This is a genomic window from Haloechinothrix aidingensis (assembly GCF_013450155.1).
GTDB classification, from domain to species: domain Bacteria; phylum Actinomycetota; class Actinomycetes; order Mycobacteriales; family Pseudonocardiaceae; genus Haloechinothrix; species Haloechinothrix aidingensis.
Map to the genome: position 1 here is coordinate 338,173 of NZ_JACCKD010000001.1, position 114,548 is coordinate 452,720.

General features: G+C 66.9%; 109 protein-coding genes and 1 pseudogene (2 of these 110 only partly in view). 57 read left to right on the plus strand and 53 right to left on the minus strand.

From position 1 onward, the window contains the following. The 6 genes from H0B56_RS01635 to H0B56_RS01660 form a co-directional block, all read right to left on the minus strand. Positions 1 to 655, minus strand: partial view of a replication initiator gene (locus H0B56_RS01635; RefSeq protein ID WP_180891127.1) — the 5' end (the start) only. Its footprint begins 1,073 nt before the window's first position; the window shows 655 of its 1,728 coding nt (coding positions 1-655); its start codon is at positions 653 to 655; its stop codon lies off the left edge, out of view. 53 nt (positions 656 to 708) lie between these two features. After that, positions 709 to 2,271, minus strand: coding sequence for an FtsK/SpoIIIE domain-containing protein (locus tag H0B56_RS01640; RefSeq protein ID WP_180891128.1), 1,563 nt, complete (start codon positions 2,269 to 2,271; stop codon positions 709 to 711). 4 nt (positions 2,272 to 2,275) lie between these two features. Then, the gene (locus H0B56_RS01645) at positions 2,276 to 2,503 is read right to left on the minus strand and encodes a hypothetical protein (RefSeq protein WP_180891129.1); all 228 of its coding nucleotides are present in this window, start codon (positions 2,501 to 2,503) and stop codon (positions 2,276 to 2,278) included. Further along, on the minus strand, positions 2,500 to 2,916 hold the full coding sequence (locus tag H0B56_RS01650; protein ID WP_180891130.1) for a WhiB family transcriptional regulator: 417 nt from the start codon (positions 2,914 to 2,916) through the stop codon (positions 2,500 to 2,502). The genes H0B56_RS01645 and H0B56_RS01650 overlap by 4 nt, the downstream gene beginning before the upstream one ends. Further along, positions 2,913 to 3,266 (minus strand): hypothetical protein, encoded by a 354-nt coding sequence (locus tag H0B56_RS01655; RefSeq protein WP_180891131.1) that lies wholly within the window; start codon positions 3,264 to 3,266, stop codon positions 2,913 to 2,915. Before H0B56_RS01655 ends, H0B56_RS01650 begins: the two co-directional genes overlap by 4 nt. A gap of 186 nt (positions 3,267 to 3,452) precedes the next feature. Then, positions 3,453 to 3,983, minus strand: a complete 531-nt coding sequence (locus tag H0B56_RS01660) for a hypothetical protein (protein WP_246360771.1) — start codon at positions 3,981 to 3,983, stop codon at positions 3,453 to 3,455. Between the two features lie 162 nt (positions 3,984 to 4,145). Between H0B56_RS01660 and H0B56_RS01665 the strand changes: the two genes are divergently transcribed. Further along, positions 4,146 to 4,976, plus strand: a complete 831-nt coding sequence (locus H0B56_RS01665; protein WP_180891132.1) for a hypothetical protein — start codon at positions 4,146 to 4,148, stop codon at positions 4,974 to 4,976. 2 nt (positions 4,977 to 4,978) lie between these two features. Next, the gene (locus H0B56_RS01670) at positions 4,979 to 5,776 is read left to right on the plus strand and encodes a hypothetical protein (RefSeq protein ID WP_343063710.1); all 798 of its coding nucleotides are present in this window, start codon (positions 4,979 to 4,981) and stop codon (positions 5,774 to 5,776) included. 386 nt (positions 5,777 to 6,162) lie between these two features. Here the strand turns inward: H0B56_RS01670 and H0B56_RS01675 are convergent, their stop codons facing one another. Then, entirely contained in the window at positions 6,163 to 7,125 is a 963-nt protein-coding gene (locus tag H0B56_RS01675) for a hypothetical protein (RefSeq protein WP_180891133.1), read from the minus strand. Positions 7,126 to 7,760: 635 nt separating this feature from the next. Beyond that, a complete protein-coding gene (locus H0B56_RS01680) occupies positions 7,761 to 8,426 on the minus strand; it encodes a QsdR family transcriptional regulator (protein WP_180891134.1) in 666 nt (221 codons plus the stop codon). Positions 8,427 to 8,498: 72 nt separating this feature from the next. Here H0B56_RS01680 and H0B56_RS01685 point away from each other — a divergent pair, with 72 nt between their 5' ends. Then, entirely contained in the window at positions 8,499 to 9,611 is a 1,113-nt protein-coding gene (locus H0B56_RS01685; protein WP_246360772.1) for an esterase/lipase family protein, read from the plus strand. Between the two features lie 228 nt (positions 9,612 to 9,839). Here H0B56_RS01685 and H0B56_RS01690 read toward each other — a convergent pair whose 3' ends face one another. From H0B56_RS01690 to H0B56_RS01700, 3 genes are all read right to left on the minus strand, one after another. Then, entirely contained in the window at positions 9,840 to 11,345 is a 1,506-nt protein-coding gene (locus H0B56_RS01690) for a sodium:solute symporter family protein (RefSeq protein WP_180891135.1), read from the minus strand. A 42-nt stretch (positions 11,346 to 11,387) separates the two neighbouring features. Continuing rightward, positions 11,388 to 11,591, minus strand: coding sequence for a hypothetical protein (locus H0B56_RS01695; RefSeq protein ID WP_180891136.1), 204 nt, complete (start codon positions 11,589 to 11,591; stop codon positions 11,388 to 11,390). A gap of 119 nt (positions 11,592 to 11,710) precedes the next feature. After that, positions 11,711 to 12,508 (minus strand): PaaX family transcriptional regulator, encoded by a 798-nt coding sequence (locus H0B56_RS01700; protein ID WP_180891137.1) that lies wholly within the window; start codon positions 12,506 to 12,508, stop codon positions 11,711 to 11,713. 330 nt (positions 12,509 to 12,838) lie between these two features. Here H0B56_RS01700 and H0B56_RS01705 point away from each other — a divergent pair, with 330 nt between their 5' ends. From H0B56_RS01705 to H0B56_RS01735, 7 genes are all read left to right on the plus strand, one after another. After that, a complete protein-coding gene (locus tag H0B56_RS01705) occupies positions 12,839 to 15,154 on the plus strand; it encodes a hypothetical protein (protein ID WP_180891138.1) in 2,316 nt (771 codons plus the stop codon). A gap of 142 nt (positions 15,155 to 15,296) precedes the next feature. Further along, entirely contained in the window at positions 15,297 to 16,853 is a 1,557-nt protein-coding gene (locus H0B56_RS01710; protein ID WP_343063711.1) for an FAD-dependent monooxygenase, read from the plus strand. Continuing rightward, positions 16,850 to 18,907, plus strand: a complete 2,058-nt coding sequence (locus tag H0B56_RS01715) for an acetate--CoA ligase family protein (RefSeq protein WP_180891140.1) — start codon at positions 16,850 to 16,852, stop codon at positions 18,905 to 18,907. The genes H0B56_RS01710 and H0B56_RS01715 overlap by 4 nt, the downstream gene beginning before the upstream one ends. Then, entirely contained in the window at positions 18,904 to 20,592 is a 1,689-nt protein-coding gene (locus tag H0B56_RS01720; protein ID WP_180891141.1) for a (2,3-dihydroxybenzoyl)adenylate synthase, read from the plus strand. The genes H0B56_RS01715 and H0B56_RS01720 overlap by 4 nt, the downstream gene beginning before the upstream one ends. Further along, positions 20,589 to 21,662 carry a cupin domain-containing protein gene (locus H0B56_RS01725; protein WP_180891142.1) on the plus strand — a complete coding sequence of 358 codons (1,074 nt, stop codon included), beginning with the start codon at positions 20,589 to 20,591 and terminating at the stop codon, positions 21,660 to 21,662. Before H0B56_RS01720 ends, H0B56_RS01725 begins: the two co-directional genes overlap by 4 nt. A gap of 10 nt (positions 21,663 to 21,672) precedes the next feature. Next, a complete protein-coding gene (locus H0B56_RS01730) occupies positions 21,673 to 22,506 on the plus strand; it encodes a fumarylacetoacetate hydrolase family protein (protein ID WP_180891143.1) in 834 nt (277 codons plus the stop codon). Beyond that, a complete protein-coding gene (locus H0B56_RS01735; RefSeq protein WP_180891144.1) occupies positions 22,503 to 23,276 on the plus strand; it encodes a maleylpyruvate isomerase family mycothiol-dependent enzyme in 774 nt (257 codons plus the stop codon). Before H0B56_RS01730 ends, H0B56_RS01735 begins: the two co-directional genes overlap by 4 nt. Positions 23,277 to 23,439: 163 nt before the next feature. Here H0B56_RS01735 and H0B56_RS01740 read toward each other — a convergent pair whose 3' ends face one another. The 9 genes from H0B56_RS01740 to H0B56_RS01780 form a co-directional block, all read right to left on the minus strand. After that, positions 23,440 to 24,183 (minus strand): SDR family NAD(P)-dependent oxidoreductase, encoded by a 744-nt coding sequence (locus H0B56_RS01740; protein ID WP_180891145.1) that lies wholly within the window; start codon positions 24,181 to 24,183, stop codon positions 23,440 to 23,442. After that, positions 24,173 to 25,327, minus strand: coding sequence for a mandelate racemase/muconate lactonizing enzyme family protein (locus H0B56_RS01745; protein WP_180891146.1), 1,155 nt, complete (start codon positions 25,325 to 25,327; stop codon positions 24,173 to 24,175). Before H0B56_RS01745 ends, H0B56_RS01740 begins: the two co-directional genes overlap by 11 nt. Then, a complete protein-coding gene (locus tag H0B56_RS01750; RefSeq protein WP_180891147.1) occupies positions 25,324 to 27,297 on the minus strand; it encodes an alpha-ketoacid dehydrogenase subunit alpha/beta in 1,974 nt (657 codons plus the stop codon). Before H0B56_RS01750 ends, H0B56_RS01745 begins: the two co-directional genes overlap by 4 nt. A gap of 14 nt (positions 27,298 to 27,311) precedes the next feature. Continuing rightward, entirely contained in the window at positions 27,312 to 28,145 is an 834-nt protein-coding gene (locus tag H0B56_RS01755; RefSeq protein WP_180891148.1) for an ABC transporter permease, read from the minus strand. After that, positions 28,142 to 28,876 carry an ABC transporter permease gene (locus H0B56_RS01760; RefSeq protein WP_246360831.1) on the minus strand — a complete coding sequence of 245 codons (735 nt, stop codon included), beginning with the start codon at positions 28,874 to 28,876 and terminating at the stop codon, positions 28,142 to 28,144. The genes H0B56_RS01755 and H0B56_RS01760 overlap by 4 nt, the downstream gene beginning before the upstream one ends. A gap of 107 nt (positions 28,877 to 28,983) precedes the next feature. Then, positions 28,984 to 30,129, minus strand: a complete 1,146-nt coding sequence (locus H0B56_RS01765) for an extracellular solute-binding protein (protein ID WP_180891150.1) — start codon at positions 30,127 to 30,129, stop codon at positions 28,984 to 28,986. Positions 30,130 to 30,161: 32 nt separating this feature from the next. After that, positions 30,162 to 31,370 carry an ABC transporter ATP-binding protein gene (locus H0B56_RS01770; RefSeq protein WP_180891151.1) on the minus strand — a complete coding sequence of 403 codons (1,209 nt, stop codon included), beginning with the start codon at positions 31,368 to 31,370 and terminating at the stop codon, positions 30,162 to 30,164. Positions 31,371 to 31,515: 145 nt separating this feature from the next. Beyond that, the gene (locus tag H0B56_RS23145) at positions 31,516 to 32,286 is read right to left on the minus strand and encodes an IclR family transcriptional regulator (RefSeq protein ID WP_180891152.1); all 771 of its coding nucleotides are present in this window, start codon (positions 32,284 to 32,286) and stop codon (positions 31,516 to 31,518) included. 689 nt (positions 32,287 to 32,975) lie between these two features. Beyond that, positions 32,976 to 33,911, minus strand: a complete 936-nt coding sequence (locus H0B56_RS01780) for a LysR substrate-binding domain-containing protein (RefSeq protein ID WP_180891153.1) — start codon at positions 33,909 to 33,911, stop codon at positions 32,976 to 32,978. Positions 33,912 to 34,025: 114 nt separating this feature from the next. Between H0B56_RS01780 and H0B56_RS01785 the strand changes: the two genes are divergently transcribed. From H0B56_RS01785 to H0B56_RS23585, 13 genes and pseudogenes are all read left to right on the plus strand, one after another. Further along, positions 34,026 to 34,244 carry an MBL fold metallo-hydrolase gene (locus H0B56_RS01785; protein ID WP_180891154.1) on the plus strand — a complete coding sequence of 73 codons (219 nt, stop codon included), beginning with the start codon at positions 34,026 to 34,028 and terminating at the stop codon, positions 34,242 to 34,244. After that, on the plus strand, positions 34,222 to 34,347 hold the full coding sequence (locus tag H0B56_RS23150) for a hypothetical protein (protein WP_281373554.1): 126 nt from the start codon (positions 34,222 to 34,224) through the stop codon (positions 34,345 to 34,347). Before H0B56_RS01785 ends, H0B56_RS23150 begins: the two co-directional genes overlap by 23 nt. A gap of 52 nt (positions 34,348 to 34,399) precedes the next feature. Further along, positions 34,400 to 35,905: a 2-hydroxymuconic semialdehyde dehydrogenase gene (locus H0B56_RS01790; protein WP_180891155.1), complete on the plus strand. Its 1,506-nt coding sequence runs from the start codon at positions 34,400 to 34,402 to the stop codon at positions 35,903 to 35,905. A 16-nt stretch (positions 35,906 to 35,921) separates the two neighbouring features. Further along, positions 35,922 to 36,746: a 2-keto-4-pentenoate hydratase gene (locus tag H0B56_RS01795; RefSeq protein WP_180891156.1), complete on the plus strand. Its 825-nt coding sequence runs from the start codon at positions 35,922 to 35,924 to the stop codon at positions 36,744 to 36,746. Then, positions 36,743 to 37,561, plus strand: a complete 819-nt coding sequence (locus H0B56_RS01800; protein ID WP_180891157.1) for a 2-keto-4-pentenoate hydratase — start codon at positions 36,743 to 36,745, stop codon at positions 37,559 to 37,561. The genes H0B56_RS01795 and H0B56_RS01800 overlap by 4 nt, the downstream gene beginning before the upstream one ends. Next, positions 37,539 to 37,976, plus strand: coding sequence for a RidA family protein (locus H0B56_RS01805; RefSeq protein ID WP_180891158.1), 438 nt, complete (start codon positions 37,539 to 37,541; stop codon positions 37,974 to 37,976). Before H0B56_RS01800 ends, H0B56_RS01805 begins: the two co-directional genes overlap by 23 nt. Next, a complete protein-coding gene (locus H0B56_RS01810; protein WP_180891159.1) occupies positions 37,973 to 38,497 on the plus strand; it encodes a 3-hydroxyanthranilate 3,4-dioxygenase in 525 nt (174 codons plus the stop codon). The genes H0B56_RS01805 and H0B56_RS01810 overlap by 4 nt, the downstream gene beginning before the upstream one ends. A 4-nt stretch (positions 38,498 to 38,501) precedes the next feature. After that, complete coding sequence (locus H0B56_RS01815; protein WP_180891160.1) at positions 38,502 to 39,521, plus strand: amidohydrolase family protein; 1,020 nt, start codon at positions 38,502 to 38,504, stop codon at positions 39,519 to 39,521. A gap of 1,346 nt (positions 39,522 to 40,867) precedes the next feature. After that, positions 40,868 to 42,475 (plus strand): sodium:solute symporter family transporter, encoded by a 1,608-nt coding sequence (locus tag H0B56_RS01820; protein WP_180891161.1) that lies wholly within the window; start codon positions 40,868 to 40,870, stop codon positions 42,473 to 42,475. 31 nt (positions 42,476 to 42,506) lie between these two features. Then, complete coding sequence (locus H0B56_RS01825) at positions 42,507 to 43,325, plus strand: SDR family oxidoreductase (RefSeq protein ID WP_180891162.1); 819 nt, start codon at positions 42,507 to 42,509, stop codon at positions 43,323 to 43,325. A gap of 95 nt (positions 43,326 to 43,420) precedes the next feature. Beyond that, a pseudogene (locus H0B56_RS23580) lies at positions 43,421 to 43,873 on the plus strand (FAD-binding oxidoreductase); the annotation flags it as partial. A gap of 72 nt (positions 43,874 to 43,945) precedes the next feature. After that, on the plus strand, positions 43,946 to 44,854 hold the full coding sequence (locus H0B56_RS22665) for a hypothetical protein (protein WP_246360773.1): 909 nt from the start codon (positions 43,946 to 43,948) through the stop codon (positions 44,852 to 44,854). 454 nt (positions 44,855 to 45,308) lie between these two features. Then, positions 45,309 to 45,635, plus strand: coding sequence for an alpha/beta hydrolase (locus H0B56_RS23585; RefSeq protein WP_180891644.1), 327 nt, complete (start codon positions 45,309 to 45,311; stop codon positions 45,633 to 45,635). 63 nt (positions 45,636 to 45,698) lie between these two features. Here the strand turns inward: H0B56_RS23585 and H0B56_RS01840 are convergent, their stop codons facing one another. Then, the gene (locus tag H0B56_RS01840; protein WP_180891164.1) at positions 45,699 to 46,367 is read right to left on the minus strand and encodes a TetR/AcrR family transcriptional regulator; all 669 of its coding nucleotides are present in this window, start codon (positions 46,365 to 46,367) and stop codon (positions 45,699 to 45,701) included. 247 nt (positions 46,368 to 46,614) lie between these two features. On the opposite strand from H0B56_RS01840, the gene H0B56_RS01845 reads away from it, so the two are divergent. The 3 genes from H0B56_RS01845 (at position 46,615) to H0B56_RS01855 (ending at position 50,603) form a co-directional block, all read left to right on the plus strand. Further along, the gene (locus H0B56_RS01845) at positions 46,615 to 47,196 is read left to right on the plus strand and encodes a TetR/AcrR family transcriptional regulator (RefSeq protein WP_180891165.1); all 582 of its coding nucleotides are present in this window, start codon (positions 46,615 to 46,617) and stop codon (positions 47,194 to 47,196) included. Between the two features lie 369 nt (positions 47,197 to 47,565). After that, positions 47,566 to 50,031, plus strand: a complete 2,466-nt coding sequence (gene leuS, locus H0B56_RS01850) for a leucine--tRNA ligase (RefSeq protein WP_343063713.1) — start codon at positions 47,566 to 47,568, stop codon at positions 50,029 to 50,031. Between the two features lie 239 nt (positions 50,032 to 50,270). Further along, positions 50,271 to 50,603, plus strand: a complete 333-nt coding sequence (locus tag H0B56_RS01855; protein WP_180891166.1) for a YciI family protein — start codon at positions 50,271 to 50,273, stop codon at positions 50,601 to 50,603. Positions 50,604 to 50,739: 136 nt separating this feature from the next. Here H0B56_RS01855 and H0B56_RS01860 read toward each other — a convergent pair whose 3' ends face one another. Further along, positions 50,740 to 51,879, minus strand: a complete 1,140-nt coding sequence (locus tag H0B56_RS01860) for a phosphatase PAP2 family protein (RefSeq protein ID WP_180891167.1) — start codon at positions 51,877 to 51,879, stop codon at positions 50,740 to 50,742. Between the two features lie 683 nt (positions 51,880 to 52,562). Between H0B56_RS01860 and H0B56_RS01865 the strand changes: the two genes are divergently transcribed. Both H0B56_RS01865 and H0B56_RS01870 read left to right on the plus strand, forming a co-directional pair. Then, positions 52,563 to 53,624 carry a sulfotransferase gene (locus H0B56_RS01865; RefSeq protein WP_180891168.1) on the plus strand — a complete coding sequence of 354 codons (1,062 nt, stop codon included), beginning with the start codon at positions 52,563 to 52,565 and terminating at the stop codon, positions 53,622 to 53,624. A 144-nt stretch (positions 53,625 to 53,768) separates the two neighbouring features. Further along, positions 53,769 to 54,341: a hypothetical protein gene (locus tag H0B56_RS01870; protein ID WP_180891169.1), complete on the plus strand. Its 573-nt coding sequence runs from the start codon at positions 53,769 to 53,771 to the stop codon at positions 54,339 to 54,341. A 144-nt stretch (positions 54,342 to 54,485) separates the two neighbouring features. Here the strand turns inward: H0B56_RS01870 and H0B56_RS01875 are convergent, their stop codons facing one another. Together H0B56_RS01875 and H0B56_RS01880 are read right to left on the minus strand one after the other, a co-directional pair. Then, positions 54,486 to 56,069: a molybdopterin-dependent oxidoreductase gene (locus H0B56_RS01875; protein WP_180891170.1), complete on the minus strand. Its 1,584-nt coding sequence runs from the start codon at positions 56,067 to 56,069 to the stop codon at positions 54,486 to 54,488. Positions 56,070 to 56,074: 5 nt separating this feature from the next. Next, complete coding sequence (locus H0B56_RS01880; protein ID WP_180891171.1) at positions 56,075 to 56,305, minus strand: hypothetical protein; 231 nt, start codon at positions 56,303 to 56,305, stop codon at positions 56,075 to 56,077. A gap of 228 nt (positions 56,306 to 56,533) precedes the next feature. Between H0B56_RS01880 and H0B56_RS01885 the strand changes: the two genes are divergently transcribed. Continuing rightward, positions 56,534 to 57,247: a response regulator transcription factor gene (locus tag H0B56_RS01885; RefSeq protein ID WP_180891172.1), complete on the plus strand. Its 714-nt coding sequence runs from the start codon at positions 56,534 to 56,536 to the stop codon at positions 57,245 to 57,247. Beyond that, entirely contained in the window at positions 57,244 to 58,434 is a 1,191-nt protein-coding gene (locus H0B56_RS01890; RefSeq protein WP_180891173.1) for an ATP-binding protein, read from the plus strand. Before H0B56_RS01885 ends, H0B56_RS01890 begins: the two co-directional genes overlap by 4 nt. Before the next feature lie 72 nt (positions 58,435 to 58,506). Here the strand turns inward: H0B56_RS01890 and H0B56_RS01895 are convergent, their stop codons facing one another. The 5 genes from H0B56_RS01895 to H0B56_RS01915 form a co-directional block, all read right to left on the minus strand. Next, entirely contained in the window at positions 58,507 to 59,118 is a 612-nt protein-coding gene (locus tag H0B56_RS01895; RefSeq protein ID WP_180891174.1) for a LysE family translocator, read from the minus strand. A 217-nt stretch (positions 59,119 to 59,335) separates the two neighbouring features. Next, complete coding sequence (locus H0B56_RS01900) at positions 59,336 to 59,911, minus strand: DUF421 domain-containing protein (RefSeq protein ID WP_180891175.1); 576 nt, start codon at positions 59,909 to 59,911, stop codon at positions 59,336 to 59,338. A gap of 224 nt (positions 59,912 to 60,135) precedes the next feature. Further along, complete coding sequence (locus H0B56_RS01905; protein ID WP_180891176.1) at positions 60,136 to 62,517, minus strand: ATP-binding cassette domain-containing protein; 2,382 nt, start codon at positions 62,515 to 62,517, stop codon at positions 60,136 to 60,138. 105 nt (positions 62,518 to 62,622) lie between these two features. After that, positions 62,623 to 63,036, minus strand: a complete 414-nt coding sequence (locus tag H0B56_RS01910; RefSeq protein ID WP_180891177.1) for a VOC family protein — start codon at positions 63,034 to 63,036, stop codon at positions 62,623 to 62,625. 10 nt (positions 63,037 to 63,046) lie between these two features. After that, positions 63,047 to 63,487, minus strand: a complete 441-nt coding sequence (locus H0B56_RS01915) for a helix-turn-helix transcriptional regulator (RefSeq protein WP_180891178.1) — start codon at positions 63,485 to 63,487, stop codon at positions 63,047 to 63,049. Between the two features lie 181 nt (positions 63,488 to 63,668). On the opposite strand from H0B56_RS01915, the gene H0B56_RS01920 reads away from it, so the two are divergent. Next, on the plus strand, positions 63,669 to 64,475 hold the full coding sequence (locus tag H0B56_RS01920; RefSeq protein ID WP_180891179.1) for an enoyl-CoA hydratase/isomerase family protein: 807 nt from the start codon (positions 63,669 to 63,671) through the stop codon (positions 64,473 to 64,475). A 306-nt stretch (positions 64,476 to 64,781) separates the two neighbouring features. Here the strand turns inward: H0B56_RS01920 and H0B56_RS01925 are convergent, their stop codons facing one another. Further along, a complete protein-coding gene (locus H0B56_RS01925) occupies positions 64,782 to 64,931 on the minus strand; it encodes a hypothetical protein (RefSeq protein WP_180891180.1) in 150 nt (49 codons plus the stop codon). Positions 64,932 to 65,209: 278 nt separating this feature from the next. Here H0B56_RS01925 and H0B56_RS01930 point away from each other — a divergent pair, with 278 nt between their 5' ends. Then, on the plus strand, positions 65,210 to 66,457 hold the full coding sequence (locus tag H0B56_RS01930; protein ID WP_180891181.1) for an NsdA family TPR-like regulatory protein: 1,248 nt from the start codon (positions 65,210 to 65,212) through the stop codon (positions 66,455 to 66,457). A 13-nt stretch (positions 66,458 to 66,470) separates the two neighbouring features. Continuing rightward, the gene (locus tag H0B56_RS01935) at positions 66,471 to 67,358 is read left to right on the plus strand and encodes a phosphotransferase (protein WP_343063714.1); all 888 of its coding nucleotides are present in this window, start codon (positions 66,471 to 66,473) and stop codon (positions 67,356 to 67,358) included. Between the two features lie 291 nt (positions 67,359 to 67,649). On the opposite strand, the gene helR is transcribed toward H0B56_RS01935, so the two are convergent. Together helR and H0B56_RS01945 are read right to left on the minus strand one after the other, a co-directional pair. Further along, complete coding sequence (gene helR, locus H0B56_RS01940; protein WP_180891182.1) at positions 67,650 to 69,872, minus strand: RNA polymerase recycling motor ATPase HelR; 2,223 nt, start codon at positions 69,870 to 69,872, stop codon at positions 67,650 to 67,652. 440 nt (positions 69,873 to 70,312) lie between these two features. Continuing rightward, positions 70,313 to 71,077, minus strand: a complete 765-nt coding sequence (locus H0B56_RS01945) for a metal-dependent hydrolase (protein ID WP_180891183.1) — start codon at positions 71,075 to 71,077, stop codon at positions 70,313 to 70,315. 292 nt (positions 71,078 to 71,369) lie between these two features. Between H0B56_RS01945 and H0B56_RS01950 the strand changes: the two genes are divergently transcribed. Both H0B56_RS01950 and H0B56_RS01955 read left to right on the plus strand, forming a co-directional pair. Then, on the plus strand, positions 71,370 to 71,909 hold the full coding sequence (locus H0B56_RS01950; protein WP_180891184.1) for a hypothetical protein: 540 nt from the start codon (positions 71,370 to 71,372) through the stop codon (positions 71,907 to 71,909). A 161-nt stretch (positions 71,910 to 72,070) separates the two neighbouring features. Further along, on the plus strand, positions 72,071 to 74,005 hold the full coding sequence (locus H0B56_RS01955) for an IucA/IucC family protein (protein WP_180891185.1): 1,935 nt from the start codon (positions 72,071 to 72,073) through the stop codon (positions 74,003 to 74,005). A gap of 37 nt (positions 74,006 to 74,042) precedes the next feature. Here H0B56_RS01955 and H0B56_RS01960 read toward each other — a convergent pair whose 3' ends face one another. The 4 genes from H0B56_RS01960 to H0B56_RS01975 all read right to left on the minus strand — a co-directional run bounded on the left by H0B56_RS01960 (position 74,043) and on the right by H0B56_RS01975 (position 79,640). Further along, entirely contained in the window at positions 74,043 to 76,529 is a 2,487-nt protein-coding gene (locus H0B56_RS01960) for an ATP-grasp fold amidoligase family protein (protein ID WP_180891186.1), read from the minus strand. 99 nt (positions 76,530 to 76,628) lie between these two features. Further along, complete coding sequence (locus H0B56_RS01965) at positions 76,629 to 77,897, minus strand: MFS transporter (protein ID WP_180891187.1); 1,269 nt, start codon at positions 77,895 to 77,897, stop codon at positions 76,629 to 76,631. Next, positions 77,897 to 78,226 (minus strand): DUF4190 domain-containing protein, encoded by a 330-nt coding sequence (locus H0B56_RS22670; protein ID WP_180891188.1) that lies wholly within the window; start codon positions 78,224 to 78,226, stop codon positions 77,897 to 77,899. Before H0B56_RS22670 ends, H0B56_RS01965 begins: the two co-directional genes overlap by 1 nt. Before the next feature lie 52 nt (positions 78,227 to 78,278). After that, complete coding sequence (locus H0B56_RS01975; protein ID WP_180891189.1) at positions 78,279 to 79,640, minus strand: rhodanese-like domain-containing protein; 1,362 nt, start codon at positions 79,638 to 79,640, stop codon at positions 78,279 to 78,281. Positions 79,641 to 79,787: 147 nt separating this feature from the next. Here H0B56_RS01975 and H0B56_RS01980 point away from each other — a divergent pair, with 147 nt between their 5' ends. From H0B56_RS01980 to H0B56_RS01990, 3 genes are all read left to right on the plus strand, one after another. Further along, the gene (locus tag H0B56_RS01980) at positions 79,788 to 80,477 is read left to right on the plus strand and encodes an ArsR/SmtB family transcription factor (protein ID WP_180891190.1); all 690 of its coding nucleotides are present in this window, start codon (positions 79,788 to 79,790) and stop codon (positions 80,475 to 80,477) included. A 55-nt stretch (positions 80,478 to 80,532) separates the two neighbouring features. Beyond that, positions 80,533 to 80,841 carry a nucleotidyltransferase domain-containing protein gene (locus tag H0B56_RS01985; RefSeq protein WP_180891191.1) on the plus strand — a complete coding sequence of 103 codons (309 nt, stop codon included), beginning with the start codon at positions 80,533 to 80,535 and terminating at the stop codon, positions 80,839 to 80,841. Between the two features lie 229 nt (positions 80,842 to 81,070). Continuing rightward, a complete protein-coding gene (locus H0B56_RS01990) occupies positions 81,071 to 81,628 on the plus strand; it encodes a hypothetical protein (RefSeq protein ID WP_180891192.1) in 558 nt (185 codons plus the stop codon). Between the two features lie 86 nt (positions 81,629 to 81,714). On the opposite strand, the gene H0B56_RS22675 is transcribed toward H0B56_RS01990, so the two are convergent. Next, positions 81,715 to 82,341 (minus strand): hypothetical protein, encoded by a 627-nt coding sequence (locus H0B56_RS22675; RefSeq protein ID WP_246360775.1) that lies wholly within the window; start codon positions 82,339 to 82,341, stop codon positions 81,715 to 81,717. Between the two features lie 500 nt (positions 82,342 to 82,841). Here H0B56_RS22675 and H0B56_RS02000 point away from each other — a divergent pair, with 500 nt between their 5' ends. Continuing rightward, entirely contained in the window at positions 82,842 to 83,978 is a 1,137-nt protein-coding gene (locus H0B56_RS02000) for a cobalamin-independent methionine synthase II family protein (protein WP_180891193.1), read from the plus strand. A gap of 22 nt (positions 83,979 to 84,000) precedes the next feature. Here the strand turns inward: H0B56_RS02000 and H0B56_RS02005 are convergent, their stop codons facing one another. From H0B56_RS02005 to H0B56_RS02030, 6 genes are read right to left on the minus strand one after another with little or no spacing between them, the layout of a single operon-like run. Continuing rightward, positions 84,001 to 84,825, minus strand: coding sequence for a maleylpyruvate isomerase family mycothiol-dependent enzyme (locus H0B56_RS02005; RefSeq protein ID WP_180891194.1), 825 nt, complete (start codon positions 84,823 to 84,825; stop codon positions 84,001 to 84,003). Beyond that, positions 84,822 to 85,538 carry a DsbA family oxidoreductase gene (locus tag H0B56_RS02010; RefSeq protein ID WP_180891195.1) on the minus strand — a complete coding sequence of 239 codons (717 nt, stop codon included), beginning with the start codon at positions 85,536 to 85,538 and terminating at the stop codon, positions 84,822 to 84,824. Before H0B56_RS02010 ends, H0B56_RS02005 begins: the two co-directional genes overlap by 4 nt. 2 nt (positions 85,539 to 85,540) lie before the next feature. Further along, positions 85,541 to 86,140, minus strand: coding sequence for a TetR/AcrR family transcriptional regulator (locus H0B56_RS02015; protein WP_180891196.1), 600 nt, complete (start codon positions 86,138 to 86,140; stop codon positions 85,541 to 85,543). 54 nt (positions 86,141 to 86,194) lie between these two features. Beyond that, entirely contained in the window at positions 86,195 to 87,067 is an 873-nt protein-coding gene (locus tag H0B56_RS02020) for an ABC transporter permease (RefSeq protein WP_343063715.1), read from the minus strand. Further along, the gene (locus H0B56_RS02025) at positions 87,064 to 88,077 is read right to left on the minus strand and encodes an ABC transporter ATP-binding protein (protein ID WP_343063752.1); all 1,014 of its coding nucleotides are present in this window, start codon (positions 88,075 to 88,077) and stop codon (positions 87,064 to 87,066) included. Before H0B56_RS02025 ends, H0B56_RS02020 begins: the two co-directional genes overlap by 4 nt. A 47-nt stretch (positions 88,078 to 88,124) precedes the next feature. Continuing rightward, positions 88,125 to 89,240 carry a LolA family protein gene (locus H0B56_RS02030; RefSeq protein WP_180891197.1) on the minus strand — a complete coding sequence of 372 codons (1,116 nt, stop codon included), beginning with the start codon at positions 89,238 to 89,240 and terminating at the stop codon, positions 88,125 to 88,127. Positions 89,241 to 89,381: 141 nt separating this feature from the next. On the opposite strand from H0B56_RS02030, the gene H0B56_RS02035 reads away from it, so the two are divergent. After that, on the plus strand, positions 89,382 to 90,080 hold the full coding sequence (locus H0B56_RS02035) for a response regulator transcription factor (protein WP_180891198.1): 699 nt from the start codon (positions 89,382 to 89,384) through the stop codon (positions 90,078 to 90,080). 3 nt (positions 90,081 to 90,083) lie between these two features. Further along, positions 90,084 to 91,415: an ATP-binding protein gene (locus H0B56_RS02040; protein ID WP_180891199.1), complete on the plus strand. Its 1,332-nt coding sequence runs from the start codon at positions 90,084 to 90,086 to the stop codon at positions 91,413 to 91,415. A gap of 22 nt (positions 91,416 to 91,437) precedes the next feature. On the opposite strand, the gene H0B56_RS02045 is transcribed toward H0B56_RS02040, so the two are convergent. Together H0B56_RS02045 and H0B56_RS02050 are read right to left on the minus strand one after the other, a co-directional pair. Next, positions 91,438 to 92,058, minus strand: coding sequence for an L-threonylcarbamoyladenylate synthase (locus H0B56_RS02045; protein ID WP_180891200.1), 621 nt, complete (start codon positions 92,056 to 92,058; stop codon positions 91,438 to 91,440). A gap of 78 nt (positions 92,059 to 92,136) precedes the next feature. After that, positions 92,137 to 92,598, minus strand: a complete 462-nt coding sequence (locus H0B56_RS02050) for a VOC family protein (RefSeq protein WP_246360776.1) — start codon at positions 92,596 to 92,598, stop codon at positions 92,137 to 92,139. Positions 92,599 to 92,808: 210 nt separating this feature from the next. Between H0B56_RS02050 and H0B56_RS02055 the strand changes: the two genes are divergently transcribed. Continuing rightward, positions 92,809 to 92,982 (plus strand): VOC family protein, encoded by a 174-nt coding sequence (locus H0B56_RS02055; RefSeq protein ID WP_180891201.1) that lies wholly within the window; start codon positions 92,809 to 92,811, stop codon positions 92,980 to 92,982. A 121-nt stretch (positions 92,983 to 93,103) separates the two neighbouring features. Here H0B56_RS02055 and H0B56_RS02060 read toward each other — a convergent pair whose 3' ends face one another. Beyond that, positions 93,104 to 93,589 (minus strand): Lrp/AsnC family transcriptional regulator, encoded by a 486-nt coding sequence (locus tag H0B56_RS02060; RefSeq protein WP_180891202.1) that lies wholly within the window; start codon positions 93,587 to 93,589, stop codon positions 93,104 to 93,106. Between the two features lie 105 nt (positions 93,590 to 93,694). On the opposite strand from H0B56_RS02060, the gene H0B56_RS02065 reads away from it, so the two are divergent. Beyond that, entirely contained in the window at positions 93,695 to 94,972 is a 1,278-nt protein-coding gene (locus tag H0B56_RS02065; protein WP_180891203.1) for an APC family permease, read from the plus strand. Positions 94,973 to 95,142: 170 nt separating this feature from the next. Beyond that, complete coding sequence (locus H0B56_RS02070) at positions 95,143 to 95,517, plus strand: VOC family protein (protein ID WP_246360777.1); 375 nt, start codon at positions 95,143 to 95,145, stop codon at positions 95,515 to 95,517. A 41-nt stretch (positions 95,518 to 95,558) separates the two neighbouring features. On the opposite strand, the gene H0B56_RS02075 is transcribed toward H0B56_RS02070, so the two are convergent. Continuing rightward, entirely contained in the window at positions 95,559 to 96,458 is a 900-nt protein-coding gene (locus H0B56_RS02075; protein ID WP_246360778.1) for an aldo/keto reductase, read from the minus strand. A 603-nt stretch (positions 96,459 to 97,061) separates the two neighbouring features. On the opposite strand from H0B56_RS02075, the gene H0B56_RS02080 reads away from it, so the two are divergent. Further along, on the plus strand, positions 97,062 to 97,952 hold the full coding sequence (locus tag H0B56_RS02080) for a cobalamin-binding protein (protein ID WP_180891204.1): 891 nt from the start codon (positions 97,062 to 97,064) through the stop codon (positions 97,950 to 97,952). A gap of 49 nt (positions 97,953 to 98,001) precedes the next feature. Here H0B56_RS02080 and H0B56_RS02085 read toward each other — a convergent pair whose 3' ends face one another. Next, positions 98,002 to 98,385 (minus strand): VOC family protein, encoded by a 384-nt coding sequence (locus H0B56_RS02085; RefSeq protein ID WP_180891652.1) that lies wholly within the window; start codon positions 98,383 to 98,385, stop codon positions 98,002 to 98,004. A 423-nt stretch (positions 98,386 to 98,808) separates the two neighbouring features. Then, positions 98,809 to 99,117 carry a muconolactone Delta-isomerase gene (gene catC / locus H0B56_RS02090; protein WP_180891653.1) on the minus strand — a complete coding sequence of 103 codons (309 nt, stop codon included), beginning with the start codon at positions 99,115 to 99,117 and terminating at the stop codon, positions 98,809 to 98,811. A gap of 114 nt (positions 99,118 to 99,231) precedes the next feature. Between catC (H0B56_RS02090) and H0B56_RS02095 the strand changes: the two genes are divergently transcribed. The 6 genes from H0B56_RS02095 to H0B56_RS02120 all read left to right on the plus strand — a co-directional run bounded on the left by H0B56_RS02095 (position 99,232) and on the right by H0B56_RS02120 (position 105,202). Next, positions 99,232 to 99,768, plus strand: coding sequence for a flavin reductase family protein (locus H0B56_RS02095; protein ID WP_180891205.1), 537 nt, complete (start codon positions 99,232 to 99,234; stop codon positions 99,766 to 99,768). 96 nt (positions 99,769 to 99,864) lie between these two features. Beyond that, on the plus strand, positions 99,865 to 101,376 hold the full coding sequence (locus H0B56_RS02100) for a 4-hydroxyphenylacetate 3-hydroxylase N-terminal domain-containing protein (protein ID WP_180891654.1): 1,512 nt from the start codon (positions 99,865 to 99,867) through the stop codon (positions 101,374 to 101,376). Positions 101,377 to 101,413: 37 nt separating this feature from the next. Further along, on the plus strand, positions 101,414 to 102,199 hold the full coding sequence (locus H0B56_RS02105; protein WP_180891206.1) for a dioxygenase family protein: 786 nt from the start codon (positions 101,414 to 101,416) through the stop codon (positions 102,197 to 102,199). 85 nt (positions 102,200 to 102,284) lie between these two features. Beyond that, positions 102,285 to 103,406: a muconate cycloisomerase family protein gene (locus H0B56_RS02110; RefSeq protein ID WP_180891207.1), complete on the plus strand. Its 1,122-nt coding sequence runs from the start codon at positions 102,285 to 102,287 to the stop codon at positions 103,404 to 103,406. A 134-nt stretch (positions 103,407 to 103,540) separates the two neighbouring features. Further along, a complete protein-coding gene (locus H0B56_RS02115) occupies positions 103,541 to 104,317 on the plus strand; it encodes an IclR family transcriptional regulator domain-containing protein (protein WP_180891208.1) in 777 nt (258 codons plus the stop codon). A gap of 15 nt (positions 104,318 to 104,332) precedes the next feature. Then, the gene (locus H0B56_RS02120) at positions 104,333 to 105,202 is read left to right on the plus strand and encodes a dioxygenase family protein (RefSeq protein WP_180891209.1); all 870 of its coding nucleotides are present in this window, start codon (positions 104,333 to 104,335) and stop codon (positions 105,200 to 105,202) included. Between the two features lie 180 nt (positions 105,203 to 105,382). Here H0B56_RS02120 and H0B56_RS02125 read toward each other — a convergent pair whose 3' ends face one another. Beyond that, complete coding sequence (locus H0B56_RS02125; RefSeq protein ID WP_180891210.1) at positions 105,383 to 105,748, minus strand: hypothetical protein; 366 nt, start codon at positions 105,746 to 105,748, stop codon at positions 105,383 to 105,385. A 412-nt stretch (positions 105,749 to 106,160) separates the two neighbouring features. Beyond that, positions 106,161 to 106,907, minus strand: coding sequence for a GntR family transcriptional regulator (locus H0B56_RS02130; RefSeq protein ID WP_180891211.1), 747 nt, complete (start codon positions 106,905 to 106,907; stop codon positions 106,161 to 106,163). Between the two features lie 93 nt (positions 106,908 to 107,000). On the opposite strand from H0B56_RS02130, the gene H0B56_RS02135 reads away from it, so the two are divergent. Then, a complete protein-coding gene (locus H0B56_RS02135; protein ID WP_180891212.1) occupies positions 107,001 to 108,101 on the plus strand; it encodes a DUF1152 domain-containing protein in 1,101 nt (366 codons plus the stop codon). Positions 108,102 to 108,568: 467 nt separating this feature from the next. Next, the gene (locus tag H0B56_RS02140) at positions 108,569 to 109,783 is read left to right on the plus strand and encodes an HNH endonuclease signature motif containing protein (RefSeq protein ID WP_180891213.1); all 1,215 of its coding nucleotides are present in this window, start codon (positions 108,569 to 108,571) and stop codon (positions 109,781 to 109,783) included. A gap of 95 nt (positions 109,784 to 109,878) precedes the next feature. On the opposite strand, the gene H0B56_RS02145 is transcribed toward H0B56_RS02140, so the two are convergent. Further along, positions 109,879 to 110,349 carry a nuclear transport factor 2 family protein gene (locus H0B56_RS02145; RefSeq protein WP_180891214.1) on the minus strand — a complete coding sequence of 157 codons (471 nt, stop codon included), beginning with the start codon at positions 110,347 to 110,349 and terminating at the stop codon, positions 109,879 to 109,881. Between the two features lie 134 nt (positions 110,350 to 110,483). Continuing rightward, positions 110,484 to 110,768 carry a muconolactone Delta-isomerase gene (gene catC, locus H0B56_RS02150; protein WP_180891215.1) on the minus strand — a complete coding sequence of 95 codons (285 nt, stop codon included), beginning with the start codon at positions 110,766 to 110,768 and terminating at the stop codon, positions 110,484 to 110,486. A gap of 147 nt (positions 110,769 to 110,915) precedes the next feature. Between catC (H0B56_RS02150) and H0B56_RS02155 the strand changes: the two genes are divergently transcribed. The 4 genes from H0B56_RS02155 to H0B56_RS02170 all read left to right on the plus strand — a co-directional run. Next, the gene (locus H0B56_RS02155; protein WP_180891216.1) at positions 110,916 to 111,449 is read left to right on the plus strand and encodes a flavin reductase; all 534 of its coding nucleotides are present in this window, start codon (positions 110,916 to 110,918) and stop codon (positions 111,447 to 111,449) included. 91 nt (positions 111,450 to 111,540) lie between these two features. Beyond that, positions 111,541 to 113,037, plus strand: a complete 1,497-nt coding sequence (locus H0B56_RS02160) for a 4-hydroxyphenylacetate 3-hydroxylase family protein (RefSeq protein WP_180891217.1) — start codon at positions 111,541 to 111,543, stop codon at positions 113,035 to 113,037. A gap of 79 nt (positions 113,038 to 113,116) precedes the next feature. Continuing rightward, the gene (locus tag H0B56_RS02165; protein ID WP_180891218.1) at positions 113,117 to 113,899 is read left to right on the plus strand and encodes a dioxygenase family protein; all 783 of its coding nucleotides are present in this window, start codon (positions 113,117 to 113,119) and stop codon (positions 113,897 to 113,899) included. Positions 113,900 to 113,958: 59 nt separating this feature from the next. Beyond that, on the plus strand, positions 113,959 to 114,548 hold the 5' portion of the coding sequence (locus H0B56_RS02170; protein ID WP_180891219.1) for a dienelactone hydrolase family protein. The gene runs 160 nt beyond the window's last position; the window shows 590 of its 750 coding nt (coding positions 1-590); it begins with the start codon at positions 113,959 to 113,961; its stop codon lies beyond the right edge, outside the window.

A 114,548-nucleotide genomic window follows, 5' to 3' on the forward strand; every position in this document is an offset into this window, starting at 1 on the left:
CGGTGTGCACCGGCCCGTAGCTGTCCAACGTCAGGGTCAGGAACGTGGAGGGTCGGTATTGCTTGCCGTCGGGGGCGGTGAACACCCGACCCGTCGTGGTCGCCTGAACAGGCCGGCGGGGTAGGTCGGGCGTGTCTTGGCGCCGGCGGGTGGAGCGCACCCGCCGCTTGCTCGTGCTCTCACCCGGCTTGCTGGGGCTGCCCCGCAGCCCGTCAGTCTGCAGCAGTTGGTGGGCCGCGTCGATCTCCTGATCGATGTCGGCCACGGCCCGCTCGTCACCGATCGCTGCGGCGTGGGCGCGGGCTTCGGTCAAATCGGCGAGCTGGCCGAGCGCGGCCCGCTGCTGCGTGGTCGGCTCGCTCGTCTCGACCTGGGGTTCGGCGGCCAGATGCCAGCCCTGGCGGGCCTGGTGGATCCGCAACCGGCGCGCTTTGTCGGCGCAGGAGGGGCACACGCTGGATTGGGTGGCCCCGCAGGGCACCGGCACCGTGACGGCCTCGCCGGTGTGGGTATCGACCCGCTTGAGGGCGATCGGCCGCAGGCACACGCCCAGCTCTTCGGCGGTGCCTGCGGCGATGTCTTCCAGCACCGGCGCCACCTGCCGATGCGGCGCCGAACCGTCGGAATCCGACACAGAGGTGTCCACAGTGCTCATACAGACGTCTCCACAACAACGCGAAACACGGAAAAGAACGGCGGGGTGTGGGGTTATGCCGCGATGCCGCCGGCCTCCGCGGGGTGGCCGGGCTCGCCGTCGACGACCCGCAGGCTGCCGCCGACGTCGACGGGGCCGGGCCGGTAGGTCGCGGCGATCCGGCGAATGTCCTCGTCGGTCAAATAGGCGGCGCGCACGCGGGTGATCGCGGCCGCGCCGTCCTCGGTCACGTAGCCCACGCCGGGGGTGGTGGTGGCGATTGCCTCGCAGCGGGCGCCGCGGGCGTGGGCGCCGTCGCCGAGGACGAGGTCGACCTGGCCGGCCTCGACCAGCCGCAGCGCGATGCGGGTGGGGAACAGGTCGCGCCACTTGACCACGTCCTTGCGCGGATCCTGCAGCGCTCCGACCACACACATGCCCGGCGCCCGACCCTTCGTCAGCAGCCGCCCCAGGGCGGCATCGGCCCGTTGGCGACGTTTGGAATCGGAAATGAAGGCGGTCACCGACGCGAGCTCGTCGATGATGATCAGCACGAACGGCAACTCCACCGATGGGGTCAGGGTGCGGGCCCGGCCGGCCAACATGCCCGCGCGCCGGTCGGCCTCCTCGGCGAGGGTTTCGAGGAAGGCGACGGCCTCGTCCTCGGCGTCGGGCCCGTCCATGGTTACCAGGTGGCGGAACAGCTCCCGGCCGAATCCGAGTTCCATCCCACCCTTCGGGTCCAGCCCCACCACCTGGGCGGTGCCGGCCCGCACCGCTGGACCGATGCTGGCCAGCAGCGCCCACAGCACCGAGCCCTTGCCGGCGCCGGTCGCCCCGGCCAGCAGGATGTGCGTGCCCAGCAGGGAGACGAGCCACTCGGCCCCGTCGTCACGCCGCCCGACCCGCACCGCCGCGAGGTCCACGTCGCCGCCGCCGGCAAGTTGGTTGCCGGCGACGACGTGGGCCAGGGGGTCGCCGAAGGCGAGCCGCACGAACACCCGCCCCGGCGTGTGGGCACCGGGGGCGAACTCGGCCGCGGCCCGGCTCCTGAGCCAGCCGGGGGCCCACCGGGCCGGGGCGGGCACGATCCGCGCCTCCCGTGCCCGCATCGCTTGCGCCAGCGCGTCGAGGTGCTCGGCGAAGGCCTCGCGGGTGATCCCGTTCGGCAACTTCACCGTGAGCACGTCGGCGAACCGGCCCTGCCTGATGCGGGCCACCTTGGGCACGAGTTCGCGGCGCCGGCGGTCGGTGACCACCAGCCGGCCGGCCACCATCACATCCGCCCAGGCCGCGGCATAGCGGCGGCGACGCCACCACCGACGCCCCGGCGAGACCACCCACCGGTCGAAGGCCTCGGGGGCGAGCAGGAACCACGCCACCAGCCCCGCCGCCGCGAGCAGCCCGACGCCCAGCGCGGCCCACGGCAATCCGCACGTCAGAAGGGCACCGATCAGCGCGAGTAGGGCCGCTGGGATCGGGTTGTGGTAGGCGAACCCGGCGACGAGCACCGTTAGCCACCGCAGGCCGGCGACCAGCAGACGCACCACCCTCGCCGGGATGCTGCGCCGCTGGCTGGCCTTGGCCACCTGGATCTGTTGCCAACCGGCGTCGCGGTCGACGACGAGCCCGTTCATCCAGCTACCCACGCGACTCACCCCCATCCGCGTCCCGGCGGGCGGCGGCCAGCCACTGTTCGGTCACCACCGGCACCGCACCCCGATACCTGCCGTACCCGTCCCGCGCCAAGGTTTGGGCGCGGTCGCAGGCCTCCCGCTCCATCACGCACAGCGGCGCCACCGCCACCAGCCCCCGCGGCACGAGCAACAGGGACGCGAACACAACGAGCCCCACCTCATCGGTACTCACGCCACCACCCCCTCACCGGTGGTCGCGCCAGACCCGCCATGCCGGTCGCGGCGCTGTTCGTAGACCTGCTGCCGCTGTGAGGCCGACAACCCACCCCGAATCCCGGTGCGGGTGCTGGGCTGCTCCCAGGCCAGCGCATCCGCCACACACTCCGCTTGGACCGGACAACCCGCGCAGATCGCCAGCGCCCGCCGGCGATCACGGAATGCCTGCTGGCCCGAACCGGCGAAGAACAACCCGGGATCCTCACCAGCACAGGCAGCTCGCGTGTGCCACTCGGGCACACCCGCCCCGTCGAACAGCACCGCGCCGACGAGCGTGCGCACCCCAGCCGCATCGAGCGCATCCACCCGGCCGGTCGCCACGCCCCGCGCAGCGCGATCCAGGCGCGTGCGTGCGTGTCGCTGACTCATCCCGACACCCCCACCGCCCCCTCATGGAGGTTCCGGGCGCGGGCGGCCAACTTCTCGTAGTCCTGCGCGAACCTCTCGGCGCGGTTGCGGGCCTGGATCGCGGCATCAGCGAAGACCACACCGACCGCGCGGCCCTGCAGCGAGAACACCCACCGCTCCAACACCGCCCACCAGCGCGCCTCCCGCCGATACACCTCAGCAACCCGCGCCCAGTGGGCGGCGTTCTGCTCGTCACTGCCCTGCGGCATCCGCAAGGACCGCACATATTGGCGCCGAACCCGCTCCAGGCCCGCGCGCACCATCTCCGGCACCACCACCAACTCGGCACCGGCACCCATCCCGGTCGTCATCTATGCTCGACTCCTCTCCCCATCACAGGGCCCTGCCAACGGCTCACACCAAGTGGAGGGAGACCCCCGGGGGCCGGCCCGGTGCCAGCGGGCCGGCCCCCACCAGCGGGGTCACCCCTACCGATCAGGCTTGGGCGGTTTCGGAACATGGATCCGCACACCCACAGCACTCACCCCCTCCCCAACTCAGGCAGCCTCCGCCGCCGACGAAGCCTCCGACTCCGACTCGGCGCCACCAGCGCGCGAGCCACGAGCCGAGCCCTTGCCGCTGGCTGGCGAGCCCGAAGCGGCAGCCGACGCCGAACCCGTGCCACCGCCGGTCGAGCCGGCCGGCTCGGCGAACCCGGTCGCGAAGTAGGACCAGCCGAGCTTCTTGAACTCCCCCTGGCCCGTCACCTTCGGCGTGACCTGCAGCCCCTCCAACTCCACCGGCCGCATCCCACAGCCGGGCACGAACTCCTCCGCACTCGGCACCGGCTGAACCTCAGCCAGAAACGTCACCTTCACCGACGCCTCCGACTCCTTCACATGCGCCGGATCGGAGAAGACTCCCTTCCACTGCCGCAGCCCCGTGCGCTCATCCACCCGCTGCCGCGGCGCCGCGTTGCGGTTCTGCTGAAACTCGTTATCCGGCTCGATCTCGCCGACCAGCACCAACCCCTTCGGAAACGCCTCACCAAAAGCCACATCAAACCGATGAAACCGATCCATACCCATCGCCAGTGAACTCCTTGTCGCCGTCTTGGCCGGCTGTCCCGGCACCCATGTCGTTTATGCCCCTAAACACTTTGATGTTTCAAGCTCGACGAGTTGTTTAGGGCCATAAACCACAAGGTACGGTCGTCGCGACAGGCTGTCAAGGGGGTCTAAACTCGCGGCATGGTGAACGTGGATGACTTCGACAGCGTGCGGCGGGACCCGGACCCGATTCGCCGAGGCCGGCGCGCGACGGAGCTGCTGACCTTCTATCAGCAGCGCGCGACCGAGTTGGCGCGCTTGCGTAAGGCTGCCATCGAGCAGGCCCACCGTGAGCAGGATCTGAGCTATACCGAGATCGCTGAGGCCCTGGGCATCACCAAGGGGCGGATCACTCAGATTCGCAGTACCGCCCCGGGTCCGGAGCGCGCGTTCTTCGGTGTCGGTCCCGTCAGTGTCGGGGTGCCGTACCGGTACCAGAGCACCGACCGCGAGCGTCCCCTGATCGCTGCCGAGGACGCCCAAACTGCCGATGACCTCGAGCAGTTGCTTACGTCGCTGGCCCTGACTGTCGAGCGCTACCAGATCGCGCCGGACCGTACCGACCTACCGGACGCGGACGGGGTGGTGGTCTGCGGGCCGAAGTCCGCTCCGGTCGGCGCGGACCTCCTCAGCCGCGATCCCATGCTCGCCATCACCCAGGAGGCAGGGCGATGGTGGATCGAGCACCGAACGACGGGGGAGCGGCACGGCTCGCCGAGTGATGAGGCCAGCCCCGCCGACGCCGATGTTGCCTACATCGCTCGGCACCGCTGCGACGAACGCGTCATCGTCCACATCGCAGGCATCCACGCCATTGGTTCACTCGGAGCCACGCACTACCTCTCTCACGCCCTTGCCGAGCTACACCATGAGGTCGGCGACGTGTCGTACTCCCTGGCCGTACGCGCCGACTACCGCGACCTGACCATCACCAGCAGCGACCTTCTCGCCGGCCCTTACGTCTGGAGCTGACCGTGCGCATTGCCGCCGCTCAACTGCCCGCCATCGACGACAGCGACGACAAGATCGCCACGACCGACCATGCCGTGATCATGCTCGATGGCGCCTCGGCGTTTGTCCCCGTCCCGGTACCGGCGTCGGCCTATGCCGATCACCTCGCCGAGCGCCTGCGCCTCTCGCTGACCAGGGTCCCGGATGCCGACCTCACAGCCACGCTGGCCGAGGCCATCCGCGAAACGGCCGACCACTTCGACCTTGCCGCCGGCGAATCACCATCCAGCACCGTCACCATCGCGCGCGAGACCGGCGACCATCTCGACCTGCTCCTGCTCGGCGACAACCTCGCCATCCTTCCCGGCGAGATCATTACCGACGACCGCATGGACCAACTCGACCTCGCGCCCCGCACGAAGTACCGCCAACGACTCGCGGCAGGCAGCGGCTACGACGAGGAACACCGGCGACTTCTGCGTGAGCTGCAGGACCAGCAGGCCCAATGCCGGAACCGGGTCGACGGATACTGGATAGCCGAAGCCGACCCAGCCGCGGCCGCCCAAGCGATCACCGCACGACGGTCCCGGTCAGCTACACCATGGCTGGTGCTTGCCACCGACGGCGCCTACAACACCATGCACCATCTCGCCCTCGACGACTGGAGTGCGCTCGCCAACGCCGACAGCGGCCAGCTCCACGCTGTGCTGTCCCACTGCCACAGATGGGAAGCCGACGACGACCCACAGGCCCAGGCGCTCCCACGCGCGAAGCGTCACGACGACAAAAGCCTCGCCAGCATCATGCTCACCGACAGATAAGCGGACATCCACCGGTGATCGCGGTTGCGTTGCCGAATTAGCCTCTACTGGATCAAGGGGCGGCGCTGACGCGCCGCCGACGGCCGGCTCCCGCTCGGCGCCGGCTCCCGCCGAATGCTCACGCCGGCGCCGGCGTCGCCGGCCGCGCCACACGCACCAGCGCCCGTTCCCAGCCGAGGCACCCCGGCATGCGCCCGTCACCTTGGGCTGTCCCCTTCATCGCCCCCGCATGATCGAACGCCGCGCTGGCGGCATCAAGGGCGCCTTGCGGCGTCGCTACGCGATGCGCTCCGCGCACCCTTGACCCCACCAGCACGGCGCTACGCACAGGCAAGGGCGAAGGGGACAGGGAACGAATTACGCTAGCCAAACTGTGCCCAGTAGCATCAACGCGGTCGGCCTTCGTCGCCCTCAGGCGGATCCAGTTGTTGATTCGTTGTTCGGCGAACTTCATCCAAATTTCGTTCCTGAGTGACAAGGGCATCGCCATGCTCTTCGAAGAACCTCTGTTCTTTGGTCGCAGCGGCCGGACACAGCGGAGTTGCTTGCGTTTCCCAGCCGCAAGCTCCGCATATTACAAAATGCGGATAGTCCAAGCCGCTTTCTGGTCTATAGTCACTTTCGATCCTGACGCTTCCACATTTTGGACACGTGCTCCTGGTTCCTCTGTCGTGACCTATGACAATTAACGCAATAGATTGCATCGCATGGCGGACACCGTCCAATAATAGTTCAGTGGATACTTGATCGGCTGACGTATTGTGCTGCAAGGAAACAGCAAGATCCCAGGTCTTATCTGCCATGGCAGTCAAGTACGAGCGCAGCCGACCTTCTGTCAGCGAGCGACAAATGAGGCTAATCCACCCCTTAAAATCACCTGCCTTAGGGGGCGTCTCGTCTAGCATCCAAGGCTTATCAGACAAGTCTCGAACCATTGCAAGTAACGCTTCACGACTCCGAATCGCGACGGTTTGATAGTCTTCCGGCTCAACTGCAAGACTATGCGCTTCTACTGCCTGACCAAACCGGCGCCATGCGCTGGGCAGCAAATCTTCCTCATCATCACTGTCCGCCGTTCTCCTATTGTGCTCGGATAAGCGCATCATCATGCCAATGTGAAAGGATAATGTTTCATCCATACTTGGAAATCGATCCTGATTATACAAGTTTAATAAGTTGGTTATTGCCCACCAGCGACAATTGTCAGTACGCACATCCCAAACATCATACTGTTGTCCAAAAACTCCAACAGTATTTATCATCTCAGCACGTGTAACATTCTCTGAAGATTCCATCTCTACGTAGTTGACCACGTGTCGTTTCTTATGTTCAGGACTTTCGGGCATCACACACTCACCAACTCGGCATAGCAGAACACGTTACTTCTCATGTATAGCAACTGTCGGTTCGTATGTCGCAAACGCGCGACGCAACTATGCATGCCCCTTAGTGAGCCGATGCGCCGCCTCTGCACCTACCGGCACACCCGGGTGCCTCTAGAAAGAACGATCATTCAGGTGCCCAGTCGCAGCAACATCTCTTCAAGATTCCACGGCCAACGACGGCCAACCGCGGCACGCGTTGTGCACGCTCCGCCGCAGGTCAGCGATATTATCCAGTCTCCTCCGGCTGGTTCCCACCTGATGTGCATGCGTGCATGACATGACGACAGTCCTGACGACAACCGCGACGACAGCGAGGCACGTCCACTACACACAAAGCGCTCTGTGCCATGCAGGTCGCCGGACGATCAAGGTGTCGCCTAGTGCTACGGATCAGAAGGTTTGGGGTTCGAATCCCTACGGGCGCGCAGCCGGAGAACCGCCTGTGGCCAGGCGGTTCTCTTCTTCTCACGATCACGTAGCCGAGCTCAGTGTTGATCGTCATCCGCGCTCTCATCCACGACATGAACGATCGCAGCAGGATGCCTGAGCTGCGCAATGACCAGGATGCGTCCTACTGGTTCGGGCCTCGCCCAGGGATGTCAACGGAGCACTGCGTGTAGCACGCGCGCGTTGCCGTCGGCGTCCGGTGCGTCTCCGGTGATGCTTGGTGTGTGAATGAAAGACTCGACGATGCGAACGGTGACGTACGCGAGTTCTTCCGCGGAAAGCTCAACGGTGACCCGGCCGTGTTCGATGTCGTCGGCGAGCAGTTGGCGTATGCGTTCGAGGACGCGTCGTTGGAACTCGCTGGCATTGTGCGTAAGTAGGCGGAAGAACAGGTCGGTCTCTTCTTCCTGGAGGTACCGAACGCCTGGGTGATCGACGACGTCGCGGGCCCACCGGCTGAGGATCTCCGCGGTCCGGCTTCCGTGGCAGCCATGTACAGCGACCTCTCGCTCGGTCCGGTCGAGGGCGCGGTCGGTTGACACCCAAAGAACCTCGGTGAGCAGCTGCTCGCGTGTGCCGACCCAGCGATGCAGGGTCACCCTACTGACCCCGAGTTCCGCAGCGATTCCGCGCATATCGAGTCGCAGTCCCTGATGGAACCGTCGCCGGGCGATTGCCAGGGCGTCGAGTGGTGTCGCGCGCGCCTGCGGGACTGCCCCGTCGAGCTGTCGCCGAAGCGGCGTCTGCGGTTCGGCGTCGGCACTGTGGATGGGTTCCATTCCACTGGTCGCTGCTGCTCGAAGGTCGTTCCGCGCCATGATTTGCATATTACACACGTTCCATTATGATCCGCTATGTAACACAACTAGGCAGGTGTAACGGAGGTTGGCATGGCGTCACGAGTGTTGCGCCGCGGCGTGACGGCCGCGGTGATCGTCAGTGCGCTGGGAGTATTGCTGGCAGGCCAGGTCCAGGCCGCGCCGTCCGCGTCACCGCCTCCGGATAACACCCCGTATCCACCAATAGCCCCCTCTGACGAGCGCCTTCCGGAACGAACGATCCCGGACGAGCGGTTCGCCCCAGTGGACAAGCCAGGTCCCGAACTCGAAGTGCCGAAGGACAGGCTGGAGGCCGCGCTGCAATGCACCGGCAACACCGCCGATTCGTCGAGAGGGGTGGTGTTGTTTGTGCCGGGAACCACCGTCACACCCAGGGACAACTTCAGTTGGAACTGGTTTCCGGCGATGGACAAGCTCGGGCGCCCCTACTGCTCGGTGACTCTGCCCAACAACGCCATGAGCGATGCTCAGGTCTCGGCCGAGTACGTCGTGCACGCCATCCGCACCATTCACCGGATCAGCGGAAAGAAGGTCGATGTACTCGGGCACAGCCAAGGCGGCACCGAACCGCGCTTCGCCCTGCGATTCTGGCCCGACCTGCGGCCGATGGTGGACGACTACATCGCGTTCGGCGCCACCAACCACGGCAGCCTCGCCGTGAACGCCCTCTGCCCGCCAGTGGTCGGCTGCGCCCCAGCCCTCTGGCAGCAGACGCTCAACTCGCGGTACGTCCAGGCCATGAACTCGCGTCAGGAAACCTTCCCCGGCATTTCCTACACCAACATCTACACCCGCACCGACGAGTTCGTGCAGCCGAACCTCGACGATTCGGGAACGTCGTCGTTGCACGGTGGCGGTGGGGACATCACCAACGTCGCACTCCAAGACATCTGCCCGGCCGACGTCGCGAACGAACACATAGCCGTTGGCACCTACGCCCCCAGTGCTTACGCGCTCGCCATGGATGCCCTCGATCACGAGGGGCCTGCCCAGCCTGGGCGAATCGACAGAACCGTCTGCGGGCAGGTATTCATGCCGGGAGTGAATCCCCTCCAGTTCGCCAGCGACTACACCGCCACAGCCAGTACCATCGCGCAGCAGCTGGCGCTGGCGCCAAGGGTCACAACCGAACCGAAGCTCAAGCCATACACCCTGGCGGACTAACGGCGCGGCGGTCGACGACCTCAGATCGGCACCCTTGTGCCGCGCAGTCAGGCGCATGGCATCGAGCCAGGTGCGGCGTTGCCCCGGGGCCGCGGCCCCGGGGCAACGCCGCCAGCCACATCGCACCCGGCATGCTCACCCCGATCGAGCACGAACACCACCCGACCATCCAGCCCGTCGCCCAGAATCCAGAAATCCAGCTACACACAATCCAGGGAACATCATTCGCTACTTCCCCTGATCCGACGCTGGTTGCGGCTTACCGTGCCGTACCTCGTTCCACACCGAGTGGAAACGGTCGGCTGCGGCGTCTTGGCGTGGTGTAAGGAGGCTGACGACGACGAGGCTGAGCGCGCCGAGTGTGACACCCCAGAACACGGGTTGCAGCCCACCTACCACGGGATACCATTCGAGATACCCGCTGATCGCGATGGTTTGGCCGACGACCAGGCTGGCGATCGCCCCCCACTTGGTGGCGCGTCGCCAGAAGATTCCGGCGATCAGCAGCGGATAGAACACCGCGAAACCGGTGAAGGCGAACTGGGCGACATCGAAGATGCCCGGCATGTCCAGAAGTGACACGCCGTAGGTCAGCGCCAGCAGCACGAGGACGAACGCACGGGCGAATCGCACCTGCTCTGTAGGGGATGTTGTGCTCCGGTAGCGCCCGACGATGTCGCGGCTGAGCATGTTGCTGAGCGTCAGGATCTGGGCGTCCATTGACGACATAACAATCGCCAGTAGCGCCACCAGGCCGAAGGCCGCTACCCAGGTCGGGAGCAATTGGGCCGTCATCATGAAAATGATCGAGTCGGCTTCACCGCCTGCCAGTCCGGGGATAACGGCAGCTCCCCAGAGTCCGAGCAGGATCGCGGGCGCCCACGTCGCCACCAGGGCGATCGGGTAGGCGATGCCGGATATACGTAGGTCCTTGCTGCTACGGGCAGAGATCATCCGGACCCATACGAAGGGGAAGGCGAAGATGATGAACGAGAACAGGATCAGCTGGCTTACTGTCGCGCCAAGGCTGAACGGTCCTTCCCAGCTGCGCACCAACAGTTCTGGCTGTTCGCGTTGCAGCGTGCCGATGATCCGCTCGGTGCCGCCGGCTGCGGAAGGAACAAGCAGCACGATCAGCAGAAGGAACATCATGAAGAGTGCGGTCTGGGCGGTGTTCGTCCAGGCGGTCGCCTTCATCCCACCGGCCCACGTGTAGTAGGCGACGACGAGCGTGACGGCGAGCCCACCCACCCAGTACGGGACGGTCCCGTCGGTGAAGGTTTCCAGCGCGCGCCCGCCACCGATGACACCGGTCAGGATATAGGGAACCGTCCAACCGACGAAACCGAGAAACATCAGTATGGCGAGACCGTCACTCTGGAACCGTTCGCGGTAGAACTCCACCGGAGTGATGTAGCCGTACCTGCGGGCGACCAGCCAGCACCGGTATCCGAAGTAGAATGACAGCGGCATCACGAAAAGCAGCGGCGTGGCGAGCATGAGCCAGATGCTGATACCACCGTGGTACGCCACGCCTGGTAGGCCCAGCATCACGAAGGCGGTCATGTTGGTACCGAAGATCGCCGCGAAGAGCACGGTTCGACGCAGACCGCGATCGGCGAGAAAGTAACTCTCCGCGTCGTGTTTCGTTCTGGCGGCGGCCGCGCGCCCGAGCAGGGCCATGAGGACGATGAACGTGGCCGCGCCGAGCAGGATGAGGGCGGTTTCCGACATAGTTGCGTCTCTTTCAGATCCGGTGCAACGCGTGCTGTGAGTTCACTTGTGTCGGGCGGGCCACACCAGACGGAAGATCGCCCACACTGCGACGGCGGACAGTGCGGCGTAGGCGATGAAGTATGCGAACTGGATGGGCATACCGAGGATGACGGGCTCCGCGGTCGAGCCGATCCAGCCGATCCATTGCAACGCCAGCATGACGATCACGATGGCCCCCGCGATGACGAGGCGTGTGCGGTTCACGTCCGACCTCTCTTCGGTCGCATGGGTTGAGTGACTAATAGGAAACACTCATGCGACGTTCGTGTCAATATCGACACGTAAAATGGCGAGACGATCCCGCTGAGCGGGCCCGGCAGAACCTACTGGTTGATGATGGTGTCGACGTAGCCCTCGGCGGGCTCCTGAAGGAGGTCGTGTGCTTCGATAAATACGTCGTGGGCGCGCCGGCCGACCCAGCGTTGCGGGAGCAACTCGAGGGGGAGGTCCGGGTCGCGGAAGGGGAACTTGCGGTAGTCGTAGATCAACTGGGTACGTTCGACCAGTGCTTCCATCGGGGTGAGTGAGCCGCGCCGGTACTGCCCGAGGCGTGGCTCGTAGGTTGTGAGGAACTCCGTGTAGTCGGCGTTCAGCGACTCGAGGTCCCAGCAGCGTGCTGCCATCTCGCGATCTGTGTCGACTCCGCCGGATTGACAGGTCAACAGGTCCAGCCGTACCGAAGGCTCATTCGCGAAGTGTTCGGAAATCTGCCGCAGCCGGTCATGCGGGCTGATGTACGTCGAACTGGCCAGCGCTCCGAAGCCCAGCCAGGCCAGTTCCTTGCGCACCTGGTCGCGAATGCTGCGCTCGGCTTCCGGGACGGAGTAGATCACCATGTGCCACTGCCCGTCCCACGGTTCGCGAACGGGATTGAAGATGCGGTCTCGCCCTTCATTGAGCATGCGGAGGCTGTCGCTGTTGAGAGCGTAGACAGTCTCGCGCCCGCTCTTGTGCGCGTCGAACCATCCTTCCTTGCAAAGTCGCGCCATCACGACCCGTACTGTGCTGTCGCCTACGCCGAAGCAGTCGAGCAACGCGCTGATGGAGCGCAGGCGCGCGGCGCCGCCGCGGTAACGGATGTAGTCGCCGAACAGGTCGAACACGATCGACCGCGGCCGCATGCGCCCCTCCTTGCTCGGTGTCACCGTGGGGTTTCCGAGTCTCGCATGTACTCCGCGGTCACGCTGTGACGGCGGTTCCGCGCCTCCGTCACTGGTTCGGGCGACCTGTGACGTATCAAAGTTTCGTTGCCGTGACGGTCGGACCATAGTTGGCACATGATACGGCACGCTCGACAGTCCCGTGTCTCCGTACCTCTCTGTCCTGGCGCGTCCGTGTTCCGGAGTGCTTGACGCGAAGTTTATGATTCGTTTCTATACCGATCGTTCTGTATGTGACACTAATATCGGAGGTTGCTGACGATGAGGTCTACAAGGCGGCGGGGGCGGCCCGTGATCGTTCCCGTAGTGGCGGTCGCGCTACTGGCCGTGCCCCTGGCGGGTAGCGCGACAGCGGGGGATTCGGACGATTCCGAAGAAGGTGCGTGGCAGGAAGATGCCGGCCCGAGCATCCTGCACGACGAACCGCCACGCGCGCCGCAGCTGGAGAACACGGGAATCTGGCGTGCCGAGCCCACCCAGGTGTGCATGAGCAGCGCCTACCGTGCCGGGGAGTTCCTGTACCAAGGGTGTTTGTGGGACGACCATGGCGGCGGTACGTACATGGATTGGCCTGCTGAGACCGCATTGGATGCCTACACCTACCCCACCGATGATGCCTATCGCAGGAATGCGGCCGACCTCGTCGAACTCCGGGCGCAACCACACGGTGACGGGACGGCCTTCCGTATCACCTACAACACCATGACCGATCCGGACCTGGTCGCTACCACGATCGCGTTGGGCGATTCCGATGAACCCGTGGACGCGCCGCATGGGGCGAACACGGTGCTACCGGCGGAAAGCTTCGTCACCGTGCACGGCTCGCGAGCGCGGTTCGTCGATGCTGCAACCGGGGAGGAGGTCGGTGGTGGGGCGGCCACCGTCGACCTGGAACGACGACAGGTCGAGGTGCACGTACCGAACTCGGTGTTCGACCCTGGTGACGAGACCGTGCGTATCGCCGCCGCGAGCGGCCTCTGGGACACGGGCAACGATCAGTACCTGGTTCCGCGGCAGGTCGCCGACGAGGACCACCCCGGCGGGGCACAGCTGGGCGACCCGGCGCCATCAGCGTTCTTCGACGTCGCGTTCCGGTACGACGAACCGCTGGACGCGCCGTGGCGGGACCGGCAGCAGAAGGAGGCGATCGCTGACGGAGACATCAGCGACTTCTTCGCCGAGGTCGACTTCGCGAAGCTGCGGCGCCAGGTCGAAGACGACATGACAGGTCAGCGCGAGGGCGTGCCCGACACCGGCTATATCCACCGCATCTATCCGAGCCACTTCGAGAACGAGCAGGGGCGACGGATGCCCGGCGACGCTGGCGGCCCGCCCGCCGGGGCGTTCACCCAGCAAGATGGCCTGAACCTGAACAGTTCCGAGGGGTCGTCGGAGCGCCCGAGCGGCCAGTTCGGCTGGGTGTGTCGTGATGACTGCGTGCCCAGCCTGGCCGGCCAGCTTCAGCGCTACCTGATCCACATCCCGGAGGAGGGGGCGTCCGGGGGCGGGTACGCGTCGCTGACCTGGTTGCCGGGATTCGCCCAGACCCCCGGCGAGTGGGTGACCGGGGAGAACGATCTTTACCAGTCGTTGGCGCGGGATGCGGAGACGCCGACGGCCGTCGTCGCGGTCGATGGACGTGGCAGCGACAACTGGTTCTACGGGCGGTCCGGTGCCAGCGTGTTCGAGGCGATCGCCGATGCCCGACGGCATTACCCGCTCGACCCGGACCGCAGCATGCTGGGCGGGTTCTCCAGCGGCGCCTACGGTGCCAACAAACTCTCGCTGCAGTTCCCGGACGCGTTCAGCAAGGCCTTCATCTGCGACGGCCTCGACAGGGCACCGTCGTTCCCCGGGGTCAACGCGGTCGCCGACACGCTGCCCGTCGACACGGTGACCGAGCACGAAGCCGGGTCGAAGCTCACCCCGCTGCTGCCGTCGCGACACAACCAGCCGGTCATGGAGTGGGCCGGAGCCAATGATGACTTCATCCCGTACAACATCACGCGTGAGCGTGCCGAAGCGTACGCTGCCGGTGACTACGACTACGAGTTCATCACGTGGGCCGGAGTAGCCTCCGAGCACGCGTTCATGTGCGAGGCAGCGGTCCAGGGTATCTCGGTCGGCGGCACCTGGGATGTGCTGACCGACTGGGTCGGCGATGGGGCTCGCGTCGACGACCCCGCACGGGTGACCTATGTACGTAACCCGCTCATGGACGACCCGCAGTCCGGCCTCGTCGGCGACCGCGCGTACTGGCTGCCCGACATCGACACCCGGCAGGACGACGAGCTGGGCACGGTCGAGGCGTTCTCGCGCGGCTTCGGTGCCGGCGAGCGCGCGGTCGGAGGGAAACAGACCGAACTGCACAGCGTCTCCGGCAATACGGTCCCCGTCAATCCGTACCTCAGGGAGTTCCGGCACCTCCCGGATCCGCCCGAGGAACCGCGCGAGAACCGTATCGAGATCAACGTGACCAATATCGGTTCGCTGGCGGTCGACCCGGCACAGGCACAGGTCGGCTGCGACACCGAGCTGGACGTCACCACCGACGGCCCGGTCGAGGTCACGTTGCTGGGCTGTGACCGGATCGAGCAATTCGGCTGAGGTCTGGAAGCGCTGCGCGAGCGGGGCCGGAACGCGACTCGGTGCGCCGGCCCCGCTCGGTCGCACAAAAAGGTTTCGATATATCGACGACCGTGCTATTTTTGACACGTAACGTGCCGGTGGCAGCAGCGAGGTGGAGATGGTGAGACGGATCGCTTGCGTGGGCGGCGGCCCGGGCGGGCTGTTCTGTGCGACGTTGATCAAACAGGCGATGCCGGACGTCGCGGTGACGGTCTTCGAACGCAACCGTGCCGATGACACCTTCGGCTTCGGTGTCGTGTTCTCGGACGCCACATTGGACGCTATTCATCAAGCCGATCCGGTGCTGCTCGAGGGATTGCGCGACCACGGCGCGCACTGGGACGAGATCGAGGTCCGCATGAAGGGGCAGGTCCTGTGCTGCGCCGGCAACGGGATGGCGGCTATCGATCGCAAGAAGCTCCTGCAGCTCCTCCAAGACAGGGCCGCCGAGGTCGGTGTCGACCTACGATTCCAGCACGCGATCACGGAGCTCGCCGAGCTGGACGGCTACGACCTGGTCGTCGCTGCGGACGGTGCGAACTCGCGTCTCCGGGAGGAACTGGCCGATGCGGTGGCGCCGTCGGTCGAGGTCGCGGACGCGAAGTTCATCTGGTTCGGCACGCCGTACCAGTTCCGTGGGCTGACGTTCGTCCACGAGCGCAGCCAGCACGGCGTGTTCGCGGTGCACGGGTACCCGATCAGCGACACGGTCAGCACGTTCATCGTCGAAACGGACGAGCGCACGTGGCGCGCCGCCGGTCTCGACGAGTTCGACACCAGCCAGCCTCCGGGGATCAGCGACACCAAGACGAAGGAATACCTGGAGAAGCTGTTCGCGCACCAGATCGACGGCCGGCCGTTGCTCACGAACAACTCGCGGTGGGGCAACTTCCGCACGCGTCGCGCGCGCTCCTGGCACCACGGCAACGTGGTGCTGCTCGGCGACGCCGCACACACCGCGCACTTCTCCGTCGGGTCGGGAACGAAGATGGCGATGGAGGACGCGGTGGCACTGGCCGCGACACTCAGGACGACACCGGACGACGTCGCCGGGGCATTGCAGCGCTACGAGCGCGACCGCATGCCCGGGGTGGCCAAGATCCAGGACTCCGCGCGGCCCAGCCTGTCCTGGTGGGAGCGTTTCGGGCGGTATCACGAGTCGTTCGACCCCACGCGCTTCACCTTCCACTTCCTCACCCGCAGCATCGGCCGAAGCAAGCTGGCCGGTCGGGACCCGGAATTCGTCGCCGACGTCGAGCGGGCCTGGCGCGCCGACCACGACGGCCACGACGTGCTCGACACGCCACTCGAGCTAGGGGACACGCGGCTGCCTGGCCGTTTCCTCAACGACGATCCCGGCGTGCACCTGACAACCGAACCGCCACAGCCACGTGCGGCGACGGCCCCGTGGGGCCTGTGGCTGGCCGCCCCGGAGGACGAGTCCGGACTTCCTGCCGCCTACGACGAGCTCGCCGGCCGCGCGGAGCACGGTCCGGCACTCGTGGCCGTGCACGCGGGCTCAGCGTTGACGAGGACGCTGCTTTCCGAACAGGCCCGGCTTGTGCACGGCATTCCCACGCTGGTGATCGAACCGGGTGCCGACGCCGACCGCGCCGCCACGCTCGTGCTGTCCGGGCGCGCCGATGCCGTCGCAGCCGCGCAGGCGGTGGTCCGATGACCATGGCGGGTGATCTTCAGGCGATGTTCGCGCCCCGCACAGTCGCGGTGATCGGGGGCTCCCGCACCGGAGGAAAGCTCGGTGCCGTGATGGCACGCTCGCTGTCCACCTACGAACACGGATGCGCGCTGGTCAACGCGCGGCATCCGGATCCGGCGGAGGGGGTGTACGGTTCGCTGCGCGAGGCCGTCGCCGCGACCGGCCGGACCATCGACCTCGTTGTACTGTGCGTGCCCGCGAACGCGACCGCGACCGCTCTCGGCGAGGCCCACGACGCAGGAGCCCGGGCGGCGGTGATCTGCTCCGGGGGCTTCGCCGAGATCGGCCAGGAGGGTGACGAGCACCAGCGCGCCGTTCTCGAGGTCGTGGCGCGGACGGGCATCCGAGTGCTGGGACCCAACACCTCGGGTTTCGTCGCACCCCAGCGCGGCCCCGTTGCCAGCTTCGTGCCGGCTGCGGCCCAGCTGCCCGCAGGCCCTGTCGGGATAGTCGCCACCAGCGGTGGGGTGAACCATGCCCTGGCGTTCGCGCTGGCCGACGCGGGCGTTGGCATCAGTCTGGCGGCAGGGCTGGGTGCCGGTGTCGATGTGACCGCCCCGGACGTGCTGGAGTACCTCGCGACTGATCCGGCCACCGAGGTGGTCGCGCTGCACATCGAGTCGGTGGCCGACGGCAGACGGCTGCTGGAGGCCGTGCGGTCCACCGTGCGTGCCAAACCCGTCGTAGCGCTCGTCACGGGGCGCAGCGACGTGGCCGCTTTCGCGCGCTCGCACACCGGCGCGCTGGCGACCTCGTGGCGCACGACTCGCGCGGCATTGCGGCAGGCGGGTGCGGTCCTGGTCGACGACGATCGCGAGTTGGTCGACGCGCTCACCGCGCTTTCCCACTTGCGGCTCGAACCCGCAGCCGACCCCGGTATCGGCGTGATCACAGCGCAGGCCGGACCGGGCCTGCTCGTGGAGGACCGCCTGCGCACCGACGGTCTGCGGATACCGGAGCTGTCCACGACGACGCGGTCACGCATCGGCGAGGTACTACCCCCGCTGACCTACCAGCACAACCCGGTCGACACAGGCAGGCCGGGTGCCGGGTTCGGCACCGTGCTGCGCAGCGTGGCAGACGATCCCGCGATCGACCTCGTGGCCACCTACATGCTGACCGAACCGGACGCCATCGATCTCGTCAGTGCGGTGCAGGAGGCCGGGTTGCCGGAGCGCGCGCCGGCAGTCGTCACGCTCGGCGGGCCGGCCGATGACACCGTCGAGGTCCGGGACCAGCTGCACAAGATAGGCGTCCCGGCGCTGTCCAGCCCGACCGCAACGGCCAACGCGACGCGGGCGCTGGTCGCCGACGCCCGAGCTCGGTACCGCGGCGCGGGCGGGTCCGACACGACGCGTCAGGTACCCCCCGCACCCGCGGGCACGGTCGATGAAGCGGCAGCCAAGGAGTTCCTGAACACGCTGGACATTCCCGTCCCGGACAGCCACGTGTGCGACTCTCGTGAGCAGGCCTGCCAGGCGCTGGCCGAACTCGGTCCCGGAGTGGCGGTGAAGATTCTCGATGCCACCATCCTGCACAAGACCGACGTCGGCGGGGTGCACCTCGATATCCGCACCGAGTCACAGCTGGCCGACGCGCTCGACGCGCTCGAGGGCACAGGTGCCACGCGTTACCTGGTCGAGGAGATGGCGCCGTCCGGCGTGGATCTGGTTGTCGGAGCCCGGCGCGACCCGGTGTTCGGGTCGATCGTGCTGTGCGGACTCGGAGGAACCGCTACCGAGGCTCTCGCCGACGTCAGCGTCCGAGTCGCCCCGCTCGATGCTGCTGAGGCCATGACGATGCCTGACGAGCTGGCGGGTCGAGCGCTGTTGGACGGGTGGCGGGGAGGCCCTGTGCTGGACCGTGGGGAGTTCGCCCGGGTGATCACGTCGCTGGGTGGGGTTCTCCTCGCGCACCCGCACGTGAGCGAGATCGAGATCAATCCGCTCCGCGTGACCGGCTCGGGTCTGGTGGCGCTGGATGCTGTGCTCACGCCTAGGCAGGAGGAAGGATGAGCTCGGTGCGAACATCACCGACAGCCGAAGGCGTTGTGCCCTGGCCGGCCGACGCCGCCGCACGCTACCGGGCCGAAGGGTACTGGGAGGGCATCCCGCTGGCGCAGTACTTCATTGCCCGCGCCGAGGCCTCACCAGCAGCAGTGGCGGTCGTCGACGGGTCGACACGCCTGACCTACGCTGAGCTTCTCGCTCGTGCCGACGGTGCGGCTCTCCGGCTACGGGAGCTGGGGCTGCGCCCCGACGACCGGATCGTGGTGCAGCTGCCCAACTGCTGGGAGTTCATCGCGCTGGTCATCGGGTGCTTGCGGCTCGGTGTGGTGCCGGTGATGGCCCTGCCCGCACACCGCGACCACGAATTGAGCCATCTCGTCGAGCACGCCGAGGCACGGGCGATTGCCGTGCCGGACGAGCTGAAGGGCTTCGACCACGTGGCGATGGCCCACCGCATCGCCGAGCGGAGCAGCACCGTCGAGCACGTGCTGGTCACCTCCGCCGCGCCCGGTGCCGGCAGTGTCGACCTCCGGCAGGTGTGCGCGCCGGCAGGTGATCCCGCGCGGGCGCGCGAGGAGCTCGACAGCGCGCCGCCGGATCCGGGCAGCGTGGCAGTGTTCCTGCTCTCCGGCGGCACCACCGGGCTGCCCAAACTGATCCCGCGCACGCACGACGACTACGCCTACAACGCCAAGCGCTCCGCAGCAGTATGCGGCTTCGACAGCGACACCGTATACCTCGGTGTGCTACCCCTGTCACACAACTTCCCGCTGGCCTGCCCCGGCATCCTCGGCACGTTCATCGTCGGCGGGCGTGTCGTACTGACCGCGTCCCCGGACCCGGCGAAGGTGTTCGACCTGATCGAGCGGGAACGCGTGACGGCAACGGCCGTGGTGCCCGCAGCGGCGCAACGCTGGCTCGAGTTCCGCGACGCCGACACCGCCCACGATCTGAGCTCGCTCGGGTTGTTGCAGGTCGGCGGGGCACGGCTCGCGCCCGAGCTGGCACGCCGTGTCGGGCCGGTGCTCGGCTGCACCCTGCAACAGGTGTTCGGCATGGCCGAGGGGCTGCTGAACTACACCAGGCTCGACGACCCCGACGAGGTCATCGTGTACACGCAAGGCAGGCCGATGTGCGAGGCCGACGAGATCCGTGTCGTCGACGAGTCCGACACGCCTGTACCAGCCGGCGAGGCCGGCATCCTGCTCACCCGTGGTCCGTACACCCCGCGTGGCTACTACCGGGCAGCCGCGCACAACGCGAAGGCGTTCACGGGCGACGGCTGGTACCGCTCGGGCGACATCGTCCGGGTGCGACCGGACGGCAACCTTGTCGTGGAAGGCCGCGACAAGGACATGATCAATCGTGGTGGGGAGAACGTCTCCGCCGAGGAGGTCGAGAACATCGCCTACCGGCTGCCGGCAGTCAGCCAGGCCGCTGCGGTCGCCATGCCCGACCGCGACGTCGGGGAGCGTGTCTGTGTCTACGTGGTGGTCCGTCCAGGCGAACGCCTGACGCTCGAGGAGCTGCGCTCGGCCTACGAGCAAGCGCGCGTCGGGCGGTACAAGTGGCCCGAACGGCTCGTCGTGGTGGACGAGATCCCGCAGACCAAGGTCGGAAAGATCGACAAGAAGGCATTACGTGCCGACATCGCGCGCCGGCTCGAGGAGGAAGGAAGTCACCCAGGATGACCGGGACCGAAACTGAACCGGAACTCAAGCAGCTGTACAGGGAATTCGACCGAGCCGGCTTGGTTCCGCTGTGGACCGAAATCGGCAACATCATGCCGCAGACGCCGCAGTCGGCAGCACGGCCGCACGTATGGCAATGGAGCGATCTGTACCCGCTGGCCGAGCGGGCGGGCGAGCTCGTGCCCGTCGGGCGCGGCGGGGAGCGCCGCGCCATCGCGTTGGCCAACCCAGGACTCGACGGCAAGCCGTTCGCGACGCCGAACCTGTGGGCGGCCGTACAGTACCTCGGCGTCGGTGAGGTGGCGCCGGCTCACCGCCACGCTCAGGGTGCCTTCCGGTTCATCGTTGAAGGTGAGGGCGTGTGGACGGTCGTCAACGGCGATCCCGTCGCCATGCGTCCGGGCGACCTCCTGCTTACCCCGTCGATGAACTGGCACGGGCACCATCACGTCGGGGACGCCCCGATGGTCTGGCTCGACGGACTCGACATTCCGCTGGTGCACCAGCTCGACGCGGGCTTCTTCGAATTCGGCGAGGACGGCGTTTCCGAGAAGGCCACTCCGGAACGGTCCCGGTCCGAGAAGCTCTGGGGACACGCGGGCCTGCGTCCGATCTGGGCCGAGGAGACACCGAACTCTCCGCTGATGGCCTACCGCTGGTCGGACACCGACGATGCGCTGGAGCAGCAGCTGGAACTCGAGCGCGACGGTTTCGCCACCGTGATCGGCCCAGGGCACGCGGGAATCCGCTTCACCAACCCAACGAACGGGCGCGACGCCCTGACGACGCTACGCACCGAGATGCACCGGCTCGCGCCCGGAGCGACCAGCGCGACCGTCCGCACGGTGGGATCGTCCGTGTGGCAGGCATTCCGCGGATCCGGAACGGCCTATCTGGACGGACAGGCCACCGACCTCGATTCCGGAGATCTCGTTGCTGTCCCGTCCTGGTGCCCACTGCGCATAGAAGCGCACACCAGGATGGACCTCTTCACCTTCTCGGACGCCCCGGTATATGAAGCGCTCAACCTCGACCGACGCCACGTGACGCCGAACCCGAACGATCGCTAGGAGCCGCACGTTGAAACTCGCCACGATTCGCACCCCGGGCGGCTCCGTCGCTGTACGGATCGACGGGGAGCACGCCGTAGAACTCGGTGCCCCGGATGTCGGCGCGCTACTGGCGGAACCGGACTGGCTCACGACGGCCGGAGCAACAGGGGGGAGGCGATTCGCAACGGCCGACGTGGAGTACGCCCCCGTAGTTGTCAACCCGTCGAAGATCATCTGCGTGGGCCTGAACTACCGCACCCATATCCTCGAGATGGGGCGTGAACTGCCCACGTACCCCACGCTGTTCGCCAAGTTCGCCGATAGCCTGCTGGGCGCACACGACGACATCGCCCTGCCCGACGTCAGCGACGAGGTCGACTGGGAAGCCGAACTTGCCGTGATCGTCGGACGCTCCGCCCGCCACGTCACCCCTGCACAGGCAGCATCCGCGATCGCCGGCTACACCGTGCTCAACGACATCTCGATGCGCGACTGGCAGTGGCGGACCGTGGAATGGCTGCAGGGCAAGGCCTTCGAGGCCAGCACTCCCGTCGGACCGTGGCTGGTCACCCCCGACGAGGTCGACGATGCCGCTGATCTAGCCATCACGTGTGAGGTCAACGGGGAGGTCATGCAGTCGAGCCGTACGTCGGACCTGTTGTTCCGGCCGGCCGATCTGGTCTCCTATATCAGCCGGTTCACGACGTTGCGGGCCGGTGACGTGATCGCGACCGGCACACCGGGCGGTGTCGGCGCGGCGCGTGACCCGAAGACGTTCCTGGCAGACGGCGATGTGGTGCGCACGGTCATCGACGGGTTGGGCCCGTGCGTGAATCGTTGCGTGAAGGAGGGCACTTCGTGAGCGATAGCGGCGGGAGAGCGAGCGAATCCCCCCAGCACCATCAGGTTCGCGGCGACGCGTGGCCTCCCGAGGTGAGCTCAGCGCTGCGATGGGTCCAGGACGGGCAACGACTCGTCGAGCAGACCGTAGCCGCGCTGGACGACGATGTACGACTTCCCTCGGCGCTGCCGCGCTGGAGCCGGGGGCACGTGATCACGCACCTCGCGCGCAACGCTGATGCGCTGGTCAACCTGCTGGAGTGGGCGCGTACTGGAAACCCGACGCCGATGTATTCCTCCCGGCATCAGCGGGACGCCGAGATCGAGGCGGGGGCGGAGCGCCCGCTCGGAGAGCAAGCCGGTGACCTGGCCGAATCCGGACGCCGATTCGCCGAGGCAGCGGCACGGTTGACCGAACACGGGTGGTCGGCGCGGGTTACCAGCGCGCAGGGCCGTGACATACCCGCGTCCGAGGTGCCATGGATGCGCGCCCGTGAGTTGTGGCTCCACGTGTTGGACCTGGACGCAGGTGTTGCCATGGACGACCTTCCCGACGACATCGCCGAAGCGCTGGTGCGCGACGTGGCGTCGTGGATGTCCTCCCGGATCGATACCGCGATCGAACTGCGGCCGCACGGCCACCCGCCGGTGCGGTTCGGGCCGGCAGCGGAAACCCCGAGCGCAGTGCTGAGCGGTCCGGCCTGCCGCATCGCAGGCTGGCTCACCGGGCGTACGAGCGCCGACGAGCTGCACCGAGACGGCGTGGTGCCCACCCTGCCACGGTGGCTCTAGGGGCAGGTAGCGGCTCGGGTGCAGCAGCGCTGTGGCAAATACATGCTCGGCCCGAAGCTCAGGGTCGCGCCCCGGACGGTGCTCGGATTCCTGCGTCATCGCGGTGTGGCGTACCTGCGCGAGTGCGATCCGATGACCGGGAAGGTTGTCCGTGGTTGACAGGTCAGATCTTCTTGACCGTGAACCCGCCGTCCACCTTGAGGAGCTCGCCGGTGATGAACGAACTGTCCGAACCCAGCAGAAAATCGACGGCTGCGGCGATCTCGGAGGGTTCGCCGGGGCGTGCAAGCGCGTGCCACGATCGCACCACGGACTCGTCCATGACACCCTGCGCGATGAGCTCGTCGTACATGGACGTGCGCACATCGCCCGGCGCGATGGCGTTCGCTCGGATTCCGTACTCGGCCCATTCGCACGCGAGCGTCCTGGTCAGCGATCTGATTCCCGATTTGGCCGCAGCGTAGGCTGCCCGACCCGGTGCGCCGTAGTCCATCGCGACCGAGCAGAGAGTCACGATTGCGCCCCCGCCGGCACTCATCATGTACCGTCCAGCTGCTTGGCAAGCGAAAAGCGTGCCGTCCAAATGCACGCCGACGATGTGCCGCCAGAGCTCCGCTCCGATAGACACAGTCGCATCATTGCTGACGACCCCCGCCGCGGTTACCAGACCTGTCGGCGGTCCAGCCCACGCGACGGTCCGTTCTACAGCATGGCTTACAGCCATCTGATCGGAAACATCGCACGCAAACGTTCGGACACTGTGCTCGTCGTCAAACGGCTCCGGGTTGAGGTCGAGTACGCTGCAGCGCACGTTCGGGTCGCTCACAAGACGGCGGACAGTCTCTCGTCCGATGCCGTGCGATCCTCCGGTCACGATGACATGCGAGCCACGACTGTCAGCTGCCATGCTTGCTCTCCTCGACGGTATTGAACGAAGAACTCGCCCGAGCGATGGCCTCCCAGTCCAGACCCAGGCCCAACCCGGGATCGGTCGGCGGGGCGATCGTGCCGGCGGATATGTCGACGGTTCTCGTTCGGAACCGGTCGGCTGCGTCGAATCTGCCGTCGGCCGGAAAGATCTCGACGTACTCAGCGTCGACAGCGGAGTGTGCGAGATGTTGGTGGATCTCCGGGTAGATGTGACATCCGACCGGGTAGCCGCGGTCATGAGCCTTACGGATCACTGCTGCGGCACCGGTCAGACCCCCGATGGTGGTGGCATCCACCCGCACGACGTCTGTGCGGTCGAGAGCGGTCAAGTCGTACAGCAAATAGGGATCGGTGGTCTCGTCGCCGAACGCGATCTTCGTGTCGAAAGCTTCGTGGGCGATGTCACTGTTCCGTAGCATCTGACCCGGGTAAGGATCCTCGATCCACTCGACATTCAAACCACTGAGCGAACGTGCCACTGCACGCCCGTCCTCAACCGACCTAAGAGTCCAGATCATGTCCACGACGACGGACAGATCTGTGTCGCGTGCCTCCGGCGCGACGGTGTCGATCATCCTGCGCATCGTGTCGGGGTCGTCCAGGCAGGCAAACTTCACCGTACGTATCCCCGTCTCGAGCGTTGTCTCGACGCTGCGTCGGATACGAGCCGTCTCTCCCGTCGCGGGGAGGTAACCGTCCACCGACATCAACATCGGCGATGAGCCCTCGCCTGGCCCGATGAGCTCACTGACCGGGCTTTCCAAGTGCACTCCGCAGGCGTCCCACATGGCGATGTCCAGCAAGCTCAGGGCACGCCGCACGCAGCTGTCGCCGCTCAGGACTCCGAGCTGTTGGCCCACCCGGTGGTACGTATCTGCGGGGGCACCGATGTACTCGTCCAGGTACAAGGGCGCGACCATACGTTCGATTGCCGACGCGACCGGCAGTAGCCTGGTAATCCCGTAAGAGCAGCCGTGGGCCCCGGAGTCGGTGACGATCCGAACGAAGGTGTACTCCCGGTCAGTGACCGTGTGACTGCCCATGATGACCGGCTCGGTCAGCGTGAATCGAGCTTCGGCCACGTCGATCCGTTTGATCGAGGGGAAGTCCGCCGCCGTCATTCTTTCGCCACCACCCGCGCCTGCTCGACGATGCTCTGGACGTCCGGTATCAGCGCGCCCTGCAGGTTCGGTGCCGCCGGTATGCGCACATCGGGCGCGCCGAGGCGTGCCACCGTCGCCCGCTCCAGCTCGGGATGCCGCTCGGCTATCCGCGCCGCAACCTCAGCGCCGAAACCAGCCATCATGTTCGCTTCGTGGACGATCAGCACCCTACCCGCCGACGAGGTGACGGCTTCGTCGATCGCGTTGTCGTCGAGCGGCGAGAGCCACCGCAGATCGAGGATCGACGCCTCGATTCCATCGCCGGAAAGCGTCTCGGCCGCCTCGAAGCACTGACCGAGCATTGCACCCCAGGTGACGATCGCCAGGTCGGTGCCAGCGCGGCGCCAACGCGCTCCTCCGATGGTCTCGTCCGGCTGGTCCGGCCAGACAGGCCCTTCATCCTGGTACAGGACGCGCGACTCGATTAGGACGCAGGGATCGGCATCCTGCGCCGCAGCCCGCAACATGGCGTACGCGTCGTGCTGGGTAGCCGGAAGACCGACGTTGATCCCGGGAACGTGCGTGAGCAGCGCCTCCACACTTTGCGAATGCTGGGCACACGATCCGGGTGTGACACCTTGCTGGGTGCGCACGACCATCGGAGCGTGCAGCTCGCCCCGGCTCACATAGCGGACGTTGGCCGCTTGGTTGACTAGCTGATCCAGCGCAACGAGGAGGAAGTCGGCCCACATGATTTCCACGATGGGGCGGAGACCCGCCATGGAGGCGCCAACAGCGGAGCCCAGAATGGCACTCTCCGAGATCGGCGTATCGAAAACGCGCTCAGGCCCGAATTCCTTCTGCAGCTTGCGGCTCACGCCGAAGATCCCGCCGGCCTGACCGACGTCCTCACCATAGACCACGGTACCCGGACGTTCCCGCAACTCGGAGCGTAGCGCGAGGTTTACCGCACGCTGGTAGGTCAACCGCGTCGCTTCGCCGCTCGGGGTTCGGTAATGGGTCATGCCACCCGGCACCGCGGCAACATGCTCGCGGGCAGTGTCGGGATCTGGGAAGGGCATCGCTTCTACGGCCGCCAGCACACGGTCGATCTCGCGCTGTGCGTCAACGTCCAGCTGATCCAGCGCCGCGCTTGTTGCCTCGCCGGTCTCCACCAAGGAACGACGCAAACGTGCCAGCGGTTCGTCGTGTTCGGCCTGTTGGACGTCGGCTTTAGGCCGGTAATGTTGGATGTCGCGGTTGTAATGCCCGGAGAGCCGTACCGTGCGGCATTCGAGGAATACCGGACCGGCGCCGCGCACCGCGGCGGCGCGGGCCTGGCAGACTGCATCCTGTACCGCCGCCGCATCGCATCCGTCGACCACCCAAGCGTCGATCCCGTAACCCGCGACACGCTCCGTGAGCGGTGCACGGATCATGGAGTCGATCGGGGTCATCTCGGACCAGCCGTTGTTCCCGCAGATGACGACCAACGGGAGTGAGCGCGCTGCGGCGAACACCAGGCCTTCGTGCGTTGCGCCCTGGTTCATGGCGCCGTCACCAATCGATACCGCGACCACGCCATCACCTGCCCACGCCGCGTGCATCGCCAATCCACACGCGACGGGAATACCGGCGCCGACGATCGAATTCTCGCCGTAGAATCCGTACCCGGGCGCAGTCAAGTACGCGGAACCGCCACGACCACCGTTGATCCCATCCGCGCGATGACAGATCTCGCCGAGTAGTCCGTCGAGCGGAACACCGGACGATATTGCCCACCCGTGGCCGCGATACGTCGCTACAACCGGATCTGCGGAAGCGAGGGCCGCACGTGCCCCGACCGGGATGGCTTCCTGGCCGAGGCACACGTGCACCGACCCTGCGATCCTTTGCTGGACGGACAGGTCCAAGCACGTTCGTTCGAATGCTCGAACCACCGACATGCGGCTATACGCCTCGACTCCAGCGAGCCGTTCAGCACTCATGGATTTCACTCCACTCATCGATCTGCCGTCGCCTGCCGAGCGGAGCGACGGGCGGACAAAACTTTCGCCATGGCGCGTCCGAGCAGCAGACTCAGCAGTGCCAACAAGAGCAACGTCGAGACAGCCGCGATTACTGGGCTGATCTCGGTCTGTAGGAAAGAGAAGATGCGCACCGGGAGCGTCTCACCGTGCACGCCCGAGACGAAGACAGCGATCACGATCTCGTCGAACGACATGATGAACGCGAACAGTGCCGACGCCGCGAGCGCAGGACGTAACGAGGGAATGGTGATCTGCCAGAACGTTCGAAGCTTGGATGCCCCGAGCGTCCACGCTGCGCGTTCAAGTGTCTCGTCGAAGTTCTGCACGGCACCCGACATCACCAGTACCACGAACGGTAAGCCTAGCGTGGCGTGTGCCAGCACAAGCGCCCATACGGAGCCGACCATTCGCAGGTCGGAGTAGACCGCATACAGGCCGATCGACAGTACGATCAGGGGAACGGTCAATGGCAGCATGAGGGCACTTCGTATCAGCTGCTTGCCGCGGAAGCGCCCGCGCACGAGGCCGAGTGCGGCCAGCGTGCCAACCGGCGTCGCGATGGCGGCAGCAAGGAATCCGACGAGGAGGCTGCGCCACAACGAGGCCGTCCAGCCACCGCTGTCCAGGAACTCGATATACCAGCGCATCGACCATTCTGGTGGGGGGAACTCGAGGAAGCGGGTGGAGTTGAAGGAGACGGGTACGACGATCGTAACCGGTGCGATCAAGAACAGCACCACCCCGATCGCCACGATCCAGAGCAGGATCGAACTCCGCTTGCTCGATACACGCGCCGTTGCACTCATCGCCGCACCGCCCCGAACAGCTTGTCCAGCCCGACCAGTCGATCCATGCTGACGAACAGCACGATGGACACAGCGGAGAGCAGCACTGCCGACGATGTTGCCGATCCCCAATTCAGGAAGAATGTCTGCCGCTCCATGAACACCGAAAGCGTCATCTCTCCTGGCCCGCCGAGCAGCGACGGAACCACGAAGAAGCCAGTCGCGAGAATGAAGACCAGCATCGATCCGGCGAACACGGCCGGCAGGCTCTGCGGCAGGTAGACCCGGCGGAACGCCTGGAACGCGGAAGCTCCCAGCGTTTGCGCTGCTACCGTCAGCCCGCGATCTATGCCCACCATGCCGCCGTACAGCGCAAGGATCATATAAGGGAGCAGGTAATGAACCATCCCGATGATTACTGAGACTCGGTTGAATAGGAGGTCGAGTGGTTCGTCGACAAGGCCGATACTCACGAGCGCGTCGTTGACGATGCCGTTGCGGCCCAATATGACCATCCATGCGTACACGCGCACGATAAGGCTGATCCAGAACGTCGTGACCACGACCAGCAGGAAACGTCGTGTCACGCTCTCACGGAAGCTGGTGATCAGGTAAACGAACGGGTATCCGAGCAGCAAGCACATCACTGTGGACGCGACTGAGATCTCCATCGTGATGCGCAGTGTGGACCAGAATACACCACTCTGGAACAGCTCTTGGTAGTTCGCCAGCCCGTCGCCGAAGCTGATCATCACGATTCGGACGACCGGAACGACGGTGATAGACCCGACAAGGATGAGAGCTGGGAGCAGGAACCCGATCCCACGAGGTAGCCGGAATTGCCGCACCCGCGGCGCGATCACTGAGCGAGTCGCCATTTGCTGAACCGTTCCTCGGCAGACTCACCGTTCTCATACCACCATTGCTCGTCCTGGACCGTCACGACGTCCATGTTCGGTCCGTAGGTGGCAACGAAAGGACGAGCGTCCTCGTTGATCAGATCGTCCGTAGCAGTGTTCGTGTTGCCGTATCCCACCTGGTTCGCCGTCGACGCGCCGACCTCGGGCAGCTGGTAGGTCGCGAGCAGCGCGTATGCGGATTCCGGGTTGGGCGCGCCGCGCGGGATGACCCAGTAGCTACTGGCCATGATTCCCGAGTCCCAGGCCACGCCGAGATAGTCGATGTCGTCTTCGCTCTGGGCGCCGAACGGGCGACCGTTCCACACCGTGCTCATGACGCATTCACCATCGGCTACCAGTTGGATCGACTCTGCGCCCGCGTTCCAGAACGTCGCGATGTGCGGAGCGAGTTCGTCGAGCTTTCCGATTGCCCGCTCGACATCGAGTGGATACATCTCGTCGGCGCCGACGCCGTCAGCGGCCAATGCGATCTCCAGGTTGTACAGCGCTTGCTCGTGTATGCACCGTGGCCCTGGGAAGTCCTCCACGTTCCACAGGTCGGTCACAGAAGTCGGCTGTGGTTCACCCTCGGGGAACTCGCGCTCGTCGAACATCAGGATGGTGGCAAACGGCGCATGCCTGATTCCGTGCGTCGCCACCGCCTCGGGCATCATGTCGTCCCAGTCGCCGCCCAACTGCTCGAAATACTCCCGGAATCGCTCCTGGTCAAATTCAGTTAGCAACTCCTGTTCGACTGCCTCGAGGTACTGCCCTCCCGTCTCGATCTCGGTGACGTCCCACTCGACGTTGCCGGATTCCACCTGCGCACGAAGTCTGGAGAGGTCAGCCGGGGAGCTCGTTCGAACATCAACGCCGGTCTCGTCCGTGAATGGTGCCCACCAAGACTCCTGCCAGATCTCGTCCACCACGCCACCAGACGTGTTCAAGTTCACCGAACCGCTGAGGCTTTTGATGTCCACTGGGCCGCCGGACTGTTCGTCGGCTTGGTCATTGCCAGACGTGCCCGGTGATGTCGGTTCGCCGCATGCAGCAATCAGGCTCGCGATCGCCATGAACGCGAACAACGTTGTTGCTCTCTTGTTCATCAAGCTCTCCCATCCGGGTAAGTGGATCTGCGCTACTCTGACTTCTCAGCCTCAGGCTGGTCAGTAGGTCCACGCTCGAAAACTAATGTGTTCTCCACAAGGAAGTGGAACGATGCTGGTTCCCCGGTTCTGATGTCGTTGCTTTCTGGCGGCACGCACGCGACCACCCTCATCCCGTGGGTGTGGTCGACACCGTCAACGTATATGGAAGCACCGGCATATCTGATTTGTTCGACGGTGAGACCGAGCGAATTGACGGCTGTGCCATGCGGTGTGGACGCGGCCACCGACACCTTTTCGGGGCGCACTGCGACTGTTACGGGAGTATCGACCGCGAGTGAGCCCGACGACAGTCGTGCCAATTCGCGCGACACCCGAATCGGTCCGAGCCGAGTGTCGACGTACACGTTCTCGCCGTCCGATCCTGCTACTGCACCGGGGATGAAGTTCATCTTGCCGAAGAATCCGGCAACGAAGTCGTTGTGTGGAGCGCGATACAGGTCTCTCGGAGATCCCATTTGCTCGATCCGACCGTCTCGCATCACTGCGATCCGGTCGGAAAGAGCCATCGCCTCGTCCTGGTCATGCGTCACGTATACGCACGTAACGCCCAGTCGTTGCTGTAACTGACGCAGTTCCAACTGCATATGCTCGCGCAGGTTCTTGTCCAGAGCCCCCAGCGGCTCGTCCATGAGCAACACCTGGGGTTCGTACACGAGTGTGCGCGCGATCGCCACGCGCTGCTTCTGGCCACCGCTCAGCTGAGCCGGGTACCGATCGCCATGCTCGCTCAGCTGCACAGTGTTCAATACCGCGTCGACCGTCTGCCTGATCGTGCCGGCATGCACGCGCCGCACCTGCAGCGGGAAAGCACAGTTCTGGTACACGGTCATGTGCGGGAACAAGGCGTAATCCTGAAATACGACGCCCATTTCCCGACGTTGAGGAGGCACGCTGGTCACGTCCCGACCATTCAGTAGTACCTGTCCTCGGGCTGGAAACTCTAACCCAGCCAACAGGCGAAGTACGCTGGTCTTGCCGGCGCCGGAGGGGCCCAGGAAGGTTACGAATTCGCCGGGGGTTATCCGTGCTGAAACGTCGTCCAAGGCGTGAACCTTGCCGGCGTCGTAGATCTTGGTCAGGGAAATGAGATCGATCTCGGCCCCTCTGCGCTCTTTTGTCTCGCCGTCATTGTCCGGCGAGTGGCGCCTGTCGGAAACCGGTGGAGAGGGAGATGTCATTGTCGCAGGGCCTCGTTCCATGTTTTCCGTCACCTTTTCGTGCTCGGAGGTGTAGTAGCGTGGATGCGAGCGCGGAAGGGCGTGCTGATGTTACCTTGATGCGAGCGGCCAGTCGCAATTCGTTTCGGTCCCTTGTCTTGGGGATTTACTCCGTAGTGATTGCTCCTTCGACCGACACGGCAACCGACCTGGTGGCAGAGATCAGAGATTCACGTTTTTCGGCGAAACGAGAAGTTGGAGCCGATATGGAGAATGCCGCGACCGCGTATCCACCGGTCAGCACCGGTACCGAAACGCAACTGACGTCGGCATGGAATTCCTCTTCGTCTATTGCGTAACCACGCTCGCGTGTGCGTTTCAGTTCCTCGTCGAAACTGTCTTTGTCAGTGATCGTTGACTGTGTCACCGGGCGCATCGGGTTGAGTTTCAGGTACGCGTCTCGTGTTTCCGCTCGGGCAAAGGCCAGAAGAGCCTTTCCCGTTGCCCTAGCGTGAGCGTCGACGTAGGGTCCCGACGGCACCTCGACTCGAAGCGGCTGCTGACTCTCGATCGACGCGAGCATTCGAATATCGGTGCCGCGCCAGGCCGCTACATACGAAGTCTCACGCGTCTGATCGGCCAGCCTTCGCAAGGCGCCAACCATGTATTCCGGAGCGCTGTCGTCACGGTAGAACGCCTCTGCCAGGAGGAGCACCTGCGGGCCGAGTACATAACGTGACTGATCGCCACGCGCCAAGAGTCCTTCATCTACCAGAGTGCTCAATAGATGGTGGGTTGTGGGCACAGCTAGTCCAAGAGCCGTCGCAAGCCCCTTCGCAGTGCCATCGGTGCTCCCGTTGACTACCGCCATGAGGAGTCGGGAGGCGCGTTGGACGGCTTGAACTCGTGTCTCACTACCCGAATCAGCGTCGACCATAGCTACTCGATTTCATAATATGAAGTACGATTTCGATATTGTCGAGACTAAGCGGCGGCGACCGTGGGCGTCAAGCATCGCGTTGATGCGATCAGGGACCTGGACCTGTACTTCTCGCTGGCCGCAGCGGATGCTGGAGAGGTAGTTCACTTCGCGACGGCCAAGTACGTTCCTGGTGCGCAGTACGGGGTCACCAGGGTGTGGGTATCGCCCTGCAACGACGACGTTCGACGTTGTGCCCGCGGTGTGAGGCTGGTGAACAGCTCTCGGCAGGTCGGTGACTACCAGACCTCGTCGGCGAAGCTCCTCGGCCGCTCGATTGTCCAATGAGTACAGTCGCGCATGTGATGGGATTGCTCATGCTGCCCGGTGCATCGACGGTATGGGCCATTTGTCTCGGCCTGATGACGGTGCGGTAGGGATGCGCGAGCATGCACAGCGTGATGTGGCAATCCCACCCGGTCCATCGCCGTATCTGGTCGTGATCTAGGTCGTGTTCGTCTTTGGCGGTGCGCATGGCTTCTTACCCATCCATCGACGATCAGCCTCAAAGTTCCGTCAACAGCGAAGACAGACTGAGCAAGATCGAAAAAGGTGCGACTGTAGTAGCAGTGGTCCTGTGCTAAACGCCTAGACTACGAACGGATCACACGAGCGCACCCCATACATCGCGACGTCGGACGTGACCCTCACCGGAACGACTCGTGCAGCTGTGCGGCCTCGGTACGCAGCTGTTCGAGCAGCGCCGTCGCGGCCGGTGTCAGTGGCTGGTCGGCGGCCAGCGTGACTCCGACGTTGCGGCGGATCCCGCGCAGCGGGGTCGGAAGGATCTCGAGCTGGTCGTCCTCCTCGGCGATCAGTAGGGGAAGCGCGGCGATGACGTCCGTGGACACCAGCAGGTGTCGCAGCGTGAGCAATGAGGTGCACTCGACACGGTCCGCCGGCAGGTCCAGGCCCTCCTGCGTGAACGACTCCTCCAGCTCGGCACGCAACGCGGTCTGGTCGACCGGCAGGATCCACGGGTAGTCGAGCAGGTCGGCGAGTGCGGGGGAATCCAACTCGTGGGCGGCGTGCCCGCGGCGCGCGACGAGCCGTATCGGCTCCATGTACATGTGCTCGACGCTCACCCGGCTGCCATTGCTCGTGGAGGTCAGGCGCCCTACGGTCATGTCGATGTCGCCTGCGAGCAGCGCAGCGTGCAGTGCGTCCGGTGTGGCCTCCCGTACCACGACGGTGAGGTTGGGCCGCTCGGCCTTCAGCGCGGCGATCGCCCTCGGCAGCAGCAGGTTCGACCCCGCGAGGTGGGTGCCTACCGTGACCGTGCCCAGCTCCGCATTGGAGAGCTGGGTCAGCTGTCGCTCGGAGTGCCGCAGCCGTGCGAGCACGGCGCGGGCGTCGCTGATGAAGGAGTCCCCGTAAATGGTGGGGGAGACACCGCGGGAGGTGCGGTCGAAAAGGGGCACGTCGAGGATCTCCTCGACCTCGTGCAGGCCCCGGGTAACCACGGGCTGCGTGACGTGCAGGTTCTCTGCGGCGCGGATGATGCTGCCGTGCTCGGCGATGGTGGTGACGAGGACGAGATGGCGAATCTTGAGCCGCCCGTCGAGTATCCGCTCGGTCGTCATATCCGGGATTCTATGTCCGTATGGGTATGGCGGGCTACGGGAAGAGTATTAGTTGGATATGTATTTCCTATCTACCGTCGTAGTCAGCGGAGCAAACACGTCAGGAGAGGCTAGATGGAGCACGTCGTTCTCGGCAGCGGTGGCGATCCGCAGCTCAACACCGAACGAACCGCGCCGGCGACGGCGATCGTGCACGAGGGCGGGATCCACGTCGTCGACTGCGGCAACGGCGTCGCGCGCCAGCTGACGCGGGCCGGTGTTGACCTGCGTGACCTCGCCACGTTGGGGAGCACGCACCACCACAGCGAGCATGCGGCACTTCAGGCAGCCTGATACGTCCGCAGCCGAGGCCGGAGCTGTGGCAGCGGCCGCCGCGCGGGCCCGCTCGCGGTTCGACGGCGAGATCGTCGTCTCGCACGACCTGCTGCGCGTCTGAGGACCCGCACACACGCCGCCGGATCCGGCCACGACCGTACGAGGAGCAGACCATGTCAACGAGCGCCACGCCCGCCGTGCGGGACAGCGGGGAGCGGTATCGACGCACGGAGCTGTACAACGTCGTGGACGGGGACTCGATCGACGGCGTTGGCACGTTCGACAAGTACAGTCCGGTCGACGGTAGTGCGGTCGCGTCGGTGCACGAGGCGGGCGATGAGATCGTCGACGCCGCCGTCGGGTCGGCGCGCCGAGCCCTCGACGGTGAGTGGGCGCGCTGGACAGTGGCTGAGCGTGCGGGCTTGCTGCGTCGGGTCGCCGATGTCATCGAGGAGCGTGCCGAGGAGCTTGCGGCCGCGGAGGTTGCGGACACCGGTAAACCGCTGGCCACCGCCCGCGAGCTGGACGTGGCTCGGGCCGCGGCGAACTTCCGCACTTTCGCAGATGTGGTGTCGGCCTCGGGGCTGGATTCGTTCCTCACCGAGACGCCGGACGGGCGGCGCGCATTGAACTACGCCGTGCGCAGGTCGCTGGGGGTGGTGGCGGTGATCGTGCCGTGGAACCTGCCCCTGTTGCTGCTGACCTGGAAGGTGGCTCCGGCGCTGGCATGCGGCAACGCCGTCGTGGTCAAGCCGTCGGAGGAGACCCCGTCGACGGCGACGATGCTCGCCGAGGTGCTTCGCGAGGCGGGGGCACCGCGCGGTGTCTACAACGTCGTGCACGGCTTCGGGCCCGGGTCGGCAGGCGAGTGGTTGACGGCCCACCCGGACGTGGACGGGGTGACGTTCACCGGCGAGTCGTCGACAGGTGCGGCGATCATGCGCGCGGTCGCCCCGCACGTTCGGCCCGTGTCGTTCGAGCTGGGTGGGAAGAACGCCGCGGTCGTCTTCGCCGACGCCGATCCGCAGCGCGTCATCGACGGGCTGGCCCGGTCGGTGTTCACCAACACCGGCCAGGTGTGCTTGTGCACCGAACGGCTCTACATCGAGCGGCCGGTCTTCGACGAGATCGCGGCGGGCCTTGCCGAGCGCGCGCGCAAGCTGATGCTGGGCAGGCCCGAGGATCCGGTGACGACTACCGGGCCGCTGATCTCGACGGAACATCGCGAGAAGGTGCTCGGCCACTACCGGATCGCCGAGCAGGAGGGCGCCGACACGATGGTGGGCGGCGGTATACCCGAGCTCGGCGCCGAACTCGACGCGGGCGCGTGGATAGAACCGACACTGTGGACGGACCTGGACAACTCTGCGCGCACGCTGCGGGAGGAGATATTCGGTCCGGCTGCCGCCCTCGTGCCCTTCGACACCGAGGACGAGGCCGTGCGGCTGGCCAACGACACACGTTACGGGCTCGCCGCGTGTGTGTGGACACGCGACCTCGAGCGGGGCCACCGCGTCGCGCAGCGCATGCGGGTCGGGATGTCCTGGGTCAACACGTGGTACTTGCGGGACCTGCGCTCCCCGTTCGGCGGCATCGGCCTGTCCGGTATCGGCAGGGAGGGTGGCGCGCATTCGCTGGACTTCTACACCGAACCGACCAATGTGTGCGTGGCACTGTGAACGGAGGGCGTTGAGGATGACACGGACGAGCACCGATACCCGGGTGTCACACGTGGCGCGCCTGCTGGTCGAGGCGCGGCAGCTGCGCGAGCCATGTCCCCCGGTGCGCGACGAGCTCGCCGAAGGTGACCTGGACCAGGCCTACGCCGTGCAGGAAGCCGTCATCGAGAGCTTGCTGCGGCAGGGGCGGCACCGGGTGGGCCGCAAGATCGGGCTGACCTCACCGGCCGTGCAGCGGCAGTTCGGGGTCTACCAGCCCGATTTCGGGATGCTCCTGGACGACGCCGTCTACGCTGACCGGGAGGCGATCCCCTTGGCAGGGTTCCTGCAGCCCCGGGCGGAGGCGGAGGTCGCGTTCGTGCTCGGGACCGATCTGGACATCCCCTCGCCGACGGTGGCCGACGTGCTGCGGGCCACGGAGTACCTGTTGCCTGCCATCGAGATCGTCGACTCGCGCGTGGCGGGGTGGGACATCCAGATCGTCGACACGGTGGCCGACAACGCCTCCACCGGTGCGGCGGTGCTGGGCACCACCCCGGTACGGCCGGGCGCTGTGGACCTGGTGCGCGCCGGCATGGCGATGGAACGCACGGGGACGGTCGTCTCGACCGGCGCCGGGGCCGCGTGCCTCGGAAGTCCCGTCTCGGCGGTGACCTGGCTGGCCCGCACGCTCGCGCGGCGCGGTGACCCGCTGCGCGCGGGTGAGGTGGTGCTGTCCGGGGCGCTGGGTCCGATGGTTCCGGTGGTCCCGGCGCGCGCTGCTACCGGCTATCGCGCGCGGATCCACGGGCTCGGCGAGGTGCACGCCGTGTTCACACAGGAGGAAGGGGAGGTGGCATGACACGAGCGGATTCCGGCGCCGACACCGGGCCGCACGCGGCCGCCCTCGACGAGGCAGCGACGACGGCCAGCCCGGTCGATCAGATCACCGCGACGCGGGCGCTCACCCTGGACGAGGCCTACCGCGTGCAGGCCGAGCTCCTGGCGTGCCGCCACGCACGGGGTGAGCGCGAGGTGGGTCTCAAGCTCGGATTCACCAGCGAGGCCAAGATGGCTCAGATGGGGATCTCCGAAGTGATCGCCGGGCGGCTCACCGACGCCATGCGCGTCGCGGACGGCGGGACCACCGACCGGCGCCGGTTCATCCACCCCCGCGTGGAACCCGAGATCGCGTTCCGGCTGTCCGGCCGGGTCGAACAGGCCGGACCGAATGCCGATCCCGCCGAGGTGATCGACGCCGTCGCCCCCGCGCTGGAGATCATCGACTCCCGCTACCGCGACTTCCGCTTCACGCTGGAAGACGTGGTCGCAGACAACACCTCGGCCGCGGGCTACGTGACCGGCCCGTGGACCGCGTTCGACCGCGCGCACGACATCACCAACCTCGGCGTGATGCTCGAGACGGACGGTCAGCTCGCCGACACGGGGTCGACGGCGGCGATCCTCGGCGACCCGCTCCGCGCTGTGGCCGCCGCCGTCCGGCTGGCCACGCGGTACGGCATGCCACTACATGCGGGGTCGGTCGTGCTGGCCGGGGCAGCCACGGCGGCGCACTGGCTGTCCGCGGCCACCCACGTCGAGGTCACTGTCGCGGAGCTGGGCAGGGCGACCCTGCGTACGCACGGAGGTGAGCATGACGACATCGCGCGTCGTTGACGGAAAGGCGGCCCCGCGCGGGGCGTTTCCGCACGTGAAGGTTGCCGGCGAGTTCGTGTACGTATCCGGCACGAGCAGCCGCGGGCCGGACAACACCATCGCAGGGGCTGAGGCCGACGCGCTGGGCACGGTATCGCTGGACATCCGCACCCAGACCCGGGCGGTGATCGAGAACATCCGCGACCTGTTGCGAGCGGCGGGGGCCGAGCTGGACGACCTGGTACAGGTCACGACCTACCTGGTCAGCATGAACGATTTCGGCGGTTACAACGAGGTCTACGCGGAGTACTTCGACCACAGCGGACCCACGAGGACCACGGTGGCGGTACACCAGCTACCGCACCCGCACCTGCTCATCGAGATGCAGGCCGTCGCCCATCTCGATGACCGACACGGAAAGGAGCACAGGCGATGAGCGGCATTCCCCCGAGTATCAACTTCGAGCAGTGGGTCAAGGACAACGAGGACCAGCTCAAGCCGCCGGTGAACAACAAGCAGGTCTGGGAGCGTGTCGACGACTTCATCGTCCAGGTCATCGGCGGGCCCAACCAGCGTACCGACTTCCACGTCGACCCGTACGAGGAGTGGTTCTACCAGTTCAAGGGCGACATGCACGTGAACCTGATGACCGGGGACGGTCTGGAGACGGTGCACATCAACGAAGGCGACATGTGGCTGCTGCCGAGGGACATACCGCATTCGCCGCAGCGCCCTGACAGCGACTCGATCGGCCTGGTCATCGAGCGCCTCCGCGAGGAAGGCACGCTGGAGAAGTTCCAGTGGTACTGCCAGCGATGCGAGCACCTGGTCCACGAGGTGCAGCTGCAGGTGCGCGACATCGTCGCGGACCTGCCGCCGGTGTTCGAGGCGTTCTACGCGGACACCGAAGCACGGACCTGTGGTCGCTGTGGCGAGCTGCACCCGGGCAGGGGATGACCACGTGAGCGTCATCGATGTACACACCCACTACGTGCCGCGCGGGTGGCCCGACCTGAACGAGGTCGCCGGAGCGGCGCACGACTGGCCGTGGATGCGGGTCGAGACCGAGCGCGACGCGGTGATCATGGTCGGCTCCCGCGAGTTCCGCCGCGTGCGCGCCGACTGCTGGGACGCGGGGACCCGGGTGGCGGCGATGGACGCCGACGGGGTGGACATACAGGTGGTCTCCCCGACGCCGGTGTTCTTCTCGTACTCTAGGCCGGGCCCGCAGGCGGTCAAGGTCGCCAGGGTCTTCAACGACCTGGCGCTGGAGATCTGCGAGCCGGCGCCGGAGCGGCTGCTGCCGTTCTGCCAGGTTCCGCTGCAGGACACCGACGCCGCCTGCGCGGAACTCGACCGCTGCCTCGCGGCAGGGCACGTCGGCGTCGAGATCGGCAACCACGTCGGAGACAGGGACCTCGACGACGCAGGTATCGTCACCTTCCTGCAGCACTGCGCCGATGTTGGCGCCCCAGTCTTCGTGCACCCCTGGGACATGCCCAGCTCGCCCCGGCTGGATCGGTGGATGGCGCGCTGGCTCACCGGCATGCCCGCCGAGACGCACCTGTCCATCCTCGCCCTCATCCTGGGCGGGGTGTTCGACAAGGTGCCCGACACGCTACGCATCTGCTTCGCGCATGGGGGCGGATCCTTCGCGTTCTGGCTAGGACGCATGGAAAACGCCTGGTACCAGCGCGGCGACGTGATCGGCACATCGGAAAGGCCGCCATCGTACTACCTCGAACGGTTCAGTGTGGACACGGTCGTCTTCGACGAACAGGCACTGCGACTACTCGTCGACACCCTCGGCTCGGGCCAGGTGATGTTGGGAAGCGACTACCCGTACCCGCTCGGCGAGCGCCCCGTGGGGGAGGTGGTGCGACGGGCGGACCTGCAGGCGGACGGGGCCAAGGAAGCCATCCTGGGCGGCAACGCGCGCTCGTTTCTCAACGGTACGCAGGCTAGTCCAACATCATGTTGATACGGCACGCGCACCGGGAGTAGACCGTACTCCTCCGGAGCCGGCACTCGATATGGTTTTCGTCGCCGACCTTCGCACCTGTCGCCACCCGCCACCAGCTTCTTGACGAGCTAGCGGCGGGTGGCGACAGGTGCGAAGGTAGACGTGGCGATACCACGCTGTACCGGCGGCCGGTACAGGTTGCGCCGCTCCAACACGGTCGGCGAACTGCCGCCCGATGTGTAGGGGAAACCCACCGCGCTCGACATGATGTCGGTACCATCCGTCCCACTCCTGTAGGCGCCGGGCAATCAAGCGTTCGGTGAAACCGGCACCCCTAGTCGGCGTGGGTTTCACGAGGGGCCGTCCCAATATTCGGTCCGAATCGTCGTCTACGCCGACGCCCTGGGCTTTGGGTAGCAGCACCTACTCATATGCGGCAACAACTCTGACGATCAACTTGCATACCAACTCTGTCATGCATCGCAGTCGGGCGCGCCAAGCAGCCTTGTCGAGGTGGCTGGGTGCCGGTTGACGGTCGAGAAACCGTTCACACGATGCCGCGTCCCGGCTCAGACCGACTAGTAGCAACTCAGAAGCTCGGCGTCCCGCCGCCACTGGATCGTGTCGCCCATGCACTCGCGATCGTTCTCGCTGTCACCGAACGAGCCCCAGACAGGCTGCTCTCGATGACTCGAAGCAAATCAATCCCCGATCAACACTCGTGGCAGCCGAGCCGATTGCGAGAACGAGAACGAAATCCAATCGTCAACCTGGTGAAGACGGCGGGCACACGCTCACTACCAGTGAGCGCACCAGCGGCGAGGCGATAAAGATCGCCATCTACGGACGTCGTGCTGCGACGGCCAACACGCAGATGATCAGCCCATACGCACGGGATATGCCCAAACAGACATGTCCAACAACGCAATGCGCATTAGTCAGACATGGTTTGGACATCTACACTCTATTGCATAGATCACACTGGAAGTTGGCCAGTGTTAGAAACAGCAGTCCTATCCGGAGGAATCAATGCTGGACCAAGCCGACACCCGTACTTCGCCTGGGTAATCCTGATGATCAATACACATACATTATTGAGTAGCATCCGCGACCAGAGATCATCCGATACGCCAGGAATTTTGATGCGAGCGTACGGAAAATCACGTCCATGTAGGTGGTCGAAACTTCAACTGACCGTCAACCCACGATGACGCCGTGACTCGTGGTCGACCGGGAGACACAAATGCTGGAACCGCTACTATTTACACTGTTCTACGGAACTCCGCCGTTGGTCGCAGCGCTCGTCGCAATTCACGTTATGCAACGCTGCTATTCTACGACATTCGACGAGGGGGTGAATAGCAGTGTTTACAGCCATAGTACTGATTAGCTTCCTGGTATATGTCCTTATCGGGTACGTCGTAGGCCGACACGTAAAGACGAAGTCAGACTATTTTGTTGCCGGCCGAAAAGCTCCCACGCTCCTCATAACTGGATCGCTGGTCGCGTCCTATATGAGTGCCGTAGGTTTCACCGGAGACGTAGGACTTTCGTACGATGGTTACCCGATCCTACTTCTGATACTACTGGTCGTATCGTACACAGGCTATATACTCGGCCCGCTCATATTCGGTCGGTACCTTCGACGCTCTAATGTGCTCACTATTCCCGAGTTTCTCGGTAAGCGTTTCGATTCACGGCGCGTGCAGGTGTTGGCAGGAGTGACCGTAATCGCAGGAGTCGGAATCTACCTGTTGGCGATTACACAAGGGCTCGCTCTTTTGATGTCAAGCTTGCTGGATATAAACTTCGCCACAGCATTGCTAGTCCTCCTCGTCGCATACACCAGCCTTACGATAATTTCGGGATCACCCGGAGTTCTGGTAACCGACACGATAATGTTCGTTGTCTTCACCACAGCTGCGATTATGTGCATGGGATGGGTTATTTGGGATCTGGGCGGCCCTCAGGATGTCGTTGCTCGAATTGCGAACCTCGGGACCCATCCCGATAGCCTCATGCCCCACGGGCTAACTGGCTCGACCGCATACATGGGAACGCCCGGAGATGCAATCGTCTGGGCCGGAATCTACGGTGTCGTCTGGGCAATTATCATCACCGTGAGTCCCTGGCAGAGCAGTCGCTACATGATGGCAAAAAATGAACACGCAAGTGTACGTGGAGGTGCATGGGCGGCCGCAGCGATGTTGGTATTCTACATACCATTGGCCTTCGGTTCCCTGGCGCTGAATCTGTACGACTCTTCAATCCAACCGTCGGAAAACGCATTTATTCATGCAGCACAGGAGATTATGCCGATAGGGCTCGGCGCTGTTGCCTTGTGCGGAATATTTGCCGCCGGACTGTCGACTGCCTCGACGTTCCTCTCGTTGGTGGGATTCAGCGTATCGCACGACATCAACGTGAATAACCAGAAAAAGCCGTCAACATCTGATTCTGGAACGAAAGGTGCTCGACTCGCCATTCTCGGTGTCGGAGCCTCTGTTTTTGTCGTCGCCTATATCGCGCCACCCGCCATTCTTGAATTGGCTTACTTCGCAGGAGCACTCTTCGCTGCATCCTGGGGGCCGGTCTGCCTGATGGCAGTCCATAGTTCTCGCATAACAGCGCGCGGCGCCAGTGCGAGTATCGCGAGTGGTTTTACGACAGTGGTAGCCATGGAGATTGCAGAAGTAGCCACCTCTCTCGAGATTCCCATATATCTACATCCAGCCATCGTCGGATTTGCGATCAGTTTTTGTGCGGCTCTTGCCGCTAGCAGTAGTAAAGATGCCAGTCGACGTGGTACAGCCTTCAGGAAGGAATTGATGAACACGCCGAGTAGCGAAGTGGATACAGTTGAGTTGAAGAAGACAAAAGCTACGCTAGTGACGCTTTCCGTTGTATCTATCGCTTCCATCGGAGTCCTCTACTACGCATACTACCGTCCGGTACTGAGTGTTCTTGGATGATTCCGGATAAGCCGTGGTCAGGAGTAGCTATATGCAGGTCGCAATGATCACCGGAGCTGCAAACGGTATAGGTGCAGCAACTGCGCGAATTATGGTGCAGCGCGGCATGAAGGTTGTCTTGGTTGATGTGGATGACGAGACGGGACGAAACCTCGAAAGCGAACTTGGTCCATCTGCAGAGTTCCACCGACTCGATGTTTCGGATCCGGTCGGTTGGGTTCATCTCAAGGATCACGTGTTGGAGACACACGGGCGGATCGACATCTTGGTTTTGAACGCTGGAACGATGTCACGGCCTCGCGGCGCCAGGGTCGACGACGATACATTCGGTTGGTTGAATCAGGGTGCGTACGAGCGCGTACTCGCCGTAAATCAACACGGCGTAGTCAACGGAACAATGACGTTCCTACCAGTATTCCTACAGCAGGAATCGGGACGCGTCCTGGTCATTTCCTCCGTCGACGCACTCATACCGTATCCACAAGATCCGTTCTATGCGATGGCTAAGGCGTCGCAGTTGAGCTTCGTTCGAAGCATGGGTGAATTGCTGAAGGAGTTCGGTGTTTCGGTGAACGCCCTGTGCCCGTTCTCGGTATTGACGGATCTCACGCCCGAAAATTTTCGTGATCTCCCCGAGCGCAGTATAAGCCCCGAAGTGTTCGCAGAGGCTGTGACATATGTTTTGAAATCGGAAACGACTGGAGAGGTCTGGTTGAAGTATCACGATACGCCTGAGCCATGCGTTCACGAGTTCAGCGAAGTACAAGGGATTGAGAAGTTGTACTCACCTGCACCGGAACTGGTGAATGGAGAGGCAAGAGCGAGGCCGGGTTCGAAGGAAATGGAGTAGCATAAGTGTCGGAAGACGCAATTCGGAGATTCTTGCGCGAAGCAGCCGAGGAAATTGGGGAACAATGGGTTGAAACGGCCTCGGATACCGTGGAGATGTATGCCGCAAGTGAATTGCCGAGTGGGAATATATGTCCGGCAGGGATAGTGTTTCCGGGCGATGCCGATGAAGTCAGTAGCATAGTTCGACTGGCATCAAGGTGCCAGGTTCCGATTCATCCGATTAGCACGGGTAAAAATTTGGGTCTGGGAGCTGCTGTAGCACCGCGGCCGGGCGTGATTCTCCTGGATTTGGGCCGGCGGATGAATCGGATTCTCGAGTTCGATCCGGTTCTCAGGTACGTGGTCGTCGAGCCAGGGGTCACGTACGAAGCGTTACATGAATTTCTCGTAGATCAGGGCGACACGCTGATGTGTGACACGACCAGTGGTCCGCCGAGTGGGAGTCCGTTGGGAAATACCCTTGACAAGGGGGGCGGGTATACACCTGGTGCAGATCACTTCGGGAACTGCTGCGGAATCGAGGCCGTGCTGGGTGATGGGCGTATCCTGCGGACCGGGGACGGGGCGGTAAGTGGATCGAAGACATGGCACTTGTCGAGGTATGGCCTGGGACCGGTTATGGACGGACTGTTCCTGCAATCGAACTTCGGTGTCGTGACGCGGATGGGTATCTGGCTCATGCGACGCCCGGACATCATCGAATCATTCTTTTTTATGTATCCGAACGATGACGATATTGGGGATATAACTGATATTGGTCGAGAATTGCGACTGGATGGAGTGGTTCCAACCGCCATCAAGGCGACGAGTGACTTGTACGCACTCTCGTCGCAGATCCCGTATCCGGCCGGTGTCAGTACCGGGCCGATTCCCCAAGAGGTGAGGCGCGAACTTCACCGCGAACACGATCTTGGTGCTTGGGTGGTTAGTGGTGCGATTTACGGCTCTAATACGAATCATGTACGAAGTACGCTACAGCATGTAAAGAACAGATTGCAGATCAGAAGCGATGTCAAGTATGTGCCGCACGGGGAAGCGGCGGAACGACCTGAACTCAAAATACATATCGATACATATAGTGGTCGACCTACCGGTGAAGAAGTAGCGATGACGAATTGGCGGGGAGGAGGTATTGTATCGTTGACGCCCGCAACTCCTATGATTGGAGATGTCGCAAAGAGTCACGCGCGTATGTCGCGAGCGATATTGACGGAACACGGTATCGACACGTGCATCGACTACATATTCGCGGGTCGCGTCGCTCGTGGGCTGCATAGTATTCTCTTCGATCCGACAAATGGTGCGGAATGCGAACGCGTGGCGTCGGCGGCGCAGCAATTGCGGGCGGCCTACCGAGATGTTGGCTATCCGGTTGGACGAGTTCCCGTGGACGGCCAGGAGGATGAAATGTCGCATCGAGATCGCGTGTTCCGCGATGTGGCGAGCAATGTCAAGGCTGTGTTTGATCCGGGCGGCGTATTGTCACCCGGCAGATATGGAATTGACGTACCTACGTCAATGGATTGACCAGCACATTAGATTCGCGGAAGTCGGCGGGTGGATTGTACCGTATCGGTGTGAACGGTTTGAAGTGATGGGAAACCGTCCGGCTGATGGTGCGGACGCATCGTCTCGTGTGCGCGTGTGGTGGGGTGAGAGCCCGGACAGGGACAGTAGGTGGCTGCGGACCTCCACCCTTTGGGCGTCCCTCCCGGCGACGTGTGCCTGGCCTCGCGCGATCTCCAGGTCGAGGTGCGCGGCAGCCCGGGAATAGGTCCCCCTCGAGGTCTCGGTCTCGGTGAACGGACGTTCCACGACAGTTGAGGGAGGGGCGACGCCGAGCGATCCGAGCAGGAAGGCGGCGACTGCGAGCGCCGAGCCTGCGGTGAACCAGGCCGCACGCCACCTGCGGCGCGCGGTCGTGGAGGTATGTGCGGTAGCTGCGGAGTCGTTCATGCTTCGGCGTCTCTGATTCGGAGGAATCGCAGCACGGCGGGCACCCGGCAGTTGCAGTTGTCGGCCGGGGTCGTCGGATGACGCGTACCGGGGGTCATTCGTGAAGGACACGTCCGCTCCGGTGCTCCTGGTTGCTCACCGGCACGACCCCGTGACCCCGATGAGCGGGGCGCAGATGCTCAACACGTTGCTGGAAGACTCCCGCATGCTGACGCTGGACGGCTGGGGTCATGGCGCGCTGGGGGGAGAGCGCGTGCGTGGCCACGCACGTGGAGGGCTATCTGGTGTCCGGGGCCGTCCCACCGGCGGTCAGACGTGCACGCAGGACGAAGCTCCGTTCTCTCCATCGTGACGGGACGATCCGCAGCACCGACGCCCTCTCGTACCCTGCCGTCCGGTTATCGGTAGGCCGGCGTTACGACTCGGCGTTCGCAGTGTTGATGCGCTCGAGTGAGTTGGTGGCGTCTTCGGGGGCGTCGCCGAGCCCGACGAGGTGGTTGATTCCCATAGGAATGAGCACCTGATTGAGCCCATCGAGTTGGTCGAGGTGACCGGACAGCTCGAGGGCGACGTAGCCGTGCAGAACGCTCCAGAACTGCGCCGCGACACTGCCGGGGTCCTGGTCGCGCACCCGGCCGGCGCGTATGGCACGGGCCGCAGCGTCGACAAGGTGGGTATAAGCGCGTTGGGAACTACTCCTGTCGCTTTCTGCGGGCGGAGCGTGTGCTTCCGGCCGGTACCCGCCCGGTGTCGACAGGCCGAACATCAGGTCATAAAGATGCGGGTTCTCCCAGGCGACCTGCCGGTAGGCCAGCCCGAGGCGACCGATGTCGGTGACGGGGTCATCGGTGATCGCAACCTCGGAGAGACGGGCGTCGAGCCGCCGAAACCCCTCCTCACGCACGTCTGTCAGTAGCTGTGGCATGCCGCCGAAATAGTGGTAGACCGCCATGGTGGACGCGCCCACCTCGCGAGCCAGCCGACGGGCCTGGATCACACCCGGGCCCTCTCCGGCCAGTAGCGAGACCGTGGCCGCCACCAGCTGGGACCGCATGTCCGCGCCCACATCGCCAGTCGTACCCATGCCTGCCAACGTACCATAACAAGGTTATAGTACGTGCGGCAATAGTGCTATCCGTGCATGATGCGTTCCTGGCCTGGACGCCGAAGGGTTCGAGTGACCCAGTCTCGTAACGGCCCTCGCGTGTTTACGGGTCTGTTTCGGTGAGTGTGTCGATGCTGATGTAACTGACTGACGCCGGTATCGAACTTGACACGACTGTCCAGGACTTGGAAGCTTCGTTGATCCAGGCGAGTACGGGAGACCAGGCATGTCAACGGACAGGGCGAGTGCGCGCAAGCGAGGCCGGAGTAAGAACGACCCAGGCCGGCCCCGCCGGATCGTGCGCGCGGCCATCATGGTGATCGCCGAACACGGCGTCGAAGCGCTCACCCACCGCAAGGTGGCCGAAGCCGCTGACGTGCCGTTGGGCTCCACGACCTACTACTTCACAGGCCTCGACCAGCTCGTCGAGGCAGCCATGGACGAGGTCGCGCACCATAGTGTGGCCCAGTTACGGGAATGGGAGCGGAACCTTCCTCCGGATGCTGCCCTGCCCACCGCGCTAGCGGATTTCGTCGTGACCTCTGCGACCGAACAACGGGAATACACAATCGCGGAGCACAACCTCTACACCGTCTCGCTGCATCGCCCCAGTCTGCGCTCCGCCGCAGCCGAGTGGGACGACGCGTTCGCCGCACCGTTCATCGCCCGCACCGATTCGTTGACCGGTCGCATGCTCGGCACTCTGACCTGTGGGCTGCAAATGCAAGTGGTTCTCCGGGAGGAGGAACCCGACCGCGACAAACTCGAAGCCTTCGTTCGCCGCGCCCTAGTGGGATCTGTCGCGTGAACGATGTGAATGGTCGTGACACGCAAGCGTTCCTTTGTCGAACACCAGGGCGGCCTGTGCTCGTTCACGCTGTCGCCTCACTGCCGGATACCGGCCGTCACCGCATCGGCCCGCCGGTGGCTTACTCCGGGTGGCGCTGACCGAGGCTCCGGATTCCGTGCCCCGTTCCGCCGAGGAGCGCACGGGCGCCGGGGTTCGCACCGTGATCTGGAACGATCCCGAGATCCACGCCCCGGGGCCCGGGTAGATCTGGATCGCCTGTAGCGGGTGCACTTCGGGGAGTGGAACTTTCGGTCTAGACTCGGCGGCCTGTCGGGCAGGCTCGGCTTGAGTATCAGCCCGGTAGTCGGTGATGGGGGTGTGGATCCGGTGGGCGATGACAATGCCACGGTCGGAGCGGATGGTTTCGCTGCCATCGAGGCGAAATGGCGTGCGATCTGGGACGTGCTGAACCCGTACGCGGTCGCCGATGACGGTTCTCGCGAACGCAAGTACGTGCTCGATATGTTTCCGTACCCCTCTGGGGACCTGCACATGGGGCATGCCGAGGCGTTCGCCCTCGGTGACGCGGTGGCCCGCTACTGGATGCAGCGTGGCTATGACGTGCTGCACCCGGTGGGCTGGGATTCCTTCGGCCTGCCCGCCGAGAACGCAGCGATCACCCGCCAGGCGCACCCCGCCGACTGGACCTACGCCAACATCGAGACCCAGGCCGAGTCGTTTCGCCGGTACGCCGTGTCCTTCGACTGGTCGGCACGGCTGCACACGTCCGATCCCGAGTACTACCGCTGGACCCAGTGGCTGTTCCTGCGGATGCGGGAGCGGGGGCTGGTGTACCGCCAGGAGTCCGCGGTGAACTGGTGCCCGGTCGACCAGACGGTGCTTGCGAACGAGCAGGTCGTCGGCGGTGCCTGTGAGCGCTGCGGCGCCGCCGTCACCGAGCGGGAGCTGACACAGTGGTTCCTGCGGATCACCGAGTACGCCGACCGGTTGCTGGACGACATGGCGCAGCTCCGCGGCCGCTGGCCCGAGCGGGTGCTGACCATGCAGACCAACTGGATCGGACGCTCCGAGGGCGGGTATGTCGACTTCGCCCTGGAGGGTGGTAGCGAGACGATCCGAGTGTTCACCACCCGCCCCGACACGCTCTACGGCGCGACCTTCCTGGTGGTGGCGCCCGAGGCGGAGCTCGCGAACAAGCTGTGCGCGCCCGAGCGCCGGGCCGAGTTCGACGCGTACGTCGCGCGGGTGCGAGCGGGATCCGACGCCGAACGACACCCCGCGTCCACCTCGAGGACTGGTGTCGACCTCGGTGTGCGAGCGGTGCATCCGCTCACCGGGGAACTCGTTCCGGTCTGGACGAGCGACTACGTGCTCGCCGGGTACGGCAGTAGCGCGATCATGGCTGTGCCCGCGCACGACCAGCGTGACCTCGACTTCGCGCGGGAGTTCGGCCTACCGGTGCGTACCGTCGTGCAGCCGGACGACGGCGTCGATCCCGCCAGCTCCGGTATCGCCTACACCGGGGACGGTCCGCACGTCGAATCCGGCCCCGCCGACGGGATGGACATCGGTGACGCCTCGGCGAGTGTGCTGCGCGAACTGGCCGAGCTGGAGGCCGGTGAACCGGGCGTGCAGTACCGGCTCCGCGACTGGCTCGTGTCCCGGCAACGATTCTGGGGCTGCCCCATACCCGTGGTGCACTGTCCCTCGTGCGGCGAGGTCCCGGTACCCGACGAGGAGTTACCGGTTCGGCTGCCCGAGCTGCGTGGCGCCGAGCTGGCCCCTCGGGGGAAACCCCCGCTCGCCGCGGCGGAGGACTGGGTGAACGCCGCGTGCCCACGCTGCGGCGGGGATGCCCGGCGTGACACGGACACAATGGATACTTTCGTCGACTCGTCCTGGTACTTCCTTCGCTACTGCTCGCCCGGCTACGCGGAGGGGCCGTTCGACCCGGAGGCGGTACGGCGCTGGATGCCGGTGGCGCAGTATGTCGGCGGTGTGGAGCACGCGATTCTCCATCTGCTTTACGCGCGCTTCTTCACCAAGGTCCTGCGGGACATGGGGCTGGTCGACTTCGACGAGCCGTTCCAAGCATTGCTCAACCAGGGGCAGGTCATCCTGAACGGTGCCGCCATGTCGAAATCGCATGGCAATCTGGTCGATCTGGGCGAGCAGCTCGCCACCTACGGGGTGGACGCCGTGCGGCTGACCATGATCTTCGCGGGGCCGCCCGAGGACGATATCGACTGGGCCGACGTCTCGCCGGCCGGCGCGAGCCGTTTCCTGGCCAGAACCTTACGACTGGCCGATGACGTGGCATGCCCACCGGGGACGGATGCCGAGGGTGGCGATCGGCAGCTGCGGTCCCTCACGCACCGCACGGTGGCCCAGGCGGCGGAACTGGCTGAAGCACACCGTTTCAACGTGCTGGTTGCGCGGTTGATGGAACTGGTCAACGCGGCACGCAAGCGGATAGACGCGGGATCCGAGGCTGATCCGGCGGTACGGGAAGCAGTCGAAGCGGTCGCGGTGATGCTGTCGCTGTTCACCCCCTACACCGCCGAGGAGATGTGGGAGGGGCTCGGGCACGAGCCCAGTGTCGCCCGCGCCGGATGGCCCACAGTGGACGAGCAGTTGGTAGCCCGGGAAACCACCGTGTGCATCGTCCAGATCAATGGCAAGCTCCGCGGCAGGCTGGAGGTTCCGGTGGATACCGCCGAGGCGGAGCTGGTGAGCCGGGCGAGCGAGCAGGTCGCCGCCGCGCTCGGCGATCGCGAGGTGGTCCGCACCGTGGCCAAACCGCCGCGGCTGGTCAACTTCGTTGTCGGCTAACGTGAGCTTCTCACCGGGCCGCTCACCTGGGATGTCGCAGCTCCGGCCCACGATCCGTTCGGACGGACAGCAGGTGTACTCCGGCGGGGACTCGTGCGCGGGCTCCGTATGCAACGGCGCCGAGCTGTGCGCGATCGTCCAATGGGGCTACGCCCCGATGAGTTCGCAAGCTCAGCGAGGTCTACCTGAGCGAGACGGAGTACGAATGCGCCGACCCATACCTACGAGGAGGTGCCCGGATGGCGAAGTTCATCACGATCGGCTACGGCGATCGCGCAGGCTACGACCGGACCGATTCGGCCGTGCGCGAGGCAGCGCATGCACACGACGAGCGATTGCGAGCCGACGGTGCGTTGATGGGGGTCGCCGGCTCTCCGGTGCAGGTGCGCAACCACGACGGCGAAGGTGTGCGGGCGACACACGGTCCGTTCATGCAGTCGGACCTTCCGGTCGCGGGGTTCGCGGTGATCGAGGCGGCCGATATCGAGGAGGCCACACGGTTGGTCTCCGAAACACCGTGCGCGGTGGCGCACGGTGTGGTTGAGGTCTGGCCGCTCGACTCGACGCCGTGAGAACGTCGCGCCCGCCGGCCTGCCGCGGCCGTGGCGGTGTGCGACGGCCGTACCCGGGTCAGGGACCTGGGAGTTCGTTGTCGGCGGCACCGGCCACCGGGTGCGGCGGCAGGCTGCGGCGGGCGTGCGAGGTGGTTCACGACGTGCGCGAGGCCGTCGGACCTTCGCGGTCTCCGTGTGTGACCGGGGCTTGATGTGTTGCCCGGCCCGGTCGCGCGCCGGTGGACGCGTGGATCGGCCCGGGACGTCGGCGGGACGTGGTGTGCACGACGAAGCCGGTGAGCAGGCGGGCGACGGCAAGCGCGGCGAGGCCGATGGCCACGCCCGCGATGCCATCGACGACGTAGTGCCAGCCCAGGTAGATCGTGGAGGCGCTCGAGGCCACCAGGAGCGCCCACAGGGCGATCCGCACGTTCCGCGCCAGCCCGAGCAGGTGCGCGGCCACCGCGACCGTGAAGAGTATGGAGATATGCAGCGAGGGGAAGGCCGCGATCGCCTGAGCCGCGCCGTCGACCTGCGGGTTGTGCAGGAACGTGATGCGCTCGTCGAGGAGGGCGTTTTGCAGGTCCGACGCGTGGGAGCCGGGCAGGTGGGCGAAGGCGACCGGTGTCGCATAGACGGGGCCCAGCGCGGGAAGCAGGACATAGCCGGCAGCGCCCAGCGGCCAGTTGATCGACAGCGCCGTCGTGAAGAACAGCCCACCTCGCAGGTTTCGTGAGAACACCAGCGCACACGCCAGCGAGAGCGGTACGAAGACGAGGAAGAACAGGTACACGAGCGACAGGAAATGCGACTGGGGCCCGGTCCCCAGTAACGAGTGCAGCAGCGTGAAGGGATCGTGGCCTGCGAACAGGACGCGGTCGAGTTCCGCGAGCTCGTCGTCGAACAGGTCACCCGGCCGTAGCAGGGGGACCACGCTCTTGATGTTGCGATACCCCAGGTACGTCACGTAGAAGCTGACCAGGGCGACCCCCACAACCACGCTGCGGTTCCAGCTCCAGCGTTGGCGCAGCACCGCGCGCATCGCTGCGCGGGTCGGCCTTCTCGTCGCCGACCGGAGAGACGCGCGGACCACGACATCGAGCGCCACGAGCCCGAGCACCAGCCCCACGACGAACACCAGGCGCCGGCTGGCGACTCCGTCGGGATCGCGCAGCGGCACGTCCGCCACCTGCGTCGCCACCAGCGCCGCCGCCAGCGTGAGCAGCGCCACCAGCGGGCCTGCCGTCACGCTGCGCCGTCCGATGGCACCGTCCCTGGTATGCCTGCCGGGCATACGCCCACACCCCCGCAGTGTCTCGGCGGCCGGATCGACGCCGCACTCGCTGGACGCGGGACATGCCGACCGATAACATGCCATTCCCCGCCCGCGACCAGTTCGTGCGTTACCGTACATAGTTCCTCCTCCCGTGGCCCCGGAAGCCCACCCCTAGGGACATCATTCTGCGTTGCCGCCGGAGGCGCTCACACAGGGGCCGCCGCTGAGAGGGTTGGCCGGGCAACTGCCGGCGCTACCCTGACGGCGTTTCGAACCGGCCTGAGCGGAATGGGATTCGTTGTCGGGTGCGTGCTCGCCCGGCCTGCCAGGGGCCGCGAAGGCCGATGCTGTCCAAGATATCCGACATCGCAAGATCGCGGCGGCGAAGCGTGTCTATTGTGGATACGAGGGACGTTCCCGTGCTCTGCTGCGATCCCGCCTCCCGGTCTCGAACGCTCGTGTGCCACCCACCGGGTCTATCGGGATACCTCCGGGTGCCACCCGCCGGCCGTGGCGACCGTGTTCGCCGTGCCGAGGCCGGCCGGTTCACGGCGCTCGCGGCCGGTACCGGCATTCGGCATCCCGGCTGCCGGCGAGGCGCGTGGTGCCACGAAGCACACGGCTGAGCAACATGGAATTGTGCATGCTGATGCACCGGGAGTACCGTTCCCGGAATCGTGACGTGGTGAGAAGGGGTGGCTGTGTCCGCGACGACTGGAAGTCACGCCGGCGAACTGTCCTCGGGAGCGCTGTCGCCGTTCGCCGGAGCGCCCGATCGGCCGGTGTTCGTCGGAGGATGCCCGCGGTCGGGCACGACGCTGCTGCGTACGATGCTGAACAGCCACCCAGAGCTGGCGATGCCACGGGAGAGCCGGTTCCTGCTGGAGACGTGGCGGCGCCGGGAACGGTTCGGCGACCTCGGTGTCGAGCGCAACCGCGAGAAGCTCGCGCGCTGGATCTTCACCCGCAAGGCCGCCCGGCCGGGCAGGGTAGGCGTCGAATCGCAGCGCGCTATCGAGCGACTCGTCGCCGCGCCACCGACGGTGGGCTCGTTGCTCGGCACCTGCTTTTTGATGTATGCCGAACAGCAGGGCAAGGAGCGCTGGGGAGACAAGCGACCGATGTACGTCCAGTACCTCGACGCGATCTTCGCGATGTTCCCCGATGCCCAGTTCGTCAACGTCGTCCGGGACCCGCGCGCCGCGGTCGCGTCCATGCGCAGGCTGGACTGGTACGGGGGTGATGTCGTTCCCGTTGCCGAGCTGTGGGAGCGCTCGCAGCGGGCGGCGGACGCGTGGCGCAGGCGGCTGGCCCCCGACCAGTTGCTGGAGATCCGCTACGAGGACCTGGTGGCCCGGCCGGAGGAGACGCTCACGGACGTGTGTTCCTTCCTGCGGCTGTCCGGGGACGGCATCGCGGATGCGCTGTCGTACCACGAACACAACGACATACCCGAGACGAGCACGTATCACTGGAAGGTGCACCAGCCGGTCAGCGCGGATTCGAGCCGGCGCTGGGAGCACGAGCTCAGCGGGGAGGAGATCGCGCTTATCGAGTACGCCGCGGGCAAGAGGCTGCGGCGGTACGGTTACGAACCCGCTGCGGGCAGCTCGCGGCCCACCGCCGAGATGTACCGTGCGCTGCGCAGGCGACGCCTCGAACGGGCCAAGTTGGCAGGGCGGCGCCAGATGAAGGAACTCAAGCTACGCCTCACCCACCGCCAGCCCGTGGTCGCACGGCTGACCAGCGGACAACGCCGCTAACCGGCCACGGGTGGCGCACACTCCACCCGGACACGGGAACGGTCGGCTGCCGCGACTGTGACTCGCGCACACCGTTGGGTGCGTGGATGTCTTCCTTGTCGCATTCGATTGACAGCGCATCTCACTGCTACGAAGGTCAGCTTCATGCGGGTTCCAGCGCGAGTGGTGGTGGCAAGCGTGGCCTCGGCGGCGCTGCTGGCGGGCTGTGGTGCCGACGAGGTTCCGGGCAAGCCCGAGGCGGCTGAGGATGGTGCCGGCTCGCCGGGTGACGGGGTGGCCGTGCACGAGGGGGCCGTCGATGTGCTGGTGGAGATGCCGCCGGGGTGGCGGATCAGGCCCGAGGCGGCGCAGGGCGCTACCGTCATCGCCAACGCCGAAGCGTGCGGGCAGGACTTCTGCGACAACGTCAACGTGCTGCTGGACGCGGCGCACGGCGCCACGGCCGAGGAGTTCCACGACGTGTCGTTGACCGAGCTCGACGGCATCGGCGAGCTCGAGTCGGAACGCGAGGTCGACGTCGACGGGCGTACCGGCTACGAGGTAGAGTACGCGGGGGACCTCGGTATGGGGCAGGGGGATATGCGCTACCTGGTGCGCTACACGGTCGTCGATGACCAGGCGGTGATCGTCACGTACACGGCGCGCCCGGACACCTTCGACGAGTGGCGTGCGGACGCCGAGGCGATGCTGGAGTCCATCGAGATCCGGCAACCATAGGGCACGGCTCGCGCGGCCCTTCGCGGGTGATCGCCCGCGTGTCAGTACTCCACCATCACGTCTCCGTGGCGATCCGTGGCACCGAGCTGCTGCCGGGTCGCGCCATGACCGCGGTATCGACGTGCCGGCCTTGTATGACACTGCCTACCGCGTCACGGTGACCTCGATGGTGTGGTGCCCGGTGGCCCCGTCGGGGATGGTGCCGCTTCGCTCGCCGGTCTGTGTCCGGCCGGTGCCGTCGGTCGCGCGTACCTGGATGCGGTGCTGGCCGGGGGTGGCGTCCCACTCGTAGGCCCACTGGCGCCAGGTGGTGCGGGCGAGCTCGCCTGCAAGGCGCGCCTCGCGCCAGTCGCCGCCGTCGACGGCGACCTCGACGGCCTCCACACCCCGGACACCTGCCCACGCGACTCCGGCGACGGTCACAGTGCCCGCGTTCAGCTCGGCGCCTTCGCGCGGCACATCGATGCGCGACTGGGTCTTGATGGGTGCGCGCTCGGCCCATCCACGTGGGATCCAGTAGGCGTCGTAGGCCTCGAACGTGGTCAGCTCGATCTCGGCCAGCCACTTGGTGTCGGAGACATACCCGTAAAGGCCCGCGATGACGAGCCGCGCGGGGAACCCGTGCTCCTCGGGGAGAGGTTCACCGTTCATCCCGACCGCGACCAGCGCGGGCCGCCCGTCGTAGGCGGCCTCGACGGGGAATCCAGCGGTCCAGCCGTCCGTGGCGCGACCGACGATCTGGGTCGCCTCCGGGTGCACGCCGGCACGATCGAGCACGTCGGCCAGGGGAACGCCCTGCCAGCGGGCGTTGCCGACGAGACTCCCGCCGACCTCGTTGGACACGCACGCCAGCGTGACGTCCGCTTCGGTGTCGGCAGCGCGGACCAGCTCGCGGTAACCGATCTCGAGGGGCGTGTCGACCATCCCGGTGACCCGCACCGTGTGGCTGTCGGCGTCGAGGCGGGGCACGGTCACGGCCGTGTCGATGCGGTAGAAATCCTCGTTCGGGGTGACCAGGCTCGCCAGACCGTCGATGTCGAAGGAGGCGGTGCCGGGCGGCGGCGGGAGCGGCGTGGCAGGCCGGGCAAGCCTGACGTTCGTGCGGGCGCGCCGTGCCGCCGCGCGTAGTTGCAGGTACCGGCCACCGCCGGCGCTCGCCACGGCCAGTACCGCCCCCGCACCGGCCACGGCGAGGAACGAGCGGCGTGGCCGTTCCGGCTCGTCCGGGCCTGCATGATCCTCGTCGGGCTGGTCACCGGCGTGCTCGCCCGCTTCCGCGCCACCTGCCTCGCTCCGTGCGAGCAGCACGAGGAGGAGACCGGCACCGAGGCCCCAGCCGGCGGCGGGTGCGGCGACGGCGACGAGGGCAGGCACGGCAGGGGCGGCGAGTCCGGCGGCGATGCCGAGCGTGGCGATGCCCCCGAGCCCCGCTGGGCCGAGCCACCGGCGTGCTGCCGCACCGATACCGAGCAACGCCCCAGCGGCGAGCAGTCCCACCGCCATGCACAGCAGCAGCACCAGCCGGTTGGCGCCGCCGAACACGCTGATCGCCAGCTCGACGACCGGACCGGGCGTCAGTTCGATGATCCGCCCGGCGACGGCGACGAACGGTGAGGCACCTCCGGGCAGCAGACCCGCCGCGAGCTCGGTGACGCCGACGGCGAGGCCGGTCGCCACGGTCCCGGCGATCGCCGGGACCGTGCGCGCGTCGGCGTGGGAAGTCAGCACCGGGCTCACCCGCCGTCCTCCTCCATCTCGTCCTCGTCGTTCATTTCGTCGTTCATGTCGTCGCCGCTGGTGCCATCGTCCTCCATATCGTCGTCGTTCATGTCCTCGGTCATCTCGCTGTTGCCGGTGCCGTCCATCTCATCGCCGTTGCCTTCGGTGGTGTCGTCGCAGGCGGCGATGCCGGTGGCGAGCAGCCCCGCGAGCAACGACGTTACGAACTTGGCGCGAACCGTCACGGTGGACCTCCTTGATGAGTCGATCGGTGCGGGCCCGGCAGGTGCCCGCGATTGCCCACCAGCAGTCCACCCGACGAGAACAATCCGGCGCGCAAGCGATGATTAAGTCCGGCGAAAGTGGCGTGCGAACGCTGTCCCCGCCCGCGTGGCACCCATACGATGAGGTGCAGCGGCGCGCCACGCTTCGCGTTCCACCACGGATGAGCGCTCGACAGGAAGCCGATCGAGATGACCCTCGCGAGTCAGGCAGGCACGGACGTGGGAGCTGCCCACGTGCTCGTGGTCGACGACGAGCCGATGGTGCGTGAGGTGGTGAGCAGTTACCTCGAGCAGGACCGGCATACGGTGGTGGCGGTCGCGGATGGTGCCGCCGCGTTGCACGAGCTCGACCACCGGCCGTTCGATCTCGTCGTGCTCGATCTGATGCTTCCCACCGTGGACGGCCTGACCGTGCTGCGGGAGCTGCGGGCGCGCGGCGATGTCCCTGTCATCGTTCTGACGGCCCGCGGTGACGAGGCCGAGCGCGTCGACGGCCTACGGATGGGTGCCGATGACTACGTCGTCAAACCGTTCAGCCCGCGCGAGCTCGCCGCGCGGGTCAGCTCGGTGCTGCGCCGTGTCGCGACGGAGCCCCGGCCCGGGGCCGTACGGTTCGGTGAGCTCGTGGTCGACGAGGCGACACGCGAGGTGCGCGTGGCGGAGTCGCCCGTTGAGCTGACACGCAGGCAGTTCGACCTGCTCGCGTTCCTCGCGCGATCGCCGCGGCGTGTGTTCACCCGCAGGCAACTGCTCGAGCAGGTGTGGGACTCCGCCCCGGAGTGGCAGGATCCCGCGACCGTCACCGTGCACATCGGGCACCTCCGGCAGAAGATCGAACCCGACCCGAGCCGCCCGGCGCGGCTGGTCACCGTCCGAGGTGTGGGGTACCGATTCGAACCGTGAGGGCGCTGGCCGCGTTCATCGCCGTCGCCACCGGCCTCGTGCTCGGCGTCGGTGAGGTGGCGATGCGGCCCTCGACGAGCGAGCGGGTCACGCTCTACGGCGTGTTCGCCGCGGTGGCGCTGCTGGCCATACCGTTCGGCTGGTGGCTGACCAGGGTGCATCGCCGGTTGCCGTCGCTGCGCTGGACGGTCCTCGCCGTAGCGGTGGCCGCCGTGATCACGGCCGGTGTCGTGGTGGCGGCCTCGGCCAGGGCGATGCTCCTCGACCCCGCCGACATGCGTCTGGTGCTGGCCGCGCTCGCCCTGGGTACCGGGCTGGGAGTGTTGCTTGCCATCGCCGTCACGGGGTCGTTGACCAGGGATCTGCGCGAGCTGGCCGATACGGCCGGTCGCGTCGCGGGCGGGGACCTGACGGTACGTACCGGCATCGATCGCCGCGACGAGGTCGGTGAGGTCGCGGCGTCGGTCGACCGGATGGTCGACCAGCTGGCTAGCTACGAGCGGGACCGTGCCCGTGGCGAGGAGGCGCGGCGGCGGTTGCTGGCCTCGGTGGGGCATGACCTGCGCACCCCGCTGGCGAGCCTGCGGGCTGCTGTGGAGGCGATACAGGACGGTGTGGCAGGCGACCCCGACCGCTACCTCCGTGCCATGGCCGCCGACGTCGAGCTGCTGCGCAGCATGGTGGATGACCTGTTCATGCTGACGCGGCTGGAGGCGGGCGACATGCGCCTGGAGCGCATGACGCTCGATCTCCCGGAGATCGCGGAAGGGGCCGTGGAGGGGGTTGCCCCGCTCGCGGCGCGCTCCGACGTCACCGTCGAGCTGGCGGCCGTGGACCCGGTACGGACCACTGGTGACCCGCAGGCGCTCGACAGGGTGCTGCGCAACCTCCTGGACAACGCGGTACGACACAGCCCGGAGGCGGGGGTGGTCCGGGTGTCGGTGACGGCCGAGGACTCGCAGGGAGTGCTGACCGTCGCGGACAGCGGGCCCGGCTTCACTGCCGACCTCGCCGAACGGGCATTCGATATGTTCGAGCGTGGCGACTCCGCACGGGAACGAAGCTCCGGCGGCGCCGGGCTCGGCCTCGCGATCGCCCGCGAGCTGGTGGAGGCCCATGGCGGCTCGATCCGGATCGAGCCCGGCCAGGGCGCGGCCGTGGTCGTGCGGTTGCCGATGACACCGTGATGTGCCGGATCCCGGCATCTCCGGCACGGCTGCACGTACGCGTCGAACGGCGCCGGGCCACAGGCCGAGACGTCACCGGTCGGCGAACGCCAGGCGTGCGCACAGACCGACGAACACTCCCGCGAAGCTGCGGCGCATCCAGGTCATCACCCGGGGACGCGAGATGACCCACGAGCGCACTACGGCGGCCGCCAGCCCGTACGCGACGAAGACCACGAATGTGAGCAGCATGAACATGCTGCTCAGCTCCGCCATGCGCAGCAGTTCGTGCGGCTCGGTGGGGCTGATGAACTGCGGAAGGAACGCGAGGAAGAACAGCGCGAGTTTCGGGTTGAGGATGTTGATCAAGATGCCCGAGATGATCACCTTGACCGCCGAGCGGGGAGCGGTCTCCGTGTCCACCGCGAGCGTCCCTTTCGCGTTCCACATCGACCACGCCATGTACAGCAGGTAGGCCACGCCCAGGTACTTCACTACCTGGAACGCCACCGCGCTGGCATGCAGCAACGCCGCCAGGCCGGTGAGGGCAGCGGCCATGTGCGGCACGATACCCAGCGTGCAACCCACCGCCGCGATCACGCTCGTGCCACCTCCGCGCGAGAGGCCCGCAGCGAGCGTGTAGAGCACGCCTGCGCCCGGGACGGCCACCACGACAAGGGAGGTCACCAGGAACTCGACACTCATGACAAGCACCTCCCGGGTTCAGCGCCATCGGCGGCGCGTGACCGTCACGCGCCGGACCCACGGTACCGGGCGACGTCGCCGGTTGTGCCCGTACGCATGCGCGGGAACGACGTCATCGGTCCGCCGCGAGAGAGGACAGTGCGAACGTTCGTGGCACAGGCGCGCTGCTATCCGGTCATCGTGCTGGTCCGCACAGGCGTCGTGCGCAGGGGTGGCCTCAGCTGTGACCATCGCTGCGTGCCGGCCCACCGGTGGCAGTCAGCCATTCCTCGCCATCGATTCCGGCGAACAGCCCTGGCTCCAGGGTCCGGCCGTTCGGGACTTCGGTCAGAACCGAGACCTCCCCGGTGGCTTCCAGCACCACTGCGCGCACCTGTTCGACCCGTGTCACACCGGCGAGGCGCAGTTTCGAGTTCAGGTCTTCCCGGGTCATCTGGGCCTTCGCCAGGTTGTGTGCCAGCACGTCCGATCCGCACATCAGCAACAGGGGCCGGTTGTCCACCGCGTGTTCGATCGAGCGGTACCTGCGCACCCGCGCGATCAGTGCCTGCACGACGAACAGCACGCCGAGAGCGAGCAACCCCTGAACCAGGGACGTATTCGTGCTCACCGCCGTGGTCGCGGTGATCGAACCGAACGCTACCGTGGCGGCGAGGTCGAAGTTGGTCATCTGGGCGAAGGACCGCAACCCGGCCAGGCGTGAGTACATGATCAGCGCCAGGTAGATCGCGACCGAACTTACCGCGACGAGCGCGAGCGACTCGAACGAACTGCCCAGATCTTCGGGAAACATGGACTCTCCTCACCGGTTGACCCCTGAGTCCGGGACGTGCTGACCATCCCGCGACGCCTGTCGATGCCAGAGCTCGACCGTACGCACCGTTACGCGAGGAGGAACCCCGGTGCGGCGGACGCACACCCGTTCTCACCCGTGGGCGGGATGAGCCGGTCGATGGCGGTGACGAGGCGCCGAGGCGGCGTGCCGGCGCGACGTGCCGCACGGTGTCCGCGAGCCGGTCAGCTGCCGATGTAGGCCGCGAGGTGCTCGCCGGTGAGGGTGGAGCGGGAACTGACGAGTTCCTGAGGTGTTCCTTCGAAGACGACCCGGCCACCGTCGTGCCCGGCGCCGGGACCGAGGTCGATGATCCAGTCGGCGTGCGCCATGACCGCCTGGTGGTGCTCGATGACGATGACCGACTTGCCGGAGTCGACGAGCCGGTCGAGCAGGCCGAGCAGCTGCTCCACGTCGGCGAGGTGGAGGCCGGTGGTGGGCTCGTCGAGGACGTACACGCCGCCCTTGTCGCCCATGTGTGTGGCCAGCTTGATCCGCTGCCGCTCGCCGCCGGACAGCGTCGTGAGCGGCTGCCCGAGGGTGAGGTAACCGAGTCCGACATCGGCCATCCGGGTCAGGATCTTGTGGGCTGCCGGGATCTTGGCCTCGCCGGTGCCGAAGAACTCCTCGGCCTCGGTCACCGACATCGCGAGCACCTCGCTGATGTCCCTGCCGCCGAGGTGGTATTCCAGCACCGACGCCTGGAACCGCTTGCCCTCGCACTCCTCGCAGGTGGTCGCGACGCTTGCCATCATCGCGAGGTCGGTGTAGATGACACCCGCGCCGTTGCAGTTGGGGCAGGCGCCCTCGGAGTTGGCGCTGAACAGCGCCGGCTTCACGCCGTTGGCCTTCGCGAACGCCTTGCGGATCGGGTCGAGCAGTCCCGTGTACGTCGCCGGGTTGCTCCGCCGCGAGCCGCGGATCGCGCCCTGATCGATCGACACCACACCGTCCCGGCCGGACACCGAGCTTTCGATCAGCGAGCTCTTGCCGGATCCGGCGACACCGGTCATAACCACCAGGACCCCGAGCGGGATGTCGACGTCGACGCCGGTCAGGTTGTGTGCCGTCGCGCCGCGGACCTCCAGCGCGCCGGTGGGCGAGCGTACCCTCTCCTTGGGGGCGACCCGGTCGTCGAGATGACGGCCGGTGATGGTGCCGCTGCTCCGCAGCCCGCCGACGGTGCCCTCGTAGCAGACGGCGCCGCCCGCCGTGCCGGCTCCGGGGCCGAGGTCGACGACGTGGTCGGCGATGGCGATCGTCTCCGGCTCGTGCTCCACGACGAGCACCGTGTTGCCCTTGTCCCGCAGCCGCAGCAGCAGGTTGTTCATCCGCTGGATGTCGTGCGGGTGCATGCCGATGGTGGGTTCGTCGAAGACGTAGGTGACGTCGGTGAGCGAGGAACCGAGGTGGCGGATCATCTTGGTGCGCTGCGCCTCGCCGCCGGAGAGCGTGCCGGACGGCCGGTCGAGCGACAGGTAGCCGAGCCCGATCTCGACGAACGAGTCCAGGGTCTCGGTCAGCGTCGCCAGCAGCGGTGCATAAGACGGTTCGTCCAGGCCGCGTACCCAGTCGGCGAGGTCGCTGATCTGCATCGCGCAGGCGTCGGCGATGCTGACGCCGTCGATCTTCGACGACCGGGCCGCCTCGCTGAGCCGGGTACCGTCGCAGTCGGGGCAAGGGGTGAAGACGACAGCACGGTCCACGAAGGCCCGGATATGCGGCTGCATCGCGTCCCGGTCCTTGGCGAGCATCGACTTCCGGATCGTCGGGATCAGCCCGGCGTACGTCAGGTTCGTCCCGTCGACCTTGATCTTCGTCGGCTCCTTGTAGAGCAGGTCGTGCAATTCCTTCTTGGTGAACTTGCGGATCGGCTTGTCCGGGTCGAAGAAGCCGCAGCCGCGAAAGATCCGGCCGTACCAGCCGTCCATGCTGTAGCCGGGGATCGTGAGCGCGCCCTCGTTGAGTGACTTGCCGTCGTCGTACAGCTGTGACAGGTCGAAGTCGGTGACCGCGCCCCGGCCTTCGCAGCGCGGGCACATGCCGCCTGTCCGGGTGAACGTCGCCTTCTCGGCCTTGCCGTCGCCCCTCTTGATCATCCCGGACGCCTGGACCGACTCGGTGTTGAACGAGAACGCGCTGGGCGGGCCGATGTGCGGCTGCCCGAGCCTGCTGAACAGGATGCGCAGCATCGCGTTGGCGTCGGTCGCGGTGCCGACCGTGGAGCGAGCGTCGGCACCCATCCGCTCCTGGTCGACGATGATCGCCGTCGTCAGCCCGTCCAGCACGTCGACCTCGGGTCGCGCCAGCGCCAGCATGAAGCCCTGCAGGAAGGCGCTGTAGGTCTCGTTGATCAGCCGCTGCGATTCCGCTGCGATCGTGCCGAACACCAGTGAGCTCTTACCCGAGCCGGACACGCCCGTGAACACCGTCAGCCTGCGCTTCGGGATCTCGACATGGATGTCGGAGAGGTTGTTCTCGCGCGCGCCGTGCACCCGGATGAGGTCGTGGCTGTCGGCAACGTGCGGCGCAGTCGACTGGGCGCCGGCCTTCGTGGCCGTGTTCATCGTGCCTCCCTCGGTCGCGCGGGCCCCCTTCGCGGGCTCCGCTCGCGTCACCCTGGCTCGATCCCACCAGATCCTGGCAGGTCATGGCAGCGGTCGCCGGAGGGATCAGCGCAGCTCCTGGATGCGGATCATGTTGCCGGCGGGATCGCGGACGGCGCAGTCGCGAACGCCCCACGGCTGGTCGGTCGGCTCCTGCATGATCTCGGCGTCACTGGCCTGCAGCCGCGCGAAGGCGCCGTCGAGGTCGGAGGTGGCCAGGTTGACGCCGGCGTAGGTGCCCTTGGCCATCATCTCGGTGATGGTGCGGTGTTCGTCATCTGTGATGCCGCGGCCCGGCGCGACAGGCGGCTCCAGGACGATGGAGGTGTCTGGCTGGTCGGCGGGGCCGACCGTGATCCAGCGCATCTCGCCGTTGCCGACGTCGCCGCGCACCTCGAAGCCGAGGATGTCGCGGTAGAAGGCCAGGGAGGCGTCCGGGTCGTTGTGTGGAAGGAAGCTCGCGTGAATTCTGATATCCATGCCGGTCACGCTAGGTGAGGCTCGCGGCGGGCGCTTCTCGATTCCTGATCGGTCTGGTGACCTGTTTCGCCACGCACGGCGGTAGCCCCGCCGTCCCGCGCGACGCCTGGCTCCGGTACGTGCTGGGCGGCATACCGACCAGCTCGGCGAAGCGAGTGCTGAAGGTGCCCAGCGACGAGCAGCCGACCGCGAAGCAGACCTCGGTGACGCTGAGGTCGCCACGACGCAGCAGCGCCATGGCCCGTTCGATGCGCCGTGTCATCAGGTAGGAGTACGGCGACTCGCCGTAGGCGCGCCGGAACTCGCGGCTGAGGTGCCCGGACGACATGTTCACGCCCCTGGCGAGCGCCTCGACGTTCAGCGGCTGGGCGTACTCCCGGTCGATCCGGTCGCGCACGCGGCGCAGCCGCGCGAGGGCGCTCAGGCGCTGCGCCGAGGCTGATCTGGTCATATGCGGAATCGTGCCATATACGAACGACATGGAGCAGGATGAACGTGAGCGCGACCTTGTCGAACGCGCGCTGTGCTGGTCGCGGAGAGTTCCCTGCCTCGCCACGATGCGACGATCCCTCAGCGGGGTGGGACACACCGGTTACAGTGCCGGTTCCGATAACCCGAGGAGGTCGGCGATCGTGACGTTTTCCGAGTACGAGCAGCTGAGTTTCGAGCGCCGCGACAACGGGGTCCTGCTGATCACGTTGAACCGGCCGGAGAAGTACAACGCCGCCGATGAGCGGATGCACCGTGAGCTGGCCCGGGTCTGGACGGATGTCTCGTCCGATCCGGGCACCAGGGTGGCCGTGGTGACCGGTGCCGGTAAGGCATTCTCCGCCGGTGGTGATCTGGCCATGGTGGAGCGGATGACCGGTGACTACGACCGGGTCTCGCACATGCTCTCCGAGATGAGCGACCTCGTCTACAACATGGTCAGCTGCGAGAAACCGATCGTCTCGGCGATCAACGGGGCCGCCGTCGGCGCAGGCACGGTAGTGGCGTTGCTGGCCGATATCGCCATCTGTGCCACCGACGCCAGGATCGGGGACGGTCACGTCAAGCTCGGGGTCGCCGCGGGCGATCACGCCGCGATCATCTGGCCGCTGCTGGCCGGGATGGCGAAGGCTCGCTACTACCTGCTCACCGGCGAGATGCTCACCGGTGCCGAGGCGGAGCGGCTTGGCATGGTCGCCAAGGCGCTTCCGTCCGAGGAGGTACTCGACGAGGCACTGAATGTCGCGCAGACCCTCGCGACCGGCTCCCAGACCGCGATCCGCTGGACCAAGCGTGCGTTGAACAATTGGCTCAAGACCGCCGGGCCGATCTTCGACCAGTCCGCGGCCTACGAGATGCTGACGTTCATGGGCCCCGACGTCGCCGAGGGCACCGCCGCACTGCGGGAGAAACGCGAACCCCGGTTCCCCTCCGCGACCGAAGAGACCTGAGCAGCGTTGCGGATCTTCGTCGACGAACGACACGACGTCTCGCTACGCACTCGACGGGCTTCATCCGCCGGACCCTCCGCACTGGCGCATCGACTCAGGTCGTGCCGGCGGAGTGCTGGTGAGGGGTATCGGCGCTCGCGCACGATATGCACACGGTCGCGTCACGCATGCGGACGTCGTAGGCAGTCCGTCGCATGAGCCACCCGCAGGCGGTGACGGCGACGATCGTGCCCTTGTCCCAGAACGTCCGCCTCACGAAGTGGCGCTGCTGGCACACGGTCTGCCAGGTTCCGGAGGATGCCATGACTACGTGTCCGCCTCGGCGTCGAACCAAGTCGCCGGAGCATGGCGGTGCAGTGCGTCGTACGCTTCGTCGCGCTGCGTGTCGTCGCCCCCGAGGGCATCGAGGATCGCTTGCCACTCTTCGCGACCGAGTACGACGTGCCCGTCGTTCACGCTTACCTCGCTGGCATCATTTCGGTCGCTGGCCCGTTGCGACCGGGAGTGGCGACCGATGGCGTTCGGTGACATGCCTGTCACTATCGGAGATATCGACGTGGTCCGGCAGGGCAAGTTGCGGGACACCGTGGGGCAATCTGCCGCGACTGTCTGCCTGCAGCGATAGGCTGAATGCCCGTGCCGGTGATACAAGGGGGTATCCGTTGGCTACACCGAACGAGCGCCTGCGGAGCTACCGCGAAGCCACGCCTTCGCGCGCGGCACCGGGCGAGGTGATGGGCCGGGCAGAGCTGGCTGAGGCCGTCAACCGCTACATCTGGCAGACGACGGGCAAGCGTCACCAGTTGGACGCGCACACGATCGCCCGGTACGAGCGCGGCGCGGTGCGCTGGCCCAGTGCGGCATACCGGTGGGGACTCCGCGCAGTTCTCGACGCTGACAGCGATGCTGACCTGGGCTTTTACCCGACCCGGCGCGGCAACTCCCAATCGCCGACCCGCTCGGATGCCGCAGCGGGGAAGGCCTTCGACGTTCGGGCCCGTGTCGGGTTCGACGGCAGCCCGGCGGAGTTCCTGGCCAACACCACCGTCGAGTCACCTGTGCCCACACGGCTGGGATGGACCGAAGTCGAACACGTGCGAGCGACCACCCGGGCGGTGGCGATGTCGGAGAACCTGTTCGGTGGCGGACTCTCATGTGAGGCTGCGACAGCCCAGCTGCGCTGGGCGGGCCAACTCCTGGATGTCAGCGCCGCGCGGGAGGTGCATCGTGCGATTGCCGAAGCCGTGGGCAACCTCGCCGGCGTCGTCGCGTACTCCGCGTTCGATATCGCCAACTACGCAGCCGCCGATCGCTGCTTCGCCTTCGCGTTGTGGTGCGCCGACGCCAGCGGATCCTGGTCATTGCGGGCCAACACGCTGGCGGATATGGCCCGCAAGGCCGTGTACCTCGGGGATCTCGACTACGCCCTGGAGCTGATCGAGTTCGCGGAAGTGCGCTCGGATCGGCTCACCGCCACGGCACGGGCGATGCTGGCCACGATCCGGGCCCGACTGCTGGCGCTGACCGGCCGGCATGCCGAAGCTCGCGCGGATATCGACCGCGCCGACGGTCACTTCGCCGACCACGACCCTGCGGTGGACCCGCCGTGGCTGTGCTACTACGACGCCGCCGAGCATCACGGCAGCACCGGTAAAGCATTGATCCCGATCGCACAGATGCGTGAAATACCGGAGCTCGCCACCAGCCGGTTGGATGAGGCGATCCGGCGGCAAGGTACCGAGTACCCGCGCTCTCGGACCTTCTCGCGTATCCGACTGGCAACGTTACTGATGAACACCGGCTATCCGCAGGAAGCTTTACCGATCGGTCGCCAGGCTGTCGTCGACTCTGGCTCGCTTCGGTCGAAACGGCTGCTAACCGAGTTGCAGGGTCTGGCCGGTGCAGCCGAGGCCTATTCGCATCTCGGCGATGTAGCTGAGTTGCGTCACAACATCACCAGCATGTCGCACCCGGCGACCTGAGAGCATCAGGAACGTGACTACACCGCTGACGACGACCGAGGACGTACTCGCCGCTGCGGCACGCTTGGCGGGCCTGGATGCCACCGGAGCGGTGGTGATCCGTGATGGTTCCAATGTGATGTACCGGATTCCTGGTGGAATAGTCGCTCGGATCGGACCGAGCGGCTCACAGGAGAGTGCTGGACGGCAGGTCGATGTATCGCGCTGGCTCGTTGCCTCGGGCCTGCCTGTCGTCAGGGCCATTGACTACGTGCCTCAGCCGACCATGGTTGGTAATAGGCCGGTGACCTGGTGGGAGCAGCTGCCCGAGCACCGTTCGGCCACCACCGGTGAACTTGGCGCTCTGTTGCGATCTCTACACACCCTAAACCCTCCGACACAGCCTGAACTGCCGTCCTTCGACCCATTCGCCGGCCTGGGCGAGCGCATTGCCGAAGCCCGGCACGTGCCCGACCAGGAACGAACTTGGCTCGCCCGCCGCGTCGAGGATCTCCGTGAGCAGCTCCAGCAGCTGCGACTCGACGAGGCCGGGGGAGTCATTCATGGTGACGCGTGGCAAGGCAATGTCGCCGTGTCCGAAGTGACCGCGCCGGTCCTGCTCGACCTTGAACATGTCTCGCGCGGTCATCCGGACTGGGATCTGATTCCTGTCGCGGTCGACTATACGGATTTCGCACGCCTGAGTAGCGCTGATTATGAGGACTTCGTCACTGCCTACGGCGGTCATGATGTGACCGCCACCGCTGCTTTCCGTGTGCTCGCCGACATCCAACAGCTGCGTTGGGTGATATTCGTGCTTGGCAAGGCCGCCACCAGCAGTCAAGCCGCACACGAGACACACCATCGCATCGCATGCCTACGCGGGGACATTGCCCGACCATGGACGTGGAATCCGTTCTGACCCGACCCCGTGGTGACTTGGCTACTGTCGAGTGAGCTGAGTATGGGCAACCATGTGCGAGTCGCGCACGTGCGTCGCCCGGATGTTCAGCGCACCGCCCGGACGGCCGTCGTGGTGGGGAGACGGGGGTCGGCGAGTCCGGGTAGTAGGGCGAGAGCGAGCCAACCGGACAGCTAGACAGAGTCGTTGAGTCTGTCGGCCACCTGGCTGCGCGTCTGAGAACGTCATCTGCCTGGAGTTCCCGTTGTCGTCTGGTCGCGCTCTGCTGCATGGTCGTCCGCACGGGCATCGCTACGCTGGCCGTTGATTCCTCGCCTGGGTATACGGCACGGTCTCGGCGAGCCCGGCCAGGACCTGCGGCAACGGTCCCTTGTGCAGGACGCCGAGGCGTTGGGTGGTGCGGGTGAGGGCGACGTAGAGCTCGGCAGCGCCGCGTGGGCCGCCGGCGAGGATCCGTTCCGGTTCCACGACGAGGACGGCGTCGAACTCCAGGCCCTTGATCTCCGAGGGCGGCACAGGCACCGTCGTGCCCGGCACGCCCGGTGGCCCGATCACGATGCTGGTGCCTTCGCGGCCGGCTTCGTCGCGGACGAAGTCCTCGATGGCGGCGGGTAGTTCGTCTGTGGTGACCCGCCTGGACCAAGGCCGCACGCCACACGCGCGGACCGACTCCGGTGGCTGGATGTCGGGTGCGAACTCGGCGAGTAGCGCTGCGGCGACGGTCATGATCTCGGCCGGGGTGCGGTAGTTCACCGACAGCGACCGGTAGGCCCAGCGGCCGGGCGCGTACGGCTCCAGCATCTCCTGCCATGATGCCGCTCCGGCGTCCGAGCGGCGTTGGGCGAGATCGCCGACCACGGTGAAGGACCGGGCCGGGCAGCGCCGCATCAGCACCCGCCATTCCATTTCGGATAGCTCTTGAGCCTCGTCGACAACGATGTGCCGGTAGGTCCAGTCCCGGTCCGCTGCGGCACGTTCGGCAAGATCCCGGGTGTCGTGCTCGACGAAGCGGTCGGCCAGGTCCTCGGCGTAGAGCAGGTCCGTCGCGAACAGATGGTCCTCGTCGTCCATCGAGTCCTGGCGGTCCACGAGAACGTCCAGCACACCGGCGGCGTAGGACGCCTCGGCCTTCCGCCCCCGCTCGGCTGTCCGCTCGGCGGAATCCTCGGCCGCCTTGTCGCGACCGAGCAGGTCGACAAGTTCGTCGAGCAGCGGCACGTCCGACACCGTCCAGGCGTCGCCCTCGGCGCGCCACAACGCCTCGTCGGCACCGGCCGCCCGCAGCCGCTCGGGGGAGGTGTACAGCGTCGCCAGCAGCGTTTCCGGCGTCAGTACCGGCCACAGCTCGTCGAGCGCTGCGGTGAACGTGTCGTCCTCCGCGAGCTCGGTGAGCAGGTCCGCCCGTATGTCCTCCCAGGTTTGGCGGTCTTCCCGGGTCAGCCAGCCCCGTCCGATCCGGGCTATCGCCCGTTCGGTGAGTACCCACGTGAGGATCTCGGTGAATACCGTACGGGCCTCGTTGTGCGGCAGCCCGCTCGCGCGTGCCTCCTGGATGGCCCACTCCGCGCTCTCGGCGTCGATCCGCACCGTGACTTCTCCGAGCTCGATCGGCAGCGGGTGCTCCGGCAGCCGCTGGCGGTCAGCGATGGCCGCTGCCAGCACATCCAGGATCTGCAGCGAACCCTTGAGACGGGCGGCTCGCGGGGTGTCCTCTGCGGTGACGTGCAGGCCGGGCACGAGGTCTCCGGGGGTCATGAACACCACGTCGGACTCGCCGAGTGACGGCAGGACGCGGTCGATGTGGTTCAGGAACGCCGGGCTGGGCCCGACTACGAGCACACCGTGGCGTTCCATCCGCTCCCGCTGGGTGTAGAGCAGGTACGCGACGCGGTGCAACGCCACCACGGTCTTGCCTGTGCCCGGGCCGCCCTCGATCACCAGCACCCCGGGGTGGTCGATTCGGATTATCTCGTCCTGCTCGGCCTGGATCGTCGCCACGATGTCGCGCATCCCGTCACCGCGCGGCGCGTCGACCGCCGCGAGCAGGGCGGCATCCCCCCGTTCGCTTCCGTCTGGACGGCCGAGCACCTCATCGGTGAAATCGAGGACCCGGCGTCCGCGGGTGTGGAACTGGCGGCGCCGACGCACGTTCTCCGGGTTCGCTGCGGTGGCCACGTAGAACGCGCGCGACGCAGGCGCTCGCCAATCCAACAACACCGGTTCGTAGTCGTTCTCCTCGTCGAAAAGGCCGATCCTGCCGATGTAGGAATGCTCGCCCGAAGTGGTGTCCAACCGGCCGAAACACAACCCGTTGTCCGCGACGTCCAGTCGCTTCATCTCCTTGGCCAGTGCGCGCACCTCGATATCCCGCTCCATGGCGGTGCCACCGGTTCCCCGTAACGCCGCGTCGTACTCGCCTTTCACCCGGTCGCGCTCGGCATCGAGCCGCGCGTAAAGACCGGCCACATAGTCCCGCTCGGACCGCAATTCCTCGTCGTACCCCTGAGTTGACACATTCCCCTCACAGCGGCTCATTGATGCTGGGTTCTTCGGGTTCCCCGTTGGATTGCGGAGAACCGCTTCGCGGGCCCGATCAGCGATTCGACGTCCCGCGCGACCCGCTCGCCGACTGCAACACACGCACGTCGCGACCCCCGTTTTGCCAGGTTCTGGCTTCGCCGGTGATTCTGCGGCACGACCCGGGTCTTGCCGCAAGCCCCCCGGTGCGCTATATATTGAAAGTGGCAGGGGACAGGTAATCGCCATTCCTGCGTCGCGCCTTCTCCAATGATTCGTTCTTGGCCGGCTGGTCTTCCGGTGATTGTTCGCTGGAGAGAGACAAGCTCCCGGCCGGTCTGACCACGGGGCGCACGGCGATCGAGTTGCAGGAAGAGGTCTTCGCTCCGCTGGATCAGCTCGCCACCGACAGCCCAGCGACGCGCGGGGTCGAGCGCTCAGAGCATCGCTTGGAGGCTGTTGATGGCGGGGGTGATGAGGTCGGTGATGCCGGGCAGGAGGGCGATGGCGAGGATGGTCGCCGCGGGGGCGATGAGGGCGTTTTCGACGGTTTTGCCGGTGTGGAAGCGTAGCCAGGCTGGTGGGCGGAGTTCGTACCAGGTTTCGCCGCGGATGGGGATGGGCCAGAGGAAGGGGCAGCCGGACTCGGTGATGGCGTCGCCGAGGCAGTGGACCACGCACCCCAGTGCGACGGCGATGCCGAGCCATCCGGATAGTTGGGTGAGTTCGGACAGCCCGCTGGGGCTGGTGTAGGCCCACCAGGCGATGGCGGCTCCCGCGGCGGGCAGTAGCCAGTCGCCGAGGGCGTTCTCGGCCAGCAGCAGCCCGAGGATGGCCACGGCGGCGACGGCGTAGATGCCGCCTGCCTGGGTGCCGATGGTGGTGGCGGCGCCGAGGGCACCGGCGAAGGCGAGGGTGTGGGTCATGTGCCGGTGGGTGCCGGTGCTGTTGTCGTCGGCCTCGCGGCGGGTGAGGGCGTACAGTCCGGCGGAGGCGCGTCGCAGTAGCCAGGACAGGCCGCCGGTGAGCGGGCCGAGCAGGCGGGAGGCCCGCGCCCCGGGGTGGTCGAGGTCGGGCAGCAGGGCGAACCCGGCGGTGGTGGTGGCCATGGCCACCGCCTCGTGGATCTGCCCGGCCCCGACGAGCGGGGCCACGGCCAGACCCGCGCACCAGCCGGTCAACGCATGCGTACGACCCATCATGACGCGACGGTCTCCTTCCGGTAAGCGCGCGGCGGGTGGCCGCGCGGGTGCGAGGTGCTGGCCGGGATGTTGATGATCATTGTGTCGCTCGGTTCGGGTTGATCATGGACCTGCCCACCGACAGTGAGCGCGGAGTCACGTTCAGCCGACGAGCCACAGGTGCGCCGAGCATCGGGACGGTGCCTGGTGAGCGGGTCGAGCGCGAACACCGCACCGGCGACGCGCCCCGTTTCCGGGGGTGATTCGCTGATCTCGCTGCGCGCCGGAGTCGGACCTCATAAGCTGTCCGCCGATGACATTCCCGCAGGATCCACACGAGTCACCGGCACCGCAGGGGCGGCCACCGTCCGGATCGTCGATGCCGCCCCCGGACCCGTCCGTGCTGCAGTCGCTGATCCGGCCCCGCCCGGTGCAGGTGGCCTTCGTCCTCTGGATGATCTATGTGGGGATCAGCCTCGTCGTGCTCGTCCTCGGCGCGGTCATGGTGAACGACGCGACCCGTTCCGTCGGGGTCGAGGGGAGCCTGGCTGCCGAACAGATGCGGGGAGCCGCGGTCGTCACCCTCGTGTTGACGCTGATACTCATCGTGGCCACCGGTCTCGTCGCGTTGCCCATGCGCAACGGCGCGAACTGGGCGCGGATCGTGCTGACCGTGCTGGCCGCCCTCGTCATCATCGGCACATTGCTGTCGTTGCCCGGGCTCGACCAACGAGCCGAGGCCGGTGGGCTGGGCGTGGCGCACGGGACGCTGAGCATGCTCTCGGTCCTGCCGGTTGTCGCGGCGCTGGTGTCCATGTACCGCTCCGAGTCGAACTCGTTCTTCCGGAGCTGACGCCCGGGGCCACGGTCGGCCGGGGACACCACGCCGTGGCGCTACTGCTTTCTCCGCGATCGCCCGTTCGTGCGACGTAGGTCATACTTAGGCAAGGCTATATTACGTTAGTCTTACCTAATTCATGTCTCGATATGACCTGATCCCAGGAGAAAGCCCACATGGCAGCCATTACCCGGTCGTGCGGACATGCGCATGCCACAGAGCCCTGCCCTGACTCCGGTGATCGGGCAGGCGAGGCTGACGCTGCTGAGCTGGTCCTCCGCGATCTGGTGGACACGCTGCTCCAGGAGAACCGCTACCAGATCGCCGACATGGTGGCGGCCTGCGCGAGCCCGCGGGAGGAGATCGCGCCGCTGGGCCGCGCGGAGGTGTGGTGCACCGTCCCGGCCGGGCGGGGAACCCTGCTGTTCCGTGGCCGCGACGGTGGGACGTTGCAGCGCTACCGGCTCTCCCGCGGGCCCGTGTGGTACGTCGAGCCCGGCGAGCCGCCACGGGTGCTCACACCGGACGAGGTCCTCACCACGCTCGCGAACGGCCACGGTCACCTCGACGAGCCCGCCGAGCAGGTCGCCGCGGACCTCCGGGTCGCAGTCGAGCACACCGCCGCGACCGTGCCGGACCGGTTCGCCGACCTCGCGACACCCGCTCCCGGCGAGATGCTCGCGGGGGAGCGGCTCGCCGCGACCCGCTGCCGCCCCTTTCATCCGACGGCGCGCGCCATCGTCGGGTGGTCGGTCGCCGACCTCGAGCGGTACGGCCCGGGCCGCGAACACCCGGTGGCGCTGGACTGGGTCGCGGTGCGCCACGAGCGGCTCCGCTACGGCACGGGAACCGACGCCGTGCGGTTGGCCCGGCACCTTCTCGACGACGCCGACCGCGGGGCGCTCAGTGACGCCATGGTTGCAGCCGGCCTCGGCGCCGGGGACTACGCGACGATCCCGGTGCATCCGTGGCAGTTCGATCGGGTCCTGCCCGCGGTGTTCGGTACCGAGATCGCCTCGAACGACATCATCCCGCTCGCCAGGTCCGTCGGCCGGTTCCACCCGACGTCCTCGCTGCGCACGCTGGCGACGTCACCGGAGTCCGAGTGGCACCTCAAGCTTCCCCTCGGGGTCGAGACCCTGGGCATCACCCGCCTGCTGCCGCCGAAGGAGCTGGACAACGCGCAGCGCGCGCAGGCGACCATGCGGCACATCCTCGAGCGTGACCAGCTGCTCGCGTCCATGGTGGTGCTGTCCGAGGAACATCACTGGTGCACGTGGGGTGGTGACGACGAGTTCGCCGACCGACCCGGCCAGCTTGCCGTTCAGCTCCGCCGGTACCCGCGTGAGCTGCTCGACGACCCGGCGGCGGTCGTGCTGCCGATGGCGGCCCTTGCCGCGCACGAGTGGGACGCGATGGCCAAGACCCTGGCCGGTGCCGGGTTCGACCCGGGGGACCCTGCCGGGTTCTTCCGCACCCTCAGCGAGGCCTTCTGCGAGCTCGCGTTCGGGTTCCTGCGTCATGGCGTCGTCCCCGAGCTGCACGGCCAGAACGTCCTCGTCGAGCTCGTCGACGGCAACATCCGCCGGTTCGTGCTGCGCGACTACGACACGCTACGCGTCTGTCCGGAGTGGATGCGTATCGCCGGGACCCCCGACCCCGGGTACCGGACGAAGGGGGGCGGGACGCCTGCGCTCGCGTTGCCCGGCATGCGTGAGCTCGTGGGGTATCTCCAGACCCTTGGTGTACAGGTCAACCTCTACAGCATCATCGACGCCATGACCCGCTACTACGGGATGGACGAGCGCGTGCTGTGGTCGCAGCTACGCCAGGCCGTACGCGGCTGCCTGAGCCGGATCGACCTCGCGCGCTCCCTCGCGACGCTGCTGGAGACCGTGCTGCTGCGCGAGGCCACGTGGCCGTCCCGGCAAGTACTCGGTCCGCTGCTCGAGGAGGTCCGCACGCCGGGGATGGTCATGCCTGCCAGCGCCGGTCACGTACCCAACCCGCTGCTGCCCGGCCCCGCGCACCAGCGAGGGACCGGGTACCCGGCCGCTGATCATCTCGTCGGCCGCGCGCCGTGGGAGATGCGTGCCGCGTCGAGCGTGTGACCCGTCGGGCGGGTGAGTGCTCGCCGTCGGCTCCGCCTCAGCGGGTGGCCTTGGCGAACGCCGCGAAGTCCTTGCCGCCGAGCACATCGTCGATGATGCGTCCCTCGGCCAGCACCCAGGACTCGGCCATGCGCCTGTCCCACGTCTCGTCGAACAGCTCGAACGCGCCGGGGCGCGGTGTGAACTCCCCGAACACCAGCCCGTCCTCGCCGCGCAGCATGTCGATCCGCATGAACGGCACGGGGATCTCCCGGCTCAGCGACTCCACCAGCTCGAGCTGCTGCTGAGTCGCTCCCCGCGCCTCGTCCAGGTGCTCGCCTCGCGTGACCCCGGTCCGCGCCGGTTCGTTGTCCCTTGTCCAGTAGCGCACACCCTGCTTGCCGCCGGAGACGCGGCGTGACTCCCTGATCAGGAGGACGTGCCCGTAGAACGCGTAGAACTTGAGGTCGGTGGCCGTACGCAGGGTGCTGGAGTCCTCGAGGACCAGCTCCTCGGTCATCCACCTGTCCGGGACGGGTCTGCGCTCATGAGACATCAACCGGCGGGCATGCTCGGCCATGGCGTCCCATGAGGACAGTTCCATCCCGTCTCTCAGGTGGATGATGTGGTCGGGCGCGTACACGAGGTAGGTGCCCTTCGACCCGGTCGACCGCACCGGTTTGATCACGATCGGGCCGGCCGGCTCGATGGCGGCGAACGGTCTCGCGACCCGGTCACACCGGGGTCGCCGTACTCCCACCTCGTCCACGAAGGCGTAGGCTTTCGCCTTGTTGTCCAGCAACCAGCCCGGGCGGAACACTCCCAGCCTGCGCGCCTCGGACTGTTCCAGCATGAGCGACCGGAACGACAGCCCCGACGGCAACGACAGGTCGTTGCGTTCGAGGCGGCGCACCATCGCGTGGGTCAGGTGCCGGGGCTCGGTGACGCGCAGCAGCGACCGCACCCGGGCGCGGTGCTCGTCGCCCGCTGTGGCGAGCAGCCGGGGTTCCAGTTGCCGTTCCAGCTCCGCGACGGTCAGCCTGTCCAGGCGCTCCCTGGTCGCGTGCATGGCGTCGATCCGGCTGCCGCCCGTGGACGGCTGCTTGGCCACCACCATCCCGCCCTGGCTGTTCGCGTCGAAACTGCGCTCGACATACGGCTCGAGCGTGGCCAGCACGGGCGTGGCACCGAGCCCGGGAGAACGTTGCGGCGTGAGGATGTTGCTGCCCCTGGCGCGGAAACGCACCGGCGGGTCGGTGATCCGCACCTCGGCGCCGGTGCGGGGCGGGATCGTCAGGTAGTCCAGGCGCGGGAGCGAGCGCGCGAGGTTGTGCAGTGCCCACGCGGACACATCGCTGGCCCCGGGCACGCCCGCGATACCGATGTGGATCCCGGGGTCGGCCGTGATCGCCGCGTCGGCGAGCTCGGCACTCGCCAGCAGCCCACCGGCCCTGTCGGGCCTGATGGTGAGGGCGCGGCACCCGCCGTGCGCGTTGAGCCGTTCCAGGTCGCTCGCGTCCTCGACGCCCTCGCCTGCCACGACCCGCAGGTCCAGGGCAGGCCCGTGCGGTGCGTCCCGGCAGGCCTCGTCGGCTCGCCGTTGCAGGTCCGGCAGTGCGGTGAGCTGCTCCGCGGGCACGAGCCCCTGCAGCAGGACCGAGGCGGGCAGCTCGCCGGAAGCCATCCGCGCGGCCACCCCGTCAACGAACCTCGCGGCGCCGCCGGCATCCAGCGCCTCGGCCAGCTCCAGCCAGATGGGCCTGTCCAGGTCGGCCGAGCGGTTCGCGCGGGCGACCGTCTCCAGCAACGTCCAGTCGTGCTCCACGGCGCCCACCCCCTGCAGGCGCGTCACCGGGTACCGTCGCTGCCGTATGGCCCGCTCGGCGGCAGCATCCGGTGCGCCCCCGGACGGGATCCGCGAGCCGCTGATACCGACATGCTCGCGCGTGCCGCCGAGCAGCTCGGAAACCTGCAGGTCCAGCGCGCGGGCAGCGGTGTCGAGCAAGGCGACCTCGATCCCGAACAGCGTCCCGCGCAGGTGCCGGTTGCCCGGTCGCGTACCGGCATGGTCCGCGGCGAGCCCACTGAGCTCGACCATCACGCGGCGCACCGCGGTGACCGCGTCGTCACGGTCCCGGAACGCCAGCGTGCGCCGGTACAGGCGCTGGCTCGCGGCGCGGACGAAGGTCCAGGCGGCGTCGCCGCCCTCGTCGGTGTCACCGGCGAACGCATGCTCCGGCAGGGCCTCGCCGACCCCGTCGATGAGCTGACCGCCCCGGTCGGCGGTGATCATGATCAGGATGTTGTCGCCTGGCGCGGTGGCCCCGGCGGTGACCCCTGCCGCCGAGTCGCGGGAGCCCTGGTGCGGGATGTCGTAGTGCAGCGCCGCGACCCGGTTCAGGCGCAGCTCATCGGCATCGCCTGCCGACCGGGAGCCCGTGAGGCGACTCCGCAACCGCCGGAGACGGTCCCGCCCTGTGCGCGACGACGGGAACATGCCGCGTCCCCGGTCGTCAGCCCGCCCGGAGGTGCGTGACGGCTCCATCGGGCCCTCCTCAACGGAACGCGGCTCACTCGAATGTGTAGTAGACGATACCTTAGGCTAGCCTTCCTTAACTGTGAGATAGCACGCAAGTCACCGGCGTCAGGCACCGCTGCTGGCACGGGGCGGCCGGGTCTCGTACATGCGACCGGCGACGTCGAGCCCGCTGGCCGCGGTGACGGCAGCCACCACCACGATGGCGGTCGCCACGCCGAAGGCGTCGGCGAGCACGCCTGCGAGTACGGCGCCCACGGCGAAGCCGATGTCCCGCCAGAACCGGTAGACGCCCACGGCGGTGCCGCGCCAGGCGGGGTGGGCGACGTCGCCGACCGCGGCCAGCAACGTGGGGTAGGCCAGCGCGGTGCCCGCGCCGAAGAGCGCGCTGCCCGCGGCCCAGACGGCGACGCCGTCACCGAGGGCGACGGCGATCAGGCCGGCGGCTTCGGTCCACTGGCCTGCCGCGATGAGCCACTTGCGGCCGATCCGGTCGGACACGGCACCGGTGATCAGCTGGCCGACGGCCCACACGGCAGGGGCGACGGCGATCAGCAGGCCGATCCGGCCCGTGGACAGGCCGCCTGCGGCGAACAGCACCGGGAACAGCCCCCATGCCGCGCCCTCGTTCAGGTTGTTGACCAGCCCGGCCTGGCTGGCCGAGGACAGTGCCGGCTCGCGCCAGGTCGCCAGCGCGAACACGCGGCCCGCCGGCACGTCGGCGTCGAGGGACGCGTCGCGGCGCACGTGCGTGCGGTTCTCCTCGGCGACATGACCCGCCGTCTCGCGCACGACGACAGCGGACAGGCCGAGACCGAGTGCGGCGACGGCCACCCCGAGCAGGAACGGCGCCGGGCGCAGGCCGAACTCGGTGGCGGCGGCGCCGGTGACCCACGCGGCCAGCGCCACGGCCCCGTAGCCCGCGGCCTCGTTGAGGCCCATGGCCAGCCCGCGGCGGTGCGGGCCCACCAGGTCGATCTTCATGACCACGGTCAGCGACCAGGTCAGCCCCTGGTTGAGGCCCAGCATGACGTTGGCGATCACCACCCACTCCCAGGTGGGCGCCCACATCAACAGCAGCGGTACCGGGATCGCCGCCAGCCAGCCCGCCACGAGTACGGGTTTGCGGCCGAACCGGTCGGCCAGCGTGCCCGCGAAGTAGTTGACCACCGCCTTCGTGAGCCCGAAGGCGACGATGAAGGTCAGCATGGCGCTGTAGGAGCCGAGGCCGAACTCCGCCTCGGCCAGCAGCGGCACCACGGTGCGCTCCTGGCCGACCATGCCGCCGACCAGCGCGTTGACCGCGACCAGCAGCGTGAACTGCGGCAGGTTCTCCCGCAGCCCCAGGCGCGGCGTCACACGGGCGGCGGGACGCATCAGTGCTCGTGGGAACCGTTCATCATGTCGCCCATACCGTCCATCCCAGGCATCCAGGCGAATCCGAGTCCCATGAGGACGACCATCAGCACGATCCCTGCGACGCCGACCCATCCGAGCACGACGCCGGCGATGGCCATGCCGCGACCGCCCTCGGCACCTGCCGAGCGGTCGATCTGGCTCAGTGCCACGTAGCCGAACACGAGGGCGAGGATCGACCCCACACCCCAGAACCAGACGATGCCGAGGACGAGGGAAGCGACGGCGAACCCGTTCGTCGTGCTCGGTAGCGGTCGCCCCGACTGATGCTGTCCTGGCTGCTCACTCACTGTGCTCTCCTTTCACCGTGCGGTCCTGTCCGGAGCCGCCGTGGGGTCGCCGTTACTCCTCGAGCGACTGCCCGCTCGCGGCGGCAAGGTCGCCGGGTCCGCCTGCCAGTACGGCCACGTCCTCGTGGCCTGCGCGGGCGAGCAGGCTGGCTGCCGTCATGGCGCGCTCGCCGTGCCCGCACTGCGTCACCGCCGGGGAGCCACCCACCACGTCGGGGTGCCCGGCCAGCTCGGCGAGTTCGACGTGTACCGCGCCGGGAACGTGGCCACCGGCCCACTCGGCAGCCTGGCGCACGTCCACGACGTGCCTGCCCGAGCCTGCGGCACTCGCCGGATCCAGCAGGGACAGGCTCCTCTCCGGCTGACCGGCCTCCCGCCAGGCGGGGAACGGTATGTGGCCGGTGAGGTGCTCGTGGCCGATCTTCAGGCACTCCCGTGTCGCGCGATCGAGCTCGCCGGACTCGCCGCTGGTGACCAGGACGATGTCGCGGTCCAGATCGACCAGCCAGCCGAGCCACACGCCGAACTGGTCCCGCAGCGGGTTGGCCAGTGATCCGGGCACGTGCCCGGCGGCGAAGGCCTCCATGGGGCGCACGTCGACCAGTTCGGCACCGTTCGCGGCGTGTTGCCGCACCTGCTCGGGGTCCAGCCGGGGCGGCAGGGGCGGCTGGGGCCCGTGTACCGCGGGACCGGCGGCGTTGACCGGGCGCAGGCGGAGGAAGTAACCGGGGTAGCTGCCCAGCCCGGACAACAGCCGTTCGACGAAGGCATCCTCGTCACCGGCCTGCAGCAGCGGGTTGTGCTCGCGCTGCTCGCCGATGGTGGAGGTGTGCTCGCCGGGTGGGCCCGCCGAGCAAAACGACCCCGCACCGTGTGTGGGGTAGAGCGGTGTCTCGCCGGGCAGTTCGAGCAGGCGCTCGGTGATGGAGTGCCATGCCGCCCGCGCGAGTGGCTCGGTCAGCTCCGGGCTGATGAGGTCCGGGCGAGCCATGCCGCCTGCGGTCAGCGTCCCGCCGCTGAACACCGCCACCACCCGGTCCCCGTCGCGCAGCAGGTACGTCAGGTGCTCGGGTGTGTGCCCCGGCGTGGCCAGCGCCTCCAGCGTCAGCCCTCCGACGGTGCGCTCGTCGCCGTCGTCCAGCTCGTCGGCTGGGAAGCCCACCCCCGAGCCCGCCGGTAGGACCACCTTCGCTCCGTAGGTGGCCAGTTCCCGGCTGCCGGAGACGAAGTCGGCGTGCAGGTGCGTCTCGACCGTCCACCGGATCCGCCAGCCGCGCGCCCGTGCCGCCTCGAGGTAGCGGCTCGGGTCGCGCGCGGGGTCGATGACGACCGCCCCGCCGTCGCCGGTGGCGATGAGGTAGCTCTGGTTGCCCAAGCCGGGCTCCGGCAGGCTCACGATCTCCACGGTGCTCACGGGGGCTCCTCTCGGTACGCAGCCGTTCAGCGGTCCGGTACTCGATATTCAAAAGGTCTTTTGAAGACAATGGCAGCCGACGGCGCGGGAGTCAACCCTGTGAGCAGTTACTTCAAATGTTTTCTTGAATAAGTTACGGTGGGGGATATGGCACGGGAGAGCGAGAACGGCGGCGTCGGGAGCCGCGACGCCAAGAACGCACTGTTCGACGGCCTGGCCACGGTCGCGAAGGCGCTGGCGAGCGGGCGGCGTGCCGAGATCCTCGACCTGCTGACGCAGGGGGCGCGCTCCGTCGAGCAGGTTGCGGATGCGATCGACCAGTCGGTCGCCAACACCTCGCACCACCTGCAGGTGCTCGCCGGAGCGGGACTGGTCGAGTCCCAGCGCGATGGCCAGCGGGTGCGGTACCGCCTGGCTGGTGCCCGGGTGGCCGAGCTCTGGGCCGCGATGCGGGATGTGGCGGCACAGCAGGTGAGCGAGGTCGAGCGGCTGGCGAGCGCGTACCTGGGTGATCGTGGTGACCTCGAGGGCATCGGCCGTGCTGAGCTCGAACGGCGTATCAACAGTGGTGAAGCGGTCGTGCTCGACGTCCGCCCCCGCCTCGAGTACGAGTCCGGCCACATCCCCGGGGCACGCTCGGCACCGCTGTCGGAGCTCGACGAGGCGCTGGCGGCCCTACCGCGCGATATCGACGTGGTGGCCTACTGCCGTGGACCCTACTGCGTCTTCGCCGACGAGGCCGTGCGCAAGCTCCGCGCGGCCGGTTACGACGCGCGGCGGCTCGAGGACGGCTTCCCCGAATGGGAACGCGAGGGCCGCCCGGTCACACGCCCATGAGCGACGCGCGTGGCGCGGCCATTATCAGGCCCAATCTCAGTGGGAGGTGGATGCCGTGCATGCCACGATCGAGTCCAAGAGGCCCCAGATCGAGAAGCTGTGCCGTGAGCTGCGTGTTCGCCGCCTCGACGTGTTCGGATCGGCGACCGGCGAGTCTTTCGATGAGGGCTCGAGTGACGTCGACGTCCTGGTGGAGTTCGACGCCGGGCATGATTTCGATCATTTCGGATCCTACTTCGACCTGAAGGAAGGTCTTGAGGGGATTCTTGGTCGTCCGGTGGACGTTGTCACCTCATCCAGCTTGACGAACCCGTTCTTCCGCAGGCAGCTCATGCAAACGAGAGAAGAGTTGTATGCGGCCTGATCCACGGTTACGCGATGGTCGACGATGCACTCGTATGGCAAGTACTCGTCGATAAAGTGCCGGTGCTCGAGCAGGTATTGAGCGAGTTACTCACCACCTTGGGTGATCAACCGTAGCGGCGCGATCCGGTTCAAGCGCGCCCGGTTCGCGTACCGGCCGAAACGCTGCCTGTTGTCACAGGGGCACGCGAGGGTGTAGGAAAGCCCGTAGTGAGGCAGGTGGATGCGCCATGCATCATCGGATACCGGCGACACTGGTCATCACAGCGGTGCTGGCGCTGGCGTCGGCGGCCGTCAGCCCGGTGCACGGCAGCGAGCACGCAGAGGGTCGTGACTCGGCGGTGGGTGCGGGCACCAGCACGTTCCCGGTCACAGGCGGGCCGATCAGCTTCGCCTTCGCGGCACACAGCGACCCCTCAGGCGCCGCACCGGGCGGTTACTTCCGAAGCGAGACCGATGTGGACGGCGACGACCCGATCGAACCGTTCACGGTGCAGGGCGAGGTGACCTGCTTGCGAGTGGACGGCGACCGCGCGAGCTTCAAGTACCGCTTCGACCGGACCGCAGGATCGGCTGAGCCGTTCGACGGCGGCGGGATCCAGATCTTCGTTGAGGACAACGGCAAGCCACGCGGGGGCGAGCCGGTCGACGCCATGACTTTCGATCCGCCGCAGCCTGCTGGCGTGTACGACCTGCGCGCCACGCAGTGCGACGACCCGAACACCAGGGTGACCTACGAACGGATCGACTCGGGCAACATCACCGTGCGCGATGCCGAGCCGGAGTGATCCGGGGCCGGGGGCCCGTGTCCGCTGTCGGCAGGGCATCGCTGGACATCACGACTAGTCCATCGCGTGGCGGGTTCCGGTGCCGGTCATCGCAGAGCGTAGAAGGCTCGCGTGTCGTCGAAACTGAAGGAGTCCTCGACCCGGATGCTGCCACCATCCAACTGGTCGGAGGGTGCCGAGACGCAGACGTTCCCACTGACTTCGCCGTCGGGGTAGGTCTCCCCGGTCTCGTTGAGCGGATTCGGGATCACTCCGCAATGGTCGTCCATGGAAGCGCCGCCGAAGGTGTTGCCGCTGGATCCGACCACCGCCCATCCGAAGTCGACCCAGGCGGTACCCGACTCCTCGCCGTTGTACGTGGCAGTTACCTGGAACATGACGAACTGCCGCCCGTCGACGGGAGGCTCGTTGAACTCGTTCTCGGCAATGATGTCCTCGGCCGCGTCCGGATCGACCTCCGTCACCGCCAGCGACCACTCACCCATCTCGATCGTCGTACCGAGCTCCAGTGGGTCGTCCCGGCTTCCTAGCTCGGTACCGTCTGTTTCTGCTGGCTCTCCCTCGCCGCCGCTGCTGCCCTGCTCGTCCGTGTCAGCGTTGCCGGCATTGTTGAGTTCCTCGTCGATCTCGTCGACGGTGTTGAACACGATGGTCATACCCCAGATACCGAGCGCGATCGCACCGGCTCCGAGAAGCGTGCCGATCACTGACATCTTTTTGTTGGTCGCCGTGCCACGGCGCACCCGTCCCCATCCGAGTAGCCCGAAAAGGACGGCTATTGCGCCGAGTATGAGTGCGATGAAGCCGGTGAATGGTATAAGGCCGAAGACCAGACCCACGAGGGCGAGCACAAGCCCTGTGATACCGAAACCGTTACGGGGTTCCTGAACGTGTGCGGGGGCCGGCTGAGGCTCTGTCATATTGTCCCCTTCTCCGGAGAGTCGCGCGGTGTGCTTGTGCCGGACGACGTTATGCGGCCGCTACCCGTACACGATTCGTGACGGCTAAATACGGAAAGTGTTCACACGAGGCCATCACGCGTCGGACGGGATGCCGACTCAAGCCGAAGTTCCAAGCGTGGGAGAAAGTTAGTGCGGTCGTCGTGGGACGAAAGTCACTGATCCGACCGACTTAGGGTTTTTACTACGTCACAACACTTCTGTCGCGGTTGGTTCTTGCGCTCGGCCGACCTGGCGGCGCATAGAATCGGGCCATGGCCATTGCCGCACGCGCGGAGCATGTGGGGAGCCTGCTGCGGCCCGGCTACCTGCTGGATGCCAGGGCGGCACGGGCCCGTGGCGAGCTGACGGACTCGGAGTTCAAGGCGGTGGAGGACCGGGCCGTGCGGGAGGCCGTCGCGTTGCAGGCCGACGCGGGCTGCCCGGTGGTCACCGATGGTGAGCTGCGCCGGGAGTCGTTCCAGGGCGAGTTCACCGCCTCCGTCGACGGTGTGTCAGGCGCGAGCATCGACGCGTGGCTGTGGGGTGACTGGTACTCCGACGTCGTTGGCGACCAGCATGTGGAGCGTCCCGGGGACCTCGCGGTCACCGGGCGGCTGCGCAAACGCCGCAACCTGGCCGCGGAGGAGTTCACCTTCCTTCGCTCGTGCGTGGGTGAGCGGGCGAGCCCGGACGGTCCGGGTGCGATGACCAAGGTGACGTTGCCGAGCCCGAGCCTGTTCGCAGGCCTCTGGTCACCGGAGAACGCGGGCGAACCGTACGCCACGCTCGACGACTTCCTGTCGGACGTCACCCGGATCCTCTGCGACGAGGTCAGGGAGCTGGTTAGGCTGGGATGCCGCTACATCCAGCTGGACGCCCCGCACTACCCGCTGCTCGTCGACCCGTCGTGGCGGGAGTTCTACGAGCGGCGTGGCTGGGCGGCCGACCAGTGGCTCTCCTACGGGATCGAGCTGGACAACGCCGTCATCGCAGCGGGACGGCCCGCGACGTTCGGGTTCCACCTATGCCGCGGGAACCAGCGCAGCCGCTGGCTGGTCGCGGGAGGCTACGACCCGATCGCCGCTCCCGTGTTCTCCACAGTGCACGCCGACCGTCTCCTGCTTGAGTACGACGACGAGCGTTCCGGCGGGTTCGACCCGCTCCGGCTCGTGCCCGAGGACACCAGCGTGGTCTTGGGGCTGGTGACCACCAAACATCGCGAGCCGGAGCCGGTCGATGCGCTGGTCGAACGGGTCGATGTGGCGAGCGGGATCATCGGACGCGAACGCCTCGCTGTCGGTACGCAGTGCGGGTTCGCGACCTCGCTGTACGGCAACGCGCTGAGCATCGACGACCAGCACCGGAAGCTGGCGCTGGTGGTCCGCGTTGCCGAGCTGGCTTTCGGGTGACCCGCGCGGCGCGGTACCGCGATCAGATCGTCAGCCGCAGGTTGCGCACCACCTGAGCACCCAGCTCGGCATCACCCTGGACGTCCACTTCGGTCAGGTGCTCCTCCGGGGATACGCGACCGCCCGCGAGGCGGGTGAACAGATCCGAGCTCAGCCGCAGGGTCGAGGTCGCCGGTCCGGAGAGCTCGGGCACGACCGAGGCTCGCCCGTCCACGGCGACGTGCAGTGTGCGGGACACCGGGCCGGTGAGCTCGATGGTCAGGCGCGACCCGTCCGGCGCCTCGGCACGCTTGCCGACCAGGTAGCCAAGGGCGCCGACGATCTCCTCGAGGGCACCCTCCGCGCACGGCCCCTCCTGGTTGCCCGGCATCCCGACGGCGTCCCGGATGTCCTGCTCGTGCAACCAGCAGTCGAACAGCCTGATCCGCATGAACCTCCCGTAGGTCGCCTGCCCGGCCGGGGTCCACGAGGGCGCGTCGAAGTCTTCCTGGCTCATCGCGCGCAGCGCCTCGATGCGCCTGCTGACGATGTCGCGGAACCGGTCCAGCATCCGCGCAGGGGTGTGCTCGCGCAGCGCCAGCACCCAGTGCTCGTTGACCGCGGCGATGTCGTTGCGCACGTGCGGCAGCGAGGTGACGTCGACATCCGGTTCCGGCGCCTGCTCGCCCTCGAGCATCGACTCGGTTCCGATCACGTGGGAGACGATGTCCTGCACGGTCCAGCCGGGCAACGCACTCGGTGTCGACCACGCGTCCTCGGGTAGCGAGCTCAGCAGCTCGTCCATCGAGGTCCACTGCGTGACCAGGGCGCGAACGGTCGAGTCCTTGTCGGTGGTGGCGGTAGTCATCCGGCGATCTCCTCATCGGGACGGGTTCCTGGTTCGACGATCTGGCCGCGATCGATGCTCATCCAGTCGCGGCCACGCAGGTACGGTTGCAGCGCATCACTGATCGCCTGCTGGTCGTGCGCGCTCTTGGGGCGCTGCAGCTCGTACACGTGGCCGAACTCCAGCATCCCGGTGACCAGGTGCCACAGCCGTATGGCCGCGGTCCCGGCCGGCGGGTCGATCAGCACGGGACCGAACAGGCACTGCCCGTCGGGGAAGAAGAGGGTGGGCACTCCGAAGCCGCCCGCGTCGGTCACCCGCTTGTGATCAGCGTGCACGTCGTCGTGCGTGGTGGGGTCGGCGATCGCCTCGTCGACAAGCGCCGGGTCCGCCCCGATCTCGCCGACGAGCCTGCGCGCGGTCTCCGGCTCGTGCGGCTTCTCGCCGTCGATGTGCAGCGCCCTACCGACCCGCGCGTACCAGGCGTCCACGAGGGCCGCGTCCTTGCGGCGCAGCAGCGCGGCGACGCGCATCTGGGACCACCCGTAGGACCACTCGCGCTCCCACGGGTGTTTGGAGTGCTCGAACCGGTTGGTCTCCTCGAGGCTGAAGAACCGCCAGCGCACGGTCAGGTCCAGCTGGTCGCGGACCGCGCGTATCCACCGTGACGTGTGGTAGGCGAACGGACACATCGGATCGAAGTGGAAGTCCACTTCGGTTGGTGTGGTGCCCATGGTCAGTACCCCTCCCGCAGGTGCGCGTCGACGAGCTCGTGCAAGGCTCTACGGATCTCGGATGCGGACGTGACGCTGACCTTGGCCAGCAGGATCTGGCCCTGTGCCTGCGCGAGCAGCGCTTGCGCCAGCCGGTCGGGATCCACCCCCTGACGCAGCGCGCCGTCCGAAGCGGCCTGCCTGCACAGCACCGCGAACTCGGCTTCCCACCTGGCGAAGGCCGTGGCCAGGTGCTCGCGCAGCTCCTCGTCCGCGGTCGCCAGCTCGGAGGCCAGGTTGCCGAACGGGCAACCGACGATACGGCCGAACCGGTTCTCGAAACCGGCCTGGATCGCGCCGACCGCGTCGGCGAGCCCGTGCAGCCGCTCGGCCGGTGACCGCCCGGATGCCTGCTCCAGGCGGTCGAGTAGCGCGGTCGTGTGGAGATCGATGACGGCTTTGGCCAGATCGGACTTGGACGAGAAGAAGTGGTAGAAGCTGCCCTTGCGCACCTCCGCTTCCGCGCACAGCTCGTCCACGCTGACCGCGTTGTAGCTGCGGGACAGGAACAGCCGTGCCGAGCTGCGCACGATGCGCTCGCGGGACTCGAGCTTCTGGCTCATGCGCCGGAACGCTACTGGCTAGTTGACTGGTCGGTCAAGACTACGTGGCCACGCTCAGCCGTCCTTCGCGGTGAGGCGGGCGTAGGCGATCGACAGGCCGATCAGCATGTAGCACCCGGCGCGCAATGCCCCCTCGGTCAGCGTCCCCGTGGGGATCGGGTCACGCAGCACATCGGGCAGGGCGGTGGTCCACGACACGGTCAGCAGGAACGGGTGCAGCCAGTCCACGGCCGTGAGCATCAGCAACACACCGAACAGGATGTCGCCGGCGAGAATGCCGGCCACGACCACCATCGGGTGCTCGGTGAACGTCGAGATCGCGAGCGCGACAGCCCCGACCGCGAAGAGCTGCACGGCGACCCAGCTGATCGTGATACCGATCCTGCCGAGCGCCTCGGCGACGGTCAGCGACGTACCGGACAGCGTGAACAACCCGTCGGTCCCACCGAGGACGAACCCGGTCACCACGCCCGTCAAGGTCATCAGCGTTACCGCGACGAGCGCGGCGACAGCGACACCCAGCGCCTTGACGGTCAGCAGCCTGCCGCGTGTCACCGGCGCGAGCAGCCAGCCGCGCAACGTGCCGTGCGACTGCTCTCCGGCGATCGCGTCCGCGCCGACCATCGCCACCGTGAGCGGCAGGAGGAACATCAGCGTGACCGACAGCGTCCCGACCGGCAGGGCGAGGGCGCTCGACGCGAACGTCACGAAAAGGGGAGCCTCCCCGCCGGGAGGACCGCCATCGGCGGAGCCGGAAAGGTGGACGGACAGCCCGATGATCACGGGTATGGCACCGAGTATCCCCAGCACCACGAGCGTGCGCGGTCTGCGGAAGATCCACCTCAGTTCGGACCACACGAGCCGGGTGAACGGTGCGGCTGCCCGTGTGGGCCGCCACCCGGCGGCCAGGGTATCCACAGTAGTCACGATGAGACCTCCCGCATGACGACATGGTCGGGTTCGGCGTCCGGTGCGGGCCCGTCCGCGTCGGCCTGCGTGAGCCGCGCGAACACGTCCTCCAGCCCGGTCCGTTCCCTGCGCGCCTCGTCGACCGCGACCCCGTAGCGGACAAGGGTCTCGACGACCGTGGACGGTTCCGTGGCGGTCAGGTCGACGCGTACCCCGCCGGGGGCGAGGCGTGCCGGAGTCCGGTTCCGGCGAAGCGCCTCCACCGCTGACTCCGCGTCCGGTGTGGATACCAGGAGAGCGGGGCTGCCGGAGTCGAGCAGCGTGTCGAGCGAGCCCTGCGCGACGACCGTCCCCTCGTGCAGCACCACGACGTGGGTGCACGTCGCCTCCACCTCGGCGAGCAGGTGGGAGGACACGAGCACGCTGACGCCGGACTCGCGTAGCTCGCCGATGATCCCGCGGACCTCGCGGGTACCCGCGGGGTCGAGCCCGTTGGTCGGCTCGTCCAGCACGACGAGCTTGCGCGGCACGAGCAGCGCGCCCGCGAGCCCGAGGCGCTGCTTCATCCCGAGCGAGTAACCGCGGTACTTGCGGTCAGCCGCCCCCGACAGGCCGACCCGTTCGAGCGCGGCACCGACCGCGTCCCGGGTGCCGGAGGTGGCAAGCAACGGCTCGGCGGCTGCCACACGCAGCAGGTTCTCCCTGCCGGACAGGAACGGGTGGAACCCCGGCCCCTCGACCAGGGCACCGACATGCGGCAACGCCCTGCCCGCCGCATCCGGCATCGGCTGTCCGAGCAGCTCGACCTCGCCCTCCGTGGGGCGGACGAGGCCGAGCAGCATCCGGATCATCGTGGTCTTGCCCGAACCGTTCGGTCCGAGCATCCCGAGCACGGCGCCTTCGGGCACGTCCATGTCGACGCTGTCTACCGCGACAGCGCCGCGGTAGACCTTGCGCAGCCCTCGGGTACGGGCGACCAGCGCGGACGGGGCACCGTCCGCGCCTGCCCCACCCGAGGTGGGAGCCACCTCCCCCCGAGTCGAGGTGGCTCCCCGCGCGTGGATGTCTGTCGCGCTCACGACTCCTCCAGCGCCTCGGTGACGACCTGCTGTGGCACGGCACCCACGGCGAAGCGGCCGTCGTCGGTGACCAGCGCGGTGCCCGCGCGGGTCGTGATCACGTAACCCGAACCGAAGTCACCCGACACGCGCTCACCCGACTGCTCGAGCAACGCCTGCGGACCGGGACCCGCCGGGTCCTGGCCGTGCTCGGGCGGACCCTCGGCATCGGCACCCCCGCTGAGCGCCCCTTCGGGAAGGGTCCCGGTCAGCACCGTGTCCCAGCCGTCACCGACCGGGCTCGCGTCGGCGAGGTTCTCGAGCCCCGCTTCGGGATCCGGGAGGTCACCGGGCTGTGCGTGCTCGCCGGGATCCCCCTCGACGACACGGGCACCGTCCGGCGGCGTGAACGAGAACAGGTCAGCCGGCTGCTCACCGAAGTCGATGCCGGTGAAGCCTGCGCTGAGCACTGGCTCGGGCGAGCCCGCAGGCAGCACCTCGAACCGCAGCGGTAGCCGGGTCTCGGCGTCCACCGCGATCTTGACCTCGCGCAGCACGGTGCGTTCCTCGGGCTTCGGAGTGAGGATCAGCTCGTACGCCGACCGGTCCGCGACGCGCGCGGTGCCGTCCACCGTGATCGTGCTGGACTCCCGCAGCGCGTCGATGATCTCGGTGGACGCGCCCGCGGGGTCGTTCGCCCCCATCTGCGCGGGCGGCGGGCCCTGCTCGCCCCCATGGGTCTTCTCGGGAGCGGGATACCGGGTGGCGGTGTTCTCCTGCGAGTCGTACATCCACACCCCGTCGGAGTTGTGCACGATCGTCCGCTCCGCGGATTCCCGCTCGATGGCGAGCCGGGAGCCGGCGTCCCCGTCGTGCCAGACCCGCGCGGAGTCGAGGTTCGTCAGGTCGTTGCCCGGGATCTCGGGCAGGCCGATCCGCTCGTCGACGCCCACCGTCCCCGCGAACGCAGGTGGGTCGGCCGCGAGGGCGGACTCGACAAGCTCTTCCGGGCTGATCTCCGGCAACTCCGGGTCGGCGCCCGCCCCCGCGGGCACGGCCAGCACGGCCAGCCCGCTGATACCGAGTGCGGTGCCCGTCACCGCCGCGGTCAGCGCCTTGGTTCTCGGTTTCATGCTGCTCTCCCCTTGTTGTGCAACTAGTGTGCTTCATGCACACCGTTCACGTTGCTCTCCCGGTGCTGAGATAGCCCTGAGAGTGGCAAGCACCGCTGAGAGAGTGCTGAGAACGTGCGTGGTACGCGTCCGAAGGGGGGCATGCTCGCAGTCGTGAAACCTCGGGTACTTGTGGTCGACGACGAGTTGGGAGTCCGCAAGGCGCTGCAACGCGGGCTCGGTGCGGAGGGCATGGACGTCACGGTGGCCGCGGACGGGGAGAATGCGCTCCGCCTCGCGCGGACCGGCTCGTTCGACGCCGTGCTGCTCGACATCATGATCCCCGGGCTGTCCGGGTACCGGGTCCTGCAGCAGCTCCGCGCGGAAGGGGTGCGCACGCCGGTGCTTCTCGTCTCGGCGAAGGACGGTGAGATCGACCAGGCCGACGGGCTCGATCTGGGGGCGGACGGGTACCTGGTGAAGCCGTTCTCCTTCGTGGTGCTCGTCGCCCAGCTGCGCGCCGTGATGCGCAGGTCGAGCGCCACCTCGGGACGTGGTTCGCTGCGCATCGGCGGGTTGCTCGTGGACAGGGACGCACGCGAGGTTCGCTGGCACGACACGCCGGTCACGCTGAGCCCGCGCGAGTTCGCGCTGCTCGAAGTGCTCGCATGCCGGCCGGGGGCCGTGCTCACCAAGGATGAACTGCTCACCGAGGTGTGGGGCGACGAGCAGGCGGCGAGCCGCAACGTCGTGGAGGTCTACGTCGGTTACCTGCGGCGCAAGCTTGAGGCAGTGGGCGCCGCGGACGTCGTGCGGACCGTACGCGGGCACGGGTACCAGGTCGGCAACGGTGAGTTGTGACCGATGCGCAGCCTGCCCGCCCTGTGGTCGCGCCGTTCGTTGCGGTTCCGCATCACCATGCTGGCGACTGTGGTGACCCTCGCCGTCCTGCTCGTACTCGCCGGTCTCGGCGGGCGGCTGCTCGGGCCGCTGCTCACGAAGTCCGTCGACGAGGAGCTGGCCGTGGCGCGCGCGGCCGCCGTCGCCGAGGTGGAGAGCGGCGAGCCCGTCGACAACCCGCCGGGTTTGCGTGTGCGCGTGCTGGACACCGCGGGGCGGCCCACCGATGGCGGGCGGGCGGCCGCGCTCGACGCACCGGCCGTGCGCACCCTCAAGAGCGGGCTCCCCGTGAGCGTGGCCGGGGATCCGCCCGTGCGCTGGCACGGCACCGTAGCCACCGCCCCCGACGGCGCGCAGCGGCTGGTGGTGGCCGGTACGGGTCTCGTCGGGTTCGCCGCTGTCGTGCACGACGCGTCGCGCTGGCTGCTCGGCATTGCGGGGCTGGGCGCCGTGACAGCCGGCCTGACGACGTGGTTCGCGGTCGGGTCCGCGCTGCGGCCGGTGAGCCGGATGCGCCGCGCGCTGCGCAGGCTCGGTCCCGAGGAGCGGCTACCGCTGCCGCCCTCCGAGGACGAGTTGCGGGCGCTGGCCGACGAGTTCAACGGGTTGCTCGCGCGCCAGCGCGAGGCCACGGACAAGCTACGGCGGTTCACCGGGGACGCCGCGCACGAGCTGCGCTCGCCGGTGACATCCATCCGGGCGCAGGCCGAGGTCGCCGTCGCGAACCCGGATCCCGACACCAGCCACGACGTACTCACCGATGTGCTCACCGAGTCCGAGCGGCTGAGTGCGTTGCTCGACGGGCTGCTCGCGCTCGCCAGGTCCGATGCCGGGGAGCGGCCCGCGGCCACCCCCGTGGAGCTGGTGAGCGAGTCCCGGGCCGCGGTACGGCGCTGCTCGGCGGAGTCGCTGCTGGTGCGGGTCAGCGCGCCGGGCGGTGAGGTCTGGGCGGCTGCGACCCACTCCGAGGTCGAGCTGGTACTGGACAACCTGCTGCGCAACGCGTGCGGGCATGCGCACGCGCAGGTCGTGCTGTCGGTGCTCGGCGCAGGGTCGTGGGCGCGGGTGGTCGTCGACGACGACGGGCCCGGCATCCCCGCCGAGCATCGCGAGCGGGTGTTCGACAGGTTCTACCGGGTGACGGACGATCGCGCCCGCACATCGGGCGGGTCGGGGCTCGGTCTCGCGCTGGTCGCCGAGCTCGTTCGCCGCCGAGGGGGCAGGGTGGCGACCGGTGACTCCCCGGACGGTGGTGCGCGCTTCGTGGTCGTCTGGCAGGCGGCGGAGGCAGTGTGACGGGCAAGTGCTGCCCGGCCGCCTACTCGAACGGTGCCGTGTCGCCCGCCCCGGTCCGGACGATCTCGACCTCGTTGTTGGAGAAGTCGATCACCGTGGTCGGCTCGGTACCGCAGTCGCCCGAGTCGAGGACCGCGTCCACCTGGTTGTCCAGGCGTTCCTTGATCTCCCAGCCGTTGGTCATCGGCTCCTCCTCGCCTGCCAGCAGCAGGGTGCTGGACAGCAGCGGCTCACCCAGCTCCTCGACCAGCGCCTGTGCCACCAGGTGCCCCGAGATCCGCACCCCGACCGTCTTCTTCTTCGGGTGCATCAGCCTGCGCGGCACCTCCTTGGTCGCGGGCAGGATGAAGGTGTAGCTGCCGGGGGTCGTCGCCTTGATGGCGCGGAAGACCGTGTTGTCCACGTGCGCGAACTGGCCGAGCTGCGAGAAGTCCCTGCAGAGCAGCGTGAAGTGGTGCCGGTTGTCCAGCCGGCGGATGCTCCTGATCCGGTCGATCCCGTCACGGTTCCCGAGCTGCGTGCCGAGTGCGAAGCAGGAGTCGGTGGGGTAGGCGATCAGGCCGTCGTTGCGGACGGTGTCCACGGCGCGGCCGATGAAGCGCCGTTGCGGGTTCTCCGGGTGCACGGCGTAGTAGGTGGCCATGTGCCGAGGGTAGGACGACGGGGCAGGCACGGTCAGGTTGGGTGCACACGGTAACCGCGGGTGAGCGGCCGTGGTTGATCAGACCACGCAGAACTCGTTGTCCTCGGGATCAAGCATCACCACGTGGTCCAGGTGGCCCTGGATGACGTGGTGTTCGTGCACATGGGCACCTGCGGCGACCAGCTCGGTGACTTTGGCGTCGATCCGCTCTGTCCGCTCGTCGGTGTCGACGTGCCTGCCCCCGGACACCTTCAGATCGAGGTGCAGGCGGTTCTTCGCCTGCTTGCGCTCGGGAACCGTCAGAAACGAAATCGCCGGTTGTACGCCGGCCGGATCGCGGATGGCCGCTCCGTCGCTCCATTCATCCGGCGGTACGCCCTGATCGGCGAGGAAGGCCTCCCACGTCTCCCAGCCCTCGGGAGGAGGCGACCGCACATAACCCAACGCGAGGGCCCAGAATCGTGCCTGCGCGGTTGCGTCGGCGCAGTCGAACGTCATCCCGAGAGCAGTCGCAGCCGGTGCGTTGTCATTCGACGCCATGGTGCCTGCCTATCGCCTGAGCTGTGATCCTGACGAGCACGCTATCCAGAGGGCCCGACAGTGGTTTCGATAGACCATCCGCTTGCGCAACGGATCACGAAGCGGCAGCGTCGGCAGAATCCGGCCGAGCGGACGCAGCGTCAAACTCGCCCAGTGACAGGGCCAGAACAGGCGTCAGAGCCGCGGGACTCCTCCTGCCAGACTGCTTCCGTGTTGAGCTTTGGTGTGATTGCGCTGGGTGTGGAAAACGTTGATCGAGCAGCGGCATTCTGGTGCGAGGCGCTCGGCTACGAGAGCCGCATGGACGGCTTCGGCGGGTTCGGGACGGTGCTCGTCCCACCATTGGACGGTGCTCGTCCCACCATTGACAGGGAAATCCGCTAGGTGCCGCAGGGCGTCGGGCACATCCCGCAGATTCATCCGCTGATGGTGCCATTACGGCACCGAATGAGGTCTCGGGGCAATGTCAGCAAGCCGTTCCTCGTCCGGCTCGCCGGGTGACGTGTCATGTCCGGCGCAGGTGGTCCAGCGGGAGCGGGCTGGCTGGCTTGACCGCGCGCAGGGAGAAGTTGCTACGCACGTCTTCTACTCCGGGAAGGGTGAGCAAGGTGTCGAGTAGGAGCCGCTCGTAGGTCTGCAGGTCGGCGACGACCACCTCGAGTAGGAAATCTGCCACACCGGACACCAGGTGACATCCGATCACCTCGGGGATCGATGCGACCGCCTGCTCGATCTGGTCGGCGACTTCCCGGGAATGCCCGGACACCTTGATCTCGACGAACACGGTGAGCCCAAGCCCGACGGCGAACCGGTCGACCTCCGCGCGGTAGCCACTGATCACGCCGCTGCTTTCCATGCCGTGCACGCGGCGCAGGCACGGCGACGGAGACAGTCGTACGCGCTCGGCGAGGGTGGTGTTCGGCAACCGCCCCTCTCGTTGCAACTCGTCCAGAATCCGCCGATCAACACCGTCCAGTTCAGAACGTGCCATTATTGACTCCAAAGTGAGATCGTTTGTGTTGATTATTGCTCTATCAGTCTATTTGGCGGCACGATTTGCCATCGCGTGCCCGGCCTAGTTTGTCATGGTGTCGGTATGAGCAGCACGACGACCGAACATCAGTCGGCTCCCGATCGCGCGCGGTTGTCCCGGTGGCAAGCAGTACCGCTCGCGGTGGGCTCGGTGGCCGGTTCCGGCATCCTGTTCCTGCCATCCGCCGTGTACGCCGAGGTGGGGCGGAACAGCTTGCTCGTGTGGGCGCTGGCGACCGTGCTGTGCTTGCCGATGCTGCTGATGTTCCGGGACATGGTGCGCCTGTACCCGACCGGCGATGGCATTGAAGCTTTCATCAGCGCCGGCCTCGGTGTGGCGCTCGGCCGATGCGTCCCGATCCTGTTCGTGGCGCTGGTCGTCGTGGGCCTTCCCGGCGGTGCGCTTGTCGCGGGGCGGTACGCGATGCGAGCGCTCGGTGCTGGTCCCGGTGTTCAGATCGCGACCGCGGCCGGGGTGTTGCTCGCCGCGGTCGCGGTCAACGCTGCGGGCGCACGCGCGAATACGCGCGCGCAGCGCGCAAGCGCTGCGGCGCTGGTGGTGATGGCAGTGGTGCTGGTGTGCTCGGCGATACCTATCGCCGACGGCGCATCGCCGATCGCACCGCAGGTGGAGACCCTTGGACTGGTGGTGCCAGGGGTACTGCTCGCCTTCTGGGCGTTCGCAGGTTTCGAAAATCTGACCTTCCTGAGCAGGCAGTTCCGTGCACCGGACAGGGACTTCCTGCCGGTCAGTGTGATCGCGCTGAGCATCTACGGGCTGCTGACCGTGCTGCTGACCGCGGCGATCGCGGTCAGCGTTCCCGCCCCGGCGGTGGACGGCATCACCGGGTTGCTGCAGCTCGCCGAGCACCTCCGGCCAAGACAACTCGTCGTCGCCGTGGTCACCGCGATCGCGGTCGGCGCGATGGTGCTCAATGCCGTGTCCTGGATCTGGGGCGTCAGCCAGCTCGTGGTCGGCGCGAGCCGCTCGGCGATTCTGCCTGCTGCGCTGGCGACCACGACGGGGCGCGGGGTACCGCGCCGCGCGCTCGGCCTGCTCACCGTGCTGTTTCTCGTGGTGGGAACAGTGCTCGCCGTGTTCCCCGCGTTGCTTGTCGACGCCCTCGCCGCGACCAGCGCGACCTTCGTGGTGCTGTACCTGCTCAGCATCGCCTCCTACGTTCGGCTGCGCGGCCCCACCCTCCAATCAGTACTGAATCTGTTGGTCGGCGTCGTGCTCACGGCTTCCCTCACCGAGTCCGGCTGGCGGTCGCTGTACTGCATCGCCGTGCTCGCCGCCGCGCTCACCGTCTCGCTGCTCCAGGGACGGCGACACCGGTGACCACGTGCGCGCCAGGGACACCCGGGGAACGACGGCACCCACGGCACTCCTTCCATGGAGCAGCTGGGCGTCCGGTAACCGTTCCTTGAGTGGACAGCGTCAGCCTCAGGCTGGGGCACGGTACGAACCGAGCTCCTCCTCGAGTCGAATCGATCTTGATCCGCTGAGGGTTGGCACAAGACGAGTTCCCGGCGCGGCTGATCAACCACGACCCCGTCAACTTCCTGCCCGAAACGCTCGGGTACGAGAAGCGCACAGACGGCTTCGGCGGGTTCGGGATGGTGCTCGTCCCACCATCGGGCGGTACGGGAACCAAGATCGCGCTGCACAAGAGCAACACGCCACCGCAGGAACATCCGCGGTTGCACCTGGACCTGCACGTAGCCAGTGCGGCCGAGCAGAGGGCCGAGGCCGATCGTCTCGTCGCTCTCGGCGCCGCGCGAGTCGACTGGGATATGTATCCGGAGGACCCGGACTTCGTCGTGCTCGCGGACCCGGACAGCAATCGCTTCTGCATCGTCGACCTCAGCCACGACCACGGCTGAGGTCGACGATGCAGAAGCGATTGCGATACACGGTGCGCGGGTCACGATGTAGCGCGGAACGTATCGAGCCTGCGCAGTTCGTCGTCGGACAGGCTCAGGTCGGCCGCGGCGAGGTTGGAACGTAGGTGGCGGACGCTGGTGGTCCCGGGGATCGGGACGACTGGCACGCCGTGTTCCTGCTGCCGGTGGTGCACCCAGGCAAGCGCAACCTGCCCGCTCGTGGCGTCGTGTGTGCTGGCGATCTCGCCGAGCGCCGTGTTCAGGCCGCTGGCTACCCGTCCATCGGCTGTGCTCGGGGGCCGGTGGAGGAGTCCATGACCGTTCGGGGAGTGGGCCACGACGGCCACTCCGAGGTCGGCCACGGTAGGAAGCAGTTCCTGCTCGATGTCGCGCTGCACCACTGACCACTGTTCCTGAAGCGCCGCGATCGGATGAACGGCGTGTGCGCGGCGGAGGTCCTTGGCGGTCACATTGGACAGTCCGAGGGCACGCACCTTTCCCTGGTCGACCAGTTCGGCCATGGCTCCGACGGTCTCCTCGATGGGGACCGTATCGCTGCGATGGTGCAGGTAGTAGAGGTCGATCACGTCGACACCGAGCCGTCGCAAGCTCGCCTCGCTCGCCTGCCGCACGTACGACGGGTCGGCCCGTACGTCGAACCCGCCAGCGAGCTCATCCCGCCATACCAACCCGAACTTGCTGGCCAGCAGCACTTCATCACGGCGCTCTCGGATGGTCCTGCCGACCAGCTCTTCATTCTGGTAGGCATCCGCGGTGTCCACCATCGTGATGCCCGCATCAAGGGCGGCGTGGACTACGGCCACCGGGTCGCGGTCGGTGCCGTCGGCACTTCCATCGCGCAACCGCATCGCGCCGAATCCCTGACGGCCGAATGTATCCCGGCCCGCGGACAGATCTGTTCCCGTCTCAGCTGTTGGCATGATCCGCACCCTAGAGCCTCGACCGCGGTCGAGGTCCAGTCCATGGGGTGCCCGGCCTCCGCCGGCTCGAAATCGCCGAAGGACCCCGATGTGATGGCACAGATATGTGTCGATAAGGCGACAAATTGTCGCCGAGAACGGTTCGCATATCCAGCGATGCACACTGCACCCGGTTCGGATCGAATCGCGCCGCGTTCACGACCCGACCGCGAGCGATGCCACTGCTGCCATGGCTGATACGGATGCGGCCAGGGCGGAGAAGGATGCCGCCGCACCGTGGAATCCGGAGCATACGCGACGGATGAGGCTACTCCACGTCGACGCCCGGGCGGCCAGCCTGAACTTCTCCCATCTGTGCTGGCGTAGGTAGCACCCCACGAGGATCCCGTACGAGTTGTTGCGGCAGAAGTCTCCGTCGCGTGTCTTGGCGCAGCACCAGACTGGAGCCTGGAACAGCGTGTAGACGATCACTAGCGCGGAAAGGATCGCGATTACCCCAGCCCCCATCTCCGTGCCGAACCAGGCGTAGCCGACGAACGCGAGTAGTAGATATCCCCAGGTTTGCGCGAGTTTGCGCTTGGTCGACGACGTTACCGTGGTGGTATGCGCATCGTCTCGCTGCTGCCGTCGACCACCGAGATCCTGTTCGCGCTCGGGCTCGGTGACCATGTCGTCGGCGTGACGTTCGAGTGCGACCACCCGCCGGAGGCCCGTACACGCCGCGTGGTCTCCACGAGCACCCTGCAGGAGGGGCTCAGTCCTGCCGAGATCGACGCTGCCGTTACCCGGCGCAAGGAGGCGGGAGAGGACCTCTACCACCTCGATACGGACGCGCTGGCCGGGCTTGATGCCGAGCTGGTGATCACCCAGGACCTGTGCGCGGTGTGCGCGGCGAGCGTCTCGACCGTGCAGGAGGCCCTGACGTTCCTGGGTTCCTCCGCCGAGGTGCTGACGATCGATCCGCACACCCTTTCCGAGGTGCTCAAGTCGATCAACACCATCGGCGACGCCACGGGCACCTCGACCGAGGCCGGGCGGCTGGTAACCGCGCTCTCGCGGCGCCTCGACGACGTGCGCGGGAGCGTGGCTGGTCGCGGTACGGCCCGGGCGCTGGTACTGGAGTGGACCGACCCGCCGTACGCCCCCGGTCATTGGGTGCCGGACATGGTGCACGCCGCGGGTGGCGAGTGTGTGCTGGGGCGTTCGGGGGAACGCTCGTTCCGTACCGACTGGGACAGCGTCACCTCCGCTGATCCCGAGGTGGTCATCAGCGCGCCGTGCGGGTTCGCCCTGGACGAGTCCGTCGAGCATGCCGGTGACGTCGTCCGGGCAGGCGTGCTGCCGGACGGGCTCCCCGTGTGGGCCGTCGACGCGAACGCGGCCTTCGCCCGTCCCGGTCCCCGGCTGGTGGATGGTGTCGAGGCGCTGGCAGGCATCCTGCACCCGGAGGCTTACGGCGAACCCGACCCGAGCCTCGCCCGCCGCGTGCGGTGAGCCGGAGCCGTGAACGTGCCGGTCGAGGTGGATGCGCGGCGCGAACGGGTTACTGGCTGCCGCCGTACGGGCGGGTAATGATCTCCAGGCTGTGACCGTCCGGATCCTCGAAGTACACGCCGCGCCCGCCGTCCCGGGTGTTGATCGTGCCTGGCTGGTGATGTCCGGGGTCGGCCCAGTACGGCAGCCCACGTTCCTGGATACGGCCGAAGATGGTGTCGAACTCGGCTTCGCCGACGAGGAAGGCGTAGTGCTGTTTGGTGATCTCCCCGGCCTCGTCCGCGTAGTCGAGGGTGACCCCGTTATCGGTCTCGACGGTCATGAACGGTCCGAACGGCCGGGGCTCGGACAGTCCGAGCAGCTCGGCGAGGAAGCGCGCCGACGCCGCCTTGTCGCGAGCCGCGACGATGGTGTGGTTGAGCTGTACCGCCATGCTGTACCGCCTGCTGGGCCGTTCCGTGCGTGCGCGAACCGTCGCACCCGCGTCGAGGGTAGCGCGTATCGCCGTGTCACGGTTCGGTTTCACTCGCTCGCGGTGTGTTGTCACCGCGCCGGCGTCTACATCGGGGTGGACCGCAGTGGTGACCTCACCCCGCTTCGTGATGCCGCGGCCGGTGCGGCCGCCATGCACGAGTGGGCCCTGAGCCAGCGGATGGGTGCGGACCGGGCGAAGCTGATCACGGATGCGGATGGCCGCGAGGTCACCCCGAAGCTGATCTGTGACGCGGTCACGGAGCTCATCGGCGGGGCGGGAGTCGACCAGCTGGTCGTGTACTTCGCCGGTCACGGCGTCAACATCAACCGGTGCGAGCACTGGTTACTCACCCAAGCTCCCTTCCCGGATCGCCGCTCGTCGTCACGACCCCGGCTCGTCGAACGCGGCATCGTCGCTGATCGCGGAGGGATGCCTGGCCAGCGGTGTCACCTCCACGTCCATGTACGGGAACAGGGGTAGCTGGGAGATCAGCCGGTGCAGCTCGTCCGGCGAACCGACATCGAACACGCTGATGTTGGCGTACTCGCCCGCGACGCGCCACAGATGCCGCCAGCGACCGTCGCGCTGTAGTTCCTGCGCCTGCTGCCGTTCCAGCTCCTTCAGCCGGTCGGCCGTGTCCTGATCCAGGTCGTGCGGCAGGCGCACGCGCATCCGTGCGTGGAAGAGCATCCCCGCTCCTTCGCCGGTAGTGACTGTTGACACAACCCATCCTTGGCCGCATAGTGACTCGTGTCAACCGGAATGCGTATAAAAAGTACGGATACCGTACAACCAGGAGGCGTCATGCCGATCGAGCCACGCGAGCTTCGGAACTGCCTCGGACACTTCGCCAGCGGTGTGACGGTGATCAGCTGTGATGTGGACGGGAGCCCGCACGGCGCGACCGTCAACGCCTTCACGGCCGTGTCGCTGGATCCGCCACTGGTGCTCGTCTCGCTCGACCGCCGGACGAAGCTGTGCTCGTACCTGTCCGATCGCCCGTTCTCCGTGAACGTGCTCGCCGAGGCGCAGGACGACCTTGCGCTGCATTTCGCGGGCAAACCGCGGGACGAGCCGGTGGAATGGGTCCGGCCCGCGACGGGCCCGCCTCGACTGTCCGGAGTGCTCGCGCACCTCGCCTGCAGCCCGTGGCGCGCCTACGACGGCGGTGACCACGTGCTCTACCTCGGCGAGGTCGACGAGCTCGCGGTCACCGAGGGAGACCCGCTTGTCTTCTACCGGGGCAAGTTCCGCGAGCTCGGGCCCGCCTTCGAGTTCGCCCCCTGGCTGGAATCGCTGGACTGCCCGTCGAGCCAGAGCCGCCTGGTCGGCATCGCCTGAAAACAACCCCGTACGTCGAAACCCATCGAGGAGGGCTCAGTGACGTCACAGGAGCAGATCAACCCGACCGTGGCCCCCGAGGCCACGCAGCGTCCCATGACCGGCGAGGAGTACATCGACAGCTTGCGCGACGGCCGGGAGCTGTGGCTCTACGGGGAGAAGGTCAGCGATGTCACCACGCATCCGGCGTTTCGTAACCCGGTGCGCATGACCGCGCGGCTGTACGACGGGCTGCACGACCCGGACAAGAAGGATGTGCTGACCAGGCCCACCGACACCGGAAACGGGGGATTCACGCACCCGTTCTTCCGCACTCCGTACAGTGTGGACGACCTGCTTGCCGACCGTGACGCGATCGCGGAGTGGGCGCGGATGACCTACGGATGGATGGGCCGTAGCCCCGACTACAAGGCCAGCTTCCTCGGCACGCTCGGCGCGAACGCGGACTTCTACGAGCCGTTCGCCGACAACGCGCGGCGCTGGTACCGCGAGTCGCAGGAGAAGCTGCTGTACTGGAACCACGCGATCATCCATCCCCCTGTGGACCGGCACAAGAATCCCGATGACGTCAAGGACGTGTTCATCCACGTCGAGGAGGAGCGCGACGACGGCCTCATCGTGTCCGGCGCGAAGGTGGTAGCGACCGGCTCGGCCCTGACGCACTACAACTTCATCGCGCACTACGGTCTCCCGATCAAGGAGCGCCAGTTCGCGCTCGTGTGCACCGTGCCGATGAACGCACCGGGCATGAAGCTGATCTGCAGGCACTCCTACTCCATGCAGGCCGACGCCATCGGGAGCCCGTTCGACTACCCGCTGTCGTCCAGGATGGACGAGAACGACACGATCTTCATTCTCGACAAGGTGAAGATCCCCTGGGAGAACGTGTTCATCTTCGGGGACACGGAGAAGGCCAGCACGTTCTTCCCCGGCTCCGGGTTCCTGCACCGGTTCACCTTCCACGGCGTCACGCGGCTGGCGGTCAAGCTGGACTTCCTCGCGGGCCTGCTGATGAAGGGCGTCGAGGTCACCGGGACCAAGGACTTCCGGGGTATCCAGACCCGCGTCGGTGAGGTGCTCGCGTGGCGCAACATGTTCTGGGGCCTGTCCGACGCCATGGCGAGGACGCCGAACGAGTGGAAGGACGGGGCGTTGCTGCCCAACCTGGACTACGGGCTGGCGTACCGGTGGTTCATGACGCAGGGCTACCCCCAGATCAAACAGATCATCGAGAAGGACCTCGGCAGCTCGCTGATCTACCTCAACTCCAACGCACGCGACTTCAAGGAACCGGAGATCCGGCCGTACCTTGACCAGTACGTGCGTGGCTCGAACGGCTACGAGTCCGTCGACCGGGTCAAGCTGATGAAGCTGATCTGGGACTCGATCGGCAGCGAGTTCGGCAGCCGTCACGAGCTCTACGAGGTCAACTACTCGGGTAACCACGAGAACGTCCGTTTCGAGATGCTCGCCGCGCACGAGAACGCAGGCACGGCGGACGGCATGAAGGCCATGGCCGAGCAGTGCATGGCCGAGTACGACCTGGACGGCTGGACCGTTCCCGACCTGATCAACCCCGACGACGTCAGCATCCACAACCGTCGCTGACCCAGCGCGACGGCAGCCTCACCGACAAGGAGAAGCTGTGACATCGCAGCAACGTACCCACGAGGTCCTGTCCGACATCATCGACGCCGTCAACGCCCAGCTCGACAAGCACGGCGTCACCTACGACGAGTACCGGGCCGGCCTCGACTGGCTCATCCGGCTCGGACATGCCGGGGAGTGGCCGCTGTTCGCCGACGTGTTCTTCGAGCACACGGTGGAGGCGGTCAACGCGACAGGCCCGGGCAGCACCATCGAAGGTCCCTACTACGTAGCCGGAGCCCCCTGGCTGGAACGGCCCTACGTGCTTCCGCAACGGGACGACGAGGCAGGCGACGTGCTCATCCTGTCCGGCACGGTGCTCTCCGCCGGGGGCGATCCCGTCCCCGGCGCCGTGCTGGACCTGTGGCACGCCGACGCGGACTGCCTGTACTCGAACGTCCACGACGGGCCGCCTGCCTTCAACCTGCGTGGCCGCATGACCGCTGACGGCGACGGCCGGTTCGAGGTGCGCACCATCGTGCCGCCGTCGTACCACCTCCCGCGCGGCGGGCCGGTCGAGGAGCTGCTCAACGCGGCGGGCTGGCACGACTGGCGACCGGGCCACCTGCACTTCATGGTCTCCGCGGAGGGTTACGAGTCGCTGACCACGCAGCTGTACTTCGAGGGCGATCGCTACCTGGACTCGGATATCGCCAGCGCGGTCAAGCCGGAGTTGATCCTGAGCCTGCGCAAGCACGACGACCCTGCGGAGCTGTCCGAGCGCGGGCTGAGCCGGCCCTTCTACAGCACCTCGCACGAGTTCCGGCTCACCCCGGCCGGGTAGCCGATGCGGCGGGGTAGCCGGGTCCGGCCCGGCTACCCCGCCCCCGTCGCCGAACCCGAGAAGGTGCGCGTTGAAAGGAACCTGCATGCCCTCCTTGCGGATCCGCTCCGTCGAGACCGTGATCGTCGACCTCCCGACGATCCGCCCGCACAAGTTCAAGTCCACCACCATCGACCACCAGAGCTACGTCCTGAGCCGCGTGCGCACGGAGGACGGCCTGGAGGGCATCGGCGAGGCGTCGACCCCGGGCGGTCCCTGGTGGGGCGGGGAGAGCGTGGAGGCGATCAAGAGCGTCGTCGACACCTACCTCGCACCCACGCTGCTCGGGCATCCGGCCGCTCGCATCGAGGCCGCGCTCGAACGCATGGACACCGTCGCCGCCGGTAACCGGGCGGCGAAGGCGTGCCTGGAGATGGCGCTGTTCGACATCTGGGGACAGGCACTCGGCGTGCCGGTCCACGACCTGCTCGGCGGGCTGTACCGCGAGTCGATCCCGGTCACCTGGGCGCTGGGCGCGGAAGAGGCCGACGGCGTCAGTGCCGAGGCGGAGGACAAGCTCCTCTCCGAGGGGCATGTGAGCTTCAAGCTCAAGATGGGCGCGCAGGACCCGCGCGCCGACTGCGACCGCGTGCTCGCGGTAGCCAAGGCGCTTGGTGACCGCGCCAGCGTGCGGGTCGACCTCAACGCCGCGTGGGACGAGATGACCGCGACCCGGTGGCTTCCGGAGCTGGAAGACGGCGGGATCGACCTGATCGAGCAACCGATTCCCGGGTGGAACATCGAGGGCATGGGACGGCTCGCGGACCGCCTGCGCACACCGCTCATGGTCGACGAGAGCCTGCAGAGCGTGCACGACGCGCTGCGTGTCTGCCGGCACAACGCGGGGGACGTGTTCTCCCTGAAGGTGCCCAAGCTGGGTGGTCTGACCAGGACGAGGAAGACCGCGGCCGTCGCCGAGGCCGCCGGGATCCCGTGCCACGGCGGCACCAGCATCGAGTCCTCGATCGGCACGGCTGCCGCCGCACACGTCTACGGTGCCACCGCCAACGTGTCCTTCGGCAGTGAGTTGTTCGGGCCGAAGCTGCTGGCCGACGACGTCAGCACCCAGCCGTTGACCTACTCCGACGGCCACCTCCGGGTACCGAGGGAGCCGGGGCTCGGTGTCCGGGTCGACGAGCGGAAGCTGTCCACGTACCGGCGGCGGTGACGGCGGAGACCGTCAGGCGCCGACCGTATCGCCGACACCGGAGTTCTCGCCGTATCGACACAAGTGCTGTTACAAGTCGTACGCTATACGGGACGCCGATCGTTTCCCGTCCCGATGCGGTAGGGGAGAGCTCCATGGTGAAGCCGGACAATCGTGACGACTACATCCAGTCGATCGAGCGAGGGTTGTCGGTCATCCTGGCCTTCGCCAACCACCACCCGCAACTGAGCCTGTCCGCGCTGGCCGAGGCGACAGGGCTGAGCAAGCCCACGGTGCGGCGTATCGTGCTGACTCTGGAGGAGCTGGGGTACCTGCGCAGGGAAGGCAGGTTGTACTCGCTGACCCCGCACGTGCTTTCCCTCGGCAACGCCTACCTGTCGTCGATGAACCTGACCGAGGTCGCCCAGCCGTTCATGGAGGAGGTCACCAGCACGACCGGCCAGACCTGCTCGATGGCCGCGCTGGACGGCGAGGACGCGGTCTACATCGCGCGCGTCCCGGCCGGGCGCGTCATGAGCATCACCCTCACGACGGGTACCCGGCTGCCGGCGTATGCCACGTCGATGGGGCGTGTCCTGCTCGCCGGCCTGGCGGACGGGGAGATCGACAGGTATCTCGGGCAGGTCACCCTGCATCCGTTGACCCCGCGCACCGTCACCGACGTCGACCGGCTGCGCGAGATGCTGTTCGAGGTCCGCGAGCACGGCTGGGCACTGGTGGACCAGGAGCTCGAGGAGGGCGTGCGGTCGTTCTCCGCACCGGTACGGGACTCGACCAACCGGGTGGTCGCGTCGCTGAGCATGTCGTGCCACGCCGCGAACGTCAGCATGGAGACCATCCACAACGAGTACCTCCCAGTGGTCATCAAGGCCGCAGCCGAGATCAGCACGCGGCTCGGCGCGACCCGCTAGATTTGGGGAGCGAACATGGCTACGGATTTCACGGAGTCGAACGCCGCCGACGCGGTCATCGCGAGCTTCGCCGATACTCCGGACCCGCGGCTGCGGAACGTACTGACGAGCCTGGTGCGGCACCTGCACGACTTCGTCCGTGACGTCGAGCTCACCTCGGCGGAATGGGAGAAGGCCATCGAGTTCCTCACCGCGGTGGGGCACATGTGCGACGACAAGCGCCAGGAGTTCATCCTGCTCTCCGACGTTCTCGGGGTGTCCATGCTGGTGGAGACCCTCAACGCCAGGGGACCGGAGGCTGTTACCGCCTCGACCGTGCTCGGGCCGTTCCACGTCGTCGAGTCGCCCGCCCGCAGGCTCGGGGACAGCATCGACCTGCTGGGCGACGGCCCGCCGTGCGTCGTCGAGGGCCGGGTGGTCTCGCTCGACGGGACCCCGCTGCCCGGCGCCCAGCTCGACGTGTGGCAGGCCAATGACCAGGGCTTCTACGACGTGCAACAGCCCGATGTCCAGCCCCTTGGCAACGGCCGGGGACTGTTCACCGCGGACTCCGAGGGGCGGTTCCGGTTCCGCACCGTGCTACCCAGCCACTACCCGATCCCGACCGACGGGCCGGTGGGGCAGTTGCTCAACGAGACGAACCGCCACCCGTACCGGCCTGCCCACATCCACATCATCGTCAGCGCAGACGGACACGCACCGGTCGTCACCCACGTCTTCGTCGCCGACAGCCCGTACATCGAAAGCGATGCCGTCTTCGCGGTGAAACGGAGCCTGATCCACGAGTTCCGGGAGGTCAGCGACCCCGATGAGGCGGAGCGGTACGGGGTGACCGCCCCGTTCCGGCTGGCGAACGTCGATCTGGTTCTCGAACCGGAGTCCTGAGAGCAGGTGGCCGCTCATTGCCGCGCTGTTCGGCGCCGTCGGGGTGCAGCTGCCACACCGAGACACGCCTGTCGCCGCCGGTGCGCCGGGCGCGCAGGCGCCGGGTGGCAACGGTGTCGGCCAGGACGATCAGCCCGACCAGGGCCGCCGTCGCGGACAGCATCACGACCAGTGCCAGCGTCATAGCCGCACCCCTTGCGGCAGCCACAGCTGGTCGCGCGGGCGCACCGCGCGGCTCGGCGCGGCAGGGGTGCCGTGCGGCGGCAGCTCCAGCAGCCGGTCGATGACGTCGGCGACGCTGCCGGTGGCCTGCCACAGCGGGTGCGCCCCGGCACGGCCGTAGTCCTCCGCGCGGTACCGCGCTGCCAGCGCCTCGCCCGCAGCGCGCACCGTGACCGTGTCCACCGCACCGTCGCGCCAGCGCTCGGCGTGGATAGCGGCCAGCCCGCCGTGGTCGTGCAGGTGCAGGAAGCCGAACCCCGCAGCGACACTGCGCCGCAGGGCGGCAAGATGCTCAGCCTCCGGCTCGCGACCCCGGGCGCTCATCGGCCGCCGCCTGCGAGGGACCCGGCCGGTGCGGGAGTCGGGGTACCCGCACCGGCCGGGAGCTTCATCGGAATCACCGCGCACGCCTCGCACCGCGATGCGGCGCCGGTGACCAGCACACGGGTCGCACGCGTCGCCCGCTCGCAGCACGCGCGCGGGTAATGCCGCGCCACCTCCCCGGCCGGGTAGGCGTGCCACCTGCCGTCATCCATCGAGATCAACCACCGCGTGGGGACTGGGGACGCGACAATCATCGTGTCGCCGACGCACCGAATCGCTGAATGGACACCACGATGGCCATCAAGTCGTGTTCGAACATAGTAAGCGCCCCTTCATCTGGCCTATGCCACTATGCACTATAAGTGGCATAGTCCAGTTACGCAAAACCTCGTTACCGATTCACTGAGCTGGATCACTGGGCGATCGGGTACTCCTGCCGGAACGACCACCGATCTTGGGGGTACACCGCCTCATCGAACTGAATGGGTGAGTCATCTGCGTCGTACACCGACAACCAGTACACGAGCACAGCCGCAGGATCGGGCAGTCGAAGAAGACGGCGTTCCTCCGGAGAGGCCAGCCGCGCACATACTTGATCCCGCGCGTACGCAGGACTCCGTCCGGTAATCGATCCGATGTACGCTCCGGTTCCGCCATGGATCCGGCTCAACTCCAACAACCGGGGAGCCCGCTCAGCCAGGGTGGAAGGAAACCACGAAGTCGATAGTTCAATAGGTCCTGCTGAGTCGTTCTTGATCAACCGCTTCCGTTCGATCACACGGCTACCGGCGGCAATTGCGAGTGCGTCGGTCACGTGTGCCGGACCGTCGACCACCTCGGTTTTGAGGAACTCGACCGACTCGTGGTCTGAGTACATCGTTCCGTGCTGCTTGGCACGCTCCAGGCGCTCGCGCGCACGAGGGGAAGTGCGCAGTTCTCGAACGTAGGTCCCGGATCCGCGTCGTGACTCCACGAAGCCCTGCTGCCGAAGCGCGTCCAAAGCCTTGCTGGCCGTCGGGCGAGCGACGTTCCAGTCAGCTGCGATCTCGCGTTCAGAGGGCACCTCGGAACCGGGAAGGCGATCACCCCGAATGATCTCGTCACGAAGGTAGTTCGCGATCTGCAGGTACTTTGGCAGCACCTCTTGTATCTCCGGCATGACGACCCTTGCTCAACGAAGTGCCATAGTCCACTGGCCAGAGTAGCAACGCACCGAGGTCACGAGCGGTAAGACCATCGGTACGGTAGCGGCATGTCCAGGGTTCTCGTGGTCGCCGCAGGCGGTGGCGGCGACGCCATAACTGCCTCGGCGTTGGTGGCCGCGTCGCCGGAGGACGATGGGGTCGCCGTGATGTCGTACTCGTGGGATCGGCTGATGATCGATCCGACACCGGGGCCACGCACCCGGCACGACTTCACCGGCCTGACGGAGCTCGCCTCAGGTGTGATGCGGGTCCGTCCCGCGAGCCGGCTCACTACTCCCGGTATCTCCACACTCGTACAGCTCGCGGAAGACCTACCGCTCCCACTTCTGCTGCTCGACCCCGTGGACGGTGCTATCGGGATCGGGGAGCAAGTGCACGCCGCCGCCGAATATTTCGACTGCGACAGCCTCATGCTGGTGGACGTCGGGGGCGATGCGCTGGCCCGGGGAGACGAGCCAGGACTGCGTAGTCCGATCGCGGACTTTCTCGCGCTGGCCGCGTGCGCGCGGACCGGACTTCCGCTCCAGTTGTTCGTCACCGGACTCGGTCTGGACGGTGAACTGGCGACGAGCGAGATGAACAACCGTCTCGGGGAACTGTCGGGCACCGAAGTGGCCAAGCTCGACGGTGCGGCTGTAGCGGACGTTCTTCACCTGTTCGAATGGCACCCCAGCGAAGCCAACGGGCTGCTTGCCGCTGCCGCCTCGGGCACGCGTGGAGTGGTGGAAACGCGTGACGGCAGCGGAACCACTATGTTGACGTCCGCGAGTACACGGGTCTACCGCGTCGATGCCGCGAAGGCCATCGCCTCCTCTCCAGCCTCGCGTCTATTCGATACCACGAGCCTCGACGATGTAGAAGACGCGATTCGTGAGCTGCGTGGCACAAGTGAGATCGACTATGAGCGCGACAAGGCCGGTCGCTTGGCCACCGGCAATGCCGAAGCTCCTACGGTCGAATCGTTGCGTGCGATCGATGACTACGTCAGCGAGGCCGCAAACAGAGGCATCGATTACCTGACGATCAGGCGGGCGGCCGAATTGGTCAATGCCATGAATACGAGCGCATTGCAACAGCTACGCCAGCTTCTGCGCGCGGAGCGATCCGGCCAGTATGTACCTCCGCTCTATCGCACCGGCTCAGAATGACAGTACGCCAGTGTCACTGTGCGCACCGTACGGCGTAGAGGTTGGTCGTCGAACGAGGATGGCGGCGCCACAGCCTTCGCTGATTGAGGATTGGACACCCCACCCGTGAATGGCAGCCCCACGCACTCCGTCAGCGTCGCCGGTGTCGATCTCATACAGACAGAATCGGCTGGGGACTGAACCGGGTACCACAACCGGCTCGCCAACGGCCACGTCGGCCAGACGACGCTCAGCCAGTGCCGGTGCGGTGGCCTACTCGGCCTCATATCGGTGTGGCACTCATCCGTCCTTCGCGGCGAGCAAGGCTCGACGTATCGAATCAAGACCAGATCGGCTGTTCAGCAGCCGGTTCCGGTGCTTGCGTTGTTCGAACACGTGTTCTATTATGGGTGGTGATGGTTGTTTCTGGGGATGTCGCTCTTCCTGCGCCTGGCGCCGAGTGGTGGCGGGCGTCTCGGGAGGAGTTGATGGCGTCGCTGCAGTCGTTGGAGGTGCTGCAGCGGCAGGCGGCGGCGATTCAGGGGGAGATTCTGGCTGAGGTGGCCTCGCGGGGGGTGATGGCCGAGTTCGGGCACGGCACGCTGGCGGTGCTGGTGCGCAATACTCTGCGGATCGACAAGGGTGAGGCGACCCGGCGGGTGGCCCGGGCGACGGGGTGCAACCGGGTGCGGTCCGGTACGGGGGAGGTGGCGGCGCTGGCTCCGCAGTCGGGGGTGGCGTTGCGGGAGGGGGCGATCGGGACGGCGCATGCTGATGCGGTGCGGGAGACGTTGGCCGAGATGCCGGGCACGGTGGCCGAGCAGGATCGGCGGGAGAGTGAGGCCACGCTGGTGAATCTGGCGCGGGTGTCGACCCCGGCGAAGGTGCGTAAGGCCGGGCGGCGCATCCTGGCCTATGTGCAACCCGATGGGACCTCGCCCGGTGGGGATGATCCGGCCCGGCCCGCGCGGGAGCTGCGGTTGGGGTGGCGCCGGGACGGGCGGCTGGGCCTGGTCGGGGTGTTGGATGCGGAGGCGGGTCAGGCGTTGGAGGCGGCGTTGAGTCCGCTGGCCAAGCCCCGCCCCTCGAGCGAGCACGGGCTCGATGAGCGTGAGCCCGCGCAGCGCTACGGGGACGCGCTGGCCGAGCTGGCCGACCACTCCCTGCGGGCGGGCACCCTGCCCAGCGAGGGCGGCGAGCGGCCCCGCATCGTGGTCACGATCGGCCTGCGCGAGCTGTCGTCCGACGGGGCGCCGACTGCCACCGGCTTGTTGAACCAGGACGTGCCGACCAGCGCGGAACAGGCGCGTCGCCTGGCCTGTGACGCGGGGGTGATTCCCGCCGTGCTCGGATCCAAGGGCGAGGTGCTGGATCTGGGGCGCGAGCAGCGGCTGGTCTCCACAGCCCAGCGCCGCGCCCTCGCCCTCCGCGACCGCGGATGTGTGTTCCCGGGGTGTGATCGGCCCGAGGGCTGGTGCCACGCGCACCACATCGAGCACTGGGCGCACGGCGGTCCCACCGACCTCGCCAACCTCGCCCTCCTCTGCGGTGAGCACCACCGCATCATTCACCACTCCGAGTGGAACATCCACATGGGAAGCGGCGGCATCCCCGTCTGCATTCCACCACCCTGGATACACATACCCCGACAACGCGAAGGGCCGATGACTCGGGCACCCGCAGCCGCGATACCGGATGGGTGAACAGGTTCGTGTCGATGCCGACCTGTGCATATTCCATTATGGACAACCATATTCACGGGTTCCAGGTTCTCCGCTGCGCGGAGATGCTGGAGCGGCTACGCGCCTGCCTCGTTCAGCCACGGGTAGCGCTGCGTGTCCTTGCCCGCGTAGTCGGGATCGAGGTAGATGAAACAACGCTGGATCTTCCAGTCCCGTATCTCGAAGACGTCGCACCAGCGCCCCGCCGCCCACTCCGGGACGCCGGCCCGCCACGCGCCGTCCTGGTGCTCGCCGTGGCTGGTGCCCTCGGCGACGATCGTGTCACCTCCGGAGAAGATCCAGTTGAACGTCGCGTAGTCGTGTTTGATGCTGTTCAGCGTTCCACCGACGTCGCCGAAGAGCTTCCCGATCTCTTTCCGGCCGTTGGCCAAGCCCCATTTCGGGAAGAACACCTGGGCGTCCTCGGCGAACAAGTCGAGAATGCTTCCACCGGTGCTGGTCACCCCGCCGTTGTCGAACGCTTTGAGGTACTCCAACGCCACGGACTTGCGCTGCTCGTCGGTCATCGTTCCCGTTGTGATCGCCATGCTCACTCCTCCCGCATCGCAGGCTCCCGCGCGCACGGCACCAGCACCGTGCGCGGCACTGGAGCGGTCCTCGCCCCCTCGTTATGTAGCGTCCTCCGGCGAGCGGCGCGGCGCAACAGGCACGTCGCCGGTGCTCATATCTCCGGCAGCGCGGAAGGGTGCTGCGCCAGCGGCGTCACGTCGATATCGAGGTAGGGAAACAGCGGCAGGCCGGACAGGATGTCGTGCAGCTGCTCGTGTGAGTCGACATCGAAGATGCTGATGTTGGCATAGCAACCGGCCACCCGCCAGAGGTGGCGCCACGTTCCCGCCCGCTGCAGCTCCTGAGCGCGCGCCTTCTCGCGGCTCTTCAGCTCCTCCTCGACAGCCGGGTCCAGATCGTGCGGGAGGTGCACTCGCATACGCACGTGAAACAGCATCTTTCCCTCCTTGGCATTCGCGCTGAACAGGTCAGATGGGTGCGGATCGGCCGTTCTTGACACGCAAATGTGCTCTGCACCACACTAGCTGGTGACCGGATAGCGACCAATCCATACGCATTACGTACAGATTGGTGGAGAGGTGCTGTGCGGATCGATCCACGATCCCTTCGAACATGCCTTGGTCATTTCGCCACGGGCATCACGGTCGTGACGTGCGACGCGGAGGGGGCGCCGCACGGTGCCACGGTCAACGCGTTCACTGCGGTATCCCTGGAGCCGCCGCTGGTGCTGGTCTCCGTCGACCGCAACACCAGGATCTGCAAGTACCTCGACGACCGGCCGTTCACGGTCAACGTGCTGCGCGATACGCAGGATGACGCGGCGCTGCACTTCGCGGGCAAACCCATGTCCGAGGAGCCTCGGTGGGAACGACCGGACGAGGAGCTGGCCCCACAGCTCGCCGGTTCGCTCGCCACCATCGCCTGCATGCCGTGGCGAAGCTACGACGGCGGAGATCACGTGCTCTACCTGGGCGAGGTCGCCAACTTCGAGTTCAACGGCGGTGAGCCCCTCGTCTTCTACTGCGGCAAGTTCCGCCGCCTCGGCACGGCATTCAGCGAAGTCCCGTGGCTGGAATCCGGGGACTACCCGGGACTGTCGTGGTTCCCGTCGAGTTGACCACAACCGACACAGCCCAACGAAGGAGCTAGACGTGACCGCTCAGCAAGAAACACCTCCGCCCAGCACCGCGCACCGAGCAGCGCGGCCGATGACAGGCGATGAGTATCTCGAGAGCCTGCGCGACGGCCGCGAGGTATTCATCTACGGCGAGAAGGTCGATGACGTGACGACGCACCCGGCCTTCCGCAACGCCGCGCGGATGACGGCGCGGCTGTACGACTCCCTGCACGACCCGGAGAAGCAGTCGGTGTTGACGGCGCCGACCGACACCGGAAGCGGCGGCGTCACCCACCCGTTCTTCCGCACACCACGGTCCAGCGAGGACCTCTACGCGGACCGCGACGCGATCGCCGAGTGGGCGCGGTTGACCTACGGGTGGATGGGCCGTAGTCCCGACTACAAGGCGTCCTTCCTCGGCACGCTCGGCGCCAATGCCGATTTCTACGAGCCGTACGCGGAGAACGCCCGGCGCTGGTACACCGAGTCGCAGGAGCGCCTGCTGTACTGGAACCACGCCATCATCAACCCGCCGGTGGACCGCAACCGGCAGCCGGACGAGGTCAGGGACGTGTTCGTGCACGTCGAGGAGGAGCGCGACGACGGCCTGATCGTGTCCGGCGCGAAGGTGGTAGCGACCGGATCGGCGATCACGCACTACAACTTCATCGCCCACTATGGACTCCCGATCAAGACACGGGAGTTCGCCCTGGTCTGCACGGTCCCGATGAACTCGCCCGGCATGAAACTCATCTGCCGCGCCTCGTACGCGCAGACTGCCGACGTGATGGGCAGCCCGTTCGACTACCCGCTGTCCTCCCGACTGGACGAGAACGACACGATCTTCGTACTGGACAAGGTCAAGATCCCGTGGGAGAACGTGTTCATCTACGGCGACCCGGAGAAGGCCAGCACGTTCTTCCCGGGCTCCGGGTTCCTGCACCGGTTCACCTTCCACGGTGTGACCCGCCTGGCGGTCAAGCTCGACTTCATCGCGGGCCTGCTGATGAAGGGCGTCGAGGCGACGGGGACGAAGGACTTCCGCGGCATCCAGACCCGCGTCGGCGAGGTCATCGGGTGGCGCAACATGTTCTGGGCCATCTCCGATGCCATGTGCGCGCGGCCGGACGAATGGGTCGGCGGCGCCGTGCTGCCGCATCTGGACTACGGGCTGTCCTACCGGTGGTTCATGACCGTCGGCTACCCACGGATCCGCGAGATCATCCTGCAGGACCTCGGCAGTGGCCTGATCTACCTGCCTTCGCACGCCGACGACCTCAAGTCGCCGGAGATCCGCCCATACCTCGACCGGTACGTGCGCGGTACCGACGATATGGACGCGGTGGAGCGGATCAAGCTGATGAAGCTGATCTGGGACTCGATCGGCAGCGAGTTCGGCGGCAGGCACGAGCTCTACGAGCGCAACTACTCGGGCAACCACGAAGGTGTGCGTGCCGAGCTGCTCTTCGCAGCGCAGGAGTCCGGCATGGCAGACGGCATGAAGGGCTTCGCCGAGCAGTGCATGGCGGAGTACGACCTCGACGGCTGGACCGTGCCCGACCTCATCAACCCCGACGGGTCCCGGTGAGCGGCATCCGCACGCCGGACCGGGACCAGCGGTACGAGCGTCCGGAACTGTCCGGCACTCGGCCGGAAAGGAGCTGAGCATGTCGACTGAGCGCATCGCTACCGTCGTTGGTGACCTCATCAGGCGCATCAACGACGCCATCGACGAGCACGAGGTGACCTACGACGAGTACCACGCGGCGATGAACTACCTCATCCGGCTCGGTGAGGCCGGGGAGTGGCCGCTGTTCCTCGACGTCTTCTTCGAGCACACCGTGGAGCGGCTCAACCAGGGCGAGGGGGGAACGATCCGGGGTCCGTACTACGTGCCGGACGCTCCCTGGCTGGAACACCCGTACGTACTGCCGCAGCGCGACGACGAGAAGGGGGACGTCCTCATCCTGTCCGGCACGGTTCACTCCACCGGCGGCCGCCCCGTACCCGGAGCGGTGCTGGATATGTGGCAGGCGGACGCCGACACGTACTACTCCAATGTCCAGGAAGGACCCCCGCCGTTCAACCTGCGCGGCCGGATGACCGCCGATGACAACGGGGAATTCGAGGTCCGCACCATCGTGCCGCCCTCGTACCACCTCCCGCGCGGCGGGCCGATGGAGGAACTGCTCAACGCGGCAGGCTGGCACGACTTCCGGCCGGGACACCTGCACTTCGTCGTCTCCGCCGACGGGTACGAGCCGCTGATCACGCAGCTGTACTTCGAGGGTGATCGCTACCTCGACTCCGATGTCGCGAGCGCGGTCAAACCGGAGCTGGTGCTCGGGCTGCGTAAGCACGACAGCCCGGAGGAGATGGAGGCGCGGGGGTTGAAGAAGCCGTTCTTCACCACCACGCACGAGTTCCGGCTCAAGCCGCAGGACGGGTAGACGCGCGCAGGGACCGTCCGTACCCGTTCGCTGGAGGACATATGTGTCATCCCGAGGCCGTGAACGAGAGGCTTCCAGGTGTAGAGCGGCACGAGGTGGGGGTACCGCTGCCCTCTGGCGAGCGGTTACCCGGCTTGTGCTGCGTTCCGGAAGGCGGCAGTGGCCCCGGAGTGCTGCTGCTCTCGGACATCTACGGCAGGACCCCGTTCTACGAGCACCTTGCCGAGCGCCTCGCCGCGGAGGGGTATGTGGCACTGCTGCCCGATTGCTTCTTCCGGCTCGGCTCGCTGGAGGAGGTCACCCGGGACGCGGCCTTCGCCCGCTGGGAGCGGCTCGACGAGCACGGTGCGCTGTCCGAGCTGGAGGCCGCTGTGGAGTGGCTGCGGGAGAACTCCCGGCAGGGCATCTCCACGGTCGGGTTGCTGGGTTTCTGCCTCGGCGGCACGTTCGCCCTCGATCTGTGCGCGCGGGTGGAGAATCTGGTGACGGTCTGCTATTACCCCTTCCCGCGCACCCGGGGCGGACCGAACGCCGCGCCCAGACCGATCGATATCGCCGGATCGATCCGCGGCCCCATCCTGTCGTTCTGGGGCGACCAGGACTACATCGACCTGACCGAGGTCCGCGAGTTCTCCGATGCCATGGCTTC

Bases quoted from the DNA above. Each gene is read 5' to 3' on its own strand.
- H0B56_RS01640 (WP_180891128.1), bottom strand. From the start codon at position 2,271: ATGAACGGGCTCGTCGTCGACCGCGACGCCGGTTGGCAACAGATCCAG.
- H0B56_RS01650 (WP_180891130.1), bottom strand. From the start codon at position 2,916: ATGAGTCAGCGACACGCACGCACGCGCCTGGATCGCGCTGCGCGGGGC.
- H0B56_RS01655 (WP_180891131.1), bottom strand. From the start codon at position 3,266: ATGACGACCGGGATGGGTGCCGGTGCCGAGTTGGTGGTGGTGCCGGAG.
- H0B56_RS01660 (WP_246360771.1), bottom strand. From the start codon at position 3,983: ATGGGTATGGATCGGTTTCATCGGTTTGATGTGGCTTTTGGTGAGGCG.
- H0B56_RS01665 (WP_180891132.1), top strand. From the start codon at position 4,146: ATGGTGAACGTGGATGACTTCGACAGCGTGCGGCGGGACCCGGACCCG.
- H0B56_RS01680 (WP_180891134.1), bottom strand. From the start codon at position 8,426: ATGGCGCGGAACGACCTTCGAGCAGCAGCGACCAGTGGAATGGAACCC.
- H0B56_RS01685 (WP_246360772.1), top strand. From the start codon at position 8,499: ATGGCGTCACGAGTGTTGCGCCGCGGCGTGACGGCCGCGGTGATCGTC.
- H0B56_RS01690 (WP_180891135.1), bottom strand. From the start codon at position 11,345: ATGTCGGAAACCGCCCTCATCCTGCTCGGCGCGGCCACGTTCATCGTC.
- H0B56_RS01700 (WP_180891137.1), bottom strand. From the start codon at position 12,508: ATGCGGCCGCGGTCGATCGTGTTCGACCTGTTCGGCGACTACATCCGT.
- H0B56_RS01715 (WP_180891140.1), top strand. From the start codon at position 16,850: ATGACCATGGCGGGTGATCTTCAGGCGATGTTCGCGCCCCGCACAGTC.
- H0B56_RS01720 (WP_180891141.1), top strand. From the start codon at position 18,904: ATGAGCTCGGTGCGAACATCACCGACAGCCGAAGGCGTTGTGCCCTGG.
- H0B56_RS01725 (WP_180891142.1), top strand. From the start codon at position 20,589: ATGACCGGGACCGAAACTGAACCGGAACTCAAGCAGCTGTACAGGGAA.
- H0B56_RS01740 (WP_180891145.1), bottom strand. From the start codon at position 24,183: ATGGCAGCTGACAGTCGTGGCTCGCATGTCATCGTGACCGGAGGATCG.
- H0B56_RS01745 (WP_180891146.1), bottom strand. From the start codon at position 25,327: ATGACGGCGGCGGACTTCCCCTCGATCAAACGGATCGACGTGGCCGAA.
- H0B56_RS01750 (WP_180891147.1), bottom strand. From the start codon at position 27,297: ATGAGTGCTGAACGGCTCGCTGGAGTCGAGGCGTATAGCCGCATGTCG.
- H0B56_RS01755 (WP_180891148.1), bottom strand. From the start codon at position 28,145: ATGAGTGCAACGGCGCGTGTATCGAGCAAGCGGAGTTCGATCCTGCTC.
- H0B56_RS01760 (WP_246360831.1), bottom strand. From the start codon at position 28,876: ATGATCAGCTTCGGCGACGGGCTGGCGAACTACCAAGAGCTGTTCCAG.
- H0B56_RS01765 (WP_180891150.1), bottom strand. From the start codon at position 30,129: ATGAACAAGAGAGCAACAACGTTGTTCGCGTTCATGGCGATCGCGAGC.
- H0B56_RS01770 (WP_180891151.1), bottom strand. From the start codon at position 31,370: ATGACATCTCCCTCTCCACCGGTTTCCGACAGGCGCCACTCGCCGGAC.
- H0B56_RS23145 (WP_180891152.1), bottom strand. From the start codon at position 32,286: ATGGTCGACGCTGATTCGGGTAGTGAGACACGAGTTCAAGCCGTCCAA.
- H0B56_RS01780 (WP_180891153.1), bottom strand. From the start codon at position 33,911: ATGACGACCGAGCGGATACTCGACGGGCGGCTCAAGATTCGCCATCTC.
- H0B56_RS01785 (WP_180891154.1), top strand. From the start codon at position 34,026: ATGGAGCACGTCGTTCTCGGCAGCGGTGGCGATCCGCAGCTCAACACC.
- H0B56_RS23150 (WP_281373554.1), top strand. From the start codon at position 34,222: ATGCGGCACTTCAGGCAGCCTGATACGTCCGCAGCCGAGGCCGGAGCT.
- H0B56_RS01790 (WP_180891155.1), top strand. From the start codon at position 34,400: ATGTCAACGAGCGCCACGCCCGCCGTGCGGGACAGCGGGGAGCGGTAT.
- H0B56_RS01795 (WP_180891156.1), top strand. From the start codon at position 35,922: ATGACACGGACGAGCACCGATACCCGGGTGTCACACGTGGCGCGCCTG.
- H0B56_RS01800 (WP_180891157.1), top strand. From the start codon at position 36,743: ATGACACGAGCGGATTCCGGCGCCGACACCGGGCCGCACGCGGCCGCC.
- H0B56_RS01805 (WP_180891158.1), top strand. From the start codon at position 37,539: ATGACGACATCGCGCGTCGTTGACGGAAAGGCGGCCCCGCGCGGGGCG.
- H0B56_RS01810 (WP_180891159.1), top strand. From the start codon at position 37,973: ATGAGCGGCATTCCCCCGAGTATCAACTTCGAGCAGTGGGTCAAGGAC.
- H0B56_RS01825 (WP_180891162.1), top strand. From the start codon at position 42,507: ATGCAGGTCGCAATGATCACCGGAGCTGCAAACGGTATAGGTGCAGCA.
- H0B56_RS22665 (WP_246360773.1), top strand. From the start codon at position 43,946: ATGGACGGACTGTTCCTGCAATCGAACTTCGGTGTCGTGACGCGGATG.
- H0B56_RS01840 (WP_180891164.1), bottom strand. From the start codon at position 46,367: ATGGGTACGACTGGCGATGTGGGCGCGGACATGCGGTCCCAGCTGGTG.
- H0B56_RS01845 (WP_180891165.1), top strand. From the start codon at position 46,615: ATGTCAACGGACAGGGCGAGTGCGCGCAAGCGAGGCCGGAGTAAGAAC.
- H0B56_RS01855 (WP_180891166.1), top strand. From the start codon at position 50,271: ATGGCGAAGTTCATCACGATCGGCTACGGCGATCGCGCAGGCTACGAC.
- H0B56_RS01860 (WP_180891167.1), bottom strand. From the start codon at position 51,879: ATGCCCGGCAGGCATACCAGGGACGGTGCCATCGGACGGCGCAGCGTG.
- H0B56_RS01870 (WP_180891169.1), top strand. From the start codon at position 53,769: ATGCGGGTTCCAGCGCGAGTGGTGGTGGCAAGCGTGGCCTCGGCGGCG.
- H0B56_RS01885 (WP_180891172.1), top strand. From the start codon at position 56,534: ATGACCCTCGCGAGTCAGGCAGGCACGGACGTGGGAGCTGCCCACGTG.
- H0B56_RS01895 (WP_180891174.1), bottom strand. From the start codon at position 59,118: ATGAGTGTCGAGTTCCTGGTGACCTCCCTTGTCGTGGTGGCCGTCCCG.
- H0B56_RS01900 (WP_180891175.1), bottom strand. From the start codon at position 59,911: ATGTTTCCCGAAGATCTGGGCAGTTCGTTCGAGTCGCTCGCGCTCGTC.
- H0B56_RS01905 (WP_180891176.1), bottom strand. From the start codon at position 62,517: ATGAACACGGCCACGAAGGCCGGCGCCCAGTCGACTGCGCCGCACGTT.
- H0B56_RS01910 (WP_180891177.1), bottom strand. From the start codon at position 63,036: ATGGATATCAGAATTCACGCGAGCTTCCTTCCACACAACGACCCGGAC.
- H0B56_RS01915 (WP_180891178.1), bottom strand. From the start codon at position 63,487: ATGACCAGATCAGCCTCGGCGCAGCGCCTGAGCGCCCTCGCGCGGCTG.
- H0B56_RS01930 (WP_180891181.1), top strand. From the start codon at position 65,210: ATGGGCCGGGCAGAGCTGGCTGAGGCCGTCAACCGCTACATCTGGCAG.
- H0B56_RS01945 (WP_180891183.1), bottom strand. From the start codon at position 71,077: ATGATGGGTCGTACGCATGCGTTGACCGGCTGGTGCGCGGGTCTGGCC.
- H0B56_RS01950 (WP_180891184.1), top strand. From the start codon at position 71,370: ATGACATTCCCGCAGGATCCACACGAGTCACCGGCACCGCAGGGGCGG.
- H0B56_RS01955 (WP_180891185.1), top strand. From the start codon at position 72,071: ATGGCAGCCATTACCCGGTCGTGCGGACATGCGCATGCCACAGAGCCC.
- H0B56_RS01960 (WP_180891186.1), bottom strand. From the start codon at position 76,529: ATGGAGCCGTCACGCACCTCCGGGCGGGCTGACGACCGGGGACGCGGC.
- H0B56_RS01965 (WP_180891187.1), bottom strand. From the start codon at position 77,897: ATGCGTCCCGCCGCCCGTGTGACGCCGCGCCTGGGGCTGCGGGAGAAC.
- H0B56_RS01980 (WP_180891190.1), top strand. From the start codon at position 79,788: ATGGCACGGGAGAGCGAGAACGGCGGCGTCGGGAGCCGCGACGCCAAG.
- H0B56_RS01990 (WP_180891192.1), top strand. From the start codon at position 81,071: ATGCATCATCGGATACCGGCGACACTGGTCATCACAGCGGTGCTGGCG.
- H0B56_RS22675 (WP_246360775.1), bottom strand. From the start codon at position 82,341: ATGTCAGTGATCGGCACGCTTCTCGGAGCCGGTGCGATCGCGCTCGGT.
- H0B56_RS02000 (WP_180891193.1), top strand. From the start codon at position 82,842: ATGGCCATTGCCGCACGCGCGGAGCATGTGGGGAGCCTGCTGCGGCCC.
- H0B56_RS02005 (WP_180891194.1), bottom strand. From the start codon at position 84,825: ATGACTACCGCCACCACCGACAAGGACTCGACCGTTCGCGCCCTGGTC.
- H0B56_RS02010 (WP_180891195.1), bottom strand. From the start codon at position 85,538: ATGGGCACCACACCAACCGAAGTGGACTTCCACTTCGATCCGATGTGT.
- H0B56_RS02015 (WP_180891196.1), bottom strand. From the start codon at position 86,140: ATGAGCCAGAAGCTCGAGTCCCGCGAGCGCATCGTGCGCAGCTCGGCA.
- H0B56_RS02030 (WP_180891197.1), bottom strand. From the start codon at position 89,240: ATGAAACCGAGAACCAAGGCGCTGACCGCGGCGGTGACGGGCACCGCA.
- H0B56_RS02035 (WP_180891198.1), top strand. From the start codon at position 89,382: ATGCTCGCAGTCGTGAAACCTCGGGTACTTGTGGTCGACGACGAGTTG.
- H0B56_RS02040 (WP_180891199.1), top strand. From the start codon at position 90,084: ATGCGCAGCCTGCCCGCCCTGTGGTCGCGCCGTTCGTTGCGGTTCCGC.
- H0B56_RS02045 (WP_180891200.1), bottom strand. From the start codon at position 92,058: ATGGCCACCTACTACGCCGTGCACCCGGAGAACCCGCAACGGCGCTTC.
- H0B56_RS02050 (WP_246360776.1), bottom strand. From the start codon at position 92,598: ATGGCGTCGAATGACAACGCACCGGCTGCGACTGCTCTCGGGATGACG.
- H0B56_RS02060 (WP_180891202.1), bottom strand. From the start codon at position 93,589: ATGGCACGTTCTGAACTGGACGGTGTTGATCGGCGGATTCTGGACGAG.
- H0B56_RS02065 (WP_180891203.1), top strand. From the start codon at position 93,695: ATGAGCAGCACGACGACCGAACATCAGTCGGCTCCCGATCGCGCGCGG.
- H0B56_RS02075 (WP_246360778.1), bottom strand. From the start codon at position 96,458: ATGCCAACAGCTGAGACGGGAACAGATCTGTCCGCGGGCCGGGATACA.
- H0B56_RS02080 (WP_180891204.1), top strand. From the start codon at position 97,062: ATGCGCATCGTCTCGCTGCTGCCGTCGACCACCGAGATCCTGTTCGCG.
- H0B56_RS02085 (WP_180891652.1), bottom strand. From the start codon at position 98,385: ATGGCGGTACAGCTCAACCACACCATCGTCGCGGCTCGCGACAAGGCG.
- catC (WP_180891653.1), bottom strand. From the start codon at position 99,117: ATGCTCTTCCACGCACGGATGCGCGTGCGCCTGCCGCACGACCTGGAT.
- H0B56_RS02095 (WP_180891205.1), top strand. From the start codon at position 99,232: ATGCCGATCGAGCCACGCGAGCTTCGGAACTGCCTCGGACACTTCGCC.
- H0B56_RS02100 (WP_180891654.1), top strand. From the start codon at position 99,865: ATGACCGGCGAGGAGTACATCGACAGCTTGCGCGACGGCCGGGAGCTG.
- H0B56_RS02110 (WP_180891207.1), top strand. From the start codon at position 102,285: ATGCCCTCCTTGCGGATCCGCTCCGTCGAGACCGTGATCGTCGACCTC.
- H0B56_RS02115 (WP_180891208.1), top strand. From the start codon at position 103,541: ATGGTGAAGCCGGACAATCGTGACGACTACATCCAGTCGATCGAGCGA.
- H0B56_RS02120 (WP_180891209.1), top strand. From the start codon at position 104,333: ATGGCTACGGATTTCACGGAGTCGAACGCCGCCGACGCGGTCATCGCG.
- H0B56_RS02125 (WP_180891210.1), bottom strand. From the start codon at position 105,748: ATGAGCGCCCGGGGTCGCGAGCCGGAGGCTGAGCATCTTGCCGCCCTG.
- H0B56_RS02130 (WP_180891211.1), bottom strand. From the start codon at position 106,907: ATGCCGGAGATACAAGAGGTGCTGCCAAAGTACCTGCAGATCGCGAAC.
- H0B56_RS02135 (WP_180891212.1), top strand. From the start codon at position 107,001: ATGTCCAGGGTTCTCGTGGTCGCCGCAGGCGGTGGCGGCGACGCCATA.
- H0B56_RS02140 (WP_180891213.1), top strand. From the start codon at position 108,569: ATGGCGTCGCTGCAGTCGTTGGAGGTGCTGCAGCGGCAGGCGGCGGCG.
- H0B56_RS02145 (WP_180891214.1), bottom strand. From the start codon at position 110,349: ATGGCGATCACAACGGGAACGATGACCGACGAGCAGCGCAAGTCCGTG.
- catC (WP_180891215.1), bottom strand. From the start codon at position 110,768: ATGCTGTTTCACGTGCGTATGCGAGTGCACCTCCCGCACGATCTGGAC.
- H0B56_RS02160 (WP_180891217.1), top strand. From the start codon at position 111,541: ATGACAGGCGATGAGTATCTCGAGAGCCTGCGCGACGGCCGCGAGGTA.
- H0B56_RS02165 (WP_180891218.1), top strand. From the start codon at position 113,117: ATGTCGACTGAGCGCATCGCTACCGTCGTTGGTGACCTCATCAGGCGC.